We start from the raw sequence: 110,517 nt of genomic DNA, 5'->3' as shown, positions 1-110,517 counted from the left end.
GCAACATCTGCACCAATTCCGGCCTCTGCGCGCTGGCGTTCTCGATCCATCTGTCGCTGCTCGGCGAAGAGGGCTTCACCAAACTCGCCGCGATCAACCATTCGCGCGCGGTGGAACTGGCCGACAAGCTGAACGCCATTCCCGGCGTTTCGGTCATCACGCCGGCCTTCTTCAACGAATTCACCATCAAGCTGCCGCGCTCGGCGGCCGAGGTGGTCGAAGAGTTGGCGATGAAGGGCGTTCTGGCGGGCGTTCCCGCCTCGCGGCTCGGCTACGCCGATGATCTCCTGATCGTCGCCGCCACCGAAACCAACACCGACGAAGACATTGCCGCGTTCGTGAAAGCGCTGGAGGAGGTTCTCTAATGGCTCTCAATTCTCAGGGACGTCCCTCGCAGCCCGGTACCGCGGAAGCCTCTGCGCTGCCGACCATTTCCGGCGACCGCGGTCTCGATCACGAAGAACCGCTGATCTTCGAACTCGGCCGCGACGGCAAATGCGGCGTCGATTTTCCCGACGTGAAAGTCGGCGACACCCATCTCGGCGGACTTCGCCGCAAGGGCAAGATCGGTTTGCCGGGCCTTTCCGAGCCGGAAGTGGTGCGCCATTACGTGCGCCTGTCGCGCAACAACTATTCGATCGACGCCGGGCTTTATCCGCTCGGCTCGTGCACCATGAAGCATAATCCGCGTCTCAACGAGAAGCTGGCGCGGCTTCCCGGCTTTGCCGATCTGCATCCCTTGGCGCCGCAATCGGCCGCGCAGGGTGCGCTGGCGCTGATGAGCGAACTGGCGCGCTGGCTGACGACCATGACCGGCATGCCGGCTGTGACCATGTCGCCGAAAGCGGGCGCACACGGCGAGTTGTGCGGCATCCTCACGATCCGTGCCGCCATCGAAGCCAAGGGCGAGAAGCGCACGCGCGTGCTGATCCCGGAATCGGCGCACGGCACCAATCCCGCCACCGCCGCGTTCGCCGGCTTCACGGTCGACGAAGTGAAAGCCACGCCCGAGGGGCGGGTCGACATGGACTCGCTGCGGTCGAAGATCGGCCCCGACGTCGCCGCGTTCATGCTGACCAATCCGAACACCTGCGGTCTGTTCGAACGCGATATCGTCGAGATCGCCAAGCTGATCCACGAGGCCGGCGCGTACTTCTATGCCGACGGCGCCAATTTCAACGCCATCGCCGGACGCGTGAAGCCGGGTGACCTCGGCGTCGATGCCATGCACATCAACCTGCACAAGACCTTCTCCACGCCGCACGGCGGCGGCGGTCCGGGTGCGGGTCCGGTGGTGCTGTCGGAGCGTTTGCGCCCATTCGCGCCGCTGCCGCTGTTGGTGCTCGAGAAGGGCGGCATCCGTCTGATCGAGGATCGCGATTCGGCGCCGGAAGGCTACAAGCCGTTCGGCCGTATGGCGGCGTTCCACGGCCAGATGGGCATGTTCGTGCGGGCGCTCAGCTACATGCTGAGCCATGGCGGCAACGGCATCCGGCAGGCGTCGGAAGATGCGGTGCTGGCGGCGAACTACGTGCTCGCTTCGCTCAAGGACGTGATGAGTGCGCCGTTCGAAGGCCCGTGCATGCACGAAGCCTTGTTCGACGACACCTGGCTGCACGACACCGGCGTCACCACGCTCGACTTCGCCAAGGCGATGATCGACGAGGGCTACCATCCCATGACCATGTATTTCCCGCTGGTCGTGCACGGCGCCATGCTGATCGAGCCGACGGAATCCGAGAGCAAGGAAAGCCTCGACCGCTTCATCGCGGTGCTGCGCGGCATGGCCGAAGAGGTGAAGGCGGGCAAGACGGAGCGCTTCGAAGGCGCCCCGCGCTTGGCCCCGCGCCGTCGCCTCGACGAAACCGCTGCCTCGCGCAAGCCGGTGCTGAAGTATCAAGCGGCGGAATAGACAGTCAACTTTCCTCCCCCGCGGATCCGGTTCGCTGAACTGCACGCCGGTGGTATAGCGGGGGAGGTGTCGCTGAAAGCGACGGAGGGGGGAATCGCTCCTCCGCTGCAACAGTCCCCCCTCCGCCTCACTTCCGTTCGGCACCTCCCCCGCTATTTCGTCCGTGTGCGGTTTATTGTTCTCAGCTCCGCGGGGGAGGAAAGAGGCGCACTTTTTCCGCGTCTCCGTGTGCAAAAAGATTGCTGTTCCGCAGGTCAAAAAAATAGCCCCGACAGTGTCCGGCTCTCGGGGCTACGCCTAGTTGGAGGCACTATTACAGTGGAGCGTCAATTCCACTGGAATTCATTGGCACATCTTCACGCTCAGTCCGGCCGGCAGGCGCGTCTTGGCGTCGCCGCAGGCGGTGTCGAGCTGGGCTTGGGTCAAGCCCTTCGCGCGGGAGAGATCGGCGTCCTTCAATGAGGTGGAGCTGAGCACCGCGCCGCTGAAATCGGCGGCGTCGAGCGTGGCTTCGAACAGGTTGGCGCCCGACAGGTCGGCGCGGCGCAACGAGGCGCTCTTCAGATTGGCGTGACTGAGACAGGCCAGCACGAGCTTGGCGTCGTCGAAGTTCGCGCCCTGGAAATTGGCGGATTGCAGGCACTGGTTGGAGAAGTCCTTGCCCGTCAGCGTGCAGTTGGGGCAATCGCCGGGTGCCGCTGCGGCAGGAGCGGCGAACATCAGGGCGGCGAGGGCGAGGGCTTTCATCTCTGTTCCGGCGTGACACATGCGTCGGTGTTGTTGCAGTTCCCATGCCGCGTCCGAAGATTGTCACAGTGGTTTACAATGTTACCATTCCAGTAATGGAAAATGACGCCATATCAGTAACTTAGGCCTTGGCATCAGGCTTGCTAACCGTGACTCCCGAGAAGTCTTTTTTTGGAGCGCGATATGGGCTGGAGCAAAGTTTTATGGGCGGGCGTCGTGGCCGCCGGAATGGCATCGGGAGCTTTCGCTTCGCCGACGTGTTCCACGACGACGAATTTGGGGTCGAGCGGGATGGTGACGAAGGCGTCGGTGACGGCCGGCGCCTGTTTCCAAGTCGACAACGTGGTCTACGGGAATTTCGCCATCTCGACGCTTCCCGCCACGACGGTGCTGTTCTTCAACACCAACATGGTGGGCGGTATCGACCACATCCAGTTGAGCTTCGGGTCGACCTGGCACAACGGCACGACCTACCACTGGAGCTACGAGCTCGCCATTGCGACCGGCGCGCCGCTCGGCACCATCATCACCGGGCTTGACGCCGACTTCGACCAGACGGTCGGCGGCGCTTCGGTCCTCGACAAGGCCACGAACCCCGCAAGCGACACGCCGATCCATATGGTCAAAAACGGCGCCACGCTGCAGGCGGGCAGCATCACCGGCACCACGTTCGGCGCTGGGATCACCGATCTTACCATTGCCGAAAAACTGAAGGATCGCGGTACGATCGCCAACGTGACCAACACGGTGTCGGTCTACAACCCGCCGCAGAATCCTCCAATTCCCGAACCGGCGACGCTGATGCTGTTCGGTGCCGGTCTGGCCGGGCTGGGCTCGCTGCGGCGGCGTTGGAAGAAGGCCTGATACGCGTTTCCCCGCACATTAGGCATTCCCTGCAAAGGAAAAAGGGCCGGAGCGATCCGGCCCTTTTTTATTACTCTGCGGCGGATGCCTCGTCCGCCAGAGCTTCGATGCAGTACCGGCGGTTGCTGTTCGGCTTCGCTTGGCGGATCGGGTTCGCGGCTGCGGAAGAAGTCCCTGCAAACGAAAAGGGCCGGATCGCTCCGGCCCTTCCTATTTCTCCGCGGAGGACGTCTCGTCCTCCAGAACTTCGGTGCAGTACCGGCAGTAGCCGGTGGCGAAATAAACCTCGTGGTCACTCACTTCGATGATCGCTTCGCAGAGGATGCAGCGTTCGTCTTGTTCGTGTCGTTTGCGTTCATCCCCCTCATGCTCGGAGGTATGTCTCATCGACTATCTCCAATTCGTCATTGCCGCCCTTGAGGCGGTAATCCAGGCGGTGGCAAAATCTGGACTAGCGTCGGTGTGAGGTAGGCACTGGATGGCCGTGTCAAGCCCGGCCATGTCGGGGAAAAAGGATCTGCTCCCGCACGTATTCCAGAATTTCGTGCCAGTCACAGTCATGGAAAACATGCTCTTCCCCATCCATGATGACCTCCCATGACCCGTCGGTATCCTTACATAACCTTGCAGCAGTTACGGGCCTCGACGATGGTTCATTGAGGACTTTTTTTGTGACGCGCTTCTCTTCAAGAACGAGACGGTATTGCGCGTTACCCATGACAAAATCCAGAAACCGAGTTGGGGCTGTTTCTCTTCGCATGCACACTCCTCAAGTATGTGTCTAGCGATCTCGTTTTGTTCCCTTATATACTGACGGCGCACCGATGATGGTGCGCCGCCAAAACACTATTCTATTTCTCAGCTACAGCCGCTGGTCGAGCCGCAGGTGTTGCACTTCATGCAGGTGCCGTTGCGCACCAGGGTGAAGTTCCCGCAGGTGCCGCACGCGTCACCTTCGTAGCCCTTCATCTTGGCTTCGAGACGGCGGTTGGCCACGTCGTTGTGTTGCAGTTTCGACTGCAGCTCCGCCACGGTGTAGCCGACCGGGTTGCCCGTTTCGTTGGCCGCTTCCGCGATCGAGGCTTCGATCGATGTCGCGATCTCGGTCAGATCGACGGAGCCGGCTTCGGCTTCGGGAAAGTCCTCGTGTTCGTGCTCGTGAACATGGACGTGTTCTTCGATCAGCATCTTCGGCGCCGCATTGCCGCGCACCACCGCCATGCGATGGACGTTGCCGCGGATGTAGCCGATCGAGGTCGTGCGGTTGACTGTCGTCTTCTGGTTTTCCGCGGCGCCGCCGCCGAGATCCTCGTCGTGATGCGGCGGGACGTGGGCGAGGTCGTTGCGGCCGAGATACGACACGGCCAGTTCGCGGAAGATGTAGTCGAGAACGCTGGTCGCGTTCTTGATTGAGTCGTTGCCGATGACGATGCCGGCCGGCTCGAACCGCGTGAAGGTGAAGGCGTCGACGAATTCTTCCAGCGGCACGCCGTACTGCAGCGCGATCGAGATCGCGATGGCGAAGTTGTTCATCAGCGAGCGGAAGGCGGCGCCTTCCTTGTGCATGTCGATGAAGATTTCGCCCGGCCGGCCGTCTTCGTATTCGCCGGTTCTGAGGTAGACCTTGTGACCGCCGACCACTGCCTTCTGGGTATAGCCCTTGCGGCGGGCGGGCAGGGTCTCGCGTTCACGGTCGCGGATCACCTTCTCGACGATCTTCTCGACCACGCGCTCGGCCACCACCGCGGTGCGCTGGGCAACCGGCGCGGCGGTGAGTTCTTCGACTTCGTCCTCGTCGTCGTCGAAATCGAACACCGTGGTCGCCAGCGGCTGGCTCAGCTTGGAGCCGTCGCGATAGAGCGCGTTGGCCTTGAGGCCGAGCTTCCAGCTCGTGATGTAGGCGTCGCCGCATTCGCGTACCGACGCGGTGTTGTGCATGTTGATGGTCTTGGAGATGGCGCCCGAAATGAAGGGCTGCACCGCCGCCATCATCTTGATGTGCGCTTCGACCGACAGCGAACGCTTGCCGATGCGGCCGCACGGATTGGCGCAATCGAAAACCGGAAGATGCTCGGCCTTGAGGTGCGGGGCGCCTTCGAGGGTCATCGCGCCGCAGACGAACAGGTTGGCGGCATCGACGTCGGCCTTGGAGAAGCCGAGATGTTTCATGATGTCGAACTCGGGCGACATCAGGTCCGCGGCCGCGATCTTCAGCGTGCCGGTGCAGAACTCTTCGCCCAGCGTCCACTTGTTGAAGACGAAGCGGATGTCGAACGCCGATTCCAGCGCCGCATCGATCTTGCCGAGTTCTTCGTCGCCGAAGCCCTTGGCCTTGAGGGCGTCGATGTTGAGGGCGCCGGTGTAGCCTTCCAGCGTGCCGTGGCCGACCGCATACGCGACGATGTCGTCGATCTGCTTTTCGCCATAGCCGAGGGTCTTGAGGGCTTCCGGAACGCAGCGGTTGATGATCTTGAAATAGCCGCCGCCCGCGAGCTTCTTGAACTTCACCAGCGCGAAGTCGGGTTCGACGCCGGTGGTGTCGCAATCCATGACGAGGCCGATGGTGCCGGTCGGCGCCAGAACGGTCGCCTGGGCGTTGCGGAAACCGAACTCCTCGCCGACCACGAGGGCATCGTCCCACGCCTGCTTGGCGGCGCGGGCGAGGTCGTGCTGCTGGATCGCCGGCAGGTCGAGCGGAACCGGGTGGATCGACAGGGCTTCATAGCCGTTGGTCTCGCCATACGCGGCGCGGCGGTGATTGCGGATGACGCGCAGCATCGCATCGGCGTTGACGCGGTATTCCGGGAACGGTCCCAGTTCGCTCGCCATCTGGGCGCTGGTCAGATACGACACGCCGGTCATCAGCGCGGCGATCGAACCGGAAATCGCGCGTCCTTCGCGGCTGTCGTAGGGAATGCCGGCGCTCATCAGGTAGCCGCCGATGTTGGCGAAGCCGAGCCCGAGGGTGCGGTAGTCGTAGGAGCGCTGGGCGATTTCCTTCGACGGGAACTGCGCCATCATCACCGAGATTTCGAGCACGATGGTCCACAGCTTGACCGCGTGCTGGAATGCCGGAACGTCGAACACCTTCTTGCCGTCGACGGTCTTCTGGAACGTCATCAGGTTCATCGACGCCAGATTGCAGGCCGTGTCGTCGAGGAACATGTACTCGGAGCACGGGTTCGAGGCGCGGATTTCACCGCCGGCGGGGCAGGTGTGCCAGTCGTTGATGGTGGTGTGGAACTGGATGCCCGGATCGGCGCAGGCCCACGCGGCGTAGGAGATCTTGTCCCACAGTTCGCGCGCCTTGACCGTCTTCACGACATGGCCGTCGCGGCGGGCGGTGAGGTACCAGTCTTCGTCGTTCAAGACGGCGTGCAGGAACTCGTCGGTGACGCGCACCGAGTTGTTGGAGTTCTGGCCCGAGACCGACAGATAGGCTTCCGAATCCCAGTCGGTGTCGTAGGTCTTGAAGTCGATGTCCTTGAAGCCCTGCTTGGCGAACGCGATGACGCGCTCGATCAGGTTGTCGGGGATCATCGACTTGCGGGCGGCCTTGACCTCGCGGCGCAGCGCCGGGTTCTTCTTGGGATCGAAGCAGTCGTCGCCCGAGCCGTGGCACATCACGCAGGCCTTCATGACCAGCTTGAGGTGCTTTTCGGCCAGCTTGGAGCCGGCCACCATGGCGGCGACCTTCTGCTCTTCCACCACCTTCCAATCGATGAAGGCTTCGATGTCGGGGTGATCGACATCGACGATGACCATCTTGGCGGCGCGGCGGGTGGTGCCACCAGACTTTATCGCACCGGCAGCGCGGTCGCCGATCTTGAGGAAGCTCATCAAGCCGCTGGACTTGCCGCCGCCCGACAGCTTTTCGTTCTCGCTCCTGAGGGCGGAGAAGTTCGTGCCGGTGCCCGAGCCGTATTTGAACAGGCGGGCTTCGCGGGTCCACAGGTCCATGATCCCGCCGTCGTTGACGAGATCGTCCTGCACCGACTGGATAAAGCAGGCGTGCGGTTGCGGATGCTCATAAGCCGTGCGCGAGCGCTCGACCCGGCCGGTATGCGGGTTGACGAAGAAGTGGCCCTGGCTCGGGCCGTCGATGCCGTAGGCCCAGTGCAGGCCGGTGTTGAACCATTGCGGGCTGTTCGGCGCCGCGACCTGATGGGCCAGCATGGCGCAGAGTTCGTCGTGGAACGCGTGGGCGTCTTCTTCGCTGTCGAAATAGTTGCCCTTCCAGCCCCAGTAGGTCCAGGTGCCGGCCATGCGGTCGAAGACTTCCTTGCACGAATTCTCGCCGCGGGTTTCGGCAGAATCGGCGGTCTTCTTCCACAGCCATTCCGGCACGCCTTCTTCCGGCACCGGCTTGGTGGCCAGCGGCACGCCGGCCTTGCGGAAGTACTTCTGTGCCAGCACGTCGCACGCGACCTGGCTCCAGCTCTCGGGCACTTCGATGTCGGTCTGACGGAAGACGATCGAGCCGTCCGGATTGCGGATTTCGGACGTTCCGCGGCGGAAATTGATGCCGTCGTAGGGGGATTTCCCCTCTTCCGTGTAATGACGCCGAATACGCATATCCCTAAGCCCCAACAGTCAGAAGTCTGATCCAAAACGTCACTGCTCGGGAACCGTTCAGGGGACACTTTTCCTTCCGCGGGGCTGCAGCTTGTACGGCTCATGCCCCGGCGGCGATTAGTGGTTCGTTCCGCCAGATTTGGTGTCGCGAGCGGCGACAGGGGCGAAGTATTGGACATGTCCCCGCGGACAGGCAAGGACGAAGTGGTAAACGAGAGCGCGACTACCACATCTTGTAGGATAGGCCGCTTCGAAAAAGCCGCGAGTCAAGCGGGGTTCAGGAAATCGTCAGAAAATTTTTTCTTCACCGTAACGCACAGGCCGGCCCCGGACTGTGGGTGGGCTGTGGATAGTCGCGCGTCCGTCGCGGGACCGTCGTAAAACTATTGCGGCGATTTTTCCCGGATTCTTTGGACCGGACCGGAATCTGCCCATATATTCCGCGCGAATCTTACGGCTAAAGGTCCCCCATGGCGTCGGTCTGGACTTACATGAAGATGGTGTTCGGCTGGTGGAACCACGCCACCTACGGAACGCTGCTTTATACGGCCCGCAAGGGCGTGCCGGTGGGGACGGATTCGTTCGGCAACCGCTATTATCAGACCGCCGACGGCAAACGCCGCTGGGTGCTCTACAACGGCACCGTCGAGGGCTCGCGGGTCCCCGCCGAATGGCATCTTTGGATGCACCATACCGTCGACACCCCTCCGGCCGCCGACATGACGAAGAAATCATGGGAGCAGGACTTTTTGCCCAATCTGAGCGGCACGGAAGGCGCGTATCATCCCAAAGGCAGCTTGGTGCGGGGTGGGGTTCGTGCACCGGCTACCGGCGATTATGAATCCTGGAGTCCCAATGCATAACGACACCGTCGAAACCCTGATCGGGGCCGCCGTCATCCTTATTGCAGTCGTTTTTGTCGTCTTCACCTATCGCACGACGGGTTCGGCGAACATGGGCGGCTACGAGCTGACGGCCAAGATGCCCCGCGTGGATGGAATCGCCGTCGGCACCGACGTCAAACTGGCGGGCGTGAAGGTCGGCACCGTCAAGGCGCTGACCCTCGATCCCAAGGACTACCGCGTCGCGGTCCACATGGACCTGCAGCCCAGCGTCAAGATCCCCGACGATTCGTCGGTGATGGTCACCTCGGCGGGCCTGCTCGGCAGTTCCTATGTCTCGATCCAGCCCGGCGGCTCGGATGCCATGCTGCCGCCCAATGGCGAGATCAAGAATGCGCAAGGCGCTATCGACATGATGGGGCTGCTCAACAAGTTCGTGAACAGCTCGGACAGCAAATCGGCGCCGGCACCTGCAACGCCGTGAGGCGAGGGATATGAAGAAGCTAGCGTTTCTGGCGGTAGGCGTAGCGGCGGTCGCGGTGACCGCGGCGCTCGCCCAGACCGATACGGCGCCCGCCGCACAGCCCGCCGCTCCGGCGGCTACGGCGCCGGCTGCACCGGCAACGCCTGCACCCGATGCCGCCGCGCCCGCGGATGCGATGGCCGCGCCGGTGTCCGCACCGATTGCGCCGCCCAAGGACGCCGTGCTTCAGATCAAGGCGCTCGACAAGATCACCGGCAAGGCGATCGTGCTGGCGGCGCGGCTGAACAAGCCGGTGAAGTTCGCCACTCTGACCATCACGGCGCGCACCTGCTATTCGACGCCGCCGAGCGAAACGCCGGAAACCAGCGCCTTCCTCCAGATCGACGACGACCGTCCCGACCAGAGCCATACGCGCGCCTTCTCGGGCTGGATGTATGCCTCGTCGCCGGGTCTCAATTCGCTGCAGCACCCGCTCTACGACGTTTGGGTGATCAGTTGCGCATCCGGGCAGGTTCCGACCGCCGTGGCGCAGGCGCCGGTCAAAGTGGTGTCGCCCAACGCCGGCGCCAACGAGGCCATGCCGACTCTGCCGGAAGACGCCGGCCAGTAGACTCAGCCGAGCACTTGCGTTTTGCGCAGCAGCAGCCGTCCGCCGACGCGGGTGAGGGCGCGTCCGGCGAGGAACGATCCGACGCCCAGTACGATGGCGACCGGGATGATCGCGTAACCGAGCAACTCCTGACCACCGGTCGGCGCTTTCTCGAGGATCGCGAAGGCGAAGATGTGCGGGCCCCACCAGAGGCCGACCAGTTGCGGGATGATCGGCTTCAGCACCGCCATGGCGGCGAACGCGACCATGCAGAGATAGAAGAAGAGGGCGAAGAAGCCGAGCAAGGCCGCCACGAGGCTGCGTCCGGCCTGTTCCAGAATCGCGATCAGCAGGGTTCCGTGCGCCGAGCGGACCACGGCGTCCTCGAGCTTGCGCTGATCGAGATAGGCGCTGGCGAGTTCGAGCGGATCGCCGAGACTGTCGAGTACGTCCTCGATGGGTTTGCCGCTGGCCGCCATGCTGTCTTCGATATGGCTGCGGATCTCGGCGATGATCGAGGCGCGCTCCTCGGCCGGCAGGCTGCGCAAGGCGCGTTCGAGCGTGGCGAGATAGGCGGCGAGGGGATTTGTCATGAAGTCTTCTCCACCACATCGCGCATGGCGATGCGAAACGAGACCCAGGCGGATTTCATGGCGCCGAGCGTTTCGGTGCCTTCGGCGGTCAACTGGTAATACTTGCGCGGATGGGCGGCGTCGTCGGTCACCCAGCGCGACGCCAGCTTGCCGTCCTTTTCCAGGCGGTTGAGCAAGGGATAGAGCGCGCCGTCGGAGACGATGTCGCCCGCCGCATTGGCCTGCTCGAGAATTTGCAGGCCGTAGCATTCCTTGCGGCCGACGATGGCGAGAACCACCAGTTCGGCCGCGCCTTTGCGCAATTGAGCTTGCCAGGGTGCGATGTCCATGCGCGGAGATATAATGCACTATGACGTGCTATGCAAGGTATAGTGCTATGAATTTCTGCCGCGGGGGCTGGCGGCCTCAGACTCCGCCTATGCCTGCTGGATGATCTGCATCACGAAGGTGCCGGGCCAGGCGCCAAGCGGTTCGCCGGCCGGGGAGTTTGTCGGCCAGAAGGCCTTGGTCGTGATCGCCTGATTGAGCTTGGCGAGATAGCGCGCCCGCGGAATTTCGATCGCTCCGAGGCTGGCGAGGTGCGCCGTCAGGAACTGGGCATCGAGCAGGCGGAAGCCGCCCGCCTTCAGCCGCGCCACCAGATGGACGAGGGCAACCTTGGAGGCGTCGGTCACGCGCGAAAACATGCTCTCGCCGAAGAAGGCGCCGCCCAACGTCACGCCGTAGAGCCCGCCGACCAGTTCGCCGTTCAGCCGCGTTTCGACGGAGTGCGCATGGCCGCTGGCGTGCAGCGCCGTATAGAGGCGCAGGATTTCGTCGTTGATCCAGGTGTCTTCGCGCCCATCGGCGGGCGCCGCGCACGCCAGCATCACATCGCGGAATTCGGTATCGACCGTAACGGTGAACCGGTCCGAGCGCACGGTGCGGGCGAGCCGTTTCGCGACATGGAAAGTCTCAAGCGGAAAGACGCCCCGCTGGTCGGGCGAGACCCAGAACAGGTCGGGATCGTCGCGCCGCTCGGCCATAGGAAACAGTCCTTCGGCGTAAGCGCGAAGCACGATCTCCGGAGTAATCTTGGGCGCGTGCATGGCAGAAGCTTAGGGCCCCCGACAGAAAATTTCACCTCTCAAGCGCGTTATCGTTGCCACAACATTTCCTCAATCGGAGCGTGTGATCGCCTTAGGGAGGGAGAGGACGATGGTCTTTCCGGCTGGTCACCGCCGCGTTTCGGCGCACGATCCCACGGATCGCTACATTGGCGAGGATTATCAGCCACCCAATTACCATGCCCACCGGCGCTGGTTCATGACCGTCGTCGTGGTGTTCGCGCTGGCGATTTTGGCGGCGCTCATCTGCGGTGCGCTTCGGAGCGTCTCCGACATCACCCCCGTTCTCGCCGATCCGTCGTTGCTGACCGAGCCTGTCGCCAGAGCCAAGTTCTTTGCCGCACTCCTGCGCGTCGCGGCGCCGGTGCTTGTTTTCGGTATCGTGGTGATACTGCTCAGGCGTCGTCGTCGCCGGAAAGCGTCTCGTCCGCGGGACTAAGCGGCTTGTCGCGGTTGACGTACGCGAACGCGGCGATTGCCGCGAAGCAGATCGCGGGCAGCAGCATGGCGAGTTGCGCTGTCGGGAACGGCAAGGCGACGCGGATGAACTGATGCAGCATGCCGCCTGCGGCGCCCGCCATGCAGATCAGCGCGGTTGCCGGTTTCATGCTGGTGCCGGCGTTGCGGATCGCCAGCCCCAGGATCGTCGGCCACGTGATGGAGATGAAGAAACTCGCCGCCAGCACGGCGATGGCAGCCATCGGGCCGCTCGAAACGGCAGCAATCAGGGCGCAAAGAATACCGCCGAGCGAGAAGCCCGCCATCACGGTGGATGGTGCGATGGTGCGCATCAGGGCCGTGCCGGCGAACCGTCCGACACCGAGCGCGACCAGCATCCAGGCCAGACTGCTGCCGAGCAGGCCCGCCGGGCGGCCGGGCAAGACGTCGACCAGGGCGCGCACTTCGGGCGACCAGATGCTCACCAAGGCGATCACGCTCAAAGCCTGGGCGGCGAGCGCGAAAAGGAATTTAGGGGCCCGCAACAGTTTGCCGACGGCGATGAGGCTCCCGCCTTTGACGCGGTCGTCGGCCATATGCGGAAAGCGCACTTCTTCGAACAGATAGGCCAGCAGCAGCACGCCCACACCCAGCACGATATAGGGATGGGCAATCGCAGCGGCATGTGCCTGGTCCGGCAAAGCCTCGTGGCGGGTGACCAGCCAGGCGGCGATCGCCATGCCGGCCAAGGCTCCGATCGGATAGAACGACTGCGCCAGGTTCAGCCGCCAAACGAACGTTTCGGGCGGTCCGAGTTTCGCCGCCAGCGGATTGGCCACGATTTCGAGCGCTACCCAGCCACAGGCCATGATGGTCACGGCAGCGAGGAAATACATGTAATTCAGGGTGTGGGCGGCGGGATAAAACAGGAATGAGCCGATGCCGATGGCGCCCAGTCCCACCAGGATGGCGATCTTGCCGCCGATCCGCCGCGCAAACAGCGCCGCCGGAATCGCCCCGACGAAATAGACGATGCTGTAGATGCTCTGCGTCGCGGCGAGGGCGTTGCTACTCAACCGGAAGTTCCGGGCGAATTCCGGCATCAGGGCTTCGAAGCACCAGTGCCCGAGGCCCCAAAGCGCGAACAGGCTTACCGTCAGCGCAAAGGGGAGGGCAAACCCGCCTGCCGCCTTGGAACGCCGCTCACCCGCCATCGAAATCTCGCCGAAAAGCTGTAAGGGAGAATACGTGGGCGGTCTTAATGAAGCGCTGTCAGGTATCGGAGTCGGCAGTGAAAGCTGCGGACATAAGTAGTTGTACCTACGCCATCACCAGGGCGAGGCCGCGGAAATCCTCGAATTTTCGCGCTTGACTGTTCGTTGTTTGTTTGCAACTATAGTGTTGCAATTATGCAATGGAGAGTCACGACAGAGCAGCGGTGAGGGACTTCGCGATCCCCGTACCCGCCGAACAACGCGAGATAGAACTGACCCAGGACGCCCAGCTCGCGTGGGCGCCAGACGGTTGATGGCCGGCGATCAGCACCAACGCCTCAGCCGTGCGGGTATCAGGGTTTGCAGACTGTGCCTGTCACCGGCCGCTTGAGTGCGGTCCTTGCTGGCGCCCTGCATCCGGAGGGCACTCCCCGAATATAGGCGGACCAGCGAAAAGCGGCCCGCCTTCGGCACATTTAAAGGGCCTTACACGCCCTTCTTCGCCAGGAAGTGCTCCAGCCAATGGATGTTGTAGTTCCCGTCGATGATGTCGGGTTCGCGCACCAGCATCTGGAACAGCGGGATGGTCGTTTCGATGCCTTCCACCACCAGTTCGTCGAGTGCCCGGCGCAAGCGCATCAAGGCTTCGTTGCGCGTCTTGCCGTGGACGATCAGTTTGCCGGCGAGGCTGTCGTAATAGGGCGGGATGCGATAGCCGGAATAGACGTGGGAATCGAAGCGCACGCCCAGGCCGCCCGGCACGTGGAACAGTTTGATGAGCCCCGGCGAAGGCTGGAAGGTGAAGGCGTTCTCGGCGTTGATGCGGCACTCGATGGCGTGACCCGAGAAGACGATGTCCTTCTGCTCGAACGACAGCGGCAGTCCCGCCGCGATGCGGATCTGTTCGCGCACCACGTCGACGCCGGTGATCGCTTCGCTGATCGGATGTTCGACCTGCAGGCGGGTGTTCATTTCGATGAAATAGAAATGCCCGTCCTCGTAAAGGAATTCGATGGTACCGGCGCCGAGATAGCCGAGCTTTTCGAGCGCGCGGGTGACGATGCCGCCGATCTCGTCGCGCTGGGCGTCGTTGAGCGCCGGGCTGCCCGCTTCTTCCCAGACCTTCTGGTGACGGCGCTGCAGCGAGCAATCGCGGACGCCGAGATGCACCACATGACGCTGGCTGTCGGCCAGGACCTGGACCTCGATATGGCGCGGCGTCTGGAGATACTTCTCCATGTAGACCGCGTCGTTGCCGAATGCGGACTTGGCTTCCGCCTTGGCCGTCGACAGGGCGAAGGAAAGTTCTTCCGGCTTGGTCGCCACCTTCATGCCGCGGCCGCCGCCGCCCGCCGTCGCCTTGATGAGCACGGGATAGCCCATGTCGGCGGCGATCTTCAGCGCTTGTTCTTCGCTCTCGATGGCACCCTCGGAACCCGGAACGGTCGGAATACCGGCTTCCTTGACGGTCTGCTTGGCGACGATCTTGTCGCCCATGACGCGGATGTGTTCCGGCGTCGGGCCGATGAAGGTGAGCTTGTGTTCTTCGACGATCTCGGCAAAGCGGGCGTTTTCCGACAGGAAGCCGTAGCCGGGATGGATCGCCTGCGCGCCGGTGATTTCGGCTGCCGCGATGATCGCCGGAATGTTCAAGTAGCTTTGGGCCGACGGCGGCGGACCGATGCAGACGCTCTCGTCGGCGAGGCGGACATGCATGGCTTCGGCATCGGCGGTGGAATGCACCGCCACCGTGGCGATGCCCATCTCCTTGCAGGCGCGGATGACGCGGAGCGCGATCTCGCCGCGATTGGCGATGAGGATCTTGTCGAACATCAGGCGATGACGAGCAGGGTTTGGCCGAACTCGACCGGCTCGGCATCGTTGACGCAGATTTCCGTGACCGTGCCGGCTCTGGGAGAGACGATCGGATTCATGGTCTTCATCGCTTCCACGATCAGCAGCGTGTCGCCTTCCGAGACTTTGTCGCCGACCTTGACGAACGGCGGCTTGCCCGGCTCGGGCGCCACATAGACAGTACCGACCATCGGCGAAGGCACGGCGCCTGCGGGCGGGCCTTTCGGCTTGGCCGGGGCAGGGGTCTCTCCAGTCGACGCCGCGCCCGGCGTCGCAGCAGCGCGCATCGGCCCTTCGCTGACATAGGAGTTTATCACCTGGCGCACGACGCGCAGGCGGGCGCCGCCTTGCTCGACCTCGATTTCGGTCAGACCGGTTTCTGTAAGCAGCTCGGCCAATTCCCGGATTACTGAAGAATCGATACTCGGCATTTTATTTCCCTTCCCGAGGGGGATGCGTGCTCCAATGGATTTGACGTCCTTCATGTTCATTCCGCAGCCTCTTCGATCAGGGACGCGAGCGCGTCCACAGCAAGCACATAACTGTTCGCGCCGAAGCCGACGATCAGGCCCTTGGCCACAGGGCTGATAAGCGAGCGATGACGGAACTCTTCCCGGCTGAAGGTATTGGACAGATGCACCTCGACGACCGGGATCGCGAGGGCCCGCAACGCGTCATGAATGGCCACCGAGGTATGGGTATAGGCCCCGGCGTTGATGATAACGCCCGATGCCGCTTCCCGCGCCTCCTGGATCCACTCCACCAGTTCGCCTTCGTGATTGGACTGGCGGAAAACCACGTCAAATCCGTGCGCCTTGGCTTCCGCGACGGTCATGTCGCCGATGTCCGCCAGCGTGGTGCGGCCATAAATGTTTGGCTCCCTCGTCCCGAGAAGGTTGAGATTGGGGCCGTTGAGGACATATATCGCCTTGGACAAGAAAGGCTCCGTGACGGGTTCGGATTCGCCTTATAATGGGCAATCCTCCTTCCGCAAACACCAATCGGGGACAGGCTTTATGGCTTTGACAGTGACTATCAACGGGGAAGCGCGCCAACTGAACGGTTCGGTCAATTTAACCGAGCTGGTCACCCAAATGGGCCTGGACCCGGCCAAGATAGCGGTCGAACGCAACCTGGAGGTCGTACCCCGGTCGCAATACAAGGATATTACCGTGGCTGACGGCGATCGCCTGGAAATCGTGCATTTCATCGGCGGCGGCAATGCGCCCGAACCGGAGCCGCGGCCGGTCGACAAACCACTGGTGATTGCCGGTCGGACGTTCAAGTCGCGACTCATCATCGGCACCGGGAAGTACAAGTCCTACGCGCAGAATGCCGCCGCGGCCGAGGCTGCCGGAGCGGAGATGGTGACGGTCGCCGTTCGCCGGGTGAATCTCACCGACAACTCGTCCGAAAAGCTGGTCGATTTCGTCGATCCCAAGAAATACACCTACCTGCCCAATACGGCGGGCTGCTTTACCGCCGAAGACGCCATCCGCACCCTGCGGCTTGCGCGCGAAGCCGGCGGCTGGACGCTGGTCAAGCTGGAAGTCCTGGGCGACAAGAAAACGCTCTATCCCAACATGATCGAGACCATCCGGGCGACGGAGCTCCTCATCAAGGAAGGCTTCCAGGTGATGGTCTATTGCAGCGACGATCCTCTGATCGCCAAGCGGCTGGAGGAGATGGGCGCCTGCGCAATCATGCCGCTGGCGGCGCCGATCGGTTCCGGCCTCGGCGTGCAGAATCCGGTCGGCATCCGCATGATCATCGAAGAGGCCAAGGTGCCGGTGATCGTCGATGCCGGCGTCGGCACGGCGTCGGATGCTGCGGTGGCGATGGAACTGGGATGCGATGCGGTGCTGATGAATACCGCCATCGCCGAAGCGAAGGATCCGGTGATGATGGCCGCTGCCATGCGCCATGCGGTGGAAGCGGGGCGCTTGGCTTATCTCGCTGGCCGTATGCCTAAGAAGCGCTATGCCGACCCTTCGAGCCCGTTGGCGGGGTTGATTTAGGCGATTGGCGAACAGCAGTAGGGAATAGGGGCTTGACGGTTCGTCAGGCCCCTTTTTCTTTCGCTCTACTTCACCAGCTTCTTCAGATCGGCCTCGGTGATCTCGCCTTCGTGGACCTGGCCATTGACGATGAACATCGGCGTACCGCTGAAATTCAGTTCGCGGGCCAGACGGTAGCCTGCGAGCAGCGTCTTGTCGGTATCCGGCGCGTTGAGGTCGGCGGCGAGTTTCATCACGTCGATTCCCTCTTTCTGCGCCACTTGCAGCAGTAGGGCCTGATCGACAGCGCCGCTTTCGGCCATCAGACCGAAGTGCAGGGCGAGGAACTTGTCGCCCTGTTTGTGCGCAGCGATCGAGGCGCGAGCGGCCGTGGTGGAGGCATCGCCGAAGATCGGGAATTCGATGAAGGCGAAGCGGGTGTCGGCCTTGTGCTTCTCCATGAACGCCTTCACCGCCGCCGATGTATTGCGGCAGTGGCCGCAATTGTAGTCGTAGAACTCGATGACGGTGTTCTTGGCGTTTGCAGGCCCGGTAACGAAGGCGACCTTGGGATCGAGGAACTTCTTGATGCCGAGCTTCTGGATCTTGGCGATCTGCTGCTGGCGCGATTCCGCCGCCTGCTGCTCCTCGGCCAGCGCCTGCATCTGCAGCACCAGCTTAGGGTGGGTGAGGAGATAGGACTGCAGCCGTGCGTCCGTTGCGGTGGGCACGATATGGAGCGCGACGGCACCGGCCACCACCGCCACGGCAATGGCGGCCCCGATGAGGCCGCCCAGAATGGCGGTCTTCATACTTCCCTGCATGTCTCTCAGCCCCTTAGTTGCCGCGCTGCTGTTTCATCTGGGAGACTGCAACCGCGATGATGTCGTTGGCCCGTTCCCAATCGGGCGATCCTTTGGCCAGCTTCTGGCGCGAACGCATGGCGAAGACGGCGGATTTGCGCAAGTCTCCGACCGAGTAATAGCGCTCGGCGGTGGCCAGATCGGCCATGGCTGGGTTGCCGAGATCGCTGTAGGCCTGGGCCATCTGATACCAGCCGAACGGGCTTTCACTGTCCTGCTGCATTGCGATCTTGAGATTGTCGATCGCTTTCTGCTCGTACGTCTTCTGGCCGGTAGCGATCTGCGCGGCGGCGAGGGCGACGCGCAGCTCGGGAGCGTCGGGCATCAGGTTGACGCTCTTTTGATACGGCTCGATGCCCTTCAGCGGCTGACTCATCGAGACGTAGATCTGGCCCAGCACTTCGTAGAAGAACGGGTTCTTGGGCTCTTCCTTGATCAGGCTGTTGATCTCTTCCAGCGCCATCTTCAGGTTCGGTTGGCGCATATAGACCATGGCGCGGGCGTAGCGGGCCGGCGCGCTCTTGTTGGTCACCGGATAGCGGTAGAGCACGTCCTGCACCGGCAACTGGAAGCCGATGATCTTGGCCTTGACCATTTCGTAGGCGTGAATGGCTTGCGGGCTGTCGGGCACGTCGCGATAGGGCGAAGCCTCCGCGATCTGGCGCATGTTCTCGACGCGGTCGCGGCTGGCCGGGTGGGAGGTCGCGAACTGCTCGGGGTTCTTGACGATCATGGCTTCTTCATTGGCCATGCGTTCGAACACGTTGACCATGCCCATGCCGGACTGGTGGATGGCGCGCAGGTATTTCTGGCCCATCTGGTCGGCGGTGGCTTCCTGGACGCGGCTGAACTGGAAGAACTGGGCCGCTGCGGCGCTTTGGCCCACCCCCATCAGCACCATGGCTGCTTCGCCGGCACCGGCAATCGCCGCGCCGATACCGAGCGCCATCGACAGCAGCATCGGGATCTCGGCCTTGGCGATGGCATCGGTGCCGCGGGTAAGGTGGCCGCCCGCCATATGGCCGGTCTCGTGCGCCAGCACGCCGATCAGCTCGTTGGGGTTCTTGAGCTGAATGAACAGGCCGGTGTTGACGAAGATATTCTGGCCCTCGGCGACGAAGGCGTTCAGCGACGTATCGCCGACGATGTACATCTTCACCGCGTTGGGATCGATGCCGGCCACGCCCAGGATCGGCTCCTCGTAGGAGCGGATCAGCCGTTCGGTCTCGGTGTCCTGCAACAGGGAAATGCCCTGGGCGGATGCGGGTCCGATCTGCAGCCAGAAAGCGCCGAAGAAACCGAGCGCGAACGCCGCCGTGCGGCGGACACGATCCGATACGAATTTGCGTCCTTGGAGCCGGCGCAGAGGGTTGCAAATTGCCAAAGCTTGAACTCTCCTCTTCTGCCCACGACGGTAGGTTCGCGACGTGCTTGCGTCAACGGAGGGCGGGCCTCAAGTGAATTCGACAACAGCCAAGGATTACGGCCATTTCATGTTGTATTCTCGCGCTTTAGCCGGGTTTACCGGCATGCTCCTGCTGACCGGTTGTTCGCTTGATATCGGCAGCACTGTAGGGTTGAACAGCACCGAAGGAACCGCCGGTGCCTTGGTCGTGGGCGACGAGCCGTTCGCGGTCAAAACGGGTGCCGCGATCCTGGGGCAGGGCGGCAACGCGGTCGATGCCGCGACGGCGATGTATTTCGCGCTTTCGGTCACTTATCCGGTGGCGGCGGGCCTCGGCGGCGGCGGCATCTGCATCGTGCACGATCCGGCCAAGAACACGACCCAGGAATTCGATTTCGAAGCCCGCGATGCGGCGCAGCCCGGAGCCTATGCGGTGCCGGGCAATGTTCGCGGCTTTGCCGTGATGCAGGCGTCTTACGGCGCGCTGCCGTGGCAGAAGGTGGTGTCGCCGGCCGAAGTCCAGGCGCGCACCGGCGTGCCGATCTCGAAAGCTCTGGCAACCCGCCTCGCTGAGGCGGGCGATGTGATCCGCTTGGACGCGGGCCTTGCCGCGCTCTACCTCGACGAATCCGGCAAGCCGAAGGCTGCCGGTACGGTGGTCTTCAATCCCGAACTCGCCGACACGCTGGCGGCGATCCGCATCAACGGGTCGGACGTGTTCTATAGCGGTGCCGTGGCCGACAAGATCGCGGCCTACGGCGGCAGCGAAGGCGGCACTATCGCCAAAGCGGATCTCGCCGCCACCAAAGCGGAGATATCGACGCCGCGCGTGACCCGGATCGGCTCCGATTACGTCTTCCTGCCGTCCAACAAGGTCGGCTCGGGCGCGTTCGCGGGCGTCTTGTTCGACAATCTCGCCAAAGCCCAGTCGACCTCGGTCGGCGCCAAGGACATCCAGGCGGCGGTGGTGTGGGCGATGCAGCAGTCGCTCAAGGATTATCACGTCGCCGAACTGCCGAAGGATCTCGGTGCCACCGGCTTTGTCGCGATGGATGCGCGCGGACAGGCGGTGGCATGCGCCGTGACCATGAACGGGCCGTTCGGCTCGGGCCATACGGTGCGCGGCACCGGCGTGACGCTGGCCAAGGCTCCGTCGGCGAGCGCGGCGGGACTGGCCTCGGCTTTCCTGTCGCCGATCATCGCGGCCCGCCAAGCCGACGATCCGGCCGAACTCGCGGGCGCCGGCGCCGGCGGTCCCAATGGCGCGGCGGCGATCGCTTATGCCCTGGCGCGGATCGCGGGCGGCGACGAAATCCTCACCCGCAAAGACCTGCGCACCACCGGCGTGGCGCCTTACGACACCGTCAATGCCATCGTGTGTTCGGGACGAACCTGCTCCGCGCTGCCCGATCCGGCGGCGAACGGACTGGGTGCGCTGGTGCCTGTGAAGGAGAAGTAGCCTCTTCAAAATGTGCCGAAGGCGGGCCGCTTTTCGCTGGTCCGCCTATATTCGGGGAGTGCCCTCCGGATGCAGGGCGCCAGCAAGGACCGCACTCAAGCGGCCGGTGACAGGCACAGTCTGCAAACCCTGATACCCGCACGGCTGAGGCGTTGGTGCTGATCGCCGGCCATCAACCGTCTGGCGCCCACGCGAGCTGGGCGTCCTGGGTCAGTTCTATCTCGCGTTGTTCGGCGGGTACGGGGATCGCGAAGTCCCTCACCGCTGCTCTGTCGTGGCTCTCCATTCCAAAATGCGCCGATGAGTATGAAGAACATATAGAGAACACGCAAGTGAAATTTACAGTGTTATCATTTGTCCATCTTCGCCCTTCATGTCGCCTTCCGCCGGCTGGAAATCCTTGGTTAAACGGCTTCCAGAGGTGCTGCCGTGATCGAATTTCCCACCCAATCCTATCCGAGCCTTCCGCCGCTGAAGGACGTGCCGATCTTCACCGGTTTCGCGCGCGCGGTGCTGGAGGGCGTGAGCGGCGGACGCGTGTGGCGTGACGGCGGTGCCGCCCATGCGCTGCACGATTACGGCATGAGCCTGGTGTGGGGCGAGGGCGTGGATCACGCTTTTCCGGCGTTGATCGACCATCTCAACGCGGGCGCTTATCGCGTGCGGGACGAGTGGCTGCAGGTCGATCCGCGCTGGGCGCATCTCGATTGGGACGGAAAGCTCCGGGCCGAGCGCTTCCACCGCGTGAATTTCCGCTTCAACCGCGCCGTTTTCGAAAGCCGTTACGCCGCCCACGCGGTGCCGCCGGGCTGGACGGTGCGGCCGCTGATTGAGGCCGCATACGATCTGTCCGATGTCCACGTCACGCCGTGCGCGTTTTGGAAGGATTTCGCCGCATTCCAGGATCACGGCGGCGGCATGATGGCGGAAAAAGACGGTGACGTGGGCGCCATGGCCTTCGCCGCGACGCGCTTCGACGATTGGCTGGAAATCGGCATCGAGACGCGCGAGGCGTTTCGGGGGCAGGGCCTCGCACGCGCCGTCGCCGTGGCAATGATCCGCAAATGCCTTGGGAGCGGCCTCACGCCGGTCTGGGCCTGCCGGCAAGAAAACACCGGTTCGCTGCATCTGGCGCAAAGCCTGGGTTTCGAGATCGAGAAAGTGGTGCCGTTCTGGCGGTTGGAGCGATAGGCAGGCTCGCGTGCCTATTCTCAACGGCTTGTTATGACCTCTGTCGGGGGGCAGATGCGAAGAAGCTTGGCCATCATCGCGCTGATTGCGGGGCTGCTCGGTAGCGTTTCCGGCACCGTCGTCCTGTGGATTGCTTTTCAGAACAACAATCAAGGCGAATACTTCGACCCCCTAACAGGGCAGGTCGATATCGTCTATTCCGCGGAGTTATTCGCGGCGGTATCGTTGCCAGTCGCCGTCGCAGTTTTTGCGGTCCTCGCACTCGGGCTATGGTTATGGCGGCAGATCAAGACGCGGGCTGGAATGTGAAAAGAACCATTATTGCCGCCATGGTGCTGTTTGTTGCGGTGGCGTGCGCCGGTACACGTCGGGCGAGCATTGGTGTCGGGACGATGGATGCCCAAGGCGTCATCACACTGCAGTTGATGGCTCGGGGCGATGGAGCCGTCGGGGACGCGATTTTAGTATATCGGCCGGGAGATCCACACTATGCCGAGATCAAGGCGCACCTCGATCCCATCAAACCGGGCGATTCCAAGCCGGTGCCGCCCTGGCCGAAGTAGGCGGGGTGAGCTTTCAGACTGGGGGTGTTCTGGCGGTTGATCGCCTCTGCCGAGTAGGAACGCGGCCATCGCTCTGGGGATGTGCTTAACGAGGTGGGATCATTTCTGTCGCCTCCTATCCCAAAAGGGCGGCGGCACGACATCGCGTAGCATAGCCCGCAAGACGCGCTGTGCTACAGTCCGTCGATGGATGAAGCCGCTCCCCGCACCAGAAAACGCAAGGCCGTCACGATCTACGACGTGGCCAAGCGGGCGCACGTGTCGATCAAGACCGTGTCGATGGTGCTCAACAATCTGCCGGCAGTGAAGGCGGAGACGCGGGCGCGGGTGCAGGATGCGATCGACGCGCTGGCCTATCATCCCAACCAGCTCGCGCGCGGGCTGGCGAGCCATCGTTCCTTCATGCTCGGCCTGTTCTGCGACGGCAACGCCATCGGCTCGAACTACATCGCGCGCATCCAGATGGAGATCCTGAAGACCTGCCAGAAGGAAGGCTACCATCTGGTCATCGAATATGTGGAGCCGTCGAGCCCCAATCTGGCGCGTCAGGTGCAAAGCCTGATGGTGCAGTCCGATCTCGCCGGCGGCATTCTCACGCCGCCCTTGAGCGAACATGACGGCCTGATCGAAGCGCTGAAGCATACCGACACGCCGATCGCACGCTATTCGCCGGAGCGGTCGATGCCGGGCTTCATCGACGTCGACATGGACAACGTTCAAGCCGGGTACGACATGGCCGCGCTGTTGCTCAGCCTCGGACACCGCCGCATCGGTTTCGTGCACGGCGAGTACGATCACGCCGACGCGCGCGCCCGCTTCGCCGGTTTCCGGCGCGCCATGGCCGAGTGGAAGGTGCCGGTCGACGAAAGCCTCTGCCTGCCGGGCGAGTTCACCTATAAATCCGGCATGGATGCGGGCGATGTGCTGCTGTCGCTGCCCGAACGGCCAACCGCGATCCTCGCCGCCAACGACGACATGGCCGCGGGCGTGCTCGCCGCGTCGCTGCGCTTCAATCTGCGCGTTCCCGAAGACCTGTCGATTGCCGGGTTCGACGATTCCCTGTTCTCGCAGGCGATGTGGCCGCGCCTTACCATCTGCCGCCAACCGCTGACCGAGATGACCGAAGCCGTAGTCGCCGCGCTGATCCGCAACGAAGGCGTCGAGCCGGCCGCGATGGTATTCCCGCACAAAGTGATCGTGCGCCAGTCGACCGCGGCACCGGCGGAAGCAAGATTCTAGTCTTCCCCGAACTTCGCTTCGACCAGCGCCAGGATGGCGGTGAGGGCTTCGGCGGAGTCTTCGCCGGCGGCGGAGACTTCGATTTCGGTGCCGATGGGGGCGGCGAGCAGCATCAAACCCATGATCGAGCGGGCGTCGACGCACTGGCCGTCCTTCGACACCGTGATGTGCGCCTTGAAGCGCGAGGCGCATTCCACCAGCTTGGCGGACGCGCGCGCGTGCAATCCGCGCTTGTTGACGATCTTCGCCGTTGCCTTGCTGCAGGACATGGGCATCACAAGCGCGCCCCGAAAAGTGCAACGCGGTTTTCGGACCGGGCGCGCGACAATTCAAACCTGCGCGCCCCGAAAAGTGCAACGCGGTTTTCGGATGAGACGCGCGACATCACGAGTTTCCGCCGAACAGGTCGGCCGAGCCGGCGCGCATGTATTTGCGGCCCGCTTCGATGGCGTCGTTCACCGCCACTTCCAGCGGCTGCTTGGTACGCGCGTCGCACAGCTTGATGAGGCTCGGCAGGTTGACGCCCGCCAGCACTTCGATCTTGCCCTTCTCGAGCAGCGTCAGCGCAAGGTTGCACGGCGTGCCGCCGAACATGTCGGTCGCGATCACCACGCCGTCGCCGAGGTCCACGGATTTCACCGCCGCCGCGATCTCACGCTGGCGACGTTCGATATCGTCTTCGGGGCCGATGCAGACGGCACGCAGATGGCTTTGCGGTCCGACCATGTGCTCCATGGCCGAAATGAACTCATGGGCGAGCCGGCCATGGGTAACGAGAACAATACCGATCATGATCCTGTCCAGAGGGAGCCCGAAGGATAGAGAACTATTCTAGGCCCGATAAGCATTAAATTGGGTTGATGTCTTCGCGATGCAAGCCCTTGGCGTAGGCTGCCGCCGCGGCCGCTATCTTGGCCGGAGCTGAAGCCTCGAAAGCGCGAAGGCTTATAACCGGTGGCGCTGCCGCCGGGGGGAGGCGCAGGGCCGCAGGCGGGCGGAAAGTGAGGGTTTCGGGCAGGCGCGGGCCGGCTTTTCCGAGTTCTACGACCAATGTGACCTGCGTTTTCGTGTCGTAAGGAACTTTCAGGATGCCTACACCCCGGACTTCCAGCAATCCGGCAATCCGCTTAGGCGGTTTTGCGTAGAGACGCCCGCGCGAGACGTACAGATCGGTACGGTCGTCGGCCACCAGCCGGGCACCGGCCGCCATCAGCCGCAGCGCCAGATCGGACTTGCCGCTGCCGCTTTTGCCGATCAAGAGGACCCCGCACGACGCCGGAGCGCCGAACGCCGCGCCCGCCCTGCCAAGCCGCAGCGCCGTCGCGTGAATGTTAACGGTCAGTTCCACGGCGCTGCCAGTGGAAGTTGCACGACGAAGCGGGCACCACCTTCGGGACGGTTTTCCGCCCAGACGCGGCCGCCGGTGCCTTCGGTGATCTGGCGCACGATCGAGAGGCCGAGGCCGGAGTTCTTGCCGAAATCGTGATCCTGCGGCCGCTCGGTGTAGAAGCGCTTGAAGATGGTTTCGACGTTGTCGGGCGGAATGCCGGGACCGGTGTCGTCGACGGTAATGACCACCCAGCCCGGATCGGTGTGGGCCGAGATCGCCACCGTGCCGTCCTTGGGACTGAACGATACTGCGTTGTCGACCAGATTGCGGATCACCTGACCGAGGCGCTCGTCGCGGCCCATCACGGCGGCATCGGGCGGCAGCGAGAGCTTGAGCGCAATCTTCACGCCGCGCGGCAGCTCCATCATCTGATAGATCTCGACGATGGTCTCCAAAAGCTTGGCGATGTCGACCGGGGTCGCGGTTTCGCGGCTCAGCTCGGCGTCGAGCCGCGAAGCGTCGGAAATGTCGGTGATGAGGCGGTCGATGCGTTTGACGTCGGCGCGCACGATACCGAGCAGGCGCATGCGGCTTTCCTCGTCGGTGGCGCGGGCGAACATGTCGACGGCGCTTCTGAGCGAGGTGAGGGGGTTCTTCAACTCGTGCGCCACGTCGGCGGCGAAGCTCTCGATGGCGTCGATGCGGTCGTAGAGCGCGCGGGTCATGGCGCTCATGCTTTCGGCGAGTTCGCCGATCTCGTCGCCGCGCTTCGACATGTCGGGAACCTGTTCGCGGCCGGCCTTGCCGCGGCGCACCCGGTCGGCGGCTTCGGCGAGGCGGCGCATCGGCTCGGCGATGTTCCACGACAGCCACAGCGAGGCGATCAGCATCATCAGCGTGGCGATGGCGAACACTTCGATCAGCTTGGTGCGCTCCAGGCGCAGGATTTCGTCGATGTCGCCGCCTTCGGTCGAGACGAACAGGACGCCGTAGATCGCCTTGAACCGCTGCACCGGCGCGGCGGTCGACAGCACCAGCTTGTTGTGCTCGTCGATGCGCTTGGTCGAGGTTGTCTGACCTTCGAGGGCGGTGTTGACCTCGCGATAGATGCGCCCGTCCTGACCGCCTTCGAGATAGGGCTCGTAATGGGTATTGGGCCGCACACCCATCATCGATTCATAAAGGTCTTCGATCCACTGCTTGAAGCGGCTCCAGCGGTCCACCGGCGGCAGTTCGGCGACCTGCACCGCATTGCGCGAGAGGATGTAGCGGGTGTCGACGATGAGCTGGCCGTCGGTGTCGTAGAGGCGGGCGCGGAGGCGCGTCGGGCCGACGAGGTCACGCAACAGCTCGGAAGCGCTCTGCACGTTGATGCCGCGCCCTTCGCTCAGGGTCGCGTATTCGGCCAGGGTCGAGGCGACCACGCGCGCTTCTTCTTCCACGCCGGTCTGGCGTTCGTCGACCAGATTGGCACGGCTAGCCTGCACCCATGTCACGCCCGCGATCAGAACCGCGAACACGATGGTATTCAGGAGGATGATGCGCCAGCGCAGAACGGAGTGGCGGGGATCACCCTTGTGGCCGAGAAACTTCATCCGACGTAATCCGCCGGACCGCGAGAACTAGATTTCGCGATACCGGTAGCCGACTCCGTAAAGGGTCTCGATCGCCTCGAAACTGTCGTCGACCTGCTTGAATTTCTTGCGCAGACGCTTGATGTGGCTGTCGATCGTGCGGTCGTCGACATAGACCTGATCGTCGTAAGCGGCGTCCATCAGGCTGTCGCGGCTCTTCACGAAGCCGGGGCGCTGGGCAAGGCACTGCAGGATCAGGAACTCGGTGACGGTGAGGCGTACCGGCTTGCCGTCCCAAGTGCATTCGTGACGCTGCGGATCGAGCGCCAGCTTGCCGCGGATGAGGGCCTCTTTCTTGGCCTCCGGCGTGCCGGCGGGCGCGGCCTTGTGGGCTTCGGCGCGGCGCAGCACCGCCTTTACGCGCTCGAGCAGCAGGCGTTGCGAGAAGGGTTTGCGGATGTAGTCGTCGGCCCCCGCGTTGAGACCCATCAGTTCGTCGATCTCTTCATCCTTGGAGGTGAGGAAGATCACCGGGATGTTTTCCTGCACCTGACGCAGCCGCCGGAGCAGTTCGAGGCCGTCCATACGCGGCATCTTGATGTCCAGGACCGCCAAATCCGGTGGCGTCGCCGTCAGGGCCGTGAGCGCCGAGGCGCCGTCGGTGAAGGTTCGGACGTGATAACCCTCCTGCTCCAGCAGCATCTGGACGGAGGCCAGGATGTTCTTGTCGTCGTCGACGAGTGCGATGTTCGCCATGGCTTGGGCTCAAAGAATGCTGGGTGCAGTATAAAGGCCTTGCGCGCAAAGCCAAACGTTGGATCGGAGCATGCCACCTCCCAGTCATTTTCAACCCCGCCGGTTCCGCTCCACCGCAGCGGTCTATGCGCGGTTTCGCCTCGGCTATCCCGACCGCCTGATCCGGCGCGTCATCGCCCTGGCGGGGCTGGAGCGGGGTGATTCCGTCCTCGATCTGGGTGCCGGACCGGGGCTTCTGGCCCTGCCGTTTGCCCGCAAGGGCATGGCGGTCACCGCCGTCGATCCCGAGCCGGAGATGTGCGAAGCGCTGGAAAATGCAGCAAAACAGGCTCATTTGCCGGTCCGGGTGCTGGCCGGAAGCTCCTTCGAGCTGCCGCCGGGGATCGGACCTTTCCGGTTGGTGACCATCGGGCGGGCGTTCCACTGGATGGACCGGGCGGAAACCGTCAAGGCGCTCGACCGGATGGTTGCGCCCGGCGGCGCCCTGGCGCTGTTCGACGACGAGTTTCCGAATTCTGTGGAGAACCGCTGGCGGACCGCGCTGGACACCGTCGCGCACCGCTACGGCGCCGACTCATCACCCCACAGAATGGAGCGCGCCGATCCCGTTCACCGCTCGCATGAGTCCGTTTTGCTCGAATCACCGTTTCCGGTGCTTGAGACCGCCGGTGTGATCGTCCGGCGCGAATTGACGGTCGAGGATATCGTCGGGTACGCGCAGTCGCTGTCGGTGACCTCGGCCCAAACCCTCGGCGAGCGCGCGGCGGCGTTCGAAGCCGATCTGCGCCAAGCCCTAGCGGAACTGTCGCCGGACGGTCAGTTCGTCCAGATCGCCGAAATGAAGGCGCTGATCGCGCGGCGACAGAATGGTTAGGTTCGTGCCCGGCGCGCCAGCCAGCCGCCGAGTTCCAGGATCATCAGCGCGAACACCATCCAGCCGATGGCGGCGGCAGGGCCGAAGCCTTCGCGGATGATGCCGAGCGGCGCGGCCTTGCCGGTGGCGACGATCATGCCGGCATAGACCACGCCGAACACGCTTTCGCCGACGATCATGCCCGAGGCCATCAGGACGGCGAGACGCTTGGACTGTTCGGGCGTGCGGCCGCGGCGGCCGACCCGCGGCTTGGCGCTCCAGCGATCGTAGATGTGGCCGAGCACGGCGCCGATCACCACCGGCATGGTCACCGCCATCGGCAGATAGATGCCCATGCCGATCGCCAGCGGCTCCAGACGCATCCATTTGCGGTAACCGAGAAATTCGTCGAGCACCACCAGCACGACGCCGATACCGGCACCGATGCCGATCATCTGCCAATCGAGGTGCTGCTCGATCACGCCGCGGGCCAGCGTCGCGATGAGGTTGGCTTGGGGCGCCGACAAAGCCGCGCCGACGGCGCTGTCGGGCCGCGGTCCGCCGGCAAAGCCGTTGGCCTGGTTGAGCAGGTTCAGCACCGGCGGGATCACCAGTGCGCCGGCCACGACGCCGATGATGAGCGCGATCTGCTGCGCCCGCGGCGTGGCGCCGAGGATCTGACCGGTCTTGAGGTCCTGCAGGTTGTCGTTGGAGATCGTCGCCGTGGCGAAGACGATGGCGGTGGTGAAGAGGGCGAACGCCACCAGCGGCTGGGTGTTCGCCGCCGAGGCGTGGACGAGCGAAACCAGCAGGGTCGCGAAAATCAGGATGACGAGAATGCCGACGCCGGAAATCGGGCTGTTGGAAGCGCCGATCAGGCCCGCCATGTATCCCGTCACCGCCGCGACGGCGAACCCGCCGATCACGATGAAGGGGAGAATGTAGGCCGTCAGGCTCCAGGCATTGCCGGCGAACGGCGTGCGACCGAGAAAGGCGTTGAGCAGGAACGCGGCGACCGTCAGGCACACAACGGTCAAGGCGATAATCCATCGAGGCGACAGATCGCGGTCGCGATCGTCACCGGCGGTTTTGGAAACGCGCGAAGCCTTTACCGTAGCGACGACGCCCCGCACCACCGGCGCGATCAACTTCAGCAGGGTCCACAGCGCCGCTACGCCCATCGCGCCGGCACCGATGAAGCGCACATTATGATACCAGATGCCAGTGACGTAGCTCGTCAGAGGCGCGCCGTTCTGCGGAATGCTCAGCGACAGGATCGGCACCGCGCCGAGCCATGCGATGGCGACGCCCAGCAGCATCGCCAGACCCACCGATAATCCGACGAGATAGCCGGCGCCCAACAGCGCCAGCGAAAACGACATCGTGAAACTCGTCGCCGCCGGACCGACGCGGAAGAAGCTGCTCAATTCGGTCGACATCAAACGCGTGGCCTGCAGGATCGCCATGAGGATCGACGCCAGCGTGCCGAATATGACGGCGCGCAATCCGACACGCGTCTCGCCTTTGGCATCGGGACCGATCATGTGGCCGACTTCGAGAACCTCCGCCGCGGCGACACCTTCGGGATAGGGCAGGTCGGAATTGGTCACCATGGCGCGGCGAAGCGGGATCGTGAACAGGACGCCGAGCACGCCGCCGCTGGCGCATACCGCAAAGCAGGTCCAGAACGGAAAGCCGCTCCACCAGCCGACGATGACGAGGGCGGGCAGCACGAATACCATCGCCGACAGCGTGCCCGCCGCCGACGCCATCGTCTGCACGATGTTGTTCTCGAGGATCGAGGAATTCCGGAACACCGACAACACCGCCATCGAGATCACGGCTGCCGGAATCGATGTGGCGAACGTGAACGCGACCTTCAGGCCGATGTAGATGTTCGCCGCGGTGAAGACGAACGTGATGAGGGCGCCGAGGAGGATGCCTCGGACAGTGATCTCCTTCAGCCGGAAGCCCGGAATACTCAAACTTCGAATCCGACGTTTAGTGGCGCGCGGATTCTAGTCGCGGAGATTCTAAGAAAAGGTGGCTGCAGCCGCCGTTGTGCGTCGGTGTGACGCGAGAAAACCGCGGCTGTCTCTACGTTTTGCACACATTTCAGGCAGCTCAGCGATGCCTGCTTTGTCTAATTCAAGAAGATCTCTTTACGCGGCGTAATTCCCATCCATACAGCAGCGCAATGATCGCGCCGAACACGCCCCAGGCGACGGCGGTCGCGGGTGCGAAGTTGGCACCCACCAGCGCCAGCGGAGCACCCGCGTCGGCGACTTTGATGTACCCGACTTGGGCCGCGACGATCAGGCCGGCATACAGCACGCCGAACAGGCTTTCGCCGACGATCATGCCGGACGCCACCAGCACCGCGAGGCGCTTGGGATGTTCGGGGTCCTTCCGGCGATTGGCCCACATATCGTAGAAGTGGCCGATCACGGCGCCGATCACCACCGGCAGCGTCACCGCCATCGGCAGATAGATGCCCATGCCGACCGCGAGCGGAGGCAGGCGGATCCATTTCAGCTTGCCCATCACTTCGTCGAGGATCACCAGACCGACGCCGATCGCGCCGCCCTGGATGATGCGCATCCACGGGATGTTCTGCTCGATCACGCCCTGCGCCAACGCGGCGATGAGGTTCGCTTGCGGTGCGCCGAGCGGTGCGCCGACCTGGGTCGGCAGATGCGGAGCGCCGGCAAAGCCGCTCGCTTGGTTGAGCAGGTTCAGTACCGGCGGGATCACCAGCGCACCGGCGATCACGCCGATGATGAGGGCCCACTGTTGCGCCCGCGGCGTTGCGCCGACGAGTTGGCCGGTTTTCAGGTCTTGCAGGTTGTTGTTGGCGATGGTGCCGATCGAGAACACGATGGCGGTGGCGAACAGCGCGAACGCCACCAGCGCTTTGCGTTCGCCGGGTCCGGGTGCCACGACAGCCACGAACAACACGGCGCACAACAGGACGGCGAGAATGCCGACGCCCGACAGCGGACTGTTGGAAGCGCCGATCAGGCCTGCCATGTAGCCGGTGATGGCGGCGACCGCGAAGCCGACGATGAAGATGAAGGGCAGGGCGGTCCAGATCAGCTTGGCGGTCGAGGCGGCGAGTGGTGTGCCGGCCAGGAAGGTCTGCAGCAGAAAGCCGATCAAGGTGAGCGAAGCGACGGTGAGGACGACGATCCAGACCGGCGACAGGTCGACATCGCGCGTATCGCCGCCGGCGGTTTTGGAAGCCTTGTGCGCGCCCATGGTCGAGATGACGCCGCTCACCACCGGGCCGGCGAGCTTGGTCAAGGTCCAGATCGCGGCGACCGCAATGGCGCCGGCGCCGATGAAGCGTACCTCGCGGGAACGGATGCCTTCGACAAAAGCCGAGATATCGCCGCCGGCGAACGGTGTCTGGCTGGTGAGCATGGGCAGCGCCGCGCCGAACGCGATGAAGATGCCGAACAGCATGGCGACGCCGACCGACAGGCCGACGAGATAGCCGGCGCCGATCAGCGCCAGCGAGAACTGCATGCCGTAGCTCGAATAACCGGGCCCCGCTTTGAAGGCGCCGGCTGCTTCGCCGACCGCGAGACGGCTGGCCGTAATCAGCGACATCGCCGCGGCACCGACCGCGCCCCAGACCACCGCGAGCAGACCTTCGTTGGAATCGGCGCTCTTTTCTTCGCGGGCCTTGGCGCCGACTTGCAGCACTTCCGCTGCCGCCACGCCTTCGGGATAGGGCAGGTCGGAGGTCGTCACCATCGCGCGGCGCAAGGGGATCGTGAACAGAACGCCGAGCACGCCGCCCGCGGCGCAGATGCCGAACGAGGTCCAGAACGGAAAGCCCGTCCACCAGCCGATGATGACCAGACCCGGCAGGACGAAGATGATCGCCGACAGCGTGCCAGCGGCCGAAGCGACCGTCTGCACGATATTGTTCTCGAGGATCGAGGAATTCTTGAAGGCGGCGAGTACGGCCATCGAAATCACCGCCGCCGGGATCGAGGTCGCGAAGGTTAGGGCGACTTTCAGCCCGATGTAGACGTTCGCCGCCGTGAACACGACGGTGATGGCGATGCCGAGGAGAATTCCCCGGACCGTCATCTCGGTGACTTTCTTCGCGCCAGTACTCACGGCAGGGTCCCCACTCTTTTCTTCGATTCCGGTGCGGCGTCCCGATTTCAGACACGCCACTTTTTGCGCCGCGCACAGTGAACAGGTCCGCTCTGCAAGGAAAGAGTTTTTAACTTCAAAGCCTTGGCATGCGGCAGTCAGTCTGGGAGTTGGATGCTGATGAAGTACTTTACATTATGAAGTACTTTCGCTATGGTTTGCCCAAGATTGGAGAGGCCCAGAGCCCATGCGCACGATTGTGGCGGCCGGAACAGCCGAAGCGGAACAAACCCTGCCGGAAACGGCGGTGAAGTGGATTTTGAAAACCGAAGCGCTGTGGCTGGCGCTTTTGGTCGCCGCGATCCTCACAGCGATGGTTGCGCAGGCGACGTCCATCCGGCCGCAGCCAATGTTCGGACCGTTCCGCGGCGTCGTGTGGTCCGCCGTCGCGATCTACGTCGCGGCGCGGTTGCAGGGCGTCCTCGTCAGCCGCGCGGTGCCGTCGGCCGTGTTGTTCGCCGTGCTGATGGCCGAGCAGCTTCTTCAATCCGGCAGTGCCGAGCCGCGCGTCGCTGACGCCCCATTCCCGCTCAACCCCAGTTCGATGGTTTGGAGAACCCGATGACCGATCTCACTATGAACGCCGCTCCGCGCGCGTCCGCTTTCGCTGTTCCGCTCCTGGTCCTGAAGACTTTCGCTCTGTGGCTCGCCGCCATCTCCGGAACCATCGTGGGCGGGATCGCGATCCCGATCCATTTGCCGCCGGCCATTGCGGACGGGCCGCTGACGTCCGGGCAGGCGATGCTGGTGGTGAATGCGCTGTTCGCCGTGGTCCTGGCGGCGATCGCCGCGACCGCGCGCGTGCGAGGCTGGCGTCTGTTCGTGCTGCTGTTCGCCGCCAATTTCCTCATCTGCAGCGCGATGATGCAGATCGAGACGCTGTGGTTCAACGAAAGCCTGAAGCTGCCGCTCGTGGCGGTCGGCCAGATCACTGCGATGAGCGCCATTTCGGCGGCCGTCACGGCGTTCGTTGGCGCGCTGCTGTTCCGGCCCGAGCCCTCCGCAGCCCAGCCGGTGCCCACCACCCTGACGCGGCGCATCGCGATCATGGCTCCGATCTACGTCGTTCTCTATTACGGCGCCGGCTTTTTAATCGCCTGGCAGAGTGCGGCGGTGCGGGCCTATTACGAAAACGGCATCCACATCGCGTTCGTCCCCACGGTGCTGTTCCAGATTCTGCGCGGCACGCTGTGGGCGATCATCGCGCTGTTTATCGTCACCCGACTCAAGGGCTCGCTGGCGCGGAGGGCGCTGGTGATGGGTCTGCTGTTCTCGGTGATGACGGCCGCGCAGCTTCTCTATCCGACCTCGTTCTTCCCCTGGGCGGTGCGTTCGGCGCATCTCGTCGAGGTCGGCACCTCGGAGTTCATCTACGGCATCGTCGCGACGCTGGTGCTTCTGGCGGGGGCCGCCAAGCGGCCGCTCGCAGGCGGCATCTGGCGCGGCATTGCCGGTCAGGCTTAAAACAACCTCAGCAACGGAGACTCGACTATGGGCGACCAGACTTCCCTGCAAGAAGACATCTCGTTCCTGCGCCAGATGGCCGAAAGCGGCCGCAAGGGCCCGATCATGGGCGGCATTTTCCTCGCCGGTGCCGGCGTGGTGTTCGGGGCGGCGAGCTTCATGGATGGGGCGATGCAGAACGGGCTGGTGCCCTTCCGGATCGGCGCAGGGCCGTTGTGGATCGGCGCCAGCTTGATCTTCACGGCCTTCTGGCTGGCGATGTATTTCCGCCTGATGCGCGGCAACAAGCCGGTCGCAAGCGCCCAGAACGCAACCTTCGGCGTCGTCTGGTCGGCGTGCGGCGCCGGCGTGATGGTCTGCTTTCTGACGACAATCCTGATCGCGCGCGATCTGCATAGTCCGGTGGTTCAGGCCGCCTATGTGCCGGTGATCTACGCCTTCTACGGCACCGCCTGGTTCGCGTCCGGCGCGCTGGCACGACGGAGCTGGATGTTCTTTGCGGGACTGGCGTCGTATCTGTTCGCGTTCATCATCGCGCTTCTGATCGATACGCCGTACCTGACGCTGGTGATGGGTGCCGGTCTGCTGATGCTGCTCACCGTGCCCGGCATCAAGCTGGCGATGGACGAACACAAGTCATGAGCGACGATTTCGACATCAGCCGGATCGACGACGTGATCCATGGACGGTTGCGGCTGGGCGTCATGGCCTACCTGGCCGGGGCGGGGCACGCCGACTTCAACGAGCTCAAGGCCAAGCTGCAGGCCTCCGACGGCAACCTCTCGGTCCAATTGCGCAAGCTGGAGGAGGCGGGCTACGTCGAGATCGAGAAGACCTACGCCGGACGCAAACCCCTGACGCGCGTCACCATCACGGACCAGGGCCGCACCGCCTTCGTCGGCTATCTCGACGCCATCGAAAAGCTTCTGCCCAAATAGAAAAACGGCCCTCCGCGAGGAGGGCCGTAAGTTCTGGATTTGATTGGCAGCAGGGGAGCGAGCGATCGCTCCCCATTTTTCATGACTAGAATTCCACCCAGTCGTCGGTGGCAGCCGCTTCGGTGGCGGGCGCCGCTCCGGCATTGACCGCAACCTTCTCGCGCTTGGGTGCCGACTTGGCCGCAGGCTTGGAAGCCGGTTTGGCAGCCGCCTTCGGCGTTTCGACGGGCTTGCTCTTCGCAGCGTGGCTGGTGACGACCTGACCGTCGACTCCATTGACCTTGAAGCGGCCGAGCAGGGCGGCGAGGTTTTCGGTTTCCTGCGCCAGCGAATGGCTCGACGCGGTCGACTCTTCGACCATCGCCGCATTGCCCTGCGTGACGCCATCGAGTTCGGCCACCGCGGTGTTGACCTGGGCGAGGCTGCTCGATTCTTCCTGGGCCGAGGCGGAGATCGCATTGACGACGTCGTTGATCTCGGTGACCTGGGTGACGATACGATCGAGCGCCTTGCCGGCTTCGACCACCAGACCGACGCCCTGGTTGATCTTGGTCGTCGAGGTGCCGATCAGCGCCTTGATCTGCTTGGCGGCGTCGGCGGAACGATGCGACAGTGCACGCACTTCGCTCGCCACCACCGCAAAGCCCTTGCCCGCATCGCCCGCACGCGCCGCTTCGATACCGGCGTTGAGGGCGAGGAGGTTGGTCTGGAAGGCGATCTCGTCGATGACGCCGATGATGGCGGTAATTTGCGCCGCGCTCTTTTCGATCTCGTGCATCGCGGAAACCGCATCGGTGACGACGGCGCCGGTACGGGTCGCGTCTTCCTTGGCGGTCGATACCGCATCGCGGGCGTTGAGAGCGCCTTCGGCGGTCCGCTTCACGGTCGCGGTGATGTTGTCGATCGTGGCGGCGGTTTCTTCGAGCGTGGCCGCCTGATGTTCGGTGCGGCGCGACAGATCGTCGGACGCGCGCGAGATTTCGGCGGACCCGGCCTGGACGTTGTACATCACCTGCCAGATGACGCGCAGCGTGTCTTCCAGCTTGTGCATGGCGGCGTTGTAGTCGTCGCGCACCTTGGAATAGCCGGCCTTGAACTCGTCCTTGATGCGGTGGGTGAGATCGCCCGCCGCCAGGCTGGTGAGGGCGGAAGCCAGCGAGGAGACGACGGTGTCGACGGCCTTGCGGGTCTCTTCCTGTTCGCGGCGGGCCTCGACCAGACGCGCCTCGTTGTCACGGAACACCAAGAGCGATTTGACGATGGCGCCGAACTCGTCGCCGCGTTCCATGGCTTCCAGATCGACGTTGGTATTGCCGCCGGCCAGGGACTCGGTGGCGTCGGCGATTTTCTTCACGTCGCGGCGGATCATCACCACGAGCAATGCCGCCAGCAAGCCGACCAGAAGCAGCGTAATGATCGCGATCGTGCTGATCGATTGCTCGGTGGCTTCGGAATGCTCGGCGCTGGCCTTGGCCCGCGCATTGGTCGCGTCGGTGGTCGACTTCACGACCTGATCGAGTGTCGAGAGCATGCCCTGATAGCTTTTCTCGAACGGATCGATGAAGCTGACGGCGGCCGAGAAGTCGGCGCTCATCATCGAACCGACGAGGTCGACGGCGCTCTTGGTCTCGTCGACCTGTTTCTCGAGCTTGACCACCATCGGCTTCTGATCGGCACTCATCTTCGGTTCGAGTGCCTTCAGGCTTGCTTCGATGGAGGCGAAGCTGGCAACGACCTCTTTGGTCTGCGCATCAATCTTGCCGGTGTCGATCTTGCCGGCCTGATGCGTCAGCAACATATACACTTGTCCGTGAGCGTCCTGGATGCGCTGGGCGATGTTTTTCATCTCCAGGCTCTTCACCATTTCGACGTCGACCACGTTGCGCAGATCCTGCGCGGCGTTTTTCTGTGCGTTGATAGACACCCACGCCACGCCCGCCAGCGCGATAAGCGCTACGGTCGGCGCGAAGGCGATCTTCACGAGAAGCGGCATATCCGCCAGACGAAAGCCCATTACTGCCAATCCTTTTAATTCCCCCGTCCGGGTTCAGCCCGGACAACGCACTATGGCGTACAGATATTCACCATCGGCTTAACGCGGTCCTCCACACTTTCCTGACGGGCGGTTAAGCACGGGGAACAGTGCTAACTATGCGTTAATCATTACTGCCAAGCTTCGCTTCCGGATTGGGCTGCGCGACGGATTTTTAATCAGTGTCACTTATCGTTCGACCGATCCGGCGCTCAGACCGGTAGGCTTTAAACGGGTGGGTTGAAATGAGCACCATGAAATATGGTATGTTTGTTGCCGGCGCAGCCGCGGCGATGTTGATCGCGACTCCGGCAATGGCAGGTAGCTTGGCGGAGCAATTTGCGAGTTGCGCGAGCAAATTTGCCAGTTCGAAGCAGGCGGCCAGCGTGATGCTGGAGTGCACTGCGGCCGACGGCAAACTCAGTGATTGCAAAGTCCTAGAGGCGCCGGCTCCGGCGGCGGGATTCGACAAGGCTGCGTTGTGCGTCGCCGAAGCACTGCCGGTCGGCTCGCGCACCGGCTCGATCAAGGTTCCGATTAAGTTCGAACCGTCGAAATAGGGTTTCCAACCGCGCGGCGCTTGTTGGGACGGCGGTCCGCGATATGGTTAGCGTGAGGCGCACTTCCTGCCGGACAGGCGGGCGGTGCGCTTTGGCGTTTTAAGGCGCAATTTCCCGCTCGCTACTTGCGCAAGCAGCAAGTGCGCAGAGCTATGCTCCGCGGGGTAGGAAGGAAGAGGGCGCCGGATGCGCGATAGCGCAGGCTAAATCCACTCGACCTTGAGGATCTCGTAGCTCCGCGCACCACCGGGGGTGGCAACTTCGACGGTGTCGCCCTTGTTCTTGCCGATGATGGCGCGGGCGATCGGCGAGGAGATCGAGATGCGGCCGTTCTTCGCATCGGCTTCGAGATCGCCGACGATCTGGAATTTGCGCTCCTCGGAGGTGTCTTCGTCGACGATGGTCACGGTGGCGCCGAACTTCACGGTCGATCCCGACAGGCGTGACACGTCGATGACGTCGGCGCGGCCGATCTGGTCTTCGAGCTCGATGACGCGGCCTTCGATGAACGACTGACGTTCCTTAGCGGCGTGATACTCGGCGTTTTCGGAGAGATCGCCATGGGCCCGCGCTTCCGCGATCGCCTTGATGATTTCGTGGCGGTCGACGTTTCTCAGCTGATCCAGCTCCACTTCCAGGGCTTTGTAGCCCGAGGCGGTCATCGGAATGCGTTCCATGGTTTCCCTACTATCGACAAAACCTCTCCTTCCCGCTGACGCGAGGCCCGACGGCCGGACGCGGAAATGAAAGGGCTCCGCTAACGCCTTGAACTTACGGGAATTCCAAATTCCCGCTCGAAGCGGATACAGGCCAAACTCTAAAGCCGCTTGCCTGCGACTGCAAGGGTGGCCGGGTTGCGGGGTGCCTTGGGTAAGCCCTTGTCAATCCGAGAGGAAATCTTCTTGCGGGGGCCGGTATTGCAACGGACGCACGTCGAGCGTGCCCGCCCGCAGGGCCGCAATCGCCTCGGTCGCCGCCGCCGCCCCCGCCATAGTGGTGTAATAGGGCACCTTCATGGTCAGGGCCGTACGCCGGATCGACATCGAGTCGGACACCGCGCGGGCGCCTTGCGTCGTGTTGAAGACGAGCTGCACTTCGCCGTTCTTGATCGCGTCGACAATGTGCGGGCGGCCTTCGCGGACCTTGTTGATCGCCTTGACCGGCAGTCCGGCCGCTTCCAGTACCTTGGCGGTGCCGCGGGTGGCGACGATCTTGAATCCCATCGCGATCAGGTTGCGGGCCGGATCGATCACGTCCGCCTTGTCGGCTTCGCGCAGGGAGATGAACACCGTGCCCGATTGCGGCAGTTTGGCGCCGGCACCGATCTGGCTCTTGGCGAAGGCGCGGCCGAAATCGCTGTCGCGGCCCATCACTTCGCCGGTGGATTTCATTTCCGGGCCGAGCAGGGTGTCGACACCGGGGAAGCGCGCGAACGGCAGCACCGCTTCTTTGACGCAGATGCGGGTGGTGCGGGCCTTGGAATGCGGAATCTCGGAGAGCTTTTCGCCCGCCATGACGCGCGCGGCGATGGCCGCCACCGGCAGGTTGATCGCCTTGGCCACGAACGGCACCGTCCGCGAGGCGCGCGGGTTCACTTCCAGCACGTAGATATCGTCGCCGTTCTGCACCGCGTACTGCACGTTCATCAGGCCGCGAACCTTGAGGGCGCGGGCCATGGCGATGGTCTGGCGCTCGATTTCCTTGATGGTCTCGCGGCGCAGCGAATGCGGAGGAATGGCGCAGGCGCTGTCGCCCGAATGCACGCCGGCTTCCTCGATATGCTCCATGATGCCGGCGATGAAGACGTTACCGTCGGCATCGCAGATGGCGTCGACGTCGACTTCGGTGGCGCGGTTGAGGAAGCCGTCGATCAGGACGGGGTTCTTGCCGGAGATTGCGAACAGCTCGCCCGATTTCACCGCGGCTTTGGTCTGTTCCTCGCTGGTGACGACGACCATGCCGCGGCCGCCGAGCACGTAGGAGGGGCGCAGGATGACCGGGTAGCCGATCTCGCGTGCCGCCGCGATGGTCTCTTCCGCCGTCATGGCGGTGGCGTTGCGCGGCTGCTTGAGGTTGAGATCCTGCAACAGCTTCTGGAAGCGCTTGCGGTCTTCGGCGAGGTCGATGGCGTCGGCGGAGGTGCCGAGGATCGGAACGCCTTCTTCGACCAGGCGATTGGCGAGCTTCAGCGGCGTCTGGCCGCCGAACTGCACGATCACGCCCGCCAGCGTGCCGTTGGTCTGCTCCTTGTCGACGATTTCGAGCACGTCTTCGGCGGTCAGCGGCTCGAAATAGAGCCGGTCCGAGGTGTCGTAGTCGGTCGACACGGTTTCGGGATTGCAGTTGACCATGATGGTCTCATAGCCCTGCGCCGAGAGCGAGAAGGCGGCGTGGCAACAGCAATAGTCGAATTCGATGCCCTGGCCGATGCGGTTGGGGCCGCCGCCGAGAATGATGATCTTCTTGGCGTCGGTGGGCGCGCTTTCGCATTCGGGCGCCGGGCCGGTCTCGTAGCTCGAGTACATATACGGCGTCATCGCCTTGAATTCGGCGGCGCAGGTATCGATGCGCTTGTAGACGGGCCGTACGCCGACGTGGACGCGGGCATACCGCACTTCCTTCTCGGTCTTGCCGGTCAGCTTGGCGAGGCGCTTGTCGGAGAAGCCCATGCTCTTCAGGCGGCGCAGCGCGGCGGCGTCGGCGGGCAGGCCGGAGGCTTTGACGTCCGCTTCGACCTTCAGGATGGCTTCGATCTCGCCCAGGAACCACGGATCGTATTTGGTGATCTCGGCGATTTCGGAAACCGGGAAGCCCTGGCGCATGGCCTGCGCGATGCGGCGGATGCGGTCGGGATGGGTTTGTCCCAAAATCTCGGTGATGTCGGCAGGATCCTCCGGCATGTCGATTTCGTCGAGGCCGGTGAGCCCGGTTTCGAGCGAGCGCAGTGCTTTTTGCAGCGACTCCGCAAAGGTGCGCCCGATCGCCATCGCTTCGCCGACCGACTTCATCGCAGTGGTCAGAACCGGCTCGGCGCCGGGGAATTTCTCGAACGCGAAGCGCGGAATCTTGGTCACGACATAATCGATGGTCGGCTCGAACGAGGCCGGAGTGACCTTGGTGATGTCGTTCTGGATTTCGTCCAGCGTGTAGCCGACCGCGAGCTTGGCGGCGACCTTCGCGATCGGGAAGCCGGTGGCTTTGGAGGCCAGCGCCGAGGAGCGCGACACGCGCGGGTTCATCTCGATAATGACCATGCGGCCGTCTTTCGGATTGACCGCGAACTGCACGTTCGATCCGCCGGTCTCGACCCCGATCTCGCGCAGCACGGCGATGGAGGCCGTGCGCATGCGCTGGAATTCCTTGTCGGTCAGGGTGAGGGCGGGGGCGACGGTGATGGAGTCGCCGGTATGCACGCCCATCGGATCGATGTTCTCGATCGAGCAGACGATGATGGCGTTGTCGCGCTTGTCGCGCACGACTTCCATCTCGAATTCCTTCCAGCCGAGCACGGATTCTTCGATCAGCACCTCGTTGACCGGGCTGGCGTCGAGACCGGCTTCGACGATCTCGAAGAATTCGTCGCGGTTGTAGGCGATGCCGCCGCCGGTGCCGCCGAGCGTGAAGCTGGGCCGGATCACGGCGGGCAGGCCGACATGCTCGAGCGCTTCGAGCGCGTGGGTGAACGCCTCCGGCGACAGCTCCATCACCGGATTGTTCTGGTCGTCGTAGAGGAAGTTGCCGTGGCTGTCCTTCTTGTGGCGCAGATAGCCTTTGAGGGTCATGCCGCGCGGCACGTCGAGGCCGATCTTGATCATCGCCTGGCGGAACTGCTCGCGGTCCTCGGCCTTGTCGATGGCCTCCGCGGAGGCGCCGATCAGCTCGACATTGTACTTCTCGAGGATGCCGCGCTTACGAAGGGTCAATGCCGCGTTGAGCGCCGTCTGGCCGCCCATGGTCGGCAGCAGCGCGAAGGTGCGCCCGGCCGGGACGTTCTCGCGCTCGCGCTTGATGATCTTTTCCAGGAAGGTGGCGGTGATCGGCTCGATGTAAGTGGCGTCCGCGAGCTGCGGGTCCGTCATGATCGTGGCCGGGTTCGAGTTCACCAGCACCACGCGATAGCCTTCCTGCCGCAGCGCCTTACAAGCCTGGGCGCCGGAGTAGTCGAACTCGCACGCTTGGCCGATGACGATGGGGCCCGCACCGATGATCAGCACGGTATGGATGTCTTCACGTTTCGGCATTTTGTTCTCGCGCGCGTGGACGGGCGCACGAATGTCGCACCCGGTTCCGGCCAAATTGCAGGTTAAGGGGATGCTCTATCGCCAACGGGGGGGGCGCGCAACCCTGCTGTCACAATATGTTGTGCAACCCCAGCGGGCCGTTCCGCAGCCGCGAATCGACCTCCACTGGTGGTATCGTTTCGTGCCGATTCTGAGGTTCCGCACATGAGAATTCTCGCCTCGTTGCTGGCGTCCGCCGCCGTTTTTGCCGCCGCTGAGGCCGCACCCGCCGTTAATCCGGGGGCGCTGCCCAAACTCGGGACCGTCGATGCCCGGTTCCAGTCCTACAACGTCGAGATGATCGAGGTGACCGGCGGGGCGTTCTGGAAGCCTTATGGCGCCCCGGATGTCGCTCCCGATGGCCCGACCCCGGCCGGGATGGACCCGAAGATCTACGCCTATCGCACGCCCAAGGACCTTTATAACCCGCGGCTCAGAATGCTGGCGGCGGCGCTGGGGCCTTCCTATGTGCGGGTCAGCGGCACCTGGGCCAACGCGACTTATTTCGCCGATACCGATACGCCGCCCGCCAAGCCGCCGGCCGGATTCAACGGCCTGCTGACGCGGGCGCAGTGGAAGGGCGTGGTCGATTTCGCGCACGCGGTCGATGCCAAGATCGTGACCTCGTTCGCGCTGTCGACCGGAACGCGCGATGCGAACGGCGTCTGGACGCCCGAAACCGCCAAGCCCTGGCTCGCCTATACCAAAAGCATCGGCGGCGAGATCGCGGCGGCCGAATTTGCCAACGAGCCTTCGCTGGTCGCTTTGATGAGCGTGCCGAAGGGCTACGACGCCGCCCAATGGGGCCGCGATTTCAAACTCTGGCGCGCGTTCCTGAAAGAGACCTCGCCGGGCACGCTGGTGCTTGGTCCCGGAGCGGTTGGCGATAAGCCCGGCCCCGGCAACCCGGCGGAAGGCCGCAATGATTTCATGAGTGCTGCGGCAATGGAGACGGCGAGCGGGCCGGGCGTCGATGCGTTCTCCTATCATCACTACGGCGATGTGTCCGAACGCTGCCACGGCAAGCAGACGCTGGATAAGGCGCTGTCGGAGGAGTGGCTTGCCCGCACTTCCGGCGCGCGTGCGGTTTATGCGTCCTTGCGCGACCACTACGGGCCGGGCAAGCCGTTATGGCTGACCGAAGTCGGCGATGCAGCCTGCGGCGGCAATCCGTGGGCCAAGACCTTTGCCGACAGCTTCCGCTATCTCGACCAGCTCGGGCGGCTGGCGAAAGACGGCGTGCAGACGGTGATGCACAACACCCTGGCGATTTCCGATTACGGCATGATCGACGAGAAGACTCTCAAGCCGCGGCCGAACTATTGGGCGGCGCTGCTGTGGCGGCGGCTGATGGGGACGACTGTGCTCGACAGCACCGTTCCGCTCCAGCAAGGGCTGCATGTCTATGCCCACTGCGAAGCAGGCGTGAAGGGCGGGGTGACGCTGCTCGTCATCAACAACGATGCCAAGCCGTCGTCGCTGCAGCTTGCGTCTCGGGCCCAGCGCTACACGCTGTCGGAAGCGAAGATCGATGATGGTGGCGTTCGTCTGAACGGGCGGACGCTGGCGCTGACCAAGGACGGCAAACTGCCCGTGCTGAAAGGTGTTCCGGCCAAGGCGGGCACGGTGACGTTCGATCCGGAGACGATCACGTTCCTGGCGGTGCCCGAGGCGAAGAACAAGTCCTGCGGGATCTAGCTGATCGGCTCGAACTTCGCGGAGAAGTGGCGCATGCGTTCCGGCTCCCAGGTAATGCGCATGCCGGTCAGCTTGTCTTTGTTCTTGGCGATGGTCTCGAACACTTCGACGATGTAGTCGGCGTGGCTTTGCGTGTAGACGCGGCGGGGCAGGGCCATGCGGACCAGCTCCATCGGCGCGGGATGCTCCGAGCCGTCGGGATGACGGCCGAACATCACGGTGCCGATCTCGCAACTGCGGATGCCGCCCTCGATATACATCGCCACCGCCAGCGCCTGGCCGGGATATTCCAGCGGCGGGATATGCGGCAGGAATTTCTTGGCGTTGATGAAAATCGCATGCCCGCCCGAGGGCTTCACCGTCGGCACGCCGAGCTTTTCGAGCCGTTCGGCGATGTAGGAGGCGGTGCGGATGCGATAGGCGAGGTAATCCTCGTCGACAATTTCCTTGAGGCCTTGCGCGATGGCGTCGAGATCGCGTCCGGCGAGCCCGCCGTAGGTCGGAAAGCCTTCGGTCAGGATCAGCCGCTCGCGTACGCTTTGCGCCAGATGATCGTCGTTGAGCGCCAGCCAGCCGCCGATATTGGCGAAGGCGTCCTTCTTGGCGCTCATGGTCATGCCGTCGGCGACCGCGAACATGTCGCGCACGATGGCTTCGACGTGACGGCCTTCCTGGCCCGGCTCGCGCAGCTTGATGAAGTAGGCGTTCTCGGCGAAGCGGCAGCCGTCGATGATGAAGGGCTTGCCGTACTTGTGCGCCAGCGCCGCGGTTTCGCGGATATTGGCGAGGCTCACCGGCTGGCCGCCGCCGGCGTTGTTGGTGACGGTCATCATCACGCACGGCACCGCATCGCCGGCGTTGGCGAGGAACCGCTCCAGCTTGGCGGTATCCATGTTGCCCTTGAAGGGGTGCAGATTGTCGGGGTCGTGGCCTTCTTCGATGACCAGATCGACCGCTTCGGCGCCGGTCGCTTCGATGTTGGCGCGGGTGGTGTCGAAGTGGGTGTTCGACGGCACCTGCCGGTGCGAGCCGCCAAGCACCGAGAACAGGATCGCTTCCGCCGCACGGCCCTGATGGGTCGGCAGGATGTGCTTGAACGGGAACAGGCTCTTCACCGCCGCTTCGAAGCGGAAGAAGGACGGGCTGCCGGCGTAGGATTCGTCGCCGCCGATCAGGGCCGCCTGCTGCGCCGCGCTCATCGCCGAGGTGCCGGAGTCGGTGAGAAGATCGATCAGCACGTCGTCGGAATGCAGGCCGAAAAGGTTGTAGTCCGCCGAGGCGACGAAGCATTCGCGCTCGTCGCGCGTCGTCATGCGGATTGGCTCCACGACCTTGATGCGGAACGGCTCGATGATGGTTCTCATGGCATGGTCCTGCGGCAAACTGAGCCTGCAAGCTGACACGACGGACCGCAATTGAGCAGAGCCGGAGAGCGAACCGGAGCCATCCCCTCTGCGCATGGCAATCGATTTTGCGCGTTATTCTGCGATTTTTACGAACCGTCCCGCGCAGCGCATGGCAGATGCGCAATGGGGAAACTGCGCAGTTTTATTTCTTCGCCTTCAGCAGGCTTTCCAGCGGCGGGGCGAAGGCGGTGACTTTGTAGGCGGGCAGTTTGAAGGCCCAGCCGCCGGCGCGGGCATTGATCGCCAGGGCTTCCTTGGCAGTGGCATGATTGCCCGGCGAGGCTTCGGCGAAAACGCTGGCCCAGGTGGCGTTGTCCTGCGCGACCAGATTAACCGTGACCGAAAGCCCGTCGAAGGTGTGGATCGTGAGGCGGGCGCCATCGGCGAAGTCGAAATCGGTCGAGCGGCGGATGTCGTCGAAGCCGAAATCGCTGAGGGCATTGGCCGTGGCGTCGGCGGCGCCGGCATAGGCGAGTTCGCGGCCCCTGGGCAGTGGCGCAATGACGAAGCCGTCATCGGGTTTGGCGCGCGCGGCGGTATAAGCCGGACCGGTCGCCGGTTTCACCTCGGCGGAGGCGACGCGGCTTGCGGCAATGCCGATGACGGTCTTGTCCATCCATTCGGCGGGGTCGGCTTTGATCTCGGCGGGGCTCCTGGCGAGATAGCTCTGGTTCTCGCCGGCGCGGCGGACGAACACGCCGAGATCGTCGCCGAGCGGCTCGGTCTTGCCGACGATCATCGAGGCGATGACGTGGCCTTTTTCACCTGCCAGCGTGATGTTGATGCCGTTGCCCTGCGGCGGCGAGTCGAGATCGACGTAATGAAACCATTCGGGACGGTCGGTCTTGGGTTCGACCGTCTGCATTGCCGCGATGGCGAGGAGGGTCTGCTTCACCGTCTCGAACGAGGCCGGATAGTTGCCCTTGTCCGGCAGCACCCATCCCTTTTGCGGCACGAAGGCGACGGTGAAGGCGCCGTATTTCTTCGATACGATATAGACGCGGGTGACGTCGCCCTTGTTCAGCATGTGGGCGAGCCACGGGAACACCGGCATCGGCTTGTAGCGCGGCGCCAATACGGCTTCGCGGTAATAGACCGCGCCGAGTGCCAGGCCGATGCTGACGATGGCGAGAACGAGAAGCGCCATCAATCGGCGGTCGCGGCGGCTCAGGAATGCAGCGACGTTCATGATGGTCTCACAGATGGATGGCGCGGGCGCGACGGCGCCGGCGGATCCAGGCCAGCACGAGCGCGAACACGGCGACCAGCATCGGGACGAGTACGATGTTGATGAAGGCGAGCGTATCGCCGAGCGCATCGACGTCCTGGCGCAGATTGTGCTGCACCTGACGGAGCTGGGTGCGGATCTCGGTGAGCTGCCGCTTGAAAGCTTCGATTGCCTTCTGCTGCTGGGCGGTGATGCCGGTCTGCGCGCTGGGCCGGTTCTGGCCGTCTTGCCCCGACTGCAGCGCCTTGAGCTGCTGCTCGGTGTCGGTGAGCTTGGCCTTCAGCGCATCTTCCTGCTGCTTGAAATCGCGCTCGGCCTGGGCCTGGATTTCCCGCACCACGAGGAACGGCCGGTCGTTGGTGGCGCGTGTCCGGAGCGAAATGAGATCGGTCGAGCCGGTCAGGTTCTCGATGGCGCCGAGCACGAAGGAATCGTTGTTGGCGAACGGTGCGGCGATGGTCTTGCCGTAAAGCTGCTCGACGCGGACCCAGAACTCGTCCTTGAAGATGTCCGTATCGGCCATCACGATGACGTTGATGTTCTTCGCGCTCGTCACTTGCGGAGCCGTCGCGCCGGCGGGAGCGCCGCCGGGGAAGGCGGTCTTGGCCGGGCCGGTGACGCGCGCGGTGATGATGTATTCCTCGCCGGTCGGCGCGACGGACGAGGCGACCGCTTCCGGATTGGTCATCGCCAGCATGCGCGCCTCGGCCACGTCGATCAGTCCGGCGCGGTCGGACGAGCCGATCAGCGAGGTGAACTTGGTGGTGGCGTCCTTCAAGGGGCGGAGCGAGCCGGCGCTGCCGAGATTGAGCACCTTGAGGTTGGCGGTGACCGGATCGGAGTCGCTGAACTGATCGTTGGTCAGGTGCAGCCACACCGGATAGCTCATCGCCGGGCCCTCGCGGGAGAGCTGCACGTGCTGCGCCAGCTTCAGATCGGCGATTTCCTTCTTGGTATCGAAGTGGATACCCCAGGCCTGGAACAGCCGCGGCAGGGTCGAGTACGCCGCTTCCTGGCCGGGCTGCATGGCGCCGCCTTGCGCCAGCTCGGAATTGGGATCGACGAACACCAGCGCGCGGCCGCCCTTGAGGACGAACTGGTCGATGGCATAGGTCTGCGCGTCGCTGAGAGTACCGGGATGGACGATCATCAGCACGTCGGTGCCGGCCGGGATCGACGTGAAGTCGGCCGGCAGCATGTCGGTGGTGTAGGTCTGCGCCAGCTCCTGATAGAGCGCGTAGGGCCGCCCGCGGCCGGTCATCATCGCCTGCATGTCGCCGGCGAGCGGCAGGCCGGAGAGGATCGCGATCTTGTACTTCTTGGGCGCCGACAGCCGGTAGATCAGGCTGGTGATGTCGTATTCGAGCAGGCCTTCGCGCTCGGGGCTGAAATAAGGAATGACATCGTGGCCGTCGATGCGGTTGACGCCGACAAGGCCGAAATAGACCGTCTCGCCGGTGTCGGTCGGCACCGCCGTGATGCCGGCGGCGGAGGCCGCGTCTTCGGACGGCGTGAACGGCTCGGGATCGATCTCCTCGAGCACGATCTTGCCGTGGCTGATGGCGGCGTACTCGCGGAGCAGATCGCGCACGCGGCTGGCATAGGAACGGGTCTGGGCGTACTCGGCGGCGGCCTGCTTGGAGAAGAAGAAGCGCAGCGTCACCGGCTCGCTGAGCGACTTGACGATGTTCCGCGTGCCCTTGCTGAGAGTGAAGCGGTGCGTGTCGGTGAGGTCGATCTTGGCGGTGGTGATCGAGGCGTTGACCGCGATGTTGAGGCCGACGAATACCGCCGCGGCCAGCACGATCGCCGCAATCGCGTAGTTCCTGCGGGAGAGCTGCATAGCGTCAGCCTCCCTTCTTGAGATCGACCACCACGACATTGGCGGCCAGGAAGAGGGCGATCAGCGAGAAGAAGAAGACGAGATCGCGTAAGTCGAGCACGCCCTGGGTGATCGAGGTGAAATGGGTGACGAAGCTGAACGAGGCAACCGCTTCGACCAGAGCGTCCGGCGCCCAGGCGCGGAACACGTCGAGCACCAGCGGCGAGCCGGAGACGGTGAACAGGAAGCACACCACCACGCTGACGACGAAGGCGATCACCTGGTTGTTGGTGGTCGCCGACATGCAGGCGCCGATGGCGAGGTAGCCGCCGGCGACCAGGAAGGAGCCGATATAGCTCGCCAGGATGACGCCGTTGTCCGGCTGGCCGAGGAAATTGACCGTCAGCCAGATCGGGAAGGTGAGGAAAAGCGCGATGCCGGTGAAGGCCCAGGCGGCGAGATACTTGCCGACCACGGTCGCCCACAGCGGCACGGGCAGGGTGAGGAGCAGCTCCATCGTGCCGGTGCGCCGCTCGTCGGCCCAAAGGCGCATCGCGATGGCCGGCACCAGGAAGAGATAAAGCCAGGGGTGATAGGCGAAGAAGACCGAAAGGTCGGCGATGCCGTTCTCGTAGAAATGGCCGACATAGAACGTGAAGGCGCCCATCGTGAACAGGAAGATCACGATAAAGACGTAAGCGAGTGGCGTCGCGAAGTAGGCGGAAAACTCGCGCTTGAAGATGGGCGAGATGGTGTGAAGGAAGCGGGAGTGGACGTTCATGGACGTGCCGCCTTTGCCCGCGCCGCGTCGGAGGTCGTCACCGCGCGGAAAACTTCGTCGAGCCGGCCCGGTTCGGCGTAAAGCTCCTGCACGCGCCAGTTCTCGCGGCTCGCCAGCGCGCTGACGGCTTCGATCAGCAGAGCGCCGCCCTTGGGAAACGCGGTCAGGCGGACGCTGTCGCCGAGCGGCTTGCGATCGATCTGCGCCACGCCCGGAAGCGTCTTCAGTCGCGCGACCGCCGCTTCGGCTTCGTTCGCGGACAGGACGAGCGTTACCGCGTTGTGATAGCGCGAGCGCGCCAGAAGCTCGGCCGGCGTGCCGTCGGCGACCAGCGTGCCGCGGTCGATGATGACCGCGCGGGTGCAGATGGCATCCACTTCCTCGAGCAGGTGCGTGGAGATGATGATCGCCTTTTCCGCCGCCATGGCGCGCAGCAGGCCGCGCACCGCATGTTTCTGGTTGGGATCGAGACCGTCGGTCGGCTCGTCCATGATCAACACCGGCGGATCGTGCAGGATCGCCTGGGCGAGTCCGACGCGCCGCTTGAAGCCCTTCGACAGAGTCTCGATCGGCTGTTCCAGCACCGGGCCGAGCTCGGTCTTCTCGACCACCGCCGCCACGCGCGCCTTGGCTTCGGCACCGCGAAAACCGCGCACCTGCGCGACGAAGGTGAGGAACTGGCGGGGAGTCATATCGCCGTAGGCCGGGGCGCCTTCCGGCAGATAACCGATTTTCGCTTGGGCCGCGTTGGTCTCGGTTTCGATATCGTGGCCGCAGATGGTCACGCGTCCCGCGTCGGGCGCAAGGAAACCGGTAATCATGCGCATTGCGGTGGACTTGCCGGCGCCGTTCGGTCCCAAAAAACCCAGGACTTCCCCTTTGGCGACGTGCAGACTGAGGTGGGCCACGGCCGTGGTCGGCCCGAAGCGCTTGGTGAGTCCCTCAATCTCGATCATGGACGGCTGCGACGCTTTTTAATGGGCCAAGTCCATTAGAGAAAACGGGTTTCCCTCGCAACCCTGACGAGGTTACAGATTGGACATGGCAAACAAGCTGACCCTAGACGCCCGCCTTGTCCTTCGTGCCGCCCTGGCCGGGACGGTTCTGCAGCTCATCCTGGCGGCCGCGGGGCACCTCACCCCCTGGGTGGTTATCCATCTGTTTCTGTTCGGAAGAGCGATGCTGTCGGCGACGGCAGGTTATCTCTACGGACTGATTCACGGTCGCGGTTACGGCTCCGGCGCGCTCGGCGGGGCGATTGCGGGCGGATTGTGCGTCGTGCCGGGACTGGCGGTATCGGTGCTGCTGGGCGACTCGCCGGCCGCCGCAGTGTCGACCGGCACCGGCATTTCGATCCTGACCGGCGCCGTCGGCGGCGCATTCGGCCAGATGGGCGCGATCCTCAGAAGGATGGGGCTTTAGGGCGGCATCGACGAAAGTCGATCCGCACTGGCCAAGCAAAGGGGGCGCGCGGCGGAAAACGCCGCGCTGGCCAAGTTCAAGTTGTAGGGGAGAGATCGGCTGGCCTGAATAAGGCTACCCCGCAACTGGGGGGCTGGGGGGCTTGAAAGTCGCGAAAGCAACCACACTCGAGCCAGCCGAATGCGAGGGTTATCGATGCCCATGAAGGCGCGGCCATGGTGCAAAAATGACGATTTGAAGGCGAGCGGTATTTTGAAGTATTTGTAATCCACCATTTACGCGCGCAAACCATGAAACGCATTGTTTCATCGGGTTTTTCGTGCGGCCGATAAGTATTTTCCACCGCCGCTCAGCTCTGCTGCGACAAGTTGGCCGCGTGCTGCCTTCGTTGTTATTGCAAACGAAAAGGCCCCGGAGACGATCCGGGGCCTTGGGTGATTCAGCAACTTGAACGCGATCAGCGGCGATTGCCCATCAACGACAAGAGGAATTGGAACATGTTGATGAAGTCGAGGTAGAGCGCCAGCGCGCCCATGATCGCCATTTTGCCCGCGACCGCTTCATTGCCGCCGACTTGATAGTACATCTCCTTGATGCGCTGCGTGTCGTAGGCGGTCAGACCGGCGAAAATGCCGACGCCCGCGACCGAGATGATCCAACTCATCATGCCCGAGTGCAGGAAGATGTTGACGATCGAGGCGATCACCAAGCCCCACACGCCCATGATCAGGAAGGAGCCGATACCGGAGAGGCTGCGCTTGGTGGTGTAGCCGTAGAGGCTGAGGCCGCCGAACGCCGCCGCGGTGACGAAGAACACCTGGGTGATGCTCATCGCGGTGTAGATGAGGAAGATCGACGCCATCGACAGGCCGATCAGGCCGGAGAAGATCCAGAACGCCGCTTGCGCGCCGGCCACGCTCATCCGGTTGAGGCGCATGTTGATGAACAGCACCATGCCGAGCGGCGCAAAGATCACCACCCATTTCAGCGGCGACAGGAACAGCGTCTGGCCGAGGCCGGTGAGGCCCAGGCGTCCCGTTTCGGGATCGACGCCGACAGCCATGTTGAAGACGAAGTAGGAGGTCGCTCCAGTGACCACCAGCGCCAGGAACATGAGGTTGTAGACCCGCAGCATGTACTTGCGCAGGCCGGCGTCAAAGGCGCCCGCGTCTGTGCGGCTACTGAAAACGCCGCGGTTGGTCTCGAAGTCAGCCATAGGTTTTCCTTCCTTGCGGCCGTCAGAGGCCGTAGCATGACGATAATATCGGGTTTGGACGGCTCTGGTTCAAGGCTTGGCCGTCAATTTCGCGTTCCTGCCGTGCTCCGCCGGATCGACGGAATCAGTATGGCAGAGTAAGAAACATCCTCTCGACTCCGAGCCTTACCGGAAATTCATGTTCAAGCGACTTCTGTCCGTCGGCGGCTTCACGCTGCTGTCCCGCATCACGGGGTTCATCCGCGACGTCATAATGGCGAGCGTCCTCGGCAAGGGGATGCTGTCCGACGCGTTCCTGGTGGCATTCCGCTTCCCGAACTATTTCCGCGCCATCTTCGGCGACGGTACCCTCAATCCTGCGTTCCTGCCGCGTTATGCCGCGCTCCATGCCAAAGGCGAACACGATGCTGCGGCGCGCTTCGGCGACGACGTGCTGGCGTGGCAGCTTGTCGTGCAGGCGGTGTTGATGGTGCTGGCACTGACCTTCATGCCGGCATTGGTGCTGCTCATAGCACCGGGATTTGCGGGGCAGCCGGGGCAGGTGGAACTGGCCGCCACCTTCACGCGCATCACCTTCCCGACCTTGGTGCTCACGGTCGTGGTGGTGCAGCTCTCGGCGATGCTGAACGCGATCGAGAAGTTCTGGGCCGCCGCGGCGTGGCAGAACTTCCTCAATCTGGCGATGATCGCCTGCTTTCTGGCGGCGCCGTTCTTCCCCAATGCGGCGTTTGCCGGAGCTTGCGGCGTTCTTCTGGGCGGCGTGCTGGAAATCGTCTTCATGCTGTGGGCCTCGCGCCGCGACGGCATCGTGCTGCATATCCGGCGGCCGCGCGTCACGCCCGAGATCAAGGAATTCTTCAAGGCGGTCGCCGCCGTCACGTTCGGCACGGCCGCCGTCACCATTTCGCCGTTCGTCGACACCATCATCGCGAGCTTCCTCAAACCCGGCAGCCTGACGGCGCTGTATTACGGCGACCGCATCAATCAGTTGCCGCTCGGCGTGCTGGGTCTGGCGGTCGGCACGGTGCTGCTGCCCGAAATGTCGAACCGGCTCGCCAAGGGCGACGTTGCCGGTTCGGATGCCTCCCAAAACCGCGCCGCCGCGCTGGCGCTGTTGCTGGCGCTTCCGTTCGTGCTGGTGTTTGTTGCCATTCCCGACACCATCATGCGCGCGATCTTCGCCCACGGCGCCTTCAATCGCGAAGCTGCGGCCCAGGCGGCGACGGCGCTGATGGCGTACGGGATCGGCCTGCCGGCGATGGTGCTGGTACGGATTACCGCCTCGACCTTCTATGCCCGCCACGACACCGCCACGCCGGCGCGCTGCACCGTGAGTTCGATTGCCGCCAACATCGCGGTCAAGATCGTGCTGGTGCTCGGCTTCGGGCTCGGCATCGAGGGCATCGCGCTCGGCACCGCGCTGGGCGCCTGGGTCAATGTCGCCATGCTGGGGTGGTACGGCTGGCGCAAGGGGCTGTTGAAGTTCCAGCCGTCATTCCGCCGGGCGCTCGGACCGATCGTGCTGGCGGCGCTGGCGGCTGGGGCGGGTGCGTGGGGCGGGGCGAGTCTGATCGGCTGGGGCGTGCATCTTCACGCGCACAGCCTGAACGATCTACTCTCGCTGGCGGCGGCCGGCGTGCTGGCGGCCGTTGGATATGGTGCCGTCGTGCTGGCGTTCCGGCGGCGGCTGCCGATTACGAGATAACCTCTTATGCGCCTGTTCACGGCCCTGGCGTTGCCCGACGAGATTGCCCCTCCGCTGCTCCTGATGCAGGCCGGGGTTCCCGGTGCGCGCTGGCAGAAACGCGAACAACTCCATCTGACACTACGGTTCATCGGCGAGGTCGACGGGGCGCAAGCAACCGCCATCGACGATGCGCTGGCAACGATCGCAGTGCCGTCGTTCACGCTCGAATTGAAAGGGGTCGGCAGTTTCGGCGGCAAGATCCCGCGCGATTTGTGGGCGGGTGCGGCGCCGAGCGAGCCGCTGGTTCATCTCAATCGCAAGATCGAAAGCGCCCTACAGCGTATCGGCCTCGAGCCCGAGGCGCGAAAGTTCACACCGCATGTCACACTGGCGCGCCTGAAGAACTCGCCCCGCGGCGCCGTGATGGACTATCTCACCGATCACGCCCTCTACGCTTCGACGCCGTTCACGGTGACGGCGTTCTGCCTCTACTCCTCCAAGCTGACCAGCGACGGCAGCATCTATCGGGTGGAGAAGGAGTACGGGCTGACGTCTTAGCTTTCCTCGATGGCCATCATGTCGTCGTCGCTGAGCCCGAAATGGTGGCCGATTTCGTGAATCAGGACGTGGCGGACGATTTCGCCGAGGCTGATCTGGTGTTCGGCCCAGTAATCCAGGATCGGGCGGCGGTAGAGGAAGATCAGTGTCGGTTCCGGATGGCCGTTGGAACTTTCCCGCGCGGCGAGATCGGCGCCCTGGAACAGGCCGAGAATGTCGAACTCGGTTTCGAGGTCCAGCTCGGTAATGACGTCGTCATCGGGGAAATCCTGCACCACGAAGGGAACTTCGCCGCACAGCCCGCGGAACTCCGCCGGCAGCGACGCAAAGGCGCCGCGCGCTATGGTCTCGATGTCGTCGAGCGAGGGGGCTTCGGTGCGGGACCAGTCGATGGCCATTTTCGTGTTTCCCTCCGGCTGCGGCGGGGGGATGATCGCCGACCCAAAGAGGACGCCGACATGCCGAGTCTCGATTCCGCCGCACGTTCCGCCTTTCTAAGCGAATTTCCCCTCTGGCGCGAGGTCGAGGGGCGCGACGCCATCGCCCGCCGATTCGCCTTTGCCGACTTCTCCGCCGCCTTCGGGTTCATGACCCGCGTGGCGCTGCTGGCCGAGAAGATGGATCACCACCCGGAATGGTCGAACGTCTATGCGAAGGTGGATGTCACGCTCTCTACCCATGATGCGGGCGGGGTGACGGAGAAGGACGTGGCGATGGCGCGGGAAATGGAGCGATTGGCGGGAGGTTGACGCCGCGGAAGTTTTTCAGGCGAGGGCGACGATCGCGGCGATAATCAGCCAGACCATCACGCTGAAACCGATGGCCAGCCTCCAGGCATGACGGACGATCCAGTCGCCGAGATCGGCCCGCTTGGGCGCGGCGACGGTATGGCTTATCGGGTGCTCTACAAGTCCGCCCATCAACGACATCGCTTGCTCCGCTCCTGAAGGTGATCCGAACATAAGGGCGCGGCGCGACTTGCTGAATAAGGGATTTCCGCAACGAAAAACAACGGCCCGCCGAAGAATCGGCGAGCCGTTGCTTGGATATATAGCCGCACTGGAAGCGCGGCCGGCGGAACTACTGTGTCTTGAAGCCGACCGAGATGCCGACGAATCGCGGCTCACCCGCAATGAAGGTGGGAATGCCGAGATTGTCGCCCGAATTGCCGGCGTCCTTGATGAACTTCTTATCGAGGACGTTGGTCACGAACACGCTGGCCGACCACGGTGCGTTGTCGGGCTGATAGCTCAGTCGCAGGTTCAGGAGACCGTAAGCGTTCTGATATTCGTCCTGCTTGGTATCGGCGATCAGGTTGCCTGCGGCGGTGGTCTGCAAATCGGGACGGTCGTTGTTGTCGTCGAAGAATATTTTCGATTGCCAGGTATAGGTCGGCAGGAAATTGAACGTTCCGCCCAAGAACGACTGGCGCAGCGACGCGCCGAGCGAGAACTTTCCGTCCGGATTGAGACGGAACTGGTTGCCCTTGAATACCGAGTCGCCGACGAAGCGGGCGCGGGACACCGATACGGTGCCGAAAACGTCGGCCCAGTCGGCCAGCGCCCAATCGACGGTGCCTTCGAAGCCGTAGGCTTCCGCCTTGCCGGCGTTGAAGCTGACGTATTGCTGATTGACGATCTTGGTCGATTGGAAGTTGGTGTAATCGTAGAAATAGAGCGTGGCGTCCACGCGCAGCGTGTTGTCGAACGCCGCGGTCTTGGCACCGATTTCGTACGAATCGACCGTTTCGGCCGGCGCTTCCTGGAAGCGCGGATCGGCGAGCGGAGTGGAGGGGGATTTCGCGCTCAACACCTTCGGCCGGCGGCCGCGGGCGTAGGTCGCGTAAAGACTGGTGTTGTCGGCCAGCGCGTAGCGCAGCGAGAACCGCCACGACAGGCCGTCGTCGCCGAAGTTCCGGGCGATCTTGTCGCCGTTGTTAGCGGTCGGCTGCGTCAGCAGCCCGTAACCGGCGACACCGATTTTGCCGAGCAGCAACGAACCGAGATAGGAACTGTCGCCGAGCGTGGAGGCGTATGCCGTCTGCTTGTCGTCGTGAGTGTAGCGCACGCCCGCGTTCAGCTCGAGCGCGTCGAGGAGCTTGTAGGTGGCATCGGCATAGAAATCGACCGATTTGGTCTTGCCGTAGTTGGTCGCCTGTTCCCAGTGATTGCTCTTGAGGGCGGGAGCGACCTGCGTGCCGTAGGTCGTGGCTACCGAATAAAGCGTTGTGGCTACGTTGCTCTTGATGGTGGCAATGCCCGCGGTGCTGTTGATGTACGCCGCGGCCTGCGCCGCCGCGGCGGTCGGGCCGTAGGTGCCGACCAGACTGTTGTACACGTTGTTATAGACGACCTGGCTGACCTGCGTGTAGGCGGTCGAATAGCCTTGCGCATACACGGACGGATAGAGCAGGTCGGCGAGCATCCCCGGCGCGGCGGCTTGCATCGTACCGGCAAAGCTACTGTCCGGGCTCGATTGCAGATATCCGAAGGCAGTCGCGGCTTTCGGGGCACCCTGGCCCCAGGTGATCAGCGCCAGCAGGGCATTTTCGTCGGCCTGCATCGGCACGCGCTGGCTGACGTTGCTGTAGAAATAGTTGACGCCCGCAAACGCGGAGAGCGGTCCGCCGGAGTCGTAATTCAGGCGCATCTCATGGCTGAACTGGTCGCCGCGCTCGTCTTCCGCGGCTTGCAGCAACGGCTTTTCGAAACCGTCGGGATCGAAAACCTCGAGCGAACTGAAGCGGCGGTAGGCGGTGACCGTCGACAGGGAGAAATCGGAAGAGAGTTTCGTGGAGGTCAGCGCCTTGACGTCCCACACCAGACGATCGAGGCCGATTTTCTTTCCACCCTCGAACCCGGCAACGCTGTCGGTGAGTGTAGCGCCGGTGTTGCGATCGAGATCGCCGATGACCGAACCTTGCGCGTTGGTCGGCAGGAACGTGCCCGACTTGAATGCGGTTCCAGTCGGACGGTCCTGTTCGGCGTTGGCGATCAGATCGAGCGAGAATATCTCGTTCGGCTTCCAGGTCAGCGACAGGCGGCCCGCCAGCGTATCGACCGAATTATAAGGGCGGTTCGCATTGTTGAGATCGTCGACGTAACCGTCGCGCGCCTTGTAGCGGGCCGCGACACGAACCGCGACCGTGTCGCTGAGCGGCACGTTCGCGAAGCCGTCGATCATGCGATAGGCATAGTCGCCGAATTCGATGCTGCCGCCCGCGGCGGTGCCGTCGAGCTTGGCCTTATTCTGGATGATATTGACGCCACCCATCAGCGCCGAGCGTCCGAACAGCGTGGTCTGCGGTCCGCGGGCCACTTCGATGCGTTCGATATCGAACAACTCGATGTAGGTGGCGCGGGTGGTGGAGATCGATACGTCGTCTTCGAACACGGAAACGCGCGGCTCCTGCGCCGCTTCGCCGGAGTCGAGATTGAGCCCGCGCATCACCAGCCCCGGATTATTGGGCGACTGGTTCTGCACCTCGAACCCCGGCACGAACAGCGACAGCTTATCGAGTTCCTGCAAGTTCACTTTTTTCAGGAATTCGCCTGAATACGCGGTCAGCGCCATCGGCACGTCGATTTGGCTCTGGACGCGTTTCTGCGCCGTGACCGTGACCGACTCCACGAACGTCGAAGCCGTGTCGGCTGCGGTTTCGGCGGCGACGGCCGGCACGGCGGCCAGCACGGCAAGCGACGCGCCGCAGATCAGACACGGCCGGATACGGATCGGCATGAAGACACCCCCTCAGATTGGTTGGCCATACCGCTAGGCGACGCGCGTGTCACTATCGTGAACATCCGGTGCCGCGATGCCGCAATCATCGGGGATTCGTTCAGCCGATGTGCTTGGCCCTTTCGATCAGGTCACCGACCACTGCGGGATCGGCCAGGGTGGACGTATCGCCCAGATTGCTGGTTTCGCCCTCGGCGATCTTGCGAAGAATGCGTCGCATGATCTTGCCTGACCGCGTTTTCGGCAGCGATGGCGTGAAAAGGATCACGTCCGGCTTGGCGATCGGCGACAGATGCTGGGCGACGAACGCCTTCAACTCGTCGGCAAGCGCCGGAGTCGCCGGCTGTCCCGCCTTCAAGGTGACGTAGGCGTAGACCGCCTGTCCTTTGATGTCGTGCGGATAGGCCACCACGGCCGCCTCGGCGACTTTGAGGTTCTCGACCAGCGCGGATTCGATTTCCGCGGTGCCGAGCCGGTGGCCGGAGACATTGATGACGTCGTCGACGCGGCCGGTGATCCAGTAATAGCCGTCCTCGTCGCGGCGGCAGCCGTCGCCGGTGAAATACTTGCCGCGATAGGTGCTGAAGTAGGTGTTGATGAAGCGCGCGTGATCGCCATAGACGGTTCGCATCTGGCCCGGCCAGGAATCGAGCAGCACCAGATTGCCCGAGGCCGCGCCTTCCAGCGTCTTGCCGTCGGCATCGACCAACTCGGGCCGGACGCCGAACAGTGGCTTGGTCGCCGAGCCTGGCTTCAAATCCGTGGCGCCGGGCAGGGGCGAAATCAGGATGCCGCCGGTCTCGGTCTGCCACCAGGTGTCGATCACCGGGCAGCGCTCGTCGCCGACGACGCGCCAGTACCACATCCACGCTTCCGGATTGATCGGCTCGCCGACCGACCCCAGCAGGCGCAAGCTGGCGCGCGAGGTTTTCTTCACCGGCTCCTCGCCGTCGCGCATCAGGGCACGGATCGCGGTCGGAGCGGTGTAGAAGATGTTGACCTTGTATTTGTCGATCACCTCCCAGAACCGCGACACACTGGGGTAATTCGGCACGCCTTCGAACATCAGCGTGGTGGCGGCGTTGGCGAGGGGGCCGTAGACGATATAGCTGTGTCCTGTCACCCAGCCGACGTCGGCTGTGCACCAATAGATGTCGCCGGGCCGGTAATCGAACACGATCTCGTGGGTGTAGGCGACGAAGGTGAGATAGCCGCCGGTGGTGTGCAGAACGCCTTTCGGCTTTCCGGTCGAGCCGGAGGTGTAGAGGATGAACAGCGGGTCTTCGGCGCCCACTTCGACCGGCTGGCACACCGGCGGCACCTTGGCGGCGGCTTCGAAATAATCGATGTCGCGGCCGTCCTGCATCGGCACCTTGGCGCCGGTGCGCTTGACCACCAGCACGCGCCGCACGTTCGGGCACTGGGTGAGGGCGAGGTCGGTGTTGAGTTTCAGCGGCACCGTCTTGCCGCCGCGCAAACCCTGGTCGGCGGTGATGACGATCTCGGAGCCGCAATCCTGGATGCGGTTGGCGAGGCTGTCGGGCGAGAAGCCGGCGAACACCACCGAATGCACCGCGCCGATGCGGGCGCAGGCGAGCATGGCGTAGGCCGCTTCCGGGATCATCGGCAGATAGATGGTGACGCGATCGCCTTTCTTGACGCCTTGCATCGTCAACACGTTGGCGAAGCGGCAGACCTCGTCGTGGAGTTCCTGATAGGTGATGGTGCGGGATTCGCGCGGGTCGTCGCCTTCCCAATAGATGGCGACGTGATGGCTGTGCCGCGCCAGATGCCGGTCGATGCAGTTGACCGAGACGTTGAGCGTGCCGTCCTCATACCAGCGGATGCGGAAATCGTCGGGGTCCCACGACACGTCCTTCACTTTGGTGAAGGGTTTGATCCAATCGATGCGCTTGGCCACATCGCGCCAGAACCCTTCCGGGTCGGCGATCGATTGAGCGTACATGTCGTCGTAAGCGGCGCGATCGATAAGGGCGCGCTCGGCCCAGTCCGGCGTCACCGGCAAAACCGTGTCCTGCATGGCGTGCGTTTCCCGAGTCGTTCTTTACTTTTGACTAATTCCATAGTGGCGCAGAGCCGCGTCGGCTTCAAGGTAAATGAGAAGGCGTCAGGCACGTCATGTAGGCCCTAATGCGTAATGTTCTGTTGGTTTCCAATGGCGTAAGAGGAACGGGTTCGCTTGGGACAGCATTGATGCAGCTTCATTTGTCGTCGTGGCCGGAAGTCGAGGCGTATCTGACCCGGTCGAAAGCCATTTTGATTCCCATCGGCTCGACCGAGCAGCATGGGCCTACCGGCCTTCTCGGCACCGACGCGTTGTGCGCCGAATTTCTCGCCAAGCGGGCGGGTGACGAGGCCGGGTTTCTGGTCGGCCCCACTTTCAATGTCGGCATGGCCCAACACCATATGGGTTTTCCGGGTACTCTGACCCTGCGGCCGTCGACCATGATCGCGTGCATGACCGACTGGGCCAACTCGCTGCGCCGCCACGGCTTCGAGCGCATCTATTGGCTGAACGGCCACGGCGGCAACACCGGCACGATCAGCGCCGCGATCACGGCGCTCTATCACGACACCACATTCGGCGACGCCGCCGCGTTGCGCTGCATGAGCCGCAACTGGTGGGAACTGGCCGGCATTTCCGACATGATCCGCGAGTTGTTTCCGGTCGGCGAGGGCAGTCACGCCACCCCGTCGGAGATTTCGATCACCCGCTACGCCTATCCCGAGGCGATCAAGCGCGCCGATCTCATGCCCCGCATCGCGCCGACCGGCCCGGTGTTCGACGCCAAGGATTTCAAGCGCCGCTTCCCCGATGGCCGCATCGGCTCCGATCCCACGCTGGCCAATTCCGGCGACGGCGAACGGCTGGTCAATGCCGTCGTGAGGGCCCTGATCGCGGAATTCGGGACGTTCGCGAAAGCCTAGATCGGCTTTGCCGGGCACAGCAGCACCGGCCCTTTGATGTCCAGCGTCGAATGGATGGGACGGCAGTCGCCGGCCGCGAGCCCGAACGACCGCAAGCTGGCGAGGTCCGGCACCTCGGTCTGGTGCACGAGAGCGAACTGCGGCCCGTGGTAGGCGGATATCTGCCGGGCGATTTGGTCGTGCGCCCCTGGCGCTCTCATCTTGTACACCCCCGCGTCGACGAAGCGCGCCGTCTCCGGAAAAAACGGAACCAGGAAGGCCTTGGGGCGCCAACCGATCATCACCACCTCGCTGTTGGCGGTGGTCATCTCTTTCGGCAGTTGTGCATCGACGAGGTGGGCTTTCCAGTTGGTCCAGGTGCCCCGGCCCATCGTGGCCGGCATGGTGGTGAGCACGACGGCAACGATCACGCCCGCGGCGACCTTCCTGCCGAGTTCCGGCCGCTCCAATCCGACCAGCAGGATCATCAGCGGCGCCAGCATCTCGAACACGAGACCGTAGCGGCGGATCGCAAACACGGCGAGCCATCCGGCATAGGACACCGTCAGACCGATCAGAAGAAACACAAAGACCGCGCGGTGCCGGCTGTCTTGCGGAGACCGGACGCGATTGCGGTTGGCGAAAAGAAGCAGTGCGCCCGCCGGAAGGGCCAGGAAGAACGCCAGAAAGCGAAAATCGCGCATCGCGACTTCGATGGTGCGCAAGGGATGGACGGTGAAGATGAACGGATAGAAGACGGTCTCCAGCCAGCCGTGCGGCAGGAAACGCACGTCTCGCGCATCGTTGAGCGGGCCATGCGAGGCATGGAAGATATTGTTGAAGTACGGGAAGATCGGATTGCCGAATGCGTGCCACAAATGCAGCATCCATAGGCCTCCGGTCGCCAGCAGCCCGGCAAATGCGCTGGCGGCGAACGCGGCCGTGCAGGCGAGGGCGCGCGCCGGCCTGTTCGGGCTGAGAAAAGGAATGGCAACCGCGAATCCGGCGGCGTAGACGCCGTTGGTGAGTTTGAAACCGGTCATCAGTCCCAGCAGCGCACCGGCGAGGATTACCCGCGTGATGCCGGTATCGCCGTCGAGCGTATGCCGGGCAAGCAGGAGCAGCGCCAGCAGCACACCGGCAGCGCCGAATGCATCGTAAAACGTCGTGCCGATCTCGGCGATGGATACGGCGGCCGTGATCCCTGCCAGGGCGATAGCGCCAGCTGCGGCAACGTCGGCGATTGTCCGGGCGCGAAACGCCAGGGTACGCGCCAGCAGATAGAGCAGGGCGAAACTCGCGCTATGGGCAAGTCCCAGCAGGAACGCGACAGCCCGTTCCGGCAAATGCATATTGGCCCAGGCGAACGCCGCATCGAGAAGGGGATTGTAATAGCTCGCATTTCCGCCGGGTGCGAAGCCGGGCCTCATATGTCCGGTCAGAAAAGCCCAGCCGTTGTACCAATGATAATTGGCGAGATCGAAATTGGCGTCGGGAGGAAGGACTGCCGCCGCAAGCGCGAGCGCGAGCGGTATGGCGTACAAAAAAAGGTAATGGAGCGGTCGCGCGGACAGAGTGCGCTGCAGATCGGCGATGGCCGGATACCGTTGTGACCATGAAGCCTGCATGCCCGCCCCAAGCGCTGTTGTATGCGCATACAACTGTAGGGACGGCGTAGGCGGGCGCTAGGTGTGGTGGTTGAAAAAGAATCCGGAGCCGATGGGGAAGCTTGTCGCCGACGGCGCTGCCGTCACCTATGCGGACTTCGCGATTCCGGCGGCGCGCGTCGCCAGTGTGGCGTAGACGCAAAGGAACACCGCCGGGATCGCCAGCCAGTGGCCGTAGCAATAGGTCTCGCGCAGAACTTCGAGGCCGATCAGCAGGGCGAGCCCGGCGCCGATCGTGTAGAACCAGTCGTGGCCCGGCATGTCCTTGCGCCAGATCCACAGCGACACCGGCAGCGGCGCCTTGCGCAGCACCAGGAAGGCCAGCGTTCCCAGGATCATCGCGCCGACCGCCGCAAAGCAGGCGATCATCACGATCATGGTGATCTGGCTCGAGAACCACGGCGGGAATTCGGAGCGGTTGACGCCCTGCAGCAGCGCCAGGATCGCGCTCACCCAATAAAGGAACCATCCGGCGATGCCGACGCCGTAGATCGAGATCGCGTGTCCCTGCGTTTTCAGTGCTGCGACATCGGCCATGGTGTTGATCTTGAGCATCAGCACGCCCGCGACCAAAGACGCCGCGAACATGATCAGCGCCATGCCGGCGTCGTGATAGGGCCACTTGTCGGTGCGCAGTTTCTTGATCGCCTTGACCCAATGCCGGTTGTAGGCGTCGGCCGCGGGGCCGGTTTCCTCTTCCGGCGGGTCCCACATCTGAACGGCCTGCGCTTTGGCCTCGTCGGTCCATTCCGGCATGGCCGCGCTCTGGGTCAGCAGCGAAGCACCGGCGGCAATCATGGCCAGGGCGGCGAGGAACAAGACGATGCGGAGCGACATGGCGCGCCTCTAAGGCGGTGACTCAAGGTATACGTGTGTCTTAGCGCTGTTTCCGGGACGGCAATAGAACGCAAAAGACACAGTTGACCCACTTGGCTAGGGTCGTTCCCAACAAATGATGTCGCCGTCTTCGGAATCGACCCGCGCGCCCGTTTGCACGAAGCCGTTCTTCTGCAAAACCCGTTGCGAAGCGAGGTTGGCGGTTGCCGTTTCCGCCGTCACCTTTCGAATCTGCGGATCGCGCGCAATTTCCTTGAGCGCCAAAGCCAAGGCGCCGGTTGCGTGGCCGCGGCCCCATCGGCTTGCGGCGATGCCGTAGCCGATCTCGACGGTGCCGCCCCTATCGGCCGGCGCTTTCAAGCTGATGAGCCCGACCGCTTCATTGCCGTCGAGGATCAGCCAGTCGCCGCCGCCATGCGCCGCGCGTATCGGCTTCATCGCCTCACGTAACATCGCCAGCACCGCTGCCGGTGCGATCCCGCCGGGCGGCAAAGTGAGGCGCGGAACCGGCGCCGGCCCGCCCAGCATCCAGGCATAGAGATCGTCGGTTCCGGGCAAAAGAACGGTCATGCAGCGCGCCTGTGACAGAGGATTCATGGAGTCGTTTCAGCCGATTCTCTCATGCTCAATGGGAACGAGAGAGCGGCGGCGCGAGTAATCGCGACGCAATAGAACCAAAGGAATGCTTCGGGCACGGCCCAATACGGTCCACCCGTAAACGCGCCCTGCAACAGCAGCGGGACCAGCGCGAGCGCGAACCATGCCAACGCAGTGAAGGCATAGCTACGGAATGGTGCATCAGTGCGCCAGACCCATAGATTAATCGGAAGTACAGACTTCCGCAGCGCCCCGAACCACCCTGCCAGGGCCAGTACCGGCCAGCCAACCAGAGCGTAAATGGTGAAAGACGCAAGGGGGATTGCGATGGTGTCGGCCCAGGTTGGGTATCGCCACCTGTTGAAGTCCTGAAACACGAGTTCCCACTGTGTCAGCCACAACCCGAACCACGCTAGGGTGCATAATAGCACGATGAACCAGCGACTTTTCGGCGTTTGGAGCGAGCCAAGGTCGCTTCCCCTGCGGATGCCAAGCAGAAGTGTGCCTAGGACCAAACTGACACCAGTAGCGATCAAACTGGTGCCGGCATCGTAGAGCGGCCACTTATTGGTCCGCGCGGCATCCATCGCCGCAGTCCACTTCCTATTGTAAGCGTCATATGTCGCGCCGCGGAGATCCTCCGGCGGGAGCCACGACTTCACCGCGTCGGCGCGCACTTCGTCGGTCCATTCCGGCATCGGCAGGCTGAGGGACACCAGATAGATTCCCACCGCGACGGCCGCCGCCGAGATCACAATTACCATGACGCGCAGCATCGTTCCGCTCCGCCAGTTCCCCACTATCAACCGCCACTATGACAGATTCCTATCCTGAGTTGTGGCGGCGGCTTGACACGGACGTGCGACGCAGATGAATTGGGACTCATCCCAGGGGCGTTCTCCGGAGCTTTGGCGACGGAGGGCTGAGATCGGCAATCCCGCCGTGTCCCTTTGAACCTGATCCGGTCCATACCGGCGTAGGGAGAGGCGAGAATGAACCAGCCCGTCCGCAATCCGCATCTTTCGGTCACCCGTGGTCCGTTGCCCGGCTCGCGCAAGATCGTCTGCAACGGCGTACCGTTTCGCGAAGTGCCGCTGTCTGGCGGCGAGCCGCCGGTGCGCCTGTACGATACGTCGGGGCCGTACACCGATCCGAACGCCGAGATCGATATCGAGAAGGGCGTGGCCAAGCTGCGCCGCGATTGGATTCTCGCCCGCGGCGATGTCGAGGCGTACGACGAACGCGCCCGCAAGCCGGAAGACGACGGCCTCAAGCCGGGCGAGCTTCTTTCGGTGCCGCAGTTCGACAGAGCCGCGCTGAAGCCCCTTCGGGCGAAAGCGGGCCGCAACGTCACCCAGCTTCATTATGCCCGCCAGGGCATCATCACCGAGGAAATGAAGTTCATCGCCGCGCGCGAGAACCTCGGCTATTCCGCCAAGGCCGACGGCCATGGTTTCGGCGCCGTGCTGCCGCGCGAGATCACGCCGGAATTCGTCCGCGACGAGATCGCTTTAGGCCGCGCCATCATTCCGTCGAACATCAATCACCCGGAATCCGAGCCGATGATCATCGGCCGCAACTTCCTCACCAAGATCAATGCCAATATCGGCAATTCCATCGTCACCTCGGGCGTCGAGGAAGAGGTGGAGAAGATGGTGTGGTCGATCCGCTGGGGCGCGGACACCATCATGGACCTGTCCACCGGCCGCCACATCCACACCATCCGCGAATGGATCATCCGCAACGCGCCGGTGCCGGTTGGCACGGTTCCGATCTATCAAGCGCTGGAGAAGTGCGGCGGCATCGCCGAGGAACTGACCTGGGAGCTTTATCGCGACACGCTGATCGAGCAGTGCGAGCAGGGCGTCGACTACTTCACCGTCCATGCCGGCGTGCGCCTGGCGCATATCCCGCTGACGGCGGATCGCGTCACGGGCATCGTCAGCCGCGGTGGTTCGATTTTGGCGAAGTGGTGCCTGGCGCATCACCGCGAGAATTTCCTCTACACGCATTTCGAAGAGATCTGCGAAATCCTGAAAGCCTACGACGTGGCGTTCTCGCTCGGCGACGGTCTGCGTCCGGGCTCGACGGCGGATGCCAACGACGCGGCGCAGTTCGCCGAACTCGATACGCTGGGCGAACTCAATCGCATCGCCCAGAAGCACGACGTCCAGGTGATGATCGAAGGCCCCGGCCATGTGCCGATGCACAAGATCAAGGAGAACATGGACCGCCAGCTCGCGAGTTGCGACGAGGCGCCGTTCTACACGCTTGGGCCACTGACGACCGACGTTGCGCCCGGCTACGACCACATCACCTCGGCCATCGGTGCCGCGATGATCGGCTGGTTCGGCACGGCGATGCTTTGCTACGTGACGCCGAAGGAGCATCTCGGCCTTCCGGATCGCGACGACGTCAAGGCGGGCGTGATCGCCTACAAGATCGCGGCGCATGCGGCTGACCTCGCGAAGGGCCATCCGGCGGCGCGCATCTGGGACGATGCGATGTCGAAGGCGCGGTTCGAATTTCGCTGGCGCGACCAGTTCGCGCTCGCCATGGACCCGGAAACGGCGGAAGCCTTCCACGACGAGACGCTTCCCGCCGAAGGCTCGAAGATCGCGCATTTCTGCTCGATGTGCGGGCCCAAGTTCTGCTCGATGAAAATCTCCAAGGAAGTCCAGGACGCCGCGCGCGCCACTAACGACACGCTGTCGACCCAGGAAATCCGCGCCGCGATGGAAAAGAAGTCGGAAGAATTCAAGGCCCACGGCAGCGAGATCTACTGGACCAAACCCGCGGCGGAATAGGATTACCCGAGGACTGCTTTTTGATCTATTTCAAAGCCTGCTTCCGCCAGTTCTCTTAGGAGGTGAGTTTTCCAGCCACCATGCTCATCGAATTCATGCCAACCGATACCGAGTATATCGGTTGGAAATTCGATTTCCCCCTTTTTGAAGACAATCATCCGTTCTCGTCCGAATTTTCCAGCAAAGAAAAACAACTCGCCGATAACGTTTTGTCGGGCTCTTGGCGCAAGGCTTCTCTCTCCTGATATGTTTTTTCCTCCAACATCGTCTGGCGTCAGAAGCACGACAACAAAACCAACATTTGAATGGCGTACGAGCTTCTCGATGATTGTTAAAGCTCCTCCCGGAGCTTCGTTAAGAATTATGGGGCGGACCCCCGCTTTTCCAAGAAATGCCACCATTTCGAAAAGCACCGCTTTGTCGTGACCATGTACAATAAAGGCCGTCTTCTCATATTCCACATTGGTGGTGTCGGCTGAATTTGGAGTGATTGCTTGGTCTTCGTCGAGAAGATCAATTCTGCTGACTATGGAGTTGATGCGAGATAATTGACTGGCCAATGACGATCGGAGACGTCGAACGAGTGTGCCCAACGTAGGGTCCATGTAGCGATCTTCAGCAAGGTGAATAGCGCCAATGCTGGCTTGATAGTCTTGGGCAAATTCTTCTGTTGTGAATAATCGGCGAAGCAGCAATTCGTTGTATGCACGCCACGCATCTGCCTTTCGGCAGTACTCCTCAAAATTTGAATTATTCGCTATAGACCCCGCTCCAATTTCGTCGTCAAGCCGTTTGCCCTCTTCGACTCTCGACTTAAGTTGTTCAAGTGCCCTCGCTTTTTGAATGCGAAGAGCCGGAAGTTGTGCTGGCATGGCTTTTAACTCACTCCTCTGCCGCATTTTCTCGTGTCCGAGATTTTTGCTTTTAGAGTTTCCCTCTCCAACGCCAAATACGCAATTGCGCCGGACCGGCTGAGCGATAGCTCCTTCGCCGTGCGATCCAGCGCTTCCAGGGCGGCGCCGGGCAGGGAGATGTTGACGCGCACCGGCTCGTCGGAGAGTTCGAGCGGGATCAGCACGCGCGCCTTTTCCTTCACGCCTTTTTCCGCCGGGATTTGATCGGGGCTGCGCGGTTCGGCGATGGCGTCACCGTATTCGCGCGCCAACGCGACATGCGCCTGCGCCGCGGAATAGGCGTTGGTGGCCGCGGCTTCCACCGTTTTGCCGAAACTGGTGCAGCCGGGCAGGTCGGGGAAGAACACGCCAAACCCGTCCTTCGCTTTCTCGATGATTGCCGTATAGAACCGCATACTCACCTCAACTTTATACCGCTTTGTTTCTCGATGCTTTTGATGGTCCCCGGCGGCATATCCTTTACCGGATGTGGAACGGTGACCGTGCCCGGCCGCTCCGCATGACGATAATGATGATGGCTGCCGGTCACGCGCACCTCTTTCCAGCCCGCCGCCTCAAGCGCGCGGATGATGTCCCGGCTGGAGATGCTTTTGACCATATCGGGTCTGGTCTATACACATAAAATGTGTATCTGTCAAGCAAGGGCGCGGGCTGTAGGTTTGCGGTCTGCTGCGATTTGTAAACTCTACTGACAATTGTGGGGGCGGCCGGAAACCGTCATCATCGTGGCGGTTTCGACAGGGATATGCCGATGGGCCGGGTTCTTTCCGTATTCGTGATCGCGATTTTGCTTGCCGGCAGTGCTGCCGCAACCGTAACGGCGTTTCCGCCCTCCCTTCCTGGGAAAATGATCAAGACCAACGGCACCGAGCTGTTCGTTCGCGTCGGCGGCAAAGGGCCGGCGGTGGTGCTGTTGCACGGCTTCGGCGACACCGGCGACATGTGGGCTCCGATTGCGGCGAAGCTCGTCGCCGATCACACCGTGATCGTTCCCGATTTGCGCGGCATGGGGCAGTCGGCCCATCCCGCCACGGGCTACACCAAGAAGAACGAGGCGGCCGATATCGCCGGCATCATGGATGCGCTGCATGTCAAAGACGCCGCACTCGTCACCCACGATATCGGCAACATGGTCGGATATGCTCTGGCGGCGGGCTATCCCGGACGCATCACGAAGTGGGTGGTGATCGATGCGCCGCTGCCGGGCGTCGGTACCTGGGCGGCGCAGCTTTCCAATCCGAAGACCTGGCACTTCAATTTCTACGGCCCAGACGAGGAACGTCTGGTGGCCGGGCGCGAGCGCATCTACCTCGATCGCTTCTGGAACGAGCTTTCCGCCGATCCCAAGAAGATCGACGAGGCGACGCGGGTTCATTACGCCGCGATCTATGCGCGCCCGCACGCGATGCACGATGCCTTCGAGCAGTTCAAAGCCTTCCCGCAGGACGGCATCGACAACCGCGCCTTCCTCGCCAAAGGCAAGCTGACCATGCCGGTGATGGCGCTCGGCGGCGAGAAATCCTACGGCCGCGGCATGGAGGCCGAACTGAAGTCCGTCGCTACCAACGTCAAAGGCGGCGTCATCCCGGCCTCGGGCCATTGGGTGATGGAAGAAAACCCCGCCGCCACTACGACGCTGGTAGTGGATTTCGTGAAATAGCCGCGCTTACCGCTTCAAATACCGGTCCAGGAAGTCCGTGATCGTGGCCCAGGTCGGGCGATAGAAGTCCGGGTTTTTCACCATGCAGCCGGCCGATGCGGTCGAGCGGATGGTGGCGCCTTCGCTGAGCTTTTCGTCGGTCAAAAAGTCGTGGGCGGGGCCGTGGTCGGCTTTCGGCAGGCTGATGAAAACCGCGTCGCGGCAGGCTTTGTTCAGCGCCTGATAGAGGTGCATGCCTTCGACATACGGCACATGCCGGTCGGCTTCGCCGTGGAAGATCATGATCGGCGGGTCTTTTTCGCTGATGTAACGGGCGGGATCGGCGAGGGCGACCTTGTCGGGACATTGCTGCAAGGCGCAGCCGACGAGCTGGCTTTCCGGCGACTCCGCATTGTCGTGGCAATCGGCACCGTTTCCGGCCGCGGCGGTCTTGCACGAGCCCAATGCCCAGGCGTCCATCATGAGAAAGTCCGAGGGCGGATAAAACGCGATGGCCGCCTGCACCGCGCTCGAAACCCCGGTGACGCCGACAGTCCCTTCGAGGTCCGGCACGTCGCCGGTGACGGCCGCCATGGCCGTCGTCCAGCCGCCGGAACTGTCGCCGATGATGGCGATGCGGCTGCCGTCGAGGCCGTACTTCGATGCGTTGGCGCGCAGAAACCGGATCGCCGCTTTGATGTCGTGAAGCTGGCCGGGGAAGATCACCTGGCTGGTCGAGCGGATCGACACGCCCGCCACCGCATAGCCGCGCTTGTTGAGTTCGGGCGCCAGCCAGCCGGCGGAGTCCTTGCCTTGATCGCCGCGCCACGCCGAACCGCCGGTCCAGATCACCACCGGCACGGGACCGCCGGCCGAAGCCGGCAGATATAGATCGAGCAGGTGGCCGCGGCTCGTGGCGGGCTCGGCCGGGGCGTAAGCGATGTTGGCCTGGGTCGGAGCCACGGGCGCCTCATGGGCGGCGGCCGCAGCCGTCATCAGTATCGCAGCCGCAATCGAGAAAACGCGCATGTGATCGTCTTTCCGTTGAGGGATTACCCCAAGAAGCCTTCCGCCAAGGCGCGGGCGAATTGTTCGCCTTCGGCTTTGCCCCATATGCTCTGGGCCTGGCCGTTGATGGCGCGGGTGATGGTTTCGGGGTCTTTGGTCTTTTGCGGTGCCGGGCCGTCGGCGGCATCGTCGGCGGTGATGCGGCCCATTTCCCGTCCCACCACGGTTCCGTCGGGCGCAATGAGGAGATTGCAGGGCAGGCTATAGCTCCGTCCGGAGCGGCCCATGGTACGCACCAGCTTGGAGCCGACATCCTTTTCCATTACCGGCGGCAGCGCTTCGGCGTGGAGAACGGTGAACACCCGGCCGATATCGAGCGGCGTGAATTTTTTCATCGAGCCGGACAGCACCGGCACGACCATGAATTTGGCGTTGCCGTATTTCTTCTGCAGGCGGGCGAAGTCGGGAATCTCGCTCATGCAGGGGGCGCACCACTCGGCCCATAGCGGCATCAGGATGGTGCGGCCCTTGAGGTCGGCAATGGTGAAATCGCCGTGAAGCCCGACCAGCGTCGCGTCCGGCAGCGTCGATTGCGGTGCTTTCTCGAACGCCTTGGCGATGGGATTGTCGGTCAGAACCCCATGCGCGAGGGGACCGTCTCCGGCGAAAGCCGGCGCGGCCGATGCGGCCAGTCCCGCCAGAACGGTCCGGCGATTGATGATGGTAATGCCCACGCATGCCCCCCATGCCCTGATACGCGGCCATTATGCGCTCGGGCAGGGGGCCGCGTGATGCTTCAGGATGCCGCTTGGATCAGCAGTTGTTGCTGGCGTCGAAGCCGAGCGGAACCGGGCGAAGCTGCAACGCTTTGGCCCAGGCGCTGAGCGGTTCGGCCTTGCCCTTGGAGATCACCCAGAACGCGGAGACGTTCTTCTGCGGCGGATTTGGCTTGGCGCCCGGACCCGGCTGCATCGGTGCCGGCGGCACGTCGAACACCAGCTTGAGTACGGTATCGCCCGGCTTGGCACCGTATTCCGGCCACGCCACGGTGCGCGTCTCGATCCAGGATGTTTCGGGGTGCACCGTCATCTTGCAGGTCGCCATGCGCTTCTTCAGCGAGACGCCGGCGGCGGTCTGGATGCCGTCGGCCACCTTCTGCACCTGTTTCCAGTCGGTGACCGGTGCGGCGGCACTGGGTCCGGCCATCGCCAGAAGGGCGGTTGCAAGGAGGGCGGCGCCGGCGGTTCTCAACATGGATCAAGCCTTTTTTGAACTTCGGGAGGCAGGATAACACGCGCGAATGAACTAGAAGGCAAGTCAGCCGTTCATGTGCCGTTCAGGCGTTCGTCGTAAGATGGAAAGAGAATCATGGAGGTGCCTATGACCCGAACGGACATTGCCCTTCTGATGACGATGGCGGCGATTGCGCTGATGGCGATGCTGGCCGGGAATGCTGCCGCCGGACCCCAGGCAAGTTGCATCGACACCAAGGTCAGCTATGTGGCGCGGCCGCTGAACGATCATGACGTCTGGGTCCAGAATTCCCTCGGTGCGAAGAAGGCGCCGATCCGGGTGACGACGAGTTGCCATCATTTGTCGTCGAGCAACGCCGTCAGCCTGTCGGCCCAGTTCACCTGCCTCGGTCTGGGCGATCCGGTCGTCGCCACTGCCGGCAGCGACCGCCAGACCTGCATCGTGACCAAGGTCCAGCCTTACGCGGCCGCGGACGGCGATTTGCCGGAGAAGAAGTAAGATCGCGCTCGCTCTTTCCTCCCTCGCGGAGCCGTGCTGTGCGCGTTGCACGCTGGCGAAATAGCGGGGGAGGTGATCGCAAAGCGATCGGAGGGGGGCCAAAGACTCTCGTCGCTGGTTTGCCTTCCCCCCTTCGTCGCCTGACGGCGCCACCTCCCCCGCTTTTTCATCGCAGTGCGGCCCACCGGTCTCGGCGCCGCGGGGGAGGAAAGTGGGGGGCGGCCGGGGATGACACCGAATTTCGTTACTTCACCTGCTTGCAGACCTGCGTCTTGCGGTTCACGGCAAGGCCGAGCCAGAACGCGCGCGGGGAGCAGAACATGGTGGCGCCGGCGCCGCGGCAGTCGTCGTTTGCCTGACTGGTGTCGCCGACGCGGGCGACCAGATAATCCCCCGCCGCGAACAGTCGAACGGTGCAGTGATGTTCGCCGCTCGGGCGGTCTTTGCGCGCCTTGAGCAAGATACCGGCACCGGTCGGCACCTGCTTCAGATCGGCAAGGTCGAGATGGCAGCCTTGCTGGTCGCCGCCGTCCGGCTTCTCCGTCAACGCCATGGTGAGCCCCTTCACCCGCCCGCCTTTCAGCGTGAGATCGAGGCTCTGGTGCGAGCGGTTGCCGTACTCGTCGTGGGTGCGCACGGCGCAGACGAGGCGTCCGTCGGCATCCTTCAGCGTGCCGCGCACTTCGGCGAAGGTGACGGCGTAGGACTTCTTCTTCGCCGCATCGGTCCAGGTGCCGGTCCAGCGGCCGTTCTTGATGTGGCCTTTGAACGAGCCGGTGCGGCTGTTGGTCGAGGCGGTGTATTCCTGGATGTCGAACAGGCCGTTGGGATCGAGCTTGCCGTCGAGCCGGATCTGCTTGCCGACCTTGAGATAGAAGTACCAGCCCGACACCGTGTCGCCGGTACGGTCGAGGTCGAGAAACACCGGCGCCTTGCCGATGGTGCCCGACAAGAGGATCGGCTGTGCCGTGGCGGCGGCGGCGAACAGGACGGCGGCGGCGAGGAGCGGGACGGCGCGCATCGGCTCTCTCTTATCTCAGACGGTTTTTCCCGGACGCGGCCTGAAACAGCAGGAGCACCACGATCGCACCGATCACGGCCACGAACAGAGACCACAAGAACCCGTGCGGTCCGGGGGCTCCGAGGAAGCGGAACATCGCCCCGCCGACCACCGCGCCGACGATGCCGAGCGCGATATTGACGAAGCAGCCCTGGCCGCGGGCGTGAACGACCTTGGAGGCGATGAAGCCGGCGATCGACCCGAAAATGGCCCAGCCCAGGATGTAGAACATGTCAGACCCCTTCCGAAGCGGCGATTATCTAGCCTTTCGTCCGGTTGGCCAAGTCCTCGATCATTTCGGTCTGCATGCGCTGGATTTCGAGCAGCCGCTGCCATTGGTGGTGCAGGAGCTGGTCCATTTTCTCGGACAGAACCCGGACCTCGATTTCGGCCTTGAGATTGACCTCGTAGTCGTTCTCCGCCCGGCGGCGGTCGCGCGCCTCCTGCCGGTTCTGGCTCATCATGATGATCGGCGCCTGGATGGCGGCGAGCATCGACAGCACCAGATTGAACAGGATGAAGGGGAAGGGATCGAACGGCCGCCACAGCAAGGGGATGGAATTGGTCGCGATCCACGCCCCCATAATGGCGAAAAAGATGATGATGAATTTCCACGAGCCGCCGAAGGCCGCCACCTTGTCGGCGATCCGCGCGCCCAGGGTCTGGTTGCCCTCGAACTCCTTATTGATATTGTCGGTGACGATCTGGTTCTGGCGGATGCTTTCCACTACGGCACGGTCCAGCGCCGACAGTTCGCGGTTGTCGCGATGGACCTGTTCCATGACGTAGTCGGTACGGAAGCGATTGTGGCAGGTGGTGCAGATGGTGTCGTTGAGGGTCCAGTTCGGCTGCTTGCGGCGGATCAGGGCGTCGATCGCCGGGCGGACGAGTATGCCGGCGATCGTCTCCTCCGCGGGCTTGGTCTCGCCGCAGACGGCACACTGGACGGGCGGGTGAGCCATGACGCGTCCTCCAACATGAAATTCGTGAAATGCACGACATCCGCAGCGCGCGGCGTCGGTTCATATGCCGTTCATCCGCGCTCTGCTTTCATACAACGCGGTTCTCAGGAGACCTGGCAGCCATGAAAACGAAACTTTTCCTTGCCGCGCTGGTGCTGGCCTGTCCGGCGTTTGCCGCCGACGACGCCGCCCCGCCGGCGAAGCCCGCCAATACCTCGGTGTGTCTGCGTCATTCCGACGTCGACGGCTGGGGCGCTCGCGACCGCAAGTCGATGATCGTCAACGACCGTTTCGGTAAGAAGTTTCTCGTCAGCCTCAGCGGGCTGTGCGACGACATCAATTATGCGTTCGGCGCCGGCTTCCGTCCGTTAGGCGGCGGCCCGGCCTGGGGCACGTGCGTCGAACGGGGCGATCGTCTGGTCATGCGCGGTGGTGGCGTCACGCCCGGCAACACGACGTGCTGGGTGACGAAGGTCCAGCCCTACACCAAGGACATGGAAGCCGCCGACAAGCTGGCGCGCGAGAACAAGCAACCCTTGGCGGCCTACTAGCCGATCCCCTGCAGCGCTTCCGCCGGGCGACGTTCGCCGACGGTGGCGCCGCGGGTGTTGACCACCGGCGCCGTGGCGTAACCGGCCGGGATCACGTTCAGCTTTTCGAGAACGAAAGCGATGGCGGTCTCGGCCGCGCGCATGGCGCCGTCGTCGATCTTGAGCGCGACGCCGAGACCGAGCTCCGGCAGCATCGCCGCATAGACCCCTTCCGCTCCGAGCTTCACCGCCACCTTGCCCTGGGCGGCGCGCATCAGTGCCGTGCAATGGCGGCCGGTGCCGGCGACCAGTTCGGGGTAGGTCGTCATGGATTTCAGGATGCGCGCGGCGCCCGGCGTCTGTCCGGTGGCGAGGCGGGCGAGGGCGCGCGCGAACGCCGTGAGGGGAAGCGCGAAGTTGGGCGCGGCGCAGCCGTCGATGCCCCACGCCGGATCGCGGTAATCGGAAAGCCGACTCACCGATTCCAGAATCGCTTTCTGCACCGGATGCGAGATGTTGACATAATCAGCCGTCGGCGCCCCCAAATGCTTCGCCACGGTCAGGAATCCGGCATGCTTGCCGGAGCAATTGTTGTGGAGTCTCGAGGGCTTCTCGTGAGTCTCTGCCATGGTTTGTAAAGTCGGCTCGTGACGCGGAGTCTGCGGCCCGCAGATCAAATCCGCCTCGCTGCAGCCGATCCGTTTGAGCCACGCCGCGACTCGCGTCGTGTGCATCGATTCGCCGGAATGCGAAGCGCAGGCGAGCGCCACCTCTTCATCGCTCACACCGAAGGCTTCCGCGGCACCGCTCTCGACCAGCGGCAGGGCTTGGAACGGCTTCAACGCCGAACGGGTGTAGATCGGCGCATCGATATCGCCGAGGCTGAAACGCACTGCTCCGGCCGCGTCCACAATTGCAACCGCGCCGCGATGAATGCTTTCCACAAGATCGCCGCGTGTGACTTCGACAAGAACAGGATTAGGCATGGAATATCGTCCGGAATGACCGGGGCACACTCGGACCGGCTCCGGGGGGAATCAACCCCGCGCCGCTTCGGGGGAGCTATGCCGCGATTGCGTGCTGACCCTGGGCGAACTAAGCAGAGGCCGTGAGCGCCAACACGGGGAAGCCATGCGCGGGTATTTCGGCGTCGGGGTAGACGGTCTGTCGAAGGCGATGAACCTCGGCAACCTGTCGCGCATCGCCAACGCGTTCGACGCCAGTTTCTTCTTTACGGTGAATTCCCACCACAAGCTGGCCGACGCCCAGTCCGACACCTCCCGGTCGCAGCAGTCGATGCCGTACTACCGGTTCAACAATATCGACGAGTTCCGCCTGCCGATCGGCTGCGCCCTGGTGGCGGTCGAAATCACCGAGGATGCCGTCGAGCTGCCGCGCTTCCGCCACCCCTTGCGGGCGGCCTATGTGTTCGGGGCGGAGCGCCTGTCGATCTCGCCGGACATGCTCAAGCGGGCCGACTTCGTGGTGAAGATCCCGATGAAGTTCTCGATCAATGTCGGCATGGCGGGGGCGATCATCCTCTACGACCGGCTCATCAGCTTGGGCAACTACCCGCCGCGGCCGGGAATGCCGGGCGGACCGACCGAACTGCCGCCGCCGCACCAATGGGGCGCCCCGCTGGTCCGCGACCGGCGCTGACCCTGCCTTGAAAATAGATGTAAATTCTCCGTCTCTTTTCGGAATGAATGGTTGATATCAACCTATATCTCCGCTTAGGCTCATGGCACCGAAAGAGGAGCTGCCATGATTACCATCAGTGCATTCGACTGGGTGCCCGATATGGCCAGAGGCCAGGTGCGCGATCTGCGCGTGCGCTGGGCGCTTGAAGAGGCCGGCCTGCCGTACCGGACCAAGCTCATCAACCATCAGGAAAAGCTGTCGGAGGGCTATCGCGAGTGGCAGCCGTTCTGTCAGGTCCCGGCGTATGACGACGGCGAAGTCAGGATGTTCGAGTCCGGCGCCATCGTCCTCCATATCGGCGAGAAGAGCGAGGCGCTGTTGCCGAAAGAGCCGGCGGCGCGGGCGCGGGCGATGACCTGGGTCATGGCGGCGCTGAATTCGCTTGATCCGTTCATTCTGTGGCTGATGATGACTGCCGTGTTCAACGCCGATAAGCCCTGGGCGGCGGAGGCGCGACCGGAGGCCGAGACGTACGTCAAGAAGCGTCTGGCCAGCTTGGCGCATTGCCTGAAGGGCCGCGAGTGGCTTGAAGGGCGGTTTACGGTCGGCGATCTCATGGTGGCGTGTACGCTGCGCTCGCTCGGCTTTTGCGATCTTGTCACCGGCGATCCGGTGCTCGGACCCTACCTCAAGCGCTGCGAGGCGCGGCCGGCGTTCCAGCGTGCGCTGGCGGCGCAACTGGCCGATTTCACCGGTCAGCCCCAGGCGGCCTGAATTCCGGGGTTACAGCCTCGGTGCGACGCGGCGATAATGGAAGGCGAAGACCGTTATCGCCGCGAAGCAAACGGCCGGGACCAGCATGACGAAGCGGGTCGTCGCCGGTGTGACGATCACGTTGAGCAGCGCCAGCACCGCCGCGCCGCTGCCGGCTGCGAACATCAGGATCGCGGCGCCGGTCTTGGTGTCGCCATCGAGATCGCGGATCGAACTGGCAAAGATGGTCGGGAACAGGATCGACCAGAAGAAACTCGCCGCGACCAGGCAGCCGACACCGGTGAGGCCGCCGTTCGTCGCAGCGATTATGGTCGCCACCGCGCCCCCGGCGGAGAAGATCGCAAGCAGGCGTGAGGAGTCGAACAGGTACATCAGCCCGGTCCCGGCGATACGGCCGAAGGTGAACGCAAAGAACGACCACAACAGCACGTCCTTGACGGCGGCATCGGTCATGCCGGTTTCGGTCGTGACATAGCGCGCCGTGAACCCCCACATCACCACTTGCGCCACCGCGCAGAGGAATTGGGCACCGGCGCCGACCATGAACAGGCGGTTGCGGAACAGCGGCCGGAAGCTCCTGATCGTGGAATCGTCCTTGGCGACGCGCTCGATGGCCATCGGCGGGAATTTGGTGTTGTCGGCCAGGAAGGCGACCAGCAGCACGGCGGCGCCGATAAAGAACAGCGGCGTCACCAGGGTGTGGGCGAGATCGCTTACGGCATTGGCGGCGCTGATCTTGAGCAGATGCTGGCCGAGGAAGAAGCCGCCGACCACGCCGATGGGATTGAGCGCCTGGGCGATGTTGAGGCGGCGCACGGCCGTCTTTTTCGATCCCATGCGCACGACCAGCGGATCGACCGATACTTCGAGAATGGCCAGACCCGAGCCGATCACCACCGCGGCCAACAGGAACCACGCGAAGGCGTGCTGCTCGGCGGCCGGATAGAACAGGAACATGCCGACGGAAAATGTTCCGAGGCCGAACACGACGCCGGACTTGTAGCCGAAATTGCGGCTGATCAGGGCCGCCGGCAGCGCCATGAAGTAATAGCCGAAGCTCAGCGCCCAGCCGGCGAGGCTTTGCTGGTAGGAGTTGAGCGAAAGCGCTGTCGCAAAATCCGGTAGCAGCGTGTCGTACAGCCGGTGCGCCATCCCCCAGATCGCGAAAAGGCTCAGCGTGAGCGCTATCGCAAATGGGTAAGTTTTTGAACTGGCGCGGTTTTCACCGGTCATAGCGAATCCGAAGGGATCCCGGTTTGCGCTACCAGGATAGGGGCCCGCCAGTTAAGGGAGACTTAGAACAAACCCGAGTAAAACTGAGTAAATCATGCCAACATCGAAGCTGTGTACGGACGTAAGGGGCTTATACCTCGACGTCTGACCTCTCCTCGGGCGTTGCCGTTCGGGTTCGTTTGAGCACAACCGCAGCGGCAGTGACGCCGGCAAAGCAGAGGGCCGGCAGCAGCATGATGCCGTGCAGGGCCGCAGGCGTGCAGACGACCGCCAGCAGGGCAAAGAGTCCGGTGCCTGTGAAGGCCACGAACATCAGGATGGCCGTTGCCGATTTCGCCATGTCGCCGAGATCGATGAGCGCGTCGGCGAAGATCGCAGGAAATATGATCGACATGAAGAAGCATGTGCCGAGAACTCCGGCGATCGCGGCGGGACCGCTGGTGACGACACTGAGGACGCAACAGATCGCGCTGGCGCCGGCGAACAGGACCGTCAGGCGCAGCGGTGCGATCCACCGCATCATCAGCGGACCGACAATGCGGCCGACGCCAAGCGCCGAATAGCACCCGACCAGCACCAGCTGCGCTGCGTCCGGGCCCAGGGACGGCATGGCGCTGCGGCTGAACTGGGGGGCAAAGCCGGCGATGATGATTTGCGCGAACAGGCAGAGGAACGTCGCCGCCACGGCATAGCGAAAACGCTTGATGCGCAGGGGTGGGCTGAAGCTTGCCAGCGTGGGCTCGCCCGGAGCCGTGCGGACTGTGGCGACGGCCGGAAACGGCACCATCTCCATGACGAACGCCAAGACGATGGCGGCGACGCCTACGGTCGAGAGCAGCAGCACCAGATTGTGCGGTGTGGCCGCCGTGCTGGCCAGAATTTTCGGCCCCATGTAGAGGGCGAGGACGGCGCCGAATGGCGACAGGGATTCGGCCAGGATCATCCGCTGGCAGGCTGTTTTCCTCGGCCCGAGGAACGTGACGAGCGGAAGCGCGGTCACCTCGAGGATGGCGAGGCCCGATCCGACCACGGTCGCGGAGACCAGGAAGAACGTAATGGAGTGCCGCTCGACGGCCGGATAGACCAGGAACATGCCGACCGCAAACGTCCCCAGGCCGAACAGCATGCCGGTCTTGTAGCCGAGATTGCGGCTGATGACGGCCGTCGGCAGGCACATCAAAAGATAGCCGAGCGCGATGGCCGAACGGGCCATATCCGATTGCGCCGGCGTCAGCGCGAACGCCGGGGCCAGGCCGGGCAGCAGGGTGGCATAGAGCCGGTGCGAAAATCCCCAAAGCGTGATGGCCGCGACGGTCAATCCGACCGCAACTATCAAGCCTTTCAGCGTTTTGGAGTTACCTCCGGCCATGACCCAAAATTTTCATTGTTTTTTCTGCACCCAACCTTACATGGCGTGGGGTTAATCCTTGCTTTCGAATGGGTGAGGGCGGGTTCCCACAAACAACTGGGTATGTTAGGGAGCCGCACATGACCCCCGCACTTTCCGTCTCCAATCTCCGCAAGGTCTACCGCGGCGGAACCGTCGCCGTGGATGATCTGTCGCTCGCCGTCGAAGAGGGCGATTTCTTCGGGTTTCTCGGCCCGAACGGCGCCGGCAAATCGACCACGATTCATTGCATCACCGGCATCGCAACGGTGACGAGCGGCACTATCAAGGTGTTCGGCATCGATGCGGTGAAGGACTATCGCAAGGCCCGGTCGCTGGTCGGCCTCAGCCCGCAGGAATTCAACGTCGACGTCTTCGCCACGCCGGTGCAGATCGTGGACTGGGTCGGCGGCTATTTCGGCATTCCCTCCGCCGAGCGCAAGAAGCGCATCGACGAACTGATGGAGCGCTTCGATCTCACCGAGCACGTCAAGAAGCCGTTCCGGGCCTTGTCGGGCGGTCTCAAGCGCCGCGTGATCCTGGCGCGCGCGCTGATCCACAAGCCGAAGCTTCTCATCCTCGATGAGCCGACCGCAGGCGTGGACGTCGAACTGCGGCTCGATCTGTGGCGCTATCTCGGCGAGCTCAATCGCGACGGCACCACGATCCTGCTCACCACCCATTATCTCGAAGAGGTGGAGCGGCTTTGCCGCAATATCGCCATCGTCGCCAAAGGAAAAATCGTACGGCAGGGTCCAAAGGAGGAATTCCTCGCCGGCGGCGGCATCGAAGGCGCCTATCTGGCGGCCACCGGCGCCACCCCCGACCACATCGCAGCAGGAGCCGCCTGATGGAAAACGTGATCGGACACGTCAACTGGATCGGGCTTTGGACCATCATCCGCCGCGAGATGCAGCGTCTCCTGCGGGTGCCGATCCAGGCCTTTGTCGCGCCGTGGCTGTCGGCGCTGATGTTTATCTTCATTTTCGGCTACGTGGTGGGGCCCCGCATCGCCACCATTGGCGGCCACAAATACCTGCAATTCGTGCTGCCCGGCATCCTGATGATGAACGTCGTCAATGCCGCCTTCCTGCAGGCGACCTCGCAAGTCTACTTCCAGCGCTTCATGAAATTCGTCGAGGAGGCGCTGGTCGCACCGCTCAGCTATGTCGAGATGATCGTCGGCACCCTGGCGGCGGTGGTGTTCCGTACCGCGGCGACCGCGGTCGGCATTCTCATCATCGCGGCGGTGTTCGGCGGCGTGCAGGTGGTCTCGGTCGTCGAATTCATGTTCTGGGTGGTGATCGTATCGGGCATTTTCGGCCTGCTCGGCATCGTGATCGGGCTGTGGGCCAAGAGTTTCGAGCAGCTGTCGGCGTTGAACATCTTCTTCATCACGCCGCTGTCGTTCGTGGGCGGGGTGTTCAACACCGTCGAAATGCTGCCGCCGTTCCTGCGCTGGCTCGCCTGGGGCAATCCTTTCTTTTACTTCATCAACGGCCTTCGCCATTCGATGATCGGCTTCAACGAGGCGCCGGAGCCGCTGGGAGCGCTTTTGTCGTTGGCAATGCTGGCAATTCTGTCGGTTTGGGTGTGGCGGCTGTTCTCGGTCGGCTACGGCCTGCGCGAATAGGGCGGGAGTGCGATCCGAAACGAGTGAAGCGGTTTTCGAGAAAATTGCGCGACAAATAAGGACTCCAGCATTTACCTGCGGGAACGAGGCAACTATTCTCCGCGCCGCTTATTCGTCGAGGGAAATCCATGCCGTCCGTTCGTGCTGCGCTGTGTCTGGCGATGCTTTTGGCTGCTCCGGCCGTAGCGGCCGATCCGACCGAACTCGGCACCTTCAAGGCCTGGACCGCCTTCACCGCGACCAGCGCGGACGGCAAGGTCTGCTATGCCCTGTCCAAGCCGACCTCGACCCTGCCGAAGAAGACCGCGCGCGACGCGATCTACGTCATCATTTCGGTGTGGCCGGGCCGGAACGTGAAGGACGAGCTGCAGGTCGTTCCGGGCTATGTCTATAAGGACGGCGAGCCGGTGTTCGCCCAGGTCGGCAATCTGAAGACCGAATTCTTCACCCGCAACGAAGGCAAATCCGGTTCGGCCTGGGTCAAGAACGTCGAGGACGAGAACGCGCTGGTCCGCGCCATGCGTTCCGGTTCAACTCTGACTGTGACCGGTGTCTCCAAGAGGGGCACCAAGACCACCGATACCTATTCCCTCTCCGGCGTCGCCGACGCCGTGGAACGCGCCCATCGCGCGTGCGGGAAATAACGCCACTCCGGCTGTCATCCCGGCCGAGCGCAGCGAAGCCTAGCGCCGAGCCGGGACCCACTCCGAAATCTGGGAAATGTCTGGGTAGGTCCCGGATCGCGCCCTCGTGCCAGACGGGAAAGTTCCCGCGGGCGCGTCCGGGATGACAGGTTGGGCTCATTTGTTCTAGTACTCCCCCATGACCACCCAATCCATTCTCGGCCTGTCGCCCGACGAGCTGAAATCCGCGCTTCTCGCTGCCGGCGTGCCGGAAAAAGCGGTGGCCATGCGCGTCCGCCAGTTGTGGAACTGGATCTACGTCCACGGCTGCCGCGATTTCGCCGCCATGAGCAATCTGGCCAAGGATTTTCGCGCCCAGATGGAGGGTGAGTTCGTCATCGACCGTCCCGAGGTGGTGACGGAACAGATTTCCTCGGACGGCACCCGCAAATGGCTGCTGCGCTCGGGCGGGCAGGAGTTCGAGACCGTTTTCATCCCCGAGCCCGGCCGCGGCACCTTGTGCGTCTCGAGCCAGGTCGGCTGCACCCTCAATTGCCGCTTCTGCCACACCGGCACCCAGAAGCTGGTGCGCAACCTCACGCCCGGCGAGATCGTCGGGCAGGTGATGGCGGCGCGCGACGCCCTCGGCGACTGGCCGTCGACCGGCGAGAACCGGCGCATCACCAATGTGGTGATGATGGGCATGGGCGAGCCGCTCTACAATTTCGACAACGTCAAGGCGGCGCTGGCGATCGTCTCCGACGGCGATGCGCTGGCCTTCTCCAAGCGCCGCGTCACCCTGTCGACCTCCGGTGTGGTGCCGATGATCGCCCGCGCCGGCAACGAGATCGGCTCGTCGCTGGCGATTTCGCTGCATGCCGTGCGCGACGAAGTCCGCGATGTGCTGGTGCCGCTCAACAAGAAGTACCCCATCGCCGAACTGCTCGAAGCCTGCCGCACCTATCCCGGCGCCTCGAACGCGCGCCGCATCACCTTCGAATACGTGATGCTGAAGGGCGTCAACGACAGCCTCGCGGACGCCCGCCAGCTGGTGAAGCTCCTGTCCGGCATCCCGGCCAAGGTGAACCTGTTGCCGTTCAATCCCTGGCCCGGCAGCCCCTACGAGTGCTCCGAGTGGGAGCAGATCGAGAAATTCGCCGAAGTTCTCAACCGCGCCGGCTACGCTTCGCCGGTCCGCACCCCTCGCGGCCGGGACATCATGGCCGCCTGCGGCCAGCTCAAGAGCGAAAGCCTGAAGAAGCGGGCGAGCGAACGCGAAGCGGAGAAGGTGGCAGAGCCGGTGAAATAGCGCCTCGCGCGCGTCATCACCCCGCCTTCAGCACCACATCCACCCGGATCACGTCGAACGGAAGCTCGACCAGGCCGTCCTCGGTCTTCTGCAGCACGCCGGCCGTGAGAAGCATGGTCACGTCGCCGTGGACGGCTTTGATGTCCCGCTCCATCCGGCGCGCGATCTCCCGGATCGAGAGGGGACCGGCACCCGTCAGCGCGCGCAGGATCTCCCGGCGCTTGGTGGAAAGCAGCTTGAACAACAGCTCCGAGCTCGCGAAGTTGATGAAAGTGTGTGGCGCGCGGCTCTTGAGCGCTTGTGCGGCCCGGCGCGAAGCCTCTCTGCGATCGGCGACGCCGAGGACTACCGTTCTGGCTTGCGCATTCATCCGTCGATCTCCGAGCAGAGACGTTCGATCGCCGCTTCCGACGCGAACGTATGAGGAACATAGCGGCTGCGAACCAGCTGTTGGAGAAAAATACAACACTCTTACGGTGTTGTCATTCGTTCCAACACTTTGCGAAATTGCTTCGTCTATGATTTTGTGTCGGTGCAAATCTAGGTGATTCGAAAATGGCCATTAAGAAAGCGAAGAAGACTGCGAAGAAGTCGGCGAAGAAGGTTGCTGCCAAGAAGCCGGCGAAGAAGGTCGCGAAGAAGGTTGCCGCCAAGAAGCCGGCTGCCAAGAAGACGGCGAAGAAGGCCGCCAAGAAGCGCGCCAAGAAGGCCGCCTAAAGTCGTTGTGCCATCGGGAATGTTGTGGCGGCTCCTGCCGAAACGACATTCCCGTTGGCGCCTCTACCCAGCTCCCTCGCTCTCCAGCGCACTTTCGTGCCGCGGAACGCCAAGCGGGGACGCTGTCGAAAATCCCCCTCTCTTTGCGAATTTGCGCCGTTTCTGGTCTTGTGCGCCGGAAGCTCTGGGGATTCGACGATGGCGATCAAGAAGGCAAAGAAGGCGACCAAGAAAGCGGCCAAGAAGGCCGTGAAAGCTCCCGCCAAGAAGGCTCCCGCCAAGAAGGCCGCGAAGAAGGCCGCGAAGAAGCCGGCCAAGAAGGTTGTGAGCAAGAAGCCGGTCGCCAAAAAGGCGGTCCGGAAACCCGCCACCAAGCGCGCCAAGAAGACTTCGACGCTGACCAAGCTCGAGCAGGCGTTGTTTGCGCGGATGGTGGAGCTCGACGAGCTGGCGGCCGATGCGGGCCTCGCCGGAGCCGTCGCCCCGGCGAAGACCAAGAAGTCCCGGAAGAAAAGTTAAGCTGCCTTCCGCCGCAGACGCCACACACCGAGCAGTCCGGCGCCGATCAGCGCAAGGGTGGCCGGTTCCGGAACGTTGCTGGAAGCGGGCGTCAGGAAGCCGCGGATTTCGCCCGTCGGATGGTCGGCGGTGTGGATATTGAGATAGGCGGTTCCGCTCGCCAGGCCAGCGGCGAGGGCCATTTCCGCCGCTGCGACGCTGCCTTGCGCCGTCACGAAGGCGGGATTGAAGCTCGCCGCAAGCGTGAGATCGAACATCTCGTCATAGGTGCCGGACGTCACGCCGAGCGGAAATCCGCTGAAGGTCGGCACTTCCGTCGCCACGCCGGCATTGCCGCTCATCGGGGCCGCCGTGCAGCAATGGATGTGGGAGGCAGTCGTCCCGCCGGTGAGGCCCGAGAACGACACCTTGACTTTCAGCATGTGCGTGGCGGCGTCGTAGCCGACCATCGCCGTTCCGGTTCCGGGCGAGGCATTGGGCGGATTCTCCGCCGCGCCGCTCAGGGTTGCCGAATACCACACCGGACTGGCGGCGGCCGGCGCCGCCAGGAGCGAGATCGTCAGCATTGCATATAAGAATTTCATGTCTGCGGCTCCGTGCGTTGGGGTGAGCCCAGCACCCGGCATCGGGAGCAGCAATTTCCATGCCCGTAACGGCGTCAAAGAACTTCGCCGCCGCTTCAACAGCTTGTTCGGCACGGGAAAAACCGCGCGGGCAACGCTGTCAAATGCGCGGACAGACGGTTCTGAAATGATGGTTTGCAGGAAAGGAAGGGCCCGCTCCGGCCGTTGGGGTCTGGGGGGCTGGGCCGGCCGGAGCAGGGCGTTTTATAGGACGGCTGGAGGGGGCTCACCGTCCTATGTCCACCCCTCTTCGGAGCGGACGCAGCTAGTACGCGCCGCCCGGCGGCTTCGTTCCATGAACTTTCTTTGATGCGCTGTGGCGAAAATGGGTTCGGCGGCGGAACTTCCGCGCGTCAGCACTTTGCCTTGAAACCGCTTTCGCCACGCTCGAACAGCACGATCGGCGGCGTTACCGTCACGCCTTCGTAGGTGACGGACGGAACCGAGACCTCGAACGCATCGTCGGTAAAGCCGTTCATGTCGAGCCGGATCTGGAAGGCGAAGGCGTTGGTGTCGGTGGCGCCGGGTCCGGCGAAGCGGTCGCCTCGTTTTTCGACGCCGCGGATCGGTTGCGACAGTTCCTCGGGCCCGCTTTCGGCAAACCAATTGGTGACGAAGTCGAAGGTGTGATTTTCTTTCCAGCGGATGCGCACGTTCTCGGCCGAGAACGCGAACGGGCGGGTGCGGTCGATCCACCACTGGTTCAGGGGATCGTTGGCGGCAAGCTTGACGGCAGGCGTCTCGTAATTTTTGTCCACGATGACAAAGACTGTGGGGTATACGCCCGGCAGCAGCTTGACCGCGGCGTAGACGAAGCGTTTGCCGTCGGGCAGGTAGGAGCGGTACTCGACTCCGTCGTGCACCGGAACGCAGCGGGTGTCGGCCAGCCCCGGCTGGCACAATGTTGCGGCCGAGACGGCCAGGAAAATGGCTGTCGCAAAAGTGCTTTTGCTGGTCATTTACGCCCCCAAACGCCTGATACCGTAACACAATTGCCCTCTGGTTGCAGGGGGGCGGGCTGCGCGCTTTCGATTCCGGTTAATGGCTGGCGTTTTCGGGTCGGGGCCGTATATTCCGGGCCTTTCCTGAAGGGTATCAATCGTGACGACAAGAAGCGTGAAGAAGGTCGTGCTCGCCTATTCCGGCGGGTTGGACACCTCGGTCATTCTCAAGTGGCTGCAGACCGCCTACGGGGCGGAAGTGGTCACCTTCACCGCCGATCTGGGCCAGGGCGAAGAGCTGGGTCCGGCGCGAAAAAAGGCGGAAATGCTGGGGATCAAGCCGGAGAACATCTTCATCGAGGACCTGCGCGAAGAGTTCGTCCGCGATTACGTCTACCCGATGTTCCGCGCCAACGCGCTGTACGAGGGTGTCTACCTGTTGGGCACCTCGATCGCCCGGCCGCTGATCGGCAAGCGCCAGATCGAGATCGCCGAGCAGGTGGGGGCCGATGCGGTCTGTCACGGCGCCACCGGCAAGGGCAACGATCAGGTCCGCTTCGAGTTGGCCTATTACGCCAACAATCCCGATATCAAGGTCATCGCCCCCTGGCGCGAATGGGACCTCAACAGCCGCACCAAGCTGATCGAATTCGCCGAGCAGTATCAAATTCCGATCGCCAAGGATAAGCGCGGCGAGGCGCCGTTCTCGGTCGACGCCAACCTGCTGCATTCCTCGTCCGAGGGCAAAATCCTCGAAGACCCTAACGTCGAGCCGCATGTCGACGTGTTCCAGCGCACCATTTCGCCGGAAGCGGCGCCCGACAAGCCGACCATCATCGAGATCGGGTTCGAGAAGGGCGATGCGGTCAGCCTCGACGGCAAGCCGCTCACCCCGGCCCAGATGCTGACCGCCCTCAACGCGCTCGGCCGCGACAACGGCATCGGCCGCGTCGATCTGGTCGAGAACCGCTTCGTCGGCATGAAGTCCCGCGGCATCTACGAGACGCCCGGCGGCACCATCCTCTATGCGGCGCACCGTGCCATCGAGTCGATCACCGTCGACCGCGGCGCCATGCACCTCAAAGACGAGCTGATGCCGAAATATGCCGAGCTGGTCTACTACGGCTTCTGGTTCTCGCCCGAGCGCGAGATGCTGCAGGTCGCCATCGACAAGAGCCAGGAATGCGTCACCGGCACGGTGCGGCTGAAGCTCTACAAGGGCAATGTCATCGTCATCGGTCGCGCTTCGCCGTATTCGCTCTATTCGCAGGACCTCGTGACCTTCGAAGACGATCACGGCGCCTACGACCAGAAAGACGCCGCCGGCTTCATCCGCCTCCAGGCCCTGCGCCTGCGCACCCTGGCGATGCGCAAGCGCAAGACGGGGAAGTAGATCGCTTCCTTGCGACTGGACATGCGAACGGCGGGCCTGTGGTCCGCCGTTTTGCTTTTCTGTCATCCCCGGCTGAGCAAGCGTAGCGCAGCGAGCGGAAGGGGACCCAGGTGATCACGCATCCGTCATCTTGAAGGAGTTGCGTCTTCCTGCGTATGCCTTCTAGAGAGTAGCTGTGGGACGACCTGGGTCCCCTTCCCCTCGCATCCGCGCGTGTGCGCGTCTGTTCGGCCGGGGATGACAATGAGGTGGACCATGTCCGGTAATGACCAGCAGCGCGAATTCTGGAGTGGTGCGATGGCAACCGCCTGGATCGAGCGGCTCGACACGCTCGAACGCGGCTTGGCGGGCATCAACGATGCGCTCATGGCGTTCGCGGACTTGAAGCCGGGCATGGCGGTGCTCGATATCGGCTGCGGACCGGGCACGACGACCGAACAGATCGCCGCGGTCACCGGCGGACGGACGGTCGGACTCGATATCTCGAAGCCGCTGATCGATGCCGCCAAGGCGCGTTCGCGCGGAGCCACCGAATTCATCGAGGCGGACGCCACGGATTATCCGTTCCGCCCCGAATTCGATCTCGTTTTCTCGCGGCTGGGGCTGATGTTTTTCGCCGATCCGGTGGCGAGCTTCGCCAATATCCGTCGTGCCGTGAAGCCGGGCGGGCGGCTGGCGTTTCTGGTCTGGGCGTCGATGGAAGAAATTCCCTATCTGATCGAGCCGCTCAACGCCGTACGCGATTTGCTGCCGCCGGTAGAATTGCCGCCGCCGGATGCGCCGGGCGGTTATGCGCTCGCCGACAATGCCCGTACGCGCCGCATTCTCGAACAGTCCGGCTGGCACGCGATCGAGTCCCGGCACGTCACACCGCCGTCGTTTCTCGGCGCGACCTTGCCGGAAGCGGTCGAGGCGGCCTGCAATCTCGGTCCGATTGCGCAGCGTTTTCGTGAAGCCGACGAGACTACCAAAACCGAAGTGCGCCGCCGCGTGTCCGCGATCCTGGCCCGCTTCGAAACCGGCGACGGCGTTGTGCCGCCGGCCGCGTGCTGGCTGATCGAGGCGCGAGCCTGAGCCAGGACGTTCCCCAAAGTCTGAACGCGCACGCATCTGCAAATGGGTGAGGGGAGCATTGCCTCCTCTGTAGTGTCGAAAGGGTTGCACGGCGCGGTGCATTGCTCCTAGAGAGGGGATGCGGGACCATGTGGGTCCTCTTCCCCTCTCATTCGCGTCTGCGTGCGGCCGGGAATGACATCTGTGTGAGAGTGCCTCTATGTCCGATAATTCCAAGCAGCACGAATACTGGAACGGCGAAGTTGCCACCAACTGGCTGTCGCGACTCGATCACTTCGAGCGCGGCCTTATGGGCATCAACGAGGCGTTGATGAAGTTCGCCGACCTCAAGCCGGGCATGGACGTGCTCGACATCGGCTGCGGCGCCGGCACCACCACGGAAGAGATCGCCGCCCGTGTCTATCCCGGCCGCGTGCTCGGGCTCGATATTTCGAAGCCGTTGATCGAAGCGGCCCGTGCGCGCTCCTCCGGCGCGGCGTCCTATATCGAGGCCGATGCCTCCGATTTCCCGTTCACGCCGGAATTCGATCTCGTTTTTTCGCGCCTGGGCGTGATGTTCTTCGCCAATCCGGTGGCGAGTTTCGCCAACATCCGGCGCGCGCTGAAGCCGGGCGGGGTGATGAAATTCCTCTGCTGGTGTCCGCAGAACGAGATTTCCTATCTGTCCGAGCCGTATCGCCACGTCCGCGATCTGTTGCCGCCGCTCGATCCGACCCCCGATAACGAGCCGGGGCCGTTCGGTCTGGCCGATAGCGCCCGCACGCTGCGCCTGCTGGAAGATGCCGGCTGGCACGGCGTCCGCATTCGCCGCACCACCCCGCCGTCGCTGATCGGTGCGACGCCGGAAGAGGCCGCCGAGCAGGTGATGAACATGGGGCCGCTGGCCCGTCTGCTGCGCGGGACCGACGATACCACCAAGGCCAAGGTGCACGCGCGCATCACGCCGCTGATGGACAAATGGCGGACCAAGAACGGCATCGAGCCGCCCGCCTGTTGCTGGCTGGTGGAAGCTAGGGCGTAACGGGCGGCGCCAGACCCGGCAGAACGGCTTTCAGTGCGGCTTTGGTGGCTTTGTCGCCGCCCATCTCCTCGCCGGCGTTGGCTGCGGTCAGCGCGCCGTTCTGTGTTTCCGGAAACAGAATGACCAGGGCGTACCAGTTGCCGTCCGAGCCCGAATGGGTCAGGGCCGGACCTTTGACGCCGGCAACCGACTCCAGCGTGCCCCAGGCGATCCCCGCGCGTTCGCCCGTCGCCACCGGAGTCTGCATTTTCCGGTAGGTCGCCGGCTTCAGCAGTTTTCCTTTGCCGTGCACGCCCGCCATCTGATCGAGGCAGAACGCAGCCCAGTCGCGCATGGTCATGTACATGTTGCCGGCCGGCGCGAACATCGCCGGATTGGCGTCCTTGTCGGTGGCGGGTTTGCCCTTGAGGTGGCCGCTGTTCTGGCCCGCACGGGTATTTCCGAACCCTGCGCTGGCCATGCCGAGCGGCTGGAAGACTTCGCGCCGCATCAATGTCTCGAAGTCCGTGCCGGTGACACGCTCGGCGATGACGGCCGCCAGCAGAAAGCCGGTGTTGCTGTAATTGAATTTGGTGTGCGGCGGCACTTCCGGCGCTTCGGTCAGGGCTCGCGCGACATAGGCGAGGCGCTGCTCGGAAAGTGGGCGTTTGTCGCCGTAGAAGGTGTTGAAGTAGGTCATGTCGGAAATATCGTGCGGCAGGCCGGCACGATGCGAGAGCAGGTCGACCAGCGTCACATCGCGGTATTCGGGGCGCATGGTTGCCGCGAGTTCGGGCAGCATCTGCTCAAGTTTCGCGTCCCAAGACAGCTTGCCCTGATCGACCAGTTTCGCAATCAGCGTCGCGGTGATCGGCTTGCCGTCCGAGCCGATGTGCCAGACGTCGGCGGGACCGAGCTTTTCCGTTCCGTCGCTACGCTTGAGTCCGCTGACGCCTTCGCCCGCGATTTTGCCGCCCTGCATGGTCAGTACGGCCAAGCCGGGCGCTCCGGTGCCGGTCAGCGCAGCAGCGGCCGTGGCGTTGAGATCGTTCGCCACTGCGGGAGCGGCAAAAAGCAATGCCGCGAATACGATAGCCGGACGCATGAGACCCTCTCGGATGACGGATGGGTATTTTGTACGCTTGTTGCGGTGGATCTCAAAAGTTGACGAATCTGCTTTCCCTTGGGGTATGATTGCGGACGCGAGGGGGTGTCCATGGATTTTCCGATACGGGCGATAGTGTTGGCAGTCGCGCTGGCAGCAGGCGGCTGTGCGCATCTCGAAAGCATCTATCGTCCGGCCGAGACGGTGGCGCTGAAAAGTCCGCCGCCGCCGCCGGAGGATACGCGGTGTGAGGCCACCCCCGCGGCGTCCTCCGTTCCCTACGATCTCGGCCATCTGAAGGACTGCACCGCGCCCGATACGTTCGTGCTGTTCGCCTTCTCGGGCGGCGGTATCCGCTCGGCGGCATTCGGCTATGGCGCACTGACCGCGGCCCACGGCACCAAACTGGGCGACGACAAGCATTCCTTCTCGCAGGACATCGACGTGGTGTCGGGCGTGTCCGGCGGCTCGTTCACGGCGGCGGCGTTCGCCAGCCATCGCGAGCGGCTGTTTCCGGCTGCGGGCGCCAAGGACTATTACCGCGACAATTTCCTGACCCACGATTTCTTCGCCGACCTTCTGTCGATCTATTTCGCGCCCTGGCACTGGCAATGGATGCTGCCGAACTATTCCTCGCAGGACGAACTGGCGAAGATTTATGCGGCGATGCCGTTCTCGGGGCCATCCGATCCGGTGTTCGCGAAGAGCTATGGCGATCTGGCCAAGGCCGGGCGGCCGATGCTGGTGGTGCAGGCGACCGATTTCGGCAACGAGCAGCCGTTTACGTTCACCCAGCCCGATTTCGATCTCATTTGCTCTGACCTGAATGAATATCCGCTCGGCAATGCGGTAGCGGCGTCGAGCGCGTTCCCGGTGCTGTTCACGCCGATCCGCCTGACCAATCACCATTTCGACGGCAACGGGTTCTGCACGTCCCATCGCCCCGAATGGGTCGACCGCATCCTCGACGCCCCCGAGCCCGAGGACCTGTCGCGTCTCTATTCCCGCGCCCGCGTCGCCAGTACCTACCTGCCGCCGAAGCCGGGTACGCCCAAGCCCAAAGGCGATCCGCCGCGTTCGGTGTTCCTGCAGGACGGCGGCGTCACCGACAACGTCGCGCTGCGCGGCTTCGGCAATACGGCGCTGCCGTATCTCGGCGAGAACGGAGCGGCATGGTCCGAAGAGGTCCGTGCCGGGCTCTGCCGCAGCGGCTGGGATCGCATCCGCCATATCGCGGTCGTCATTGTGGACGGGGAAGCGCAGCCCTCCAACCAGGTCGCTTCGCTACCGTATCTGAACGATCTGCTTCTGATCCTGAACGTCACGTCGAGTGCGATGATCGATGCCAACGGCTTCGAGACCATGCTGGCGACCGATGCGCTCACCAAGCAGATGGCGGTGCAGTTCAAGTCCCTCAATTGCGGCAACAGTCCGCCCGCCGATGTCAAGGCGTGGTTCGCGCGGGTGTCGTTCCAGGATTTGGCCGAGGACACCGCTCTGCCGCCGGAAGCCTGCGACCGCCATGCGCCCGAAGGCTGCACGCTCGGCGACGTCGCCCGCAGCGATACCTCACTCGATTTCAGCGAGGCCCAGGTCGATGCCCTTGTCGCGGCGGGCCGCAGCGCGTTCGCGTGCAATCTGAAACTCAAATCTTTGCTGACTACCCTGAACGCCACGCCGGCCACTGCGCCGCCGCTGCCGTGCCGGCCGCGGAAAAACTAAGGCTGCAGATATTCGGGGGGTGTCACGTCTCGCCAACGGATCCATGACATCAATCCGCAGTTCAGAATCTTCTTGTTCATCGCATTCCCACGATAGTGACCGATTTTTTCATGTCTCGCGAACATTCGCGCACTTGCCAGTGGGCAGCCGTTCGGGAATTGTCTCGACGCGGAGGGGATTATGCCCAAACTACTCATTATTCAGGCCGCCACGTACCGGTCCGAAACCGACCGTCGTCCGATGCGCATCAAGAAGCGCCGGCTGGTCGGTGTGATCATGCCGTATCTGGCGGCACTGGCGCCCCAGGGCTGGGACATCAAGCTGCACGACGACGCCATCTCGGAACCGCCGTACGACGAGCATTTCGACGTCGTGGCGATCACCTGCCGCACCGTGAGCGCCTATCGCGCCTATGAGATGGCCGAGAAGTTCCGCGCGCGCGGCGCGAAAGTCATTCTCGGCGGCCCGCACGCGACCTTCAACACCGCCGAAATGGCGGCGCATTGCGACGGATTGTGCGTCGGCGAGGGCGAAGAGATTTTCCCGCAGATGCTGGAAGACGCCGCCGCCGGACGGCTGAAGCAGATCTATCGCCGCGACACGCCGGCCAGCATGGTCGGTCTGCCGCGGCCGCGCTGGGATCTGGTCGATATGAACAACTACGTGTTCTACCGGCCCTTCGTGATCCAGCATTCGCGCGGTTGTCCGTATACGTGCGATTTCTGCGCCGAGCGCCGTCTGCTCGGCGATTACGGTTATCGCGACCGCCCCGCCGAGGAAGTGGTCGAGGACATCAAGGCCTGCGGCGGCAAGCACATCTTCTTCGCCGCCAGCCAGTTCGTCGGCCACAAAGGCCGCTGCATGGATCTTCTGGAAAAGATGATCCCGCTCAAGGTCAATTGGTCGGCGCTGTTCTCGCCGCGCTTCGGACTGGACGAAAATTTCCTCGACCTCGCCAAGCGCAGCGGCCTGTTGCACGTCAACATGGGCATCGAGAGCATCTCGCAAGGTACGCTCACGACCATGCACAAGAGCGTGAATCACGTCGACACCTATCGGGACATGATTCAAAACCTCAACAAGCGCAACATCTCCTATTCGTTCAATTTCGTCATCGGCGCCGACACCGATACGCCCGACGTGTTCGACGAGACCCTGAATTTCCTGATGGAGATGAAGGTCCCCGCCGCATACTTCAACGTCATGGTGCCGATGCGCGGCACGCCGCTCTACGACCGCGCCAAGCAGGACGGTCGCATCATCGACGAAGAGAACATGGACCGCTGGGCCGGCGTGAAGTGCTACATGAAGCCGAAACACATGACGGCCGAGGAGCTGGTCGCCGGCGTGAAGCGGATGCAGAAGCGCTTCTATTCGTTGCCCAACGTGCTGGGCCGTTTGCGTTTCCCGCCGCGTTCCTACGCCGATTTCGCCAACTGGGAAGTCTGCCTTTCCCAGCGCGCCGTCGCCGACAGCGATATCATGAACGAGTTTTCGGAGTTCTGAGACCCCTCTTGCGGTCGCGGCTGACCTATGCGACAGTTGTCGTATGAAAACGACAACCGCCGTACGGCTGCCATGAGCGGGCCGCGTCCGAACGATTCCGAACTGAAGCTGCTGCGCGAGCTGTGGCGCGTGCCGCGTCTCAGTGCACGCGAACTCCACGATGCCGTCGCGCCGGCCACGGAGTGGAGCTATTCGACCACCCGCAAGGTTCTCGACCGCATGGAGGAGAAAGGCCTCGTTGCGGTGAAGGTCGTGCACGGGCTCAAAACCTATGCCGCCGCGCAGCCCAAGCTCAAAACCCTGGCGCGTCTGATCCAGGACTTTTCGCGCAACGTGCTCGATGCGAGCGCGCCGCTGCCGGTCGCTGCATTCGCGCACAGCAAGCTGATTTCCGGTGACGAGATCGAGAAACTGGAGCGGCTCATCGGCGAACTGGACAAGGACGACGACGATGCCTGACGGTGTCACGCTCGCGGCGGCGGTGATCGCGCTCGGACTGGTTCCGTTGCTGTGGAGCGCGGCCATCGCGGCGGCTCACCGCGGCCGGGCGGAGCGTAGCGGACGCGAAACGGGCGTATTGGCCATCATGCTGGCGCCGGTCGTGGCAGCGCTGGTGTTTTTGGCAATGGGCGGATCGCCGTCCGCGGCGCGGACAACGGTTGCGGTCGCGGTCCATATCGAGCCGCTGTTGCTGCCCGCTGTGCCGTCTCCGGCTCCGGTCGACGGCCTTCGCATCGCCATGCTTGTTGTGCTCGCAGCGTACCTCGCCGGCGCAGGATTGCAGGCGCGTGCCCTCGTTGCCGCGCAACGGCGTTTCCGGCGCGTGGCGGCGGGCGCCGTTCCTCTGGCAGGCCGTCCTGGCGTGTGTATCGCCGCGACCAATCTTCCCGCGTTCGCCGATGGGCAAGGGCGGATCGTGATTTCGCAGCGGCTTCGGCAGGCCTTGGATTCGCGCGCCCTGGACATGATCGTGACCCACGAGCGGGCGCACATCGGACGCGGCGATCCCATCCGGTATGCCGCGCTGGCGTGGATCGATGCGGTATTCTGGTTCAATCCGTTCGTGCGGGCACAGACCCGCAAGTGCCGTCTGGCGGCAGAAGTGGCATGCGATGCTGCTGTCGTCGCGGCGTTCCCAGGCATGCGCAAAGCTTATGCGGCGACGATCGTCGTGGCTTTGCGACATGCCGCCGGAGATGCACTGGCATGCACTCCGGCGGCCATCTCACCCCGAAACCTTGGAGATCACGGTATGAGAATTGAGGAGATTATGAACCCGTCGCCGCGGCGCAGCAAGCGCGCGGTCTTTACCCTGGCTGCCGTTCTGGCCTTGCCGGTGGCAACGTTGCAGCTTGGCTATGCGCAGACTGCGACCGGGCACCAGCCGTTCATGGCGCTGCCGCTGCACGGTCCGATCACCGCCGCTTTCGGCAAGATGCACGATCCTTTCACCGGCAAGATCCGCTTCCACAACGGCGTCGACATCAAGGCGCCGGACGGCACCGATATCGTGGCGCCCGCGGCGGGGCAGGTGACGGCGGTACGGCGGAACGACGGGCCGTATGGAAATGTCATCGAGATCGATCACGGCAACGGGCTGGTGACGCGCTACAGCCATCTCAAGACGATCGAAATCGCCAATGGCGATCGCGTTGCGGCCGGCCAGCTCATCGCGCGGGTCGGCTCCACCGGGCGCAGCACCGGTCCCCATCTCGATCTCCAGGTTTTGCGCAACGGTACACCGGTCAATCCGGCGGAAGTGTTCGATCTGAAAACGAACTGATCCGGTGTACGCCCCCGGTGCAGCACTCCGTAGGTGTGCCGGGGGCGTTTTTATTCGTGCGCCTTCAGGAACGCCGCCACTTCGCGCACCGCTTCGGCATGGCGATTGACCAGGGCGTGGCCGCCGGTGGAATAGATCACGGCGGTGCCGTCCGGCACGGCGGCGGCGAGTTCGCGGGCGCCGGATGCGGTTTCGAAGCTGTCGTCTTCGGCACTGATCGCCAGCACCGGACAGCGCACGTCCTTGAGTTCGCAGCCGCAATCCGGCGACATGTTGTCGAGATCGGCCTTGATGCCCGGAAGGCGCGCCGTGGCGGGCAGGGCATCGAACAGGATGCTCCGTACACGGCGGTTTTCCTTGGCCGACGCGCGGGCCACCACGCGTCCCGGCGTGCCGACCATGAGGCCGCGCAAAGCCGGAATGACGGTGGCGAGCCGCACGCTGGCCCAGCCGAGGAAATCGGATGCGAACAGGGCGATCAGCACGCGCCCGAGAAAGCGCGTTCTGGTCGGCAGATCGGTGGCCGGAACCAGCAGCACCACGGCGCGGCAGCGGTCGGCATGGCGGATCGCGAAATGCAGCGCCGGCCAGGCACCCGCGGAAATGCCGAGCACTGCGGCGTGCTTGACGTCGAGCGTATCGAGCAGTTCCGCCGCCATGTCGGCCTGTGCCGCGGCGCTGGTGTCGTTCGGCAGCGCGGTGCGCAGATACCCGAAACGCGACGGCGCGATCAGACGGAAGCCGTGATCGGCGAGGGCTGCGGTCATGTCGAGCCCTTGATCGAAGCCGCCGCCCGTACCGTGCAGCACGAGGATCGGATCGCCGTGGCCCAGCTCGGCGAAATCGACCGGACCGAACGAGGTCCGCACCACGCGCCCGGTCTCGTCGAGCCGCGCCCGCGTGCGCTTCATGTCGTGGCGATAGAGCAGGGCAGTGGCAAGCCCGGCAGCGAAACTGGAGAGGACGAGAAATCGGCGCAAAGCGTAATCCTCCGGCGAGGCGAAACCACTCTACTGCCGGATGCGTTCGGACGTCGAGAACGCGATCGCTATACCTCTCCCCGAGCGAGCATGGCGCCAGTTTTTCTGCCCCACGAGATGGAATAATCCTAGATGTCATCCCCGGCTGAGCAAGCGTCAGCGCAGCGAAGGGAAGGGGACCCAGGATTTTCAGGCAAGGTGATGTTTGTCGACAAGCAAAAATCCGCGGCAACCGTTTGACGGGGTGCACGCGTGATCACCTGGGTCCCCTTCCCCTCACGCTTCTCGCTTTGCTCGCCGCGTTCGGCCGGGGATGACAGGTGTTGAGGCGAGACTATAACGAATGGCCAAAAATCATATTTCTGTAATTTGTTGAACACGTTTACTTATGGGCTGCGATTGCCTGATCTCTTCAACAGTCATCCTTGGCAAACCAGGAATTCGTTTCTCATCTATGTGGGCATTGAACCACTTAAGTGCGAGGCGGTCCGCTCGTTCTTCTTGCCCTTGATAGACTTCAGGTGAGACTTCCGATTTCGATTTATCATTGCTAATTGCGTGCGCTACTTCGTGCAACACGACATAAATGAAATACCTAACGTCACTCTCATCTTCACCCGAAAAAGAACTCGGGACGATGTGCTCGGAAATTACAATGATCTCTCTATTATTCCGAAACAAAGGCGTTAGGCGCTTTCCGTCACTATTGTTGGGACATACGAAAGCAATCCGGTTCTACCATTCTTCGCAGACATTCAGCGGCAAATAACCAAGCGCCCACTCCCACAATTGACGCGCGTTGTCGTCGCCGTCGAAGAACACGTCAGTCCCCTCTCACACGTCCAGCGTCGCGTACAGCGCATTGTCCTGGATGAACTCGCGGCGGGGTTCCACCACTTCGCCCATCAGCTTGGCGAACAGATCGTCGGCTTCGTCGGCGTGTTCCACCTTGACCTTCAGCAAGGTGCGGGCGTTCTCGTCGATGGTCGTTTCGTAAAGCTGCGACGCGTTCATCTCGCCGAGGCCTTTGTAGCGCTGCAGCGACAGGCCCTTGCGGCCCCAGCCGTAGATCGCGTCCAGCAGCTCGCTCGGCGCGCGCACGTCGACCTTTTCGTCCTTGCGCACCAGCGTGCCGGCCTTGAGATAGACGCTCTTCAGGTCCACCGACATGCGATCGAGCTTGCGGGCGTCGGTAGACGCGATCAGCGCGCCGTCGATCACCACCTTCTCGCGCACGCCGCGCACTTCGCGCCAGAAACTGAGGCCGCCGTCGGCGGTCGGTTCGCCGTGCCAGCCTTGCTCGTACTCGGCGGAAAGCTGGTCGAGCCGCTGCGCGATATCGGCGGCGGCTTCCTGTGCCCTGGCCGCATCGGCGAGCACGTCGGGATTCATCGCCGCCGCGATCGCCGTCTGTTCGAGCACGAATCGCGGATAATGCTGCGGGAAGTTGGCCAGCGCCGCGGACGTGGCGCGCGCCTTCTCGACGATGTTGGTGAGGTCGGCGCCGGTCACCACTTCGCCCGTGTGCAACGTCAACGAAGCGCCTGCGGTGCCTTCGCCGATGAGGAAGTCCTCGAGGGCGCGTTCGTCCTTCAGGTAGTTCTCCGACTTGCCGCGCGTCGCCTTATAGAGCGGCGGCTGGGCGATATAGATGTGGCCGCGCTCGATCAGTTCCGGCATCTGGCGATAGAAGAACGTGAGCAGCAGCGTGCGAATGTGGGCGCCGTCGACGTCGGCATCGGTCATGATGATGATCTTGTGATAGCGCAGCTTGTCGGGGTTGAACTCCTCGCGCCCGATGCCGGTGCCGAGCACCGTGATGAGCGTGGCGATTTCCTGGCTCGACAGCATCTTGTCGAACCGCACGCGTTCGACGTTGAGGATCTTGCCGCGCAGCGGCAGCACCGCCTGGTTGGCGCGGTTGCGGCCCTGTTTGGCCGAGCCGCCGGCGCTCTCGCCCTCGACCAGGAAGAGTTCGCACTTGGTGGGGTCGCGTTCCTGGCAGTCGGCCAGCTTGCCGGGGAGCGAGGCGCCGTCGAGCGCGCTCTTGCGCCGGGTCAGTTCGCGCGCCTTGCGGGCGGCTTCGCGGGCGGCGGCGGCTTCCACCACCTTGCCGACGATGCTTTTCGCTTCCGTCGGATGGGTTTCCATCCAGCCCATCAGCTTGTCGAGCAGCACGTTCTCGACCACCGGGCGCACTTCCGAGGAGACCAGCTTGTCCTTGGTCTGCGACGAGAATTTCGGGTCCGGCACCTTCACCGACAGGACGCAGGTCAAGCCTTCGCGGCAGTCGTCGCCGGCCAGCGCAACCTTGTCCTTCTTGGAAGCCATTCCTTCGGCGTATTTGGTCACCACGCGGGTCAGTGCGGCGCGGAAGCCCGCCAGATGCGTGCCGCCGTCGCGCTGCGGGATGTTGTTGGTGAAGCACAGCATCGTTTCGTGATAGCTGTCGTTCCACGTCAGCGCGACTTCCACCGTGATGCCGTCGCGTTCGCCGCTGATGCAGATCGGCGCCGGGATCAGCGAATTCTTGGTGCGGTCGAGGAAGCGCACGAACTGTTCCAGGCCGCCTTCGTAATGCAGCTTCACCTCTTTCGGCTCGACGCCGCGCTTGTCGGTGAAATGGATCACGATGCCGGAATTGAGGAACGCCAGTTCGCGCAGGCGGTGTTCCAGCGTGGCGAAATCGTATTCGGTCTTGGTGAAGGTATCGGTGGAGGCGAGAAACGTCACCTCGGTGCCGCGCTTGCCCGGTGCATCGCCGACGACCTTCAAGGGCGCCACGACATCGCCGTGGGCGAAGCGGACGTAATGTTCCTTGTCGTCGCGCCAGATGCGCAGGTCGAGCCATTCCGACAGGGCGTTCACCACCGACACGCCGACGCCGTGCAGGCCGCCGGAGACCTTGTAGGCGTTGTCGTCGAACTTACCGCCGGCGTGGAGCTGGGTCATGATGACTTCGGCCGCCGACACGCCTTCTTCCGGATGGATGTCGGTCGGGATGCCGCGGCCGTTGTCGCGCACCGTCACCGAGCCGTCCGGATTGAGGATCACGTCGATGCGGTCGGCATAGCCGCCGAGGGCTTCGTCGATCGAGTTGTCGACGACTTCGTAGACCATGTGGTGCAGGCCCGAGCCGTCGTCGGTGTCGCCGATATACATGCCGGGGCGCTTGCGCACCGCGTCGAGGCCTTTGAGGACCTTGATGCTCTCGGCGCCGTATTCGGACGTGCTGCTGCCGTTTCCGTTGCCGCCTTCGCTCGGGGCATTGTCGTTTTCGTCGCTCATCAACTCACCGCCATTAACTCAGTGCCACCGTGGCACCGGCGCCGGCCATTGCGAGGCCCGCACCTTTGTTGATCCGCCGCCGCGTTCCGGCGTTCGAAACGAACCGGCGCACACGCGCTGCCAGTCCGGCATAACCGATAAGCACCGCCGGCGTGACCGTGAAGCAGGCCGCCGCCAGTTGCAGATACCCCGTAAAGCCGAGGCCGCGGGAGTCGATCACCGTCGGCACCAGCGCCACCCAGAACGCGATGGTTTTGGGATTGCCGGCCGTCATCGCCATTTGCGCCAGGAAGCCGCCGCGCCCGCGCGCCGGAAGATCCGGCATGGTGTCTTCGACCGGTGCGGTCCACATCTTGATGCCGAGCCAGACGAGATAGGCCGCACCCGCCAGCTTGACGACCAGGAACAAAGGTCCCATCGCCTGCGCCAGCGCCGCCAGTCCCGCGACCGACAGCGTCAGCATCAGGAAATCGCCGACGCAGGCGCCCGCCACCATCGGCAGGGCGGCGCGGAAACCGCGGCCGAGGGCGCGCGCGGAAATCGCCATGACGACCGGTCCCGGCGCCATCGCCGCAACGGTGTAGGCGCCGAGAAAGATCAGATAGGAGTGCCACGACATCGTCGCCGCCATCAGCTTACCGCTACTCCTGCGCCGGCACCGGCCATGATGACCGCCGCCGTGCGATTGATGTTTTTGCGCGCCTTGCGGCTCGTCAGCAATGTCCGCACCTGGGCCGCGGCGGCGGCGTAGGCGAGCATGATCGTCGGGATCAGCACCGCCGTCGCCAGCACCAGCTGGCCGTAGCCCGCCGCATTCAAGTGCCGCAAATCGACCACCTGCGGAAACAGCGCCAGGAAGAAGCCCATCGCTTTGGGATTGCCGAGCGTCACCGACAGATGGCTGAAGAAACTCTGGCTCGCCGTGGCGGGAATGACTTCCGGCATCTCGCCGACTTCGGCCGTCCAGTACTTATAGCCCATATAGGCGAGGTAAAGCGCGCCCGCGTATTTGACGATCAGGAACCACGTTCCCATGGCAGCAGCAAGGCCGGCGAGGCCGAACGCCGACAGCGTCATCCACACCAGATCGCCGACCGCGACGCCGGCCGCGCCGGGCATGCAGGAGCGGAATCCCGAGCCCAGCGAGCGCGCCACGATCGCCACCACGCCGGGCCCCGGCACGGCGATGCAGATCGCGTACAGCGTGCAGTAGATGAGGTAGGAGTGCCACGAGATCATAGCTATTCCTGGACCGTAAACCGGCCGTTGTCCACTATGAAAACGTCCGCGCGGCCCTCTAAATTATTGAATAAATTCAAGTCCGTACCGGTCATCCACGCCTGGGCGCCGAGGCTCAGGATTTCCGCGAATAATGCGGCCCTTCTGCGGCCGTCGAGATGGGCTGCGACTTCGTCCAAAAGCAGCAGCGGCGCCTTGCCGTCGCGGCGGCGGGAAAGCTCCCAAGCGTCGGCCAGGATGATGGACACCAGCAGCGCTTTCTGCTCGCCGGTGGAGCATTCGCGGGCATCGGCGCGCTTGACGACATGGCGGACGGCGAGATCGGAGCGCTGCGGGCCTTTGGTGGTGTGGCCGCTCTCGGCATCGGCGATGCGGGCGCGGGCGAAGGCGTCGCGCAAGGCGTTTTCGGCGTCGGCGCCGGCTTCGGCCACCAGCGCATCGGTCTCGCCCTCCATCGCCAGTTGCGCCTGCGGGAAGGCGCCGGCTTCGCCGCGTTCGGCCAGCATGGCGTTGAGCCGCGCCACGGTCTCGCTGCGGGCCTGCGCCAGGGCCGCACCGGCTTCCGCCATTTCCCTTTCGAGGCCATCGAGCCACATCGGATCGCGCGGGCCGTATTTGAGCAGTTTTGCGCGCTCGCGCATCGCCGTTTCGTAGCGCACCGCGCGGCGGCCGTGGGCGGGATCGAAGCCGAGCACCAGCCGGTCGACGAAACGGCGGCGGCCCGAAGCGCCTTCCGAGAACAGCCGGTCCATGGCGGGCGTCAGCCAGGTCATTTGCACGACGTCGCCGAGATCGGCGCTGGAGGAGGCCGGCACGCCGTTGAGCCGCACCTGACGCCGCTCGCCGCCGCCGGGGCCGATCGACAGGCCGGTGCCGATTTCATAGGTCTCGCCGCCGCGCGTGACCGTCGCGGCCACCGCCCACAACGCTTCCGACGGCAGCTTTTCTATTGGTTGTGCGCCCGGACGGCGAACCGCTTCACACTTCGCCTGGGCGCACAACTGCGGTCCTCTGCGGATGTGTTCGGAGAGTTTGGCGCCGCGCAGGCCGCGTCCGGGCGCGAGCAGCGAGATGGCGTCGAGCACATTGGTTTTGCCGGCGCCGTTCGGTCCCGCCAGCACGACGGGACGGCCGCTGACCACCAGCTCGGCGCTGGCATAGGAGCGGAAATTGGTGAGCTGGATTCGCGTCACGGCGAGACGGACGTCGCGCTTCGGCTCCGCTCCCGTCTCAGGCTGACGCTCAGTTTCCATTCAAGATCTGTCCGCAATCACAAACTGTGTCATCCCCGGCCGATCCTGCATAGCCGAAGGCGGCGCAGGAGAGGGGAAGGGGACCCAGGTCCAAGCGCCAAGAAGGCTCCAAAAGAATGGGCCGGAACCTGTTCTTCAACACCGTGCTGCTCTGACACCTGGGTCCCCTTCCCCTCGCTGCGCTTCGCTTGCTCAGCCGGGGATGACATGCGGGGAAGCAGGTCCTCACACCCGCATGGGCATGAGGACGTAGAGCGTGCGCAGGTCGTCCGGGTCCTCGATCACGGTGGGCGAGCCCGCGTCCGACAGAAGGAACCGCACCGACTTGCCTTCGACCTGGCCGGTGATGTCGAGCACGTACTTGGCGTTGAAGCCGATCTCGATCGGGGTGGCCGAGTAGTTGGCCGCCAGTTCTTCCGTCGCCGTGCCGCTTTCCGGATTGACCACGGTCAGCGTGACCTTGTCCTTGGCGATGCCGAGCTTCACCGCGCGGGTCTTGTCGGCGGAGATGGTCGACACGCGATCGACCGCGAGGCCGAATTCCTTGGCTTCGAGGCTGAGGGCCTTGTCGTTGCCGGAGGGAATGACGCGCTGGTAATCGGGGAAGGTGCCGTCGATCAGCTTCGAGGTGAGATCGACGCCGTTGAAGGCGAACTGGATCTTGGTGTCGCTAAGCGCGATCTCGATGGCGCCGTCGGCGTCGTCCAAGAGGCGGCGCAGCTCGGCGACGGTCTTGCGCGGCACAATCACGCCCGGCATGTCGCTGGCGCCTTCCGGCAGTTCGAGTTCGAAGCGGGCGAGGCGATGGCCGTCGGTGGCGACGGCGCGCAGCGTGGCGGCCTTCTCCTCCTTGGCGGCGTGGACGTAGATGCCGTTGAGATAGAACCGCGTCTCTTCGGTGGAGATGGCGAAGCGCGTCTTGTCGATCAGGCGCTTCAAGTCGTCGGCGGCGAGGCGGAAGCGGTGCGGCAGCGCGCCGGCGGCCATCTGCGGGAAGTCTTCTTTGGGCAGGCAGGCGAGTTCGAACCGCACCGTGCCGGCCGAGACCTGCAGCCGCCCGCTGTCGCCGGCGAGCAGTTCGACCTGCACTTGCGCCCCGTCGGGCAGCTTGCGCACGATGTCGTAGAGCATGTGAGCGGGCGCGGTGGCGGCGCCGTTGCGCAGCACGTCGGCGGGCAGCGCCTCGACGATTTCGATGTCGAGATCGGTGGCGGTGAGCTTCACCTGGCCCTTGGCCGCTTCGACCATGACGTTCGAGAGAATTGGGATGGTGTTGCGCCGTTCGACGACGCTCTGGACGTGGCTCAGCGCCTTGAGGAAGGCTCCGCGTTCGACGTTGATCTTCATGACTGCCGCACCCTGATAGGGGACGCCCCGACCTGCGGGGCCTCCCGAAGTGACTCTCACCTGATGTGAAGCGCCTCGCCAGCGGCCCCCGCCGCGCCCGCGCCCGCACCGAAACTGTCATCGAACCATTCCGCCGCCAAAAGACGCCGGTAAGTCCTTGATTTCCTTGAGGTGGAATCCGCCAGACTCAAGTGCGAAACAATAGCAGGCGGAGGCCTAGAACGCTAGCGGGTGCAGGGGGTTAGGGCACCTGACCTCGCCCCCACTTCCGGGGGAGAGGTCGACGTCCGCAGCGCGAGCGAAGGACGGCGGGTGAGGGGGTGCCGCCATCTGGATCGCCGCCCATCATTTCGCACACCATCACCTCGCCCCCACTTCCGGGGGTGGAGTAGCGTCAGCGTACGACCGTCGACGTCCGCAGCGCGAGCGAAGGACGGCGGGTGAGGGGGTGTCGCCACAAAACACGGTGCTGAAATTCGCGACGACCCTTTCTGCCCTCGCACACGCTTAAGTACTCGAGTGATGGCGACAGAATTGCGCATCAGACTCCGTCTGCTGGTGTCACCCACAACAAATGCCTACGCTGTTGCGATTAGCAGGGGGGAGCAATGGATAATCTCGTCAACTCGCTCAAATCACGCGTGTTATGCTTGTTCGCCGACATGGTACTGCTGTGGTTGGCATTTGCATTAACGAGTGGTCGGTTCCTTCCGACAGGTGGTTTGGAGAGCGTCTGGCTCTTGAGTGCAATTGCGTATCTCTTCTTCAGGTTAGTTTCTTCTCCTTGGTTCGCGCCACCACGCGATGCATTGGCTAATGCGGTGGGCGCTTCCGCGATTCTCGTGACTCTCGATCTAGGCGGCGTTCGGAACGTTGGCCCTTACCTGGATTTACTGCGCTACATCTGCATTGCTTATACCGGCGTTGCATCCATCTGTGCGGTGGTTGCGCTAGTACTCCATGATGATCGGCCTGGCAGTCCAATCGCGCTCGCTGCATTCCGGACTTCGACGGTTCTGGGAAAAGGTGAAGTTCTCTACACGCCGCCAGCGATCATATCGATAATTGGTTCGTATCAAGATGCACCCGTCTCTATGGGAATACTGCTGACGCTTTGGGTCATCTTTTTGACTGCAAAGCCGGTGGAACGCTTTGCATCGATATTCGCTGCGTTAACAAAAGCACGAGAAGATAAGGTTAGTGCCCCAGACGTTGGAACCATTGAACGAATTGATTATCCAAACATCGTGAGAGTGAAGCTAGCTAAGGGGGCGGCATGGAATTCCGGAACACTCTATATAGCTGGAGTGTGCGATGGGGAGGTTCGCTACACGTTAGCTCTTTTTCGCCAGATACAAGGCGCAGAAGTTATTGGAACTGGGCTGTGTATTGCTACCGCCGATCCGACAAAGACTCTGCCCGTCGGTCGGGTTAGGGCGTCGCATGATGCAGAGCTAGCAGCTCAGTTCATTGAAAAGCTAAGCGGGTCTCCCGGAGCGGAACTTGTGGGGTTTACCGTAGAGAATTCAAATATAGGCATTATCCGATTTGAGATTGCCAGTGACTCTCCTTTGTCTGAGGGTGATGTCGTATTTGCATCTATTCGTCAGCAGGATATTTTTTATCAGATCATTGATGCTGAAACGGCAGAGGAGAGCTTTGATCAAAATCCACGAGGAACATGCATTATCCGAGCGGCTCAACTCGGCAGCTATTCGCCAGAAAAAGGGTTTGTGAAATTCCCATGGGTGCCCTCGATGAACTCGCCATTGTTTTGGGCCAAGAAATGCGAGTTTTTACGACCCCATTTGAATCCATCAGAGTTTCTGGTGGGGGATGTTCCGTCCACGAACATCAGTGTTGTTGCAGATCTGAACCATCTGGTCGAATACCATACGGCAGTTCTTGGTGTCACAGGCACAGGAAAGACAGAACTCGCGCTCGACATCGTTCGAGAGGCGGTGTCGAGGAATACAAAAGTTTTTTGCGTCGATTTTACGGGTGAGTACAAAGCACGGCTTGCTGATTTGCATCCGACCAGCCCAACCCCGACTGAAGATCAAGTCGCCGATTTGGAAAAGAAACTATTCGAAGCAGAGACAGGCGCGTACGGAGCTGGTCAAGAAAAGAGAATCCTGAAGGAAGCTATTAGTTCGATAAAAGGTGAGGTGGAGCAGCAGATCTCAGATTTTCTTGTGAAAGAAGATGATCGTCTCGCCATACTTGAATTGGGAGAAATTGCTAATACCAAAGCTACATTGCGCCTAACGGAGCTTTATCTATCGTCAATTATGATGTGGGCGCGCAGGCATAGAAAGGCGCGCCAAATTCTAATTGTTCTCGAAGAGGCGCATACAATTATTCCGGAAACGCATGGCGCAGGATTTGATTTCGACACTCAATGGGTTGTTAGCCGGATCGGTCAAATCGCCCTGCAAGGACGGAAAATATGGGGTTGGTCTTCTGATCGTCAGCCAGCGGACCGCGCTTGTGAGTAAGACTATTTTGTCTCAGTGCAATACGTTCTTCGCCCATAGTTTGGTTGATCAAACAAGTTTGACGTTCCTGGAAAGTGTGTTCAGCCCCGCGCATGTGAAGATGATTCCAAATCTCCGCTTCTTAGAGTGTTTGGCGTATGGAAAAGCATTGCGGAGCGAGCGGCCAATACTGATGCGCCGCGCTTACGATGATGAGAAGGCGAAAGCGAGCGAAGCGCTGAATTCCACTCCGAATTAGTTTCTATGGGTATTCGCAACAGAGCTGCTCATCTTGTGGCGAGAAGGCCCCCTCGTCTCGGCGCTGACGCGCCGATCCACTTCCCCCCGTGAACGACGGGGGGCAGAAAAGAAGGTCGCCGCGCCTCCGCGTCTCCGCGTGCTCTCTTGCAGCGCAGCGCGTGTTGCGTCCTGGAATACCTCCATCTCGCACATTAAATCGTGCGCGCCGTCGCGGGCGGGGCTTGAAGCGGCGGCGAGCGGTTCCCACCTCTCATCCTGAGTGCGGCCACGCATGGGTCCTGCACCCCACCAATCTATCAGAGGCAAAGGTGCCGACGTCGGCGTCCGCGTGACAACGGACCCGCCGGCCTGCCGTAGCTTCGGGCCCGCAGGGATGCGGGCCTTTACCTTAGGGGCCCGCGAAAACGCAAACCGGCGGCACGCTCACCAGTGATCGGTGCGCCAAGTCTTTGCGTTTTCGTCCCACCAGCCCTTGTAGCGGCGCCAGCACCACTCGTGGACCTCGGTGAGTTTTTCGCGCGCCTTCATGCCGTGGCCGCTGTCGGCGCCGTACTTGGCGATGACGCGGTCGACCTTCTCCTGCACGCGCTCGTAGCGCATGCGGCAGGTGGCGATGTCGCTGTTGGTGGCCGTGGTGTCGGCGGCAAAGGCAAGCGGGCTCAGCGCCAGCACGACAGCGCCGGCGCAGACGATCGATTTCAGCATTCGGAAAATCCCCCGGATTCAATCCCCGGCGGGCAGACTAATCCCCGCCGGCGGCAGGGCGCAAAAGAAAACCGCCCGCCTCTCGGTGTGAGAAGCGGGCGGTTTACCGCGGCATAGCCCCGAAGGGCGGCGCCGGGCGCCCGGAAATTCGTTTCCCCTCCCGGCTGCTACGCCGGCCTGAAATGAACTTCGGGTCCTATGCGGGCTAGACCGGACGCGTCAGCACGCTGCGGAGGAATTCGACTTCGGTCTTGAACTCCTTGTCCTCTTGGCACAGCGCTTCGACGCGGCGGCAGGCGTGCAGCACCGTGGTGTGATCGCGGCCGCCGAAGCGCCGTCCGATTTCCGGCAGCGAGCGCGTCGTCAGGATGCGGGCGAGGTACATCGCCACCTGGCGCGGGCGCGCGACGCGGCGGGCGCGTTGCGGCGAATGGAAATCGCGCACGTCGAGTTTGTAGTACTCGGCGGTCTTGCGCTGGATGTCCTCGATCGAGGTCTTCTTGGTGCCGGTCGAACGCAGGCCGACGGCTTCCTCGGCCATCTCCGCCGTGACCGGCTTCTTGGTGAGGTCGGCATAGGTCGCGAGCTTGGTGAAGATCGCGATCAGTTCGCGAGGGCTGGCGTCTTCGATGTCGGCGATGCGCTCGAGCACGTCTTCCGGAATGGCCACGCCGGGACGCAGGCGTCCGAACTCGGCGGCGCGGTGCTTGAGGATATCAAGCCGCGTGTCGCGGTCGGGCTTGGCGAGTTGCAGCACGAGGCCGCCGGAGATGCGGCTCTTGATGTCGGCGCCAAGGCCTTCGAGGGCGGCGGGCGCGCGGTCGGCGGCGATCACCACCTTGCGGCGCAGGTCGGCGAGGGCGTTGACCGTATAAAGGAACTCCGAGGCGGTCGCGGCCGAGCGGCAGATGTGCTGCAGGTCGTCGATGATGAGCACGTCGGCGGAGCGCAGCTCTTCCTTGAAGTTGAGCGTGTCCTTCCGATAGAGGGCGCCGAGGAAGTGGCGCATGAAGTCTTCGGCCCTGAGGAACAGCACCTTCTTGGCGCGCTTCCTGAACTCCAGGGCGGCGGCGTTGAGCAGGTGGGTCTTGCCGTAGCCGAAGCCGCCATGGATGTAGAGGATGGTGAGGTCGCCCGAACGGCCTTCGGCGAAGGCGCGCGCGGCGCTGTGGCCGAACTCGTTGTCCTGGCCGGGAATGAAGGAGTCGAAGGTCTGCTGCGGATGCAGCATGCGGCTCCATAGGCCCTGTCCCTGGCTGTTGGCACCTTCCGGGCCGACGTGCGGCATATAGGAGACGTTCGAGGGCGGAATGACCGGCTGGGGCGTGATGTGGACCGGTTCCTTCGACACCAGCGGCGCGATCTGCGACGGCGCCGAGGCGACGACGATGGCGATCGAGGCGGGTTCGGCGTTCTCGGCACGGAAGGCGCGTTCGATCCGGGCGATGTAGTGGTTGGCCACCCAATTGCGCACGAACGGCTTGGCGGCGCCGATCTTGAGGTCGTCCTTGTCCCAGTTCTCCAGGGTCAAAGGCGCGATCCACGCATCGAAGATCGGATCACCGAGTTCCTTGCGAAGACGTTCGCGCACCCGTACCCAAAGGGTCTGCCAATCCTTCGTGGCCGGCTTGTTTGTCGACTGTCCCATAATCCCACACCCGCTAATACCCGGCACGCTGTTCTGTTATTGCGTGCCAAATGTTTGTTGTTCGAACCCCCCGGACCCTTCCGCGGCCCGGTCTAGTTGCCTCCTGGGCGCCGACCCCGCGGCGCCATCACCTTTCGCATGGCATCCTCCCTTGATCTTTTATGACTGCACCCACGGAAGGCCTGCCGCCTTCCATCCATTGTTCTTGCCGCGGTGGTGTTCGGCGTCGAGATCGCCCTCGAACCCGCCCGCGATGTTGTAGCTGTTCGTGTAGCCTGCGGCCGTCGCTGCAATCGCGGCGGCACGCGACCGCGCGCCCGAACGGCACAGGAAGTAGATGGCGATGTCTTGCGCAGGTCCTAACGCGGCGGTGAGCGCAGCCAAGAAACCTGTGTTCGAATCCATCCGCGGAAACGACACCCATTCGATGCAATGCACCCGGCGTCCCACGGGGGAGAGGTCCGGCAGTCCGACGAAGGTCCACTCTGCCGTCGTGCGCACGTCCACCAGCTGGGCCCGCGCGTCCGCCTGGAGCGCTGACCATGCTTCCGTGACGCTGACGTCACCTGCATAGCTGGAGGGAAGGGAAGTGGCCATATTCGTACAGTCCGAAGAAACGTCCTCGCGCGATCGGAAGGATCCCGTCGCTTTAAGTATTCAGTTTTGGTTTTTACTTGGTTTTACTGCGAAGTCGTCACATCTGGACTTCGAGATGCACACAACGCCCTTCTCTGTATTTTCTTTTTTCTAGGCATTGTTGTTATCTCGTGCCTCCACCGTGGATAACCTTAAGCAAAAACCCTGGGGGCGGGCAAGGGGACATAGCGAGAACATAAAAGATTCTATGACGAATCGATGATGCTGGCCCTATTCCTAACTGTATGTTCTTTATACTGAAAATCTAATCGTCGTGGTTAATTTCGGCGAATCAGTAGCTTACCGAATCGAAACTGTCATGCTGCGGTGCACTGCGGCGTTTTGGAGTGTTCGTCAGCGCACGGACAAATAAAAACGGGCCCAAAACAATCTTGGACCCGTTTTCACAAATTCTGCAAGAGTCAAGCGATGGCGATCACTTCGCCAGCTTGGCGACCCGCTTGGAGAGGCGAGAAACCTTCCGGGAACCGGTATTCTTGTGGACAACGCCCTTGGAGACGCCGCGCATGATTTCCGGCTCAGCGGCCTTGAGGGCCTCCTGGGCAGCCTTGGCGTCGCCGGAAGCAATGGCTTCCTCGACCTTCCGCACATAACCGCGGATGCGGGTCTTGCGCGAGTGGTTGATGGCCTCACGTTTGGCGGTGGTCCGGGTGCGCTTCTTGGCTGACGCGATATTCGGCATTGGTCGGTTACTTCCCTAAAGAGGCGGGGCGTATAGCCCGTGGGCGGGCGCGGGTCAATGTTCGGCAGCCCCTGGGGCCGCGGCTTTTTTCCGCCGTTGGCCGCCCGTGTCCGGCTGGCCGCTATCCGGGAGGGGCTGGCGCCCGGATGGTTACTCGTCCCGGACCCGGCCGCGGTTCCGTTTCAGGTCGGAATGCTTCTTCTTGTGTTGCAGCCGTTCCTCCTTGGCGCCGCGGGAGGGTTTGGTCTTGTAGCGCTTCTTAGGCTCGACCGTAGCGGCCAGGATCAGTTCGACGAGGCGGGCGCGAACATCCTCCCGGTTGCGGTTCTGGTCGCGGAATTTGCGGCCCACCAGCACCAAAGCCCCGTCCTTGGTGAGGCGGCTTTTGAGGGTCGACATCAGGCGGAAGCGCACCGGCTCGGGCAGGGACAGGCTGAGGGCGACGTTGAAGCGAAGCTGCACCGCGCTCGAAACCTTGTTGACGTTCTGGCCGCCGGGGCCGGAGGCGAGCACGAAGCTTTCCTCCAACTCGCGTTCGTCGATGGCGATCTCGGGCGTGATGCGAATCTCAGGCATGGTTGATTTTAGCGCGGCGGCTTGACATGCAACCAAATGGTTGCCTATCGTCTCTCCCATGAGCATGGATGCGGTCTTCAAGGCATTGGCCGACCCGTCGCGGCGGCAGCTTCTGGACCGGCTCCAGGCCCGGAACGGGCAGACGCTGGCGAGCCTTTGCGACGGCATGGAGATGTCGCGCCAGGCAGTGGCCAAGCATCTGTCGCAGCTTGAGGCGGCAAATCTCGTCGTCGTGCAGTGGCACGGGCGTGAAAAACTGCACTTCCTCAATC

General features: G+C 63.2%; 109 protein-coding genes and 1 riboswitch (2 of these 110 only partly in view). Of the genes, 46 read left to right on the top strand and 63 right to left on the bottom strand.

All coding sequences use genetic code 11. From position 1 onward, the window contains the following. On the top strand, nt 1-365 hold the 3' end of the coding sequence (gene gcvPA / locus FHS84_RS05150; protein WP_166931199.1) for an aminomethyl-transferring glycine dehydrogenase subunit GcvPA. The gene continues 967 nt to the left of window position 1, outside the view; the window shows 365 of its 1,332 coding nt (coding positions 968-1,332); its start codon lies off the left edge, out of view; its stop codon occupies nt 363-365. Then, nucleotides 365-1,912, top strand: coding sequence for an aminomethyl-transferring glycine dehydrogenase subunit GcvPB (gene gcvPB, locus FHS84_RS05145; RefSeq protein WP_166931196.1), 1,548 nt, complete (start codon nt 365-367; stop codon nt 1,910-1,912). Before gcvPA ends, gcvPB begins: the two co-directional genes overlap by 1 nt. Before the next feature lie 342 nt (nt 1,913-2,254). Here the strand turns inward: gcvPB and FHS84_RS05140 are convergent, their stop codons facing one another. After that, entirely contained in the window at nt 2,255-2,659 is a 405-nt protein-coding gene (locus tag FHS84_RS05140) for a pentapeptide repeat-containing protein (RefSeq protein ID WP_166931193.1), read from the bottom strand. A gap of 291 nt (nt 2,660-2,950) precedes the next feature. Between FHS84_RS05140 and FHS84_RS05135 the strand changes: the two genes are divergently transcribed. Further along, nucleotides 2,951-3,523, top strand: a complete 573-nt coding sequence (locus FHS84_RS05135; RefSeq protein ID WP_166931190.1) for a PEP-CTERM sorting domain-containing protein — start codon at nt 2,951-2,953, stop codon at nt 3,521-3,523. A 210-nt stretch (nt 3,524-3,733) separates the two neighbouring features. Here the strand turns inward: FHS84_RS05135 and FHS84_RS05130 are convergent, their stop codons facing one another. Next, complete coding sequence (locus FHS84_RS05130; protein WP_166931187.1) at nt 3,734-3,910, bottom strand: hypothetical protein; 177 nt, start codon at nt 3,908-3,910, stop codon at nt 3,734-3,736. A gap of 471 nt (nt 3,911-4,381) precedes the next feature. Then, nucleotides 4,382-8,098 (bottom strand): vitamin B12-dependent ribonucleotide reductase, encoded by a 3,717-nt coding sequence (locus FHS84_RS05125; RefSeq protein WP_166931184.1) that lies wholly within the window; start codon nt 8,096-8,098, stop codon nt 4,382-4,384. 470 nt (nt 8,099-8,568) lie between these two features. Here FHS84_RS05125 and FHS84_RS05120 point away from each other — a divergent pair, with 470 nt between their 5' ends. The 3 genes from FHS84_RS05120 to FHS84_RS05110 are packed head-to-tail and all read left to right on the top strand — an operon-like array spanning nt 8,569 to nt 10,034. After that, nucleotides 8,569-8,961: an NADH:ubiquinone oxidoreductase subunit NDUFA12 gene (locus FHS84_RS05120; protein ID WP_166931181.1), complete on the top strand. Its 393-nt coding sequence runs from the start codon at nt 8,569-8,571 to the stop codon at nt 8,959-8,961. Then, on the top strand, nt 8,954-9,424 hold the full coding sequence (gene mlaD, locus FHS84_RS05115; RefSeq protein ID WP_166931178.1) for an outer membrane lipid asymmetry maintenance protein MlaD: 471 nt from the start codon (nt 8,954-8,956) through the stop codon (nt 9,422-9,424). The genes FHS84_RS05120 and mlaD overlap by 8 nt, the downstream gene beginning before the upstream one ends. A gap of 10 nt (nt 9,425-9,434) precedes the next feature. Further along, nucleotides 9,435-10,034 (top strand): DUF2155 domain-containing protein, encoded by a 600-nt coding sequence (locus FHS84_RS05110; RefSeq protein ID WP_166931175.1) that lies wholly within the window; start codon nt 9,435-9,437, stop codon nt 10,032-10,034. A gap of 2 nt (nt 10,035-10,036) precedes the next feature. On the opposite strand, the gene FHS84_RS05105 is transcribed toward FHS84_RS05110, so the two are convergent. From FHS84_RS05105 to aat, 3 genes are all read right to left on the bottom strand, one after another. Beyond that, complete coding sequence (locus tag FHS84_RS05105) at nt 10,037-10,606, bottom strand: DUF1700 domain-containing protein (RefSeq protein ID WP_166931172.1); 570 nt, start codon at nt 10,604-10,606, stop codon at nt 10,037-10,039. Continuing rightward, entirely contained in the window at nt 10,603-10,935 is a 333-nt protein-coding gene (locus FHS84_RS05100) for a PadR family transcriptional regulator (RefSeq protein WP_166931169.1), read from the bottom strand. Before FHS84_RS05100 ends, FHS84_RS05105 begins: the two co-directional genes overlap by 4 nt. 87 nt (nt 10,936-11,022) lie before the next feature. Next, on the bottom strand, nt 11,023-11,694 hold the full coding sequence (gene aat, locus FHS84_RS05095) for a leucyl/phenylalanyl-tRNA--protein transferase (protein WP_166931166.1): 672 nt from the start codon (nt 11,692-11,694) through the stop codon (nt 11,023-11,025). A gap of 109 nt (nt 11,695-11,803) precedes the next feature. Between aat and FHS84_RS05090 the strand changes: the two genes are divergently transcribed. Continuing rightward, nucleotides 11,804-12,151 (top strand): hypothetical protein, encoded by a 348-nt coding sequence (locus tag FHS84_RS05090; RefSeq protein WP_166931163.1) that lies wholly within the window; start codon nt 11,804-11,806, stop codon nt 12,149-12,151. Here the strand turns inward: FHS84_RS05090 and FHS84_RS05085 are convergent. The 4 genes from FHS84_RS05085 to aroQ form a co-directional block, all read right to left on the bottom strand. Next, nucleotides 12,108-13,364: an MFS transporter gene (locus FHS84_RS05085; RefSeq protein WP_166931160.1), complete on the bottom strand. Its 1,257-nt coding sequence runs from the start codon at nt 13,362-13,364 to the stop codon at nt 12,108-12,110. The two genes, FHS84_RS05090 and FHS84_RS05085, sit on opposite strands and share 44 nt — an antisense overlap. Before the next feature lie 486 nt (nt 13,365-13,850). Continuing rightward, a complete protein-coding gene (gene accC, locus FHS84_RS05080) occupies nt 13,851-15,197 on the bottom strand; it encodes an acetyl-CoA carboxylase biotin carboxylase subunit (RefSeq protein ID WP_166931157.1) in 1,347 nt (448 codons plus the stop codon). After that, entirely contained in the window at nt 15,197-15,649 is a 453-nt protein-coding gene (gene accB, locus FHS84_RS05075; protein WP_166931154.1) for an acetyl-CoA carboxylase biotin carboxyl carrier protein, read from the bottom strand. Before accB ends, accC begins: the two co-directional genes overlap by 1 nt. Before the next feature lie 56 nt (nt 15,650-15,705). Then, complete coding sequence (gene aroQ / locus FHS84_RS05070; RefSeq protein WP_166931151.1) at nt 15,706-16,155, bottom strand: type II 3-dehydroquinate dehydratase; 450 nt, start codon at nt 16,153-16,155, stop codon at nt 15,706-15,708. A gap of 79 nt (nt 16,156-16,234) precedes the next feature. On the opposite strand from aroQ, the gene thiS reads away from it, so the two are divergent. Further along, nucleotides 16,235-17,236: a sulfur carrier protein ThiS gene (gene thiS / locus FHS84_RS05065; protein WP_166931148.1), complete on the top strand. Its 1,002-nt coding sequence runs from the start codon at nt 16,235-16,237 to the stop codon at nt 17,234-17,236. Nucleotides 17,237-17,301: 65 nt separating this feature from the next. Here thiS and FHS84_RS05060 read toward each other — a convergent pair whose 3' ends face one another. Both FHS84_RS05060 and FHS84_RS05055 read right to left on the bottom strand, forming a co-directional pair. Beyond that, complete coding sequence (locus FHS84_RS05060) at nt 17,302-18,027, bottom strand: DsbA family protein (protein ID WP_166931145.1); 726 nt, start codon at nt 18,025-18,027, stop codon at nt 17,302-17,304. Between the two features lie 25 nt (nt 18,028-18,052). Continuing rightward, nucleotides 18,053-19,462 carry a M48 family metalloprotease gene (locus tag FHS84_RS05055; protein ID WP_166931142.1) on the bottom strand — a complete coding sequence of 470 codons (1,410 nt, stop codon included), beginning with the start codon at nt 19,460-19,462 and terminating at the stop codon, nt 18,053-18,055. A 73-nt stretch (nt 19,463-19,535) separates the two neighbouring features. Between FHS84_RS05055 and FHS84_RS05050 the strand changes: the two genes are divergently transcribed. The 5 genes from FHS84_RS05050 to FHS84_RS05030 all read left to right on the top strand — a co-directional run bounded on the left by FHS84_RS05050 (nt 19,536) and on the right by FHS84_RS05030 (nt 23,935). Then, nucleotides 19,536-20,942, top strand: coding sequence for a gamma-glutamyltransferase (locus FHS84_RS05050; protein WP_166931139.1), 1,407 nt, complete (start codon nt 19,536-19,538; stop codon nt 20,940-20,942). A gap of 429 nt (nt 20,943-21,371) precedes the next feature. Further along, nucleotides 21,372-22,133 carry a GNAT family N-acetyltransferase gene (locus FHS84_RS05045; protein ID WP_166931135.1) on the top strand — a complete coding sequence of 254 codons (762 nt, stop codon included), beginning with the start codon at nt 21,372-21,374 and terminating at the stop codon, nt 22,131-22,133. Between the two features lie 66 nt (nt 22,134-22,199). Beyond that, nucleotides 22,200-22,442, top strand: a complete 243-nt coding sequence (locus FHS84_RS05040) for a hypothetical protein (protein WP_166931132.1) — start codon at nt 22,200-22,202, stop codon at nt 22,440-22,442. Further along, nucleotides 22,409-22,696: a hypothetical protein gene (locus FHS84_RS05035; protein WP_166931129.1), complete on the top strand. Its 288-nt coding sequence runs from the start codon at nt 22,409-22,411 to the stop codon at nt 22,694-22,696. Before FHS84_RS05040 ends, FHS84_RS05035 begins: the two co-directional genes overlap by 34 nt. A 186-nt stretch (nt 22,697-22,882) precedes the next feature. After that, nucleotides 22,883-23,935, top strand: coding sequence for a LacI family DNA-binding transcriptional regulator (locus FHS84_RS05030; RefSeq protein WP_166931126.1), 1,053 nt, complete (start codon nt 22,883-22,885; stop codon nt 23,933-23,935). Here FHS84_RS05030 and FHS84_RS05025 read toward each other — a convergent pair. The 5 genes from FHS84_RS05025 to FHS84_RS05005 all read right to left on the bottom strand — a co-directional run bounded on the left by FHS84_RS05025 (nt 23,932) and on the right by FHS84_RS05005 (nt 27,595). Next, nucleotides 23,932-24,204 carry an HPr family phosphocarrier protein gene (locus tag FHS84_RS05025; RefSeq protein ID WP_166931123.1) on the bottom strand — a complete coding sequence of 91 codons (273 nt, stop codon included), beginning with the start codon at nt 24,202-24,204 and terminating at the stop codon, nt 23,932-23,934. The two genes, FHS84_RS05030 and FHS84_RS05025, sit on opposite strands and share 4 nt — an antisense overlap. A gap of 115 nt (nt 24,205-24,319) precedes the next feature. Next, nucleotides 24,320-24,727, bottom strand: a complete 408-nt coding sequence (locus FHS84_RS05020; RefSeq protein WP_166931120.1) for a PTS sugar transporter subunit IIA — start codon at nt 24,725-24,727, stop codon at nt 24,320-24,322. A gap of 55 nt (nt 24,728-24,782) precedes the next feature. Beyond that, nucleotides 24,783-25,193, bottom strand: coding sequence for an HPr kinase/phosphorylase (locus FHS84_RS05015; RefSeq protein ID WP_208393701.1), 411 nt, complete (start codon nt 25,191-25,193; stop codon nt 24,783-24,785). A gap of 80 nt (nt 25,194-25,273) precedes the next feature. Continuing rightward, nucleotides 25,274-26,860, bottom strand: coding sequence for a stimulus-sensing domain-containing protein (locus FHS84_RS05010; RefSeq protein WP_166931117.1), 1,587 nt, complete (start codon nt 26,858-26,860; stop codon nt 25,274-25,276). 27 nt (nt 26,861-26,887) lie between these two features. Beyond that, nucleotides 26,888-27,595, bottom strand: coding sequence for a response regulator transcription factor (locus tag FHS84_RS05005; RefSeq protein ID WP_166931114.1), 708 nt, complete (start codon nt 27,593-27,595; stop codon nt 26,888-26,890). 70 nt (nt 27,596-27,665) lie between these two features. On the opposite strand from FHS84_RS05005, the gene FHS84_RS05000 reads away from it, so the two are divergent. After that, nucleotides 27,666-28,469: a class I SAM-dependent methyltransferase gene (locus FHS84_RS05000; RefSeq protein ID WP_166931111.1), complete on the top strand. Its 804-nt coding sequence runs from the start codon at nt 27,666-27,668 to the stop codon at nt 28,467-28,469. On the opposite strand, the gene FHS84_RS04995 is transcribed toward FHS84_RS05000, so the two are convergent. Both FHS84_RS04995 and FHS84_RS04990 read right to left on the bottom strand, forming a co-directional pair. After that, on the bottom strand, nt 28,466-30,442 hold the full coding sequence (locus FHS84_RS04995) for an OPT family oligopeptide transporter (RefSeq protein ID WP_166931854.1): 1,977 nt from the start codon (nt 30,440-30,442) through the stop codon (nt 28,466-28,468). The genes FHS84_RS05000 and FHS84_RS04995 overlap by 4 nt on opposite strands. Before the next feature lie 154 nt (nt 30,443-30,596). Continuing rightward, the gene (locus FHS84_RS04990) at nt 30,597-32,549 is read right to left on the bottom strand and encodes an OPT family oligopeptide transporter (RefSeq protein WP_243850737.1); all 1,953 of its coding nucleotides are present in this window, start codon (nt 32,547-32,549) and stop codon (nt 30,597-30,599) included. A gap of 256 nt (nt 32,550-32,805) precedes the next feature. Here FHS84_RS04990 and FHS84_RS04985 point away from each other — a divergent pair, with 256 nt between their 5' ends. From FHS84_RS04985 to FHS84_RS04970, 4 genes are read left to right on the top strand one after another with little or no spacing between them, the layout of a single operon-like run. Next, on the top strand, nt 32,806-33,183 hold the full coding sequence (locus FHS84_RS04985) for a hypothetical protein (protein ID WP_166931105.1): 378 nt from the start codon (nt 32,806-32,808) through the stop codon (nt 33,181-33,183). Then, complete coding sequence (locus FHS84_RS04980; RefSeq protein ID WP_166931102.1) at nt 33,180-34,082, top strand: hypothetical protein; 903 nt, start codon at nt 33,180-33,182, stop codon at nt 34,080-34,082. Before FHS84_RS04985 ends, FHS84_RS04980 begins: the two co-directional genes overlap by 4 nt. 27 nt (nt 34,083-34,109) lie before the next feature. Beyond that, nucleotides 34,110-34,724 carry a hypothetical protein gene (locus tag FHS84_RS04975; protein ID WP_166931099.1) on the top strand — a complete coding sequence of 205 codons (615 nt, stop codon included), beginning with the start codon at nt 34,110-34,112 and terminating at the stop codon, nt 34,722-34,724. Beyond that, nucleotides 34,721-35,020 carry a winged helix-turn-helix domain-containing protein gene (locus FHS84_RS04970; protein WP_166931096.1) on the top strand — a complete coding sequence of 100 codons (300 nt, stop codon included), beginning with the start codon at nt 34,721-34,723 and terminating at the stop codon, nt 35,018-35,020. Before FHS84_RS04975 ends, FHS84_RS04970 begins: the two co-directional genes overlap by 4 nt. 85 nt (nt 35,021-35,105) lie before the next feature. On the opposite strand, the gene FHS84_RS04965 is transcribed toward FHS84_RS04970, so the two are convergent. Then, a complete protein-coding gene (locus FHS84_RS04965; protein WP_166931093.1) occupies nt 35,106-37,034 on the bottom strand; it encodes a methyl-accepting chemotaxis protein in 1,929 nt (642 codons plus the stop codon). A 263-nt stretch (nt 37,035-37,297) separates the two neighbouring features. Here FHS84_RS04965 and FHS84_RS04960 point away from each other — a divergent pair, with 263 nt between their 5' ends. Further along, nucleotides 37,298-37,612, top strand: a complete 315-nt coding sequence (locus FHS84_RS04960; RefSeq protein ID WP_208393699.1) for a hypothetical protein — start codon at nt 37,298-37,300, stop codon at nt 37,610-37,612. Between the two features lie 203 nt (nt 37,613-37,815). Here FHS84_RS04960 and greA read toward each other — a convergent pair whose 3' ends face one another. Beyond that, a complete protein-coding gene (greA, locus tag FHS84_RS04955; RefSeq protein WP_166931090.1) occupies nt 37,816-38,289 on the bottom strand; it encodes a transcription elongation factor GreA in 474 nt (157 codons plus the stop codon). Nucleotides 38,290-38,493: 204 nt separating this feature from the next. Continuing rightward, a complete protein-coding gene (gene carB / locus FHS84_RS04950; protein WP_166931086.1) occupies nt 38,494-41,853 on the bottom strand; it encodes a carbamoyl-phosphate synthase large subunit in 3,360 nt (1,119 codons plus the stop codon). A gap of 204 nt (nt 41,854-42,057) precedes the next feature. Here carB and FHS84_RS04945 point away from each other — a divergent pair, with 204 nt between their 5' ends. After that, complete coding sequence (locus FHS84_RS04945; RefSeq protein ID WP_166931083.1) at nt 42,058-43,590, top strand: glycosyl hydrolase family 79 N-terminal domain-containing protein; 1,533 nt, start codon at nt 42,058-42,060, stop codon at nt 43,588-43,590. Here FHS84_RS04945 and FHS84_RS04940 read toward each other — a convergent pair. The 5 genes from FHS84_RS04940 to FHS84_RS04920 form a co-directional block, all read right to left on the bottom strand. Further along, entirely contained in the window at nt 43,587-44,954 is a 1,368-nt protein-coding gene (locus FHS84_RS04940; RefSeq protein ID WP_166931080.1) for a tryptophanase, read from the bottom strand. The two genes, FHS84_RS04945 and FHS84_RS04940, sit on opposite strands and share 4 nt — an antisense overlap. Before the next feature lie 184 nt (nt 44,955-45,138). After that, on the bottom strand, nt 45,139-46,185 hold the full coding sequence (locus FHS84_RS04935) for a DUF4340 domain-containing protein (RefSeq protein ID WP_166931077.1): 1,047 nt from the start codon (nt 46,183-46,185) through the stop codon (nt 45,139-45,141). A gap of 7 nt (nt 46,186-46,192) precedes the next feature. Then, complete coding sequence (locus FHS84_RS04930; protein WP_166931074.1) at nt 46,193-48,067, bottom strand: Gldg family protein; 1,875 nt, start codon at nt 48,065-48,067, stop codon at nt 46,193-46,195. Between the two features lie 4 nt (nt 48,068-48,071). Next, nucleotides 48,072-48,827, bottom strand: coding sequence for an ABC-2 transporter permease (locus FHS84_RS04925; protein WP_166931071.1), 756 nt, complete (start codon nt 48,825-48,827; stop codon nt 48,072-48,074). Further along, the gene (locus tag FHS84_RS04920) at nt 48,824-49,783 is read right to left on the bottom strand and encodes an ABC transporter ATP-binding protein (RefSeq protein WP_166931068.1); all 960 of its coding nucleotides are present in this window, start codon (nt 49,781-49,783) and stop codon (nt 48,824-48,826) included. Before FHS84_RS04920 ends, FHS84_RS04925 begins: the two co-directional genes overlap by 4 nt. Before the next feature lie 85 nt (nt 49,784-49,868). Between FHS84_RS04920 and FHS84_RS04915 the strand changes: the two genes are divergently transcribed. Beyond that, entirely contained in the window at nt 49,869-50,249 is a 381-nt protein-coding gene (locus FHS84_RS04915) for a hypothetical protein (RefSeq protein ID WP_166931065.1), read from the top strand. A gap of 457 nt (nt 50,250-50,706) precedes the next feature. Here the strand turns inward: FHS84_RS04915 and FHS84_RS04910 are convergent, their stop codons facing one another. Then, nucleotides 50,707-51,465, bottom strand: a complete 759-nt coding sequence (locus FHS84_RS04910) for a Bax inhibitor-1/YccA family protein (RefSeq protein WP_166931062.1) — start codon at nt 51,463-51,465, stop codon at nt 50,707-50,709. 178 nt (nt 51,466-51,643) lie between these two features. Between FHS84_RS04910 and murJ the strand changes: the two genes are divergently transcribed. Further along, complete coding sequence (gene murJ / locus FHS84_RS04905) at nt 51,644-53,170, top strand: murein biosynthesis integral membrane protein MurJ (RefSeq protein WP_166931059.1); 1,527 nt, start codon at nt 51,644-51,646, stop codon at nt 53,168-53,170. Nucleotides 53,171-53,176: 6 nt separating this feature from the next. Continuing rightward, nucleotides 53,177-53,710 (top strand): RNA 2',3'-cyclic phosphodiesterase, encoded by a 534-nt coding sequence (gene thpR, locus FHS84_RS04900; RefSeq protein ID WP_166931056.1) that lies wholly within the window; start codon nt 53,177-53,179, stop codon nt 53,708-53,710. Here the strand turns inward: thpR and FHS84_RS04895 are convergent. Then, nucleotides 53,707-54,108 (bottom strand): metallopeptidase family protein, encoded by a 402-nt coding sequence (locus tag FHS84_RS04895; protein ID WP_166931053.1) that lies wholly within the window; start codon nt 54,106-54,108, stop codon nt 53,707-53,709. The genes thpR and FHS84_RS04895 overlap by 4 nt on opposite strands. Before the next feature lie 60 nt (nt 54,109-54,168). On the opposite strand from FHS84_RS04895, the gene FHS84_RS04890 reads away from it, so the two are divergent. Continuing rightward, the gene (locus FHS84_RS04890) at nt 54,169-54,459 is read left to right on the top strand and encodes a 4a-hydroxytetrahydrobiopterin dehydratase (RefSeq protein ID WP_166931050.1); all 291 of its coding nucleotides are present in this window, start codon (nt 54,169-54,171) and stop codon (nt 54,457-54,459) included. Nucleotides 54,460-54,474: 15 nt separating this feature from the next. Here FHS84_RS04890 and FHS84_RS04885 read toward each other — a convergent pair whose 3' ends face one another. From FHS84_RS04885 to acs, 3 genes are all read right to left on the bottom strand, one after another. Next, complete coding sequence (locus FHS84_RS04885; protein WP_166931047.1) at nt 54,475-54,639, bottom strand: hypothetical protein; 165 nt, start codon at nt 54,637-54,639, stop codon at nt 54,475-54,477. Between the two features lie 151 nt (nt 54,640-54,790). Continuing rightward, nucleotides 54,791-57,448 (bottom strand): TonB-dependent receptor, encoded by a 2,658-nt coding sequence (locus tag FHS84_RS04880; protein ID WP_166931044.1) that lies wholly within the window; start codon nt 57,446-57,448, stop codon nt 54,791-54,793. 100 nt (nt 57,449-57,548) lie between these two features. Next, the gene (gene acs / locus FHS84_RS04875) at nt 57,549-59,489 is read right to left on the bottom strand and encodes an acetate--CoA ligase (RefSeq protein ID WP_166931041.1); all 1,941 of its coding nucleotides are present in this window, start codon (nt 59,487-59,489) and stop codon (nt 57,549-57,551) included. Nucleotides 59,490-59,662: 173 nt separating this feature from the next. On the opposite strand from acs, the gene FHS84_RS04870 reads away from it, so the two are divergent. Further along, the gene (locus FHS84_RS04870) at nt 59,663-60,397 is read left to right on the top strand and encodes a creatininase family protein (protein WP_166931038.1); all 735 of its coding nucleotides are present in this window, start codon (nt 59,663-59,665) and stop codon (nt 60,395-60,397) included. Here the strand turns inward: FHS84_RS04870 and FHS84_RS04865 are convergent. From FHS84_RS04865 to FHS84_RS04850, 4 genes are all read right to left on the bottom strand, one after another. After that, a complete protein-coding gene (locus FHS84_RS04865; RefSeq protein ID WP_166931035.1) occupies nt 60,394-62,004 on the bottom strand; it encodes a glycosyltransferase 87 family protein in 1,611 nt (536 codons plus the stop codon). The genes FHS84_RS04870 and FHS84_RS04865 overlap by 4 nt on opposite strands. A gap of 126 nt (nt 62,005-62,130) precedes the next feature. Further along, nucleotides 62,131-62,880: a hypothetical protein gene (locus FHS84_RS04860; RefSeq protein ID WP_166931032.1), complete on the bottom strand. Its 750-nt coding sequence runs from the start codon at nt 62,878-62,880 to the stop codon at nt 62,131-62,133. 96 nt (nt 62,881-62,976) lie between these two features. After that, the gene (locus tag FHS84_RS04855) at nt 62,977-63,450 is read right to left on the bottom strand and encodes a GNAT family N-acetyltransferase (protein ID WP_166931027.1); all 474 of its coding nucleotides are present in this window, start codon (nt 63,448-63,450) and stop codon (nt 62,977-62,979) included. A gap of 23 nt (nt 63,451-63,473) precedes the next feature. Beyond that, on the bottom strand, nt 63,474-64,253 hold the full coding sequence (locus FHS84_RS04850; protein WP_166931024.1) for a hypothetical protein: 780 nt from the start codon (nt 64,251-64,253) through the stop codon (nt 63,474-63,476). A gap of 103 nt (nt 64,254-64,356) precedes the next feature. Further along, a riboswitch (TPP riboswitch) is annotated at nt 64,357-64,477 on the top strand. Here FHS84_RS04850 and thiC point away from each other — a divergent pair. Beyond that, entirely contained in the window at nt 64,470-66,284 is a 1,815-nt protein-coding gene (thiC, locus tag FHS84_RS04845; RefSeq protein WP_166931021.1) for a phosphomethylpyrimidine synthase ThiC, read from the top strand. Its footprint overlaps the riboswitch before it by 8 nt. Before the next feature lie 2 nt (nt 66,285-66,286). Here thiC and FHS84_RS04840 read toward each other — a convergent pair whose 3' ends face one another. The 3 genes from FHS84_RS04840 to FHS84_RS04830 are packed head-to-tail and all read right to left on the bottom strand — an operon-like array spanning nt 66,287 to nt 67,796. Next, the gene (locus FHS84_RS04840) at nt 66,287-67,156 is read right to left on the bottom strand and encodes a TIR domain-containing protein (protein ID WP_166931018.1); all 870 of its coding nucleotides are present in this window, start codon (nt 67,154-67,156) and stop codon (nt 66,287-66,289) included. 5 nt (nt 67,157-67,161) lie between these two features. After that, nucleotides 67,162-67,593, bottom strand: a complete 432-nt coding sequence (locus FHS84_RS04835; protein WP_166931015.1) for a type II toxin-antitoxin system HicB family antitoxin — start codon at nt 67,591-67,593, stop codon at nt 67,162-67,164. Nucleotides 67,594-67,595: 2 nt separating this feature from the next. Further along, complete coding sequence (locus FHS84_RS04830; RefSeq protein ID WP_208393698.1) at nt 67,596-67,796, bottom strand: type II toxin-antitoxin system HicA family toxin; 201 nt, start codon at nt 67,794-67,796, stop codon at nt 67,596-67,598. Nucleotides 67,797-67,949: 153 nt separating this feature from the next. Here FHS84_RS04830 and FHS84_RS04825 point away from each other — a divergent pair, with 153 nt between their 5' ends. Then, nucleotides 67,950-68,858, top strand: coding sequence for an alpha/beta fold hydrolase (locus tag FHS84_RS04825; protein ID WP_166931011.1), 909 nt, complete (start codon nt 67,950-67,952; stop codon nt 68,856-68,858). Nucleotides 68,859-68,864: 6 nt separating this feature from the next. Here the strand turns inward: FHS84_RS04825 and FHS84_RS04820 are convergent, their stop codons facing one another. The 3 genes from FHS84_RS04820 to FHS84_RS04810 form a co-directional block, all read right to left on the bottom strand. Then, on the bottom strand, nt 68,865-69,866 hold the full coding sequence (locus FHS84_RS04820) for an alpha/beta hydrolase (RefSeq protein ID WP_166931006.1): 1,002 nt from the start codon (nt 69,864-69,866) through the stop codon (nt 68,865-68,867). Between the two features lie 23 nt (nt 69,867-69,889). Then, nucleotides 69,890-70,579, bottom strand: a complete 690-nt coding sequence (locus FHS84_RS04815) for a redoxin domain-containing protein (RefSeq protein ID WP_166931001.1) — start codon at nt 70,577-70,579, stop codon at nt 69,890-69,892. A 79-nt stretch (nt 70,580-70,658) separates the two neighbouring features. Further along, nucleotides 70,659-71,099 carry a hypothetical protein gene (locus FHS84_RS04810; RefSeq protein WP_166930996.1) on the bottom strand — a complete coding sequence of 147 codons (441 nt, stop codon included), beginning with the start codon at nt 71,097-71,099 and terminating at the stop codon, nt 70,659-70,661. Nucleotides 71,100-71,225: 126 nt separating this feature from the next. Between FHS84_RS04810 and FHS84_RS04805 the strand changes: the two genes are divergently transcribed. Next, nucleotides 71,226-71,597, top strand: a complete 372-nt coding sequence (locus FHS84_RS04805) for a hypothetical protein (RefSeq protein ID WP_166930989.1) — start codon at nt 71,226-71,228, stop codon at nt 71,595-71,597. A gap of 244 nt (nt 71,598-71,841) precedes the next feature. Here FHS84_RS04805 and FHS84_RS04800 read toward each other — a convergent pair whose 3' ends face one another. The 3 genes from FHS84_RS04800 to FHS84_RS04790 are packed head-to-tail and all read right to left on the bottom strand — an operon-like array spanning nt 71,842 to nt 73,619. Continuing rightward, a complete protein-coding gene (locus FHS84_RS04800; protein ID WP_166930986.1) occupies nt 71,842-72,618 on the bottom strand; it encodes a hypothetical protein in 777 nt (258 codons plus the stop codon). 10 nt (nt 72,619-72,628) lie between these two features. After that, nucleotides 72,629-72,889 carry a GlsB/YeaQ/YmgE family stress response membrane protein gene (locus FHS84_RS04795; RefSeq protein ID WP_166930984.1) on the bottom strand — a complete coding sequence of 87 codons (261 nt, stop codon included), beginning with the start codon at nt 72,887-72,889 and terminating at the stop codon, nt 72,629-72,631. 28 nt (nt 72,890-72,917) lie between these two features. Next, a complete protein-coding gene (locus FHS84_RS04790) occupies nt 72,918-73,619 on the bottom strand; it encodes a DUF1003 domain-containing protein (RefSeq protein WP_166930979.1) in 702 nt (233 codons plus the stop codon). A 122-nt stretch (nt 73,620-73,741) separates the two neighbouring features. Between FHS84_RS04790 and FHS84_RS04785 the strand changes: the two genes are divergently transcribed. Continuing rightward, nucleotides 73,742-74,170, top strand: a complete 429-nt coding sequence (locus tag FHS84_RS04785; RefSeq protein ID WP_166930976.1) for a DUF6491 family protein — start codon at nt 73,742-73,744, stop codon at nt 74,168-74,170. On the opposite strand, the gene FHS84_RS04780 is transcribed toward FHS84_RS04785, so the two are convergent. Next, nucleotides 74,167-75,135 carry an asparaginase gene (locus FHS84_RS04780; protein WP_166930973.1) on the bottom strand — a complete coding sequence of 323 codons (969 nt, stop codon included), beginning with the start codon at nt 75,133-75,135 and terminating at the stop codon, nt 74,167-74,169. The two genes, FHS84_RS04785 and FHS84_RS04780, sit on opposite strands and share 4 nt — an antisense overlap. A gap of 145 nt (nt 75,136-75,280) precedes the next feature. Between FHS84_RS04780 and FHS84_RS04775 the strand changes: the two genes are divergently transcribed. Then, a complete protein-coding gene (locus FHS84_RS04775) occupies nt 75,281-75,808 on the top strand; it encodes a TrmH family RNA methyltransferase (protein WP_166930970.1) in 528 nt (175 codons plus the stop codon). Nucleotides 75,809-75,913: 105 nt separating this feature from the next. Continuing rightward, on the top strand, nt 75,914-76,564 hold the full coding sequence (locus FHS84_RS04770) for a glutathione S-transferase family protein (protein ID WP_166930966.1): 651 nt from the start codon (nt 75,914-75,916) through the stop codon (nt 76,562-76,564). A 9-nt stretch (nt 76,565-76,573) separates the two neighbouring features. Here FHS84_RS04770 and FHS84_RS04765 read toward each other — a convergent pair whose 3' ends face one another. Continuing rightward, nucleotides 76,574-77,716 carry an MFS transporter gene (locus FHS84_RS04765; protein WP_166930962.1) on the bottom strand — a complete coding sequence of 381 codons (1,143 nt, stop codon included), beginning with the start codon at nt 77,714-77,716 and terminating at the stop codon, nt 76,574-76,576. A gap of 211 nt (nt 77,717-77,927) precedes the next feature. Next, entirely contained in the window at nt 77,928-79,166 is a 1,239-nt protein-coding gene (locus FHS84_RS04760; RefSeq protein WP_166930958.1) for a sugar MFS transporter, read from the bottom strand. Between the two features lie 119 nt (nt 79,167-79,285). Between FHS84_RS04760 and FHS84_RS04755 the strand changes: the two genes are divergently transcribed. The 4 genes from FHS84_RS04755 (at nt 79,286) to rlmN (ending at nt 82,749) form a co-directional block, all read left to right on the top strand. Continuing rightward, complete coding sequence (locus FHS84_RS04755) at nt 79,286-80,035, top strand: ABC transporter ATP-binding protein (protein ID WP_166930954.1); 750 nt, start codon at nt 79,286-79,288, stop codon at nt 80,033-80,035. Then, entirely contained in the window at nt 80,035-80,817 is a 783-nt protein-coding gene (locus tag FHS84_RS04750; protein ID WP_166930952.1) for an ABC transporter permease, read from the top strand. Before FHS84_RS04755 ends, FHS84_RS04750 begins: the two co-directional genes overlap by 1 nt. Before the next feature lie 128 nt (nt 80,818-80,945). Then, nucleotides 80,946-81,461, top strand: a complete 516-nt coding sequence (locus tag FHS84_RS04745; RefSeq protein WP_166930949.1) for an invasion associated locus B family protein — start codon at nt 80,946-80,948, stop codon at nt 81,459-81,461. A 178-nt stretch (nt 81,462-81,639) separates the two neighbouring features. Further along, nucleotides 81,640-82,749, top strand: a complete 1,110-nt coding sequence (gene rlmN, locus FHS84_RS04740) for a dual-specificity RNA methyltransferase RlmN (RefSeq protein ID WP_166930946.1) — start codon at nt 81,640-81,642, stop codon at nt 82,747-82,749. Between the two features lie 16 nt (nt 82,750-82,765). On the opposite strand, the gene FHS84_RS04735 is transcribed toward rlmN, so the two are convergent. Beyond that, on the bottom strand, nt 82,766-83,119 hold the full coding sequence (locus FHS84_RS04735) for an HVO_A0114 family putative DNA-binding protein (protein WP_166930944.1): 354 nt from the start codon (nt 83,117-83,119) through the stop codon (nt 82,766-82,768). A gap of 185 nt (nt 83,120-83,304) precedes the next feature. Between FHS84_RS04735 and FHS84_RS04730 the strand changes: the two genes are divergently transcribed. Together FHS84_RS04730 and FHS84_RS21105 are read left to right on the top strand one after the other, a co-directional pair. Further along, nucleotides 83,305-83,466: a hypothetical protein gene (locus FHS84_RS04730; protein ID WP_166930941.1), complete on the top strand. Its 162-nt coding sequence runs from the start codon at nt 83,305-83,307 to the stop codon at nt 83,464-83,466. A gap of 198 nt (nt 83,467-83,664) precedes the next feature. Next, nucleotides 83,665-83,985 carry a hypothetical protein gene (locus tag FHS84_RS21105; RefSeq protein WP_208393697.1) on the top strand — a complete coding sequence of 107 codons (321 nt, stop codon included), beginning with the start codon at nt 83,665-83,667 and terminating at the stop codon, nt 83,983-83,985. On the opposite strand, the gene FHS84_RS04720 is transcribed toward FHS84_RS21105, so the two are convergent. Further along, a complete protein-coding gene (locus FHS84_RS04720; RefSeq protein ID WP_166930939.1) occupies nt 83,982-84,569 on the bottom strand; it encodes a CHRD domain-containing protein in 588 nt (195 codons plus the stop codon). The two genes, FHS84_RS21105 and FHS84_RS04720, sit on opposite strands and share 4 nt — an antisense overlap. 392 nt (nt 84,570-84,961) lie before the next feature. Continuing rightward, nucleotides 84,962-85,567, bottom strand: a complete 606-nt coding sequence (locus FHS84_RS04715; RefSeq protein WP_166930937.1) for a hypothetical protein — start codon at nt 85,565-85,567, stop codon at nt 84,962-84,964. Nucleotides 85,568-85,709: 142 nt separating this feature from the next. On the opposite strand from FHS84_RS04715, the gene FHS84_RS04710 reads away from it, so the two are divergent. The 3 genes from FHS84_RS04710 (at nt 85,710) to FHS84_RS04700 (ending at nt 89,037) form a co-directional block, all read left to right on the top strand. After that, nucleotides 85,710-86,942 carry an argininosuccinate synthase gene (locus FHS84_RS04710; RefSeq protein WP_341801809.1) on the top strand — a complete coding sequence of 411 codons (1,233 nt, stop codon included), beginning with the start codon at nt 85,710-85,712 and terminating at the stop codon, nt 86,940-86,942. A 243-nt stretch (nt 86,943-87,185) separates the two neighbouring features. After that, complete coding sequence (locus FHS84_RS04705; RefSeq protein ID WP_166930935.1) at nt 87,186-88,016, top strand: class I SAM-dependent methyltransferase; 831 nt, start codon at nt 87,186-87,188, stop codon at nt 88,014-88,016. A 199-nt stretch (nt 88,017-88,215) separates the two neighbouring features. After that, nucleotides 88,216-89,037, top strand: a complete 822-nt coding sequence (locus FHS84_RS04700) for a class I SAM-dependent methyltransferase (protein ID WP_166930933.1) — start codon at nt 88,216-88,218, stop codon at nt 89,035-89,037. On the opposite strand, the gene FHS84_RS04695 is transcribed toward FHS84_RS04700, so the two are convergent. After that, entirely contained in the window at nt 89,027-90,121 is a 1,095-nt protein-coding gene (locus FHS84_RS04695; protein WP_166930930.1) for a serine hydrolase domain-containing protein, read from the bottom strand. The genes FHS84_RS04700 and FHS84_RS04695 overlap by 11 nt on opposite strands. A 111-nt stretch (nt 90,122-90,232) precedes the next feature. Here FHS84_RS04695 and FHS84_RS04690 point away from each other — a divergent pair, with 111 nt between their 5' ends. The 4 genes from FHS84_RS04690 to FHS84_RS04675 all read left to right on the top strand — a co-directional run bounded on the left by FHS84_RS04690 (nt 90,233) and on the right by FHS84_RS04675 (nt 95,132). Then, the gene (locus FHS84_RS04690; RefSeq protein ID WP_166930927.1) at nt 90,233-91,843 is read left to right on the top strand and encodes a patatin-like phospholipase family protein; all 1,611 of its coding nucleotides are present in this window, start codon (nt 90,233-90,235) and stop codon (nt 91,841-91,843) included. A gap of 180 nt (nt 91,844-92,023) precedes the next feature. Then, a complete protein-coding gene (locus FHS84_RS04685) occupies nt 92,024-93,349 on the top strand; it encodes a B12-binding domain-containing radical SAM protein (RefSeq protein WP_166930924.1) in 1,326 nt (441 codons plus the stop codon). A 27-nt stretch (nt 93,350-93,376) separates the two neighbouring features. Then, complete coding sequence (locus tag FHS84_RS04680) at nt 93,377-93,808, top strand: BlaI/MecI/CopY family transcriptional regulator (RefSeq protein WP_208393696.1); 432 nt, start codon at nt 93,377-93,379, stop codon at nt 93,806-93,808. Beyond that, nucleotides 93,801-95,132 (top strand): peptidoglycan DD-metalloendopeptidase family protein, encoded by a 1,332-nt coding sequence (locus tag FHS84_RS04675; RefSeq protein WP_166930921.1) that lies wholly within the window; start codon nt 93,801-93,803, stop codon nt 95,130-95,132. The genes FHS84_RS04680 and FHS84_RS04675 overlap by 8 nt, the downstream gene beginning before the upstream one ends. Nucleotides 95,133-95,182: 50 nt before the next feature. Here the strand turns inward: FHS84_RS04675 and FHS84_RS04670 are convergent, their stop codons facing one another. From FHS84_RS04670 to dnaN, 6 genes are all read right to left on the bottom strand, one after another. After that, complete coding sequence (locus FHS84_RS04670) at nt 95,183-96,112, bottom strand: alpha/beta fold hydrolase (RefSeq protein ID WP_166930918.1); 930 nt, start codon at nt 96,110-96,112, stop codon at nt 95,183-95,185. 834 nt (nt 96,113-96,946) lie between these two features. After that, a complete protein-coding gene (gene gyrB, locus FHS84_RS04665; RefSeq protein ID WP_166930915.1) occupies nt 96,947-99,400 on the bottom strand; it encodes a DNA topoisomerase (ATP-hydrolyzing) subunit B in 2,454 nt (817 codons plus the stop codon). Between the two features lie 13 nt (nt 99,401-99,413). After that, nucleotides 99,414-100,031 (bottom strand): LysE family translocator, encoded by a 618-nt coding sequence (locus FHS84_RS04660; protein ID WP_166930912.1) that lies wholly within the window; start codon nt 100,029-100,031, stop codon nt 99,414-99,416. After that, a complete protein-coding gene (locus tag FHS84_RS04655) occupies nt 100,031-100,639 on the bottom strand; it encodes a LysE family translocator (RefSeq protein WP_166930910.1) in 609 nt (202 codons plus the stop codon). The genes FHS84_RS04660 and FHS84_RS04655 overlap by 1 nt, the downstream gene beginning before the upstream one ends. A gap of 2 nt (nt 100,640-100,641) precedes the next feature. Then, nucleotides 100,642-101,892 carry a DNA replication/repair protein RecF gene (locus tag FHS84_RS04650; RefSeq protein WP_166930908.1) on the bottom strand — a complete coding sequence of 417 codons (1,251 nt, stop codon included), beginning with the start codon at nt 101,890-101,892 and terminating at the stop codon, nt 100,642-100,644. Between the two features lie 225 nt (nt 101,893-102,117). Next, complete coding sequence (gene dnaN / locus FHS84_RS04645; protein WP_166930906.1) at nt 102,118-103,239, bottom strand: DNA polymerase III subunit beta; 1,122 nt, start codon at nt 103,237-103,239, stop codon at nt 102,118-102,120. A gap of 608 nt (nt 103,240-103,847) precedes the next feature. Here dnaN and FHS84_RS04640 point away from each other — a divergent pair. Beyond that, entirely contained in the window at nt 103,848-105,737 is a 1,890-nt protein-coding gene (locus FHS84_RS04640) for a helicase HerA domain-containing protein (protein WP_166930904.1), read from the top strand. A gap of 663 nt (nt 105,738-106,400) precedes the next feature. Here FHS84_RS04640 and FHS84_RS04635 read toward each other — a convergent pair. The 5 genes from FHS84_RS04635 to arfB form a co-directional block, all read right to left on the bottom strand. Continuing rightward, nucleotides 106,401-106,682, bottom strand: a complete 282-nt coding sequence (locus tag FHS84_RS04635; RefSeq protein WP_166930902.1) for a hypothetical protein — start codon at nt 106,680-106,682, stop codon at nt 106,401-106,403. A 205-nt stretch (nt 106,683-106,887) separates the two neighbouring features. After that, on the bottom strand, nt 106,888-108,330 hold the full coding sequence (dnaA, locus tag FHS84_RS04630) for a chromosomal replication initiator protein DnaA (RefSeq protein WP_166930900.1): 1,443 nt from the start codon (nt 108,328-108,330) through the stop codon (nt 106,888-106,890). Between the two features lie 159 nt (nt 108,331-108,489). Further along, on the bottom strand, nt 108,490-108,927 hold the full coding sequence (locus FHS84_RS04625; protein WP_166930898.1) for a rhodanese-like domain-containing protein: 438 nt from the start codon (nt 108,925-108,927) through the stop codon (nt 108,490-108,492). 475 nt (nt 108,928-109,402) lie between these two features. Next, a complete protein-coding gene (gene rpsT / locus FHS84_RS04620) occupies nt 109,403-109,669 on the bottom strand; it encodes a 30S ribosomal protein S20 (RefSeq protein ID WP_166930896.1) in 267 nt (88 codons plus the stop codon). A gap of 150 nt (nt 109,670-109,819) precedes the next feature. Beyond that, nucleotides 109,820-110,245 carry an alternative ribosome rescue aminoacyl-tRNA hydrolase ArfB gene (gene arfB, locus FHS84_RS04615; RefSeq protein ID WP_166930894.1) on the bottom strand — a complete coding sequence of 142 codons (426 nt, stop codon included), beginning with the start codon at nt 110,243-110,245 and terminating at the stop codon, nt 109,820-109,822. A 64-nt stretch (nt 110,246-110,309) separates the two neighbouring features. Here arfB and FHS84_RS04610 point away from each other — a divergent pair, with 64 nt between their 5' ends. Further along, nucleotides 110,310-110,517: the 5' portion of an ArsR/SmtB family transcription factor gene (locus FHS84_RS04610; protein WP_243850680.1), read on the top strand. Its footprint extends 110 nt past the window's final position; 208 of the gene's 318 nt are visible here — the first part of the coding sequence; it begins with the start codon at nt 110,310-110,312; the stop codon falls past the right edge of the window.

Origin of the sequence: Rhizomicrobium electricum (assembly GCF_011762045.1) — a bacterium.
Lineage (GTDB): Bacteria > Pseudomonadota > Alphaproteobacteria > Micropepsales > Micropepsaceae > Rhizomicrobium > Rhizomicrobium electricum.
The sequence above is the reverse complement of the archived record's forward strand: the minus strand, read 5'-3'. Positions and strand labels throughout refer to the sequence as shown.

Coding starts and splice junctions, on each gene's coding strand:
- FHS84_RS04925 (WP_166931071.1), bottom strand. CDS start 48,827: ATGAACGTCCACTCCCGCTTCCTTCACACCATCTCGCCCATCTTCAAG.
- FHS84_RS04685 (WP_166930924.1), top strand. CDS start 92,024: ATGCCCAAACTACTCATTATTCAGGCCGCCACGTACCGGTCCGAAACC.
- FHS84_RS04735 (WP_166930944.1), bottom strand. CDS start 83,119: ATGAATGCGCAAGCCAGAACGGTAGTCCTCGGCGTCGCCGATCGCAGA.
- FHS84_RS04885 (WP_166931047.1), bottom strand. CDS start 54,639: ATGTCGTTGATGGGCGGACTTGTAGAGCACCCGATAAGCCATACCGTC.
- FHS84_RS04830 (WP_208393698.1), bottom strand. CDS start 67,796: ATGGTCAAAAGCATCTCCAGCCGGGACATCATCCGCGCGCTTGAGGCG.
- greA (WP_166931090.1), bottom strand. CDS start 38,289: ATGGAACGCATTCCGATGACCGCCTCGGGCTACAAAGCCCTGGAAGTG.
- FHS84_RS04625 (WP_166930898.1), bottom strand. CDS start 108,927: ATGGCCACTTCCCTTCCCTCCAGCTATGCAGGTGACGTCAGCGTCACG.
- FHS84_RS04745 (WP_166930949.1), top strand. CDS start 80,946: ATGCCGTCCGTTCGTGCTGCGCTGTGTCTGGCGATGCTTTTGGCTGCT.
- FHS84_RS04985 (WP_166931105.1), top strand. CDS start 32,806: ATGCGCACGATTGTGGCGGCCGGAACAGCCGAAGCGGAACAAACCCTG.
- thpR (WP_166931056.1), top strand. CDS start 53,177: ATGCGCCTGTTCACGGCCCTGGCGTTGCCCGACGAGATTGCCCCTCCG.
- FHS84_RS04720 (WP_166930939.1), bottom strand. CDS start 84,569: ATGAAATTCTTATATGCAATGCTGACGATCTCGCTCCTGGCGGCGCCG.
- FHS84_RS04935 (WP_166931077.1), bottom strand. CDS start 46,185: ATGAACGTCGCTGCATTCCTGAGCCGCCGCGACCGCCGATTGATGGCG.
- FHS84_RS04890 (WP_166931050.1), top strand. CDS start 54,169: ATGCCGAGTCTCGATTCCGCCGCACGTTCCGCCTTTCTAAGCGAATTT.
- FHS84_RS04780 (WP_166930973.1), bottom strand. CDS start 75,135: ATGCCTAATCCTGTTCTTGTCGAAGTCACACGCGGCGATCTTGTGGAA.
- FHS84_RS04835 (WP_166931015.1), bottom strand. CDS start 67,593: ATGCGGTTCTATACGGCAATCATCGAGAAAGCGAAGGACGGGTTTGGC.
- FHS84_RS04765 (WP_166930962.1), bottom strand. CDS start 77,716: ATGGCGCACCGGCTGTACGACACGCTGCTACCGGATTTTGCGACAGCG.
- accC (WP_166931157.1), bottom strand. CDS start 15,197: ATGTTCGACAAGATCCTCATCGCCAATCGCGGCGAGATCGCGCTCCGC.
- FHS84_RS05125 (WP_166931184.1), bottom strand. CDS start 8,098: ATGCGTATTCGGCGTCATTACACGGAAGAGGGGAAATCCCCCTACGAC.
- FHS84_RS04810 (WP_166930996.1), bottom strand. CDS start 71,099: ATGTTGAGAACCGCCGGCGCCGCCCTCCTTGCAACCGCCCTTCTGGCG.
- FHS84_RS05110 (WP_166931175.1), top strand. CDS start 9,435: ATGAAGAAGCTAGCGTTTCTGGCGGTAGGCGTAGCGGCGGTCGCGGTG.
- FHS84_RS04920 (WP_166931068.1), bottom strand. CDS start 49,783: ATGATCGAGATTGAGGGACTCACCAAGCGCTTCGGGCCGACCACGGCC.
- FHS84_RS04860 (WP_166931032.1), bottom strand. CDS start 62,880: ATGTCGCTCCGCATCGTCTTGTTCCTCGCCGCCCTGGCCATGATTGCC.
- carB (WP_166931086.1), bottom strand. CDS start 41,853: ATGCCGAAACGTGAAGACATCCATACCGTGCTGATCATCGGTGCGGGC.
- FHS84_RS04700 (WP_166930933.1), top strand. CDS start 88,216: ATGTCCGATAATTCCAAGCAGCACGAATACTGGAACGGCGAAGTTGCC.
- gcvPB (WP_166931196.1), top strand. CDS start 365: ATGGCTCTCAATTCTCAGGGACGTCCCTCGCAGCCCGGTACCGCGGAA.
- dnaN (WP_166930906.1), bottom strand. CDS start 103,239: ATGAAGATCAACGTCGAACGCGGAGCCTTCCTCAAGGCGCTGAGCCAC.
- FHS84_RS04770 (WP_166930966.1), top strand. CDS start 75,914: ATGATTACCATCAGTGCATTCGACTGGGTGCCCGATATGGCCAGAGGC.
- FHS84_RS05000 (WP_166931111.1), top strand. CDS start 27,666: ATGCCACCTCCCAGTCATTTTCAACCCCGCCGGTTCCGCTCCACCGCA.
- FHS84_RS05005 (WP_166931114.1), bottom strand. CDS start 27,595: ATGGCGAACATCGCACTCGTCGACGACGACAAGAACATCCTGGCCTCC.
- FHS84_RS04790 (WP_166930979.1), bottom strand. CDS start 73,619: ATGGCTCACCCGCCCGTCCAGTGTGCCGTCTGCGGCGAGACCAAGCCC.
- FHS84_RS04675 (WP_166930921.1), top strand. CDS start 93,801: ATGCCTGACGGTGTCACGCTCGCGGCGGCGGTGATCGCGCTCGGACTG.
- FHS84_RS04690 (WP_166930927.1), top strand. CDS start 90,233: ATGGATTTTCCGATACGGGCGATAGTGTTGGCAGTCGCGCTGGCAGCA.
- FHS84_RS04960 (WP_208393699.1), top strand. CDS start 37,298: ATGAGCACCATGAAATATGGTATGTTTGTTGCCGGCGCAGCCGCGGCG.
- FHS84_RS04640 (WP_166930904.1), top strand. CDS start 103,848: ATGGATAATCTCGTCAACTCGCTCAAATCACGCGTGTTATGCTTGTTC.
- thiS (WP_166931148.1), top strand. CDS start 16,235: ATGGCTTTGACAGTGACTATCAACGGGGAAGCGCGCCAACTGAACGGT.
- FHS84_RS04750 (WP_166930952.1), top strand. CDS start 80,035: ATGGAAAACGTGATCGGACACGTCAACTGGATCGGGCTTTGGACCATC.
- FHS84_RS05140 (WP_166931193.1), bottom strand. CDS start 2,659: ATGAAAGCCCTCGCCCTCGCCGCCCTGATGTTCGCCGCTCCTGCCGCA.
- FHS84_RS04800 (WP_166930986.1), bottom strand. CDS start 72,618: ATGCGCGCCGTCCCGCTCCTCGCCGCCGCCGTCCTGTTCGCCGCCGCC.
- FHS84_RS04865 (WP_166931035.1), bottom strand. CDS start 62,004: ATGCAGGCTTCATGGTCACAACGGTATCCGGCCATCGCCGATCTGCAG.
- FHS84_RS04730 (WP_166930941.1), top strand. CDS start 83,305: ATGGCCATTAAGAAAGCGAAGAAGACTGCGAAGAAGTCGGCGAAGAAG.
- FHS84_RS05060 (WP_166931145.1), bottom strand. CDS start 18,027: ATGAAGACCGCCATTCTGGGCGGCCTCATCGGGGCCGCCATTGCCGTG.
- gyrB (WP_166930915.1), bottom strand. CDS start 99,400: ATGAGCGACGAAAACGACAATGCCCCGAGCGAAGGCGGCAACGGAAAC.
- FHS84_RS04785 (WP_166930976.1), top strand. CDS start 73,742: ATGAAAACGAAACTTTTCCTTGCCGCGCTGGTGCTGGCCTGTCCGGCG.
- rpsT (WP_166930896.1), bottom strand. CDS start 109,669: ATGCCGAATATCGCGTCAGCCAAGAAGCGCACCCGGACCACCGCCAAA.
- aat (WP_166931166.1), bottom strand. CDS start 11,694: ATGCACGCGCCCAAGATTACTCCGGAGATCGTGCTTCGCGCTTACGCC.
- FHS84_RS04930 (WP_166931074.1), bottom strand. CDS start 48,067: ATGCAGCTCTCCCGCAGGAACTACGCGATTGCGGCGATCGTGCTGGCC.
- FHS84_RS04680 (WP_208393696.1), top strand. CDS start 93,377: ATGCGACAGTTGTCGTATGAAAACGACAACCGCCGTACGGCTGCCATG.
- FHS84_RS04895 (WP_166931053.1), bottom strand. CDS start 54,108: ATGGCCATCGACTGGTCCCGCACCGAAGCCCCCTCGCTCGACGACATC.
- FHS84_RS04650 (WP_166930908.1), bottom strand. CDS start 101,892: ATGGAAACTGAGCGTCAGCCTGAGACGGGAGCGGAGCCGAAGCGCGAC.
- FHS84_RS04940 (WP_166931080.1), bottom strand. CDS start 44,954: ATGAGAACCATCATCGAGCCGTTCCGCATCAAGGTCGTGGAGCCAATC.
- FHS84_RS04970 (WP_166931096.1), top strand. CDS start 34,721: ATGAGCGACGATTTCGACATCAGCCGGATCGACGACGTGATCCATGGA.
- FHS84_RS04660 (WP_166930912.1), bottom strand. CDS start 100,031: ATGGCGGCGACGATGTCGTGGCACTCCTATCTGATCTTTCTCGGCGCC.
- FHS84_RS21105 (WP_208393697.1), top strand. CDS start 83,665: ATGGCGATCAAGAAGGCAAAGAAGGCGACCAAGAAAGCGGCCAAGAAG.
- FHS84_RS04880 (WP_166931044.1), bottom strand. CDS start 57,448: ATGCCGATCCGTATCCGGCCGTGTCTGATCTGCGGCGCGTCGCTTGCC.
- FHS84_RS05100 (WP_166931169.1), bottom strand. CDS start 10,935: ATGGACATCGCACCCTGGCAAGCTCAATTGCGCAAAGGCGCGGCCGAA.
- FHS84_RS04695 (WP_166930930.1), bottom strand. CDS start 90,121: ATGCGTCCGGCTATCGTATTCGCGGCATTGCTTTTTGCCGCTCCCGCA.
- arfB (WP_166930894.1), bottom strand. CDS start 110,245: ATGCCTGAGATTCGCATCACGCCCGAGATCGCCATCGACGAACGCGAG.
- FHS84_RS04825 (WP_166931011.1), top strand. CDS start 67,950: ATGGGCCGGGTTCTTTCCGTATTCGTGATCGCGATTTTGCTTGCCGGC.
- FHS84_RS05010 (WP_166931117.1), bottom strand. CDS start 26,860: ATGAAGTTTCTCGGCCACAAGGGTGATCCCCGCCACTCCGTTCTGCGC.
- FHS84_RS05025 (WP_166931123.1), bottom strand. CDS start 24,204: ATGTCCTGCAGCAAGGCAACGGCGAAGATCGTCAACAAGCGCGGATTG.
- murJ (WP_166931059.1), top strand. CDS start 51,644: ATGTTCAAGCGACTTCTGTCCGTCGGCGGCTTCACGCTGCTGTCCCGC.
- FHS84_RS04635 (WP_166930902.1), bottom strand. CDS start 106,682: ATGCTGAAATCGATCGTCTGCGCCGGCGCTGTCGTGCTGGCGCTGAGC.
- FHS84_RS04795 (WP_166930984.1), bottom strand. CDS start 72,889: ATGTTCTACATCCTGGGCTGGGCCATTTTCGGGTCGATCGCCGGCTTC.
- FHS84_RS05020 (WP_166931120.1), bottom strand. CDS start 24,727: ATGATCGGTATTGTTCTCGTTACCCATGGCCGGCTCGCCCATGAGTTC.
- FHS84_RS04915 (WP_166931065.1), top strand. CDS start 49,869: ATGGCAAACAAGCTGACCCTAGACGCCCGCCTTGTCCTTCGTGCCGCC.
- FHS84_RS04910 (WP_166931062.1), bottom strand. CDS start 51,465: ATGGCTGACTTCGAGACCAACCGCGGCGTTTTCAGTAGCCGCACAGAC.
- FHS84_RS04850 (WP_166931024.1), bottom strand. CDS start 64,253: ATGCTGCGCGTCATGGTAATTGTGATCTCGGCGGCGGCCGTCGCGGTG.
- FHS84_RS04975 (WP_166931099.1), top strand. CDS start 34,110: ATGGGCGACCAGACTTCCCTGCAAGAAGACATCTCGTTCCTGCGCCAG.
- FHS84_RS05035 (WP_166931129.1), top strand. CDS start 22,409: ATGGCGGCAGATCAAGACGCGGGCTGGAATGTGAAAAGAACCATTATT.
- FHS84_RS05135 (WP_166931190.1), top strand. CDS start 2,951: ATGGTGACGAAGGCGTCGGTGACGGCCGGCGCCTGTTTCCAAGTCGAC.
- thiC (WP_166931021.1), top strand. CDS start 64,470: ATGAACCAGCCCGTCCGCAATCCGCATCTTTCGGTCACCCGTGGTCCG.
- FHS84_RS04655 (WP_166930910.1), bottom strand. CDS start 100,639: ATGATCTCGTGGCACTCCTACCTCATCTACTGCACGCTGTACGCGATC.
- FHS84_RS04805 (WP_166930989.1), top strand. CDS start 71,226: ATGACCCGAACGGACATTGCCCTTCTGATGACGATGGCGGCGATTGCG.
- FHS84_RS04705 (WP_166930935.1), top strand. CDS start 87,186: ATGAGGTGGACCATGTCCGGTAATGACCAGCAGCGCGAATTCTGGAGT.
- FHS84_RS04755 (WP_166930954.1), top strand. CDS start 79,286: ATGACCCCCGCACTTTCCGTCTCCAATCTCCGCAAGGTCTACCGCGGC.
- dnaA (WP_166930900.1), bottom strand. CDS start 108,330: ATGGGACAGTCGACAAACAAGCCGGCCACGAAGGATTGGCAGACCCTT.
- FHS84_RS05120 (WP_166931181.1), top strand. CDS start 8,569: ATGGCGTCGGTCTGGACTTACATGAAGATGGTGTTCGGCTGGTGGAAC.
- FHS84_RS04855 (WP_166931027.1), bottom strand. CDS start 63,450: ATGACCGTTCTTTTGCCCGGAACCGACGATCTCTATGCCTGGATGCTG.
- acs (WP_166931041.1), bottom strand. CDS start 59,489: ATGCAGGACACGGTTTTGCCGGTGACGCCGGACTGGGCCGAGCGCGCC.
- FHS84_RS04760 (WP_166930958.1), bottom strand. CDS start 79,166: ATGGCCGGAGGTAACTCCAAAACGCTGAAAGGCTTGATAGTTGCGGTC.
- mlaD (WP_166931178.1), top strand. CDS start 8,954: ATGCATAACGACACCGTCGAAACCCTGATCGGGGCCGCCGTCATCCTT.
- FHS84_RS05105 (WP_166931172.1), bottom strand. CDS start 10,606: ATGACAAATCCCCTCGCCGCCTATCTCGCCACGCTCGAACGCGCCTTG.
- FHS84_RS04820 (WP_166931006.1), bottom strand. CDS start 69,866: ATGCGCGTTTTCTCGATTGCGGCTGCGATACTGATGACGGCTGCGGCC.
- FHS84_RS04965 (WP_166931093.1), bottom strand. CDS start 37,034: ATGGGCTTTCGTCTGGCGGATATGCCGCTTCTCGTGAAGATCGCCTTC.
- FHS84_RS04715 (WP_166930937.1), bottom strand. CDS start 85,567: ATGACCAGCAAAAGCACTTTTGCGACAGCCATTTTCCTGGCCGTCTCG.
- FHS84_RS05130 (WP_166931187.1), bottom strand. CDS start 3,910: ATGAGACATACCTCCGAGCATGAGGGGGATGAACGCAAACGACACGAA.
- FHS84_RS04980 (WP_166931102.1), top strand. CDS start 33,180: ATGACCGATCTCACTATGAACGCCGCTCCGCGCGCGTCCGCTTTCGCT.
- FHS84_RS05085 (WP_166931160.1), bottom strand. CDS start 13,364: ATGGCGGGTGAGCGGCGTTCCAAGGCGGCAGGCGGGTTTGCCCTCCCC.
- accB (WP_166931154.1), bottom strand. CDS start 15,649: ATGCCGAGTATCGATTCTTCAGTAATCCGGGAATTGGCCGAGCTGCTT.
- FHS84_RS05090 (WP_166931163.1), top strand. CDS start 11,804: ATGGTCTTTCCGGCTGGTCACCGCCGCGTTTCGGCGCACGATCCCACG.
- rlmN (WP_166930946.1), top strand. CDS start 81,640: ATGACCACCCAATCCATTCTCGGCCTGTCGCCCGACGAGCTGAAATCC.
- FHS84_RS04840 (WP_166931018.1), bottom strand. CDS start 67,156: ATGCCAGCACAACTTCCGGCTCTTCGCATTCAAAAAGCGAGGGCACTT.
- FHS84_RS04990 (WP_243850737.1), bottom strand. CDS start 32,549: ATGACGGTCCGGGGAATTCTCCTCGGCATCGCCATCACCGTCGTGTTC.
- FHS84_RS04945 (WP_166931083.1), top strand. CDS start 42,058: ATGAGAATTCTCGCCTCGTTGCTGGCGTCCGCCGCCGTTTTTGCCGCC.
- FHS84_RS04775 (WP_166930970.1), top strand. CDS start 75,281: ATGCGCGGGTATTTCGGCGTCGGGGTAGACGGTCTGTCGAAGGCGATG.
- FHS84_RS04870 (WP_166931038.1), top strand. CDS start 59,663: ATGCAGCTTCATTTGTCGTCGTGGCCGGAAGTCGAGGCGTATCTGACC.
- FHS84_RS05030 (WP_166931126.1), top strand. CDS start 22,883: ATGGATGAAGCCGCTCCCCGCACCAGAAAACGCAAGGCCGTCACGATC.